Origin of the sequence: Kribbella speibonae (assembly GCF_004331375.1) — a bacterium.
In the GTDB taxonomy this organism is placed as follows: Bacteria; Actinomycetota; Actinomycetes; order Propionibacteriales; family Kribbellaceae; genus Kribbella; species Kribbella sindirgiensis.
In genome coordinates this window covers 1,800,521-1,910,493 of the sequence record NZ_SJKC01000001.1, presented here as the reverse complement: position 1 = coordinate 1,910,493, position 109,973 = coordinate 1,800,521, and the positions used below count along the sequence as shown (strand labels likewise).

Below are 109,973 nucleotides of genomic sequence, written 5' to 3'. Positions count from 1 at the left end.
CGCTGCGTCGGCGTCACGATCGGCACCGGCATCGGTACGGCGTTCCTCGCCGACGGCCGCGTGGTCCGCGAGGGCAGCACTGTCCCGCCGGGCGGTGAGCTGTACAAGACGACGTACGGCGGGAAACCGCTGGAGGACTCGATCTCCGCCCGCGCGATCCTCCGCCGGTACGCCGAGAGCGCCGGCGCCGAGGCCCCCGGCGTCAAGGAGATCGCCGACCAGGCCCGCGCCGGCGACACGACCGCTCTCGCCGTACTGCAGGCCGCCTTCACCGATCTCGCGGACGCCCTGAAGCCCTGGCTGGACCGTTTCGGTGTGACGCACACAGTCCTGGGCGGCTCGATCTCAGGCGCCTTCGACCTGATCGAGTCAGTCCTCGACTTCCCCGCCTCCGCGACACAGGACACCGAGCATTCGGCTCTCGTCGGCGCCGCCGCCCACTACCTACGCAGCGCGTAGCCGCTACGGTCGGGGGCGTGAAGATCGCCGCGCCCCGTGTCCGTGCCCAGCTCGAGTCCGCGCTTCCGGCGGAGATCGAGGACGAGGAGCGGTTGCTCGATCTCGGGCTGGAGGATGTGGATCTGAGCGATCTGGAGGCCGAGCACGTCGAGATCAGCGGTTGCCGGTTCACCCGGAGCAAGCTGGCCGGGTCCGACCTGGAGAAGCTGATCCTCGTCGACACCGAGCTCACCCAGTGCGACCTGGCGAACTCCCGCTGGTCCGACGCGGCGCTGACCCGGGTCGCGATCACCGGCTCCCGGATGATCGGATTCGCCGGGCCCGGCGCGAACCTCCAGCACGTGACCGTCCAGGACACCGTGCTCGACTTCGCGTCGTTCCGGTTCGCGAAGTTCTTCAAGGTCGCGCTGACCGACTGCCGCCTGCAGAGCGCCGACTTCGTCTCGGCCGACCTGACCGGCGCCGTGTTCCGCCGCTGCGACCTGTCCGGTGTGGAGTTCTCGCAGGTCAAGGCCGCCAAAGCGGTGTTCGTCGACTGCACCTGGGACGGCGCCAAGGGCCTAGCGTCACTGTCCGGGGCGACCGTGGCGGCTTCCTCCCCGATCGACACGCTCGCGTTCACCAGCGCTGTGACCGCCGCGAGCGGTATCACACTTGCTCACCCCGACGAGCTCGACTGACTGATCCCCGCAGGCGAACCCTTGGACCGGCGTGAGCCTGCCCACGCCGGGGCCGGGCAGGCCGGACGGCCCATTAAGGTGGGGACGTGACTGACTCGACGATCATCTACACCCACACCGACGAGGCTCCGGCGCTCGCCACGTACTCGTTCCTCCCTGTCGTCCAGGCGTACGCCGGCCAGGCCGGTGTCGGCGTGGAGACCCGGGACATCTCACTGGCCGGCCGGATCCTGGCCGTCTTCCCGGAGTACCTCCAGGACGACCAGCGGATCGCGGACGCGCTCGCCGAGCTCGGTGAGCTGGCCAAGACGCCCGCGGCGAACATCATCAAGCTGCCGAACGTCTCGGCCTCGGTCCCGCAGCTGAAGGCCGCGATCGCCGAGCTGCAGTCCCAGGGCTACGCGCTGCCGGAGTACCCGGACGAGCCGAAGACCGACGAGGAGCGGGAGGTCCAGGCCCGCTACGACAAGGTCAAGGGCTCCGCGGTGAACCCGGTGCTGCGCGAGGGCAACTCGGACCGCCGCGCCCCGGCCTCGGTGAAGAACTACGCCAAGACCCACCCGCACCGGATGGGCGCCTGGACGGCCGAGTCCAAGACCAACGTCGCGACGATGGACAACGACGACTTCCGCGCGACGGAGAAGTCGGCCGTGATCGAGTCCGCAGGCTCGCTGCGGATCGAGCTGGCCGGTGACGACGGCACCACGACGGTGCTGCGCGAGTCGGTCCCGGTCCTGGCCGGCGAGGTCGTCGACGCGTCCGTCCTGCACGTGGCCGCGCTGCGCGAGTTCCTGACCGCGCAGGTCGCCCGGGCGAAGGCCGAGGACGTGCTGTTCTCGGTGCACCTGAAGGCCACCATGATGAAGGTGTCGGACCCGATCATCTTCGGTCACGTCGTCCGCGCCTTCTTCCCGAAGACGTTCGCGCAGTACGGCGACGTACTGGCGAAGGCCGGCCTGGCCCCGAACGACGGCCTCGGCGGCATCCTGCACGGGATCGCGAGCCTGCCGGAGGGCGCCGAGATCAAGGCCTCCTTCGACGCCGAGCTGGCCGACGGCCCGAAGCTCGCGATGGTCGACTCGGACAAGGGCATCACCAACCTGCACGTCCCGTCCGACGTCATCGTCGACGCGTCGATGCCGGCCATGGTCCGGACGTCGGGGCACATGTGGGGCCCGGACGGCGCAGAGCACGACACCCTCGCCGTGCTGCCGGACCACAGCTACTCGGGGATCTACCAGGTCGTTCTCGACGACTGCCGCGCGAACGGCGCGTTCGACCCGGCCACCATGGGCTCGGTGCCGAACGTCGGCCTGATGGCGCAGAAGGCCGAGGAGTACGGCTCGCACGACAAGACCTTCGAGGTCCAGACCACGGGCACCGTCCGGCTGGTGGACGAGGCCGGCGACGTCGTGCTCGAGCAGGCCGTCTCGGCCGGTGACATCTTCCGCGCCTGCCAGACCAAGGACGCCCCGATCCAGGACTGGGTCAAGCTGGCCGTCAACCGGGCGCGCGCCACCGGCGACCCGGCGGTGTTCTGGCTGGACGAGACCCGGGCGCACGACGCTCAGATCATCACGAAGGTGCAGAAGTACCTGTTCGACCACGACACCGAGGGTCTGGACATCCGGATCCTGGCGCCGGTCGACGCGATCGGGTTCTCGCTGGAGCGGATCCGCCGCGGCGAGAACACCATCTCGGTGACCGGCAACGTGCTGCGTGACTACCTGACCGACCTGTTCCCGATCCTCGAGCTGGGCACTTCGGCGAAGATGCTGTCGGTCGTGCCATTGATGGCCGGCGGCGGCCTGTTCGAGACCGGTGCGGGCGGTTCGGCGCCGAAGCACGTACAGCAGCTGGTCAAGGAGAACTACCTGCGCTGGGACAGCCTGGGTGAGTTCTTCGCGCTGGCGGCGAGCTTCGAGCACCTGGCCCAGGCGACCGGCAACGCGCGGGCGCAGATCCTGGCCGACACACTCGACCGGGCGACCGCCACGTTCCTGAACGAGGACAAGTCCCCGACCCGTCGCGTCGGCGGAATCGACAACCGCGGCAGCCACTTCTACCTGTCCCTGTACTGGGCGCAGGAGCTGGCCAAGCAGACCGACGACGCCGACCTGGCCAAGGCCTTCGCGCCGCTGGCCGAGACCCTGGCCGCGAACGAGCAGACCATCGTCGACGAACTGCTCGCGGTCCAAGGCACCCCGGCCGACCTCGGCGGCTACTACCAGCCGGACCCGGCCAAGGCGGCCGCCATCATGCGTCCCTCCAAGACCTGGAACGACGCCCTCGCTACCCTCTGAGCGTCTTCAACAACGCGCCCCCGGTGCCCGACAGGGTGCCGGGGGCGCGTTGTTAATGCGTGGCAGCACCCACGATCGCCTTTCTAGACTGGCGGGCATGACAGCAACCCGATCCGTGCTTGCCGCGCAGGCGACGGACTTTCCGCGATGGTTCCAGGATGTGATTGCCAAGGCCGAGCTCGCTGACAACGGGCCGGTGCGGGGGACCATGGTGGTACGACCGTACGGGTACGGGATCTGGGAACTGTTGCAGGAGGCAATGAATCGGCGGATCAAGGCGACCGGGGCGCGGAACGCGTACTTTCCGCTGCTGATTCCGGAAAGCTACCTGCAGCGCGAGGCCGAGCACGTCGAGGGTTTCAGCCCGGAGCTCGCGGTCGTGACCCATGCCGGCGGCAAGCAACTCGAGGAGCCCGCGGTCGTCCGGCCGACGTCGGAAACCGTTGTCGGCGAGTACCTGGCCAAGTGGATCCAGAGCTACCGCGACCTCCCGCTGCTGCTCAACCAATGGGCGAACGTCGTCCGCTGGGAGCTCCGCCCGCGGCTGTTCCTGCGCACCACCGAATTCCTCTGGCAGGAGGGCCACACCGCGCACGTCTCCGCCGAGGACGCCCGCGCCTACGCGACGAAGATCCTGTACGACGTCTATCGCGAGGTCATGGTCGACGTCCTCGCGATCCCGGTCGTCGTCGGCCGCAAGACGCGACGGGAGCGGTTCGCAGGAGCCGTGAACACGATGACGCTCGAAGCGATGACGCGCGACGGCAAGGCCCTGCAGATGGGCACGTCGCACGAGCTCGGGCAGAACTTCGCGCACGCGTTCGACATCGGCTACCTGTCGAGCGAGGGACGGCGTGAGCTCGCGTGGACCACGTCCTGGGGCAGCAGCACCCGGATGGTCGGCGGCCTCATCATGGTGCACGGCGACGACGCCGGCCTCCGGGTCCCGCCGGCGGTCGCGCCGGTGCAGGTCGTCGTACTCGCGGTGAAGGACGAAGCCATCGAGGCGGCGCACCGGATCGCCGATGACCTGAAGGCTGCCGGGTTGCGGGTGGAAGTGGACGACCGTGCCGATCAGCCGTTCGGGCGCCGCGCGGTGAACTGGGAGCTGAAAGGCGTCCCGCTCCGCATCGAGATCGGACCCCGCGACCTCGCCGCCGGCAACGCCACCGTCGTACGCCGACTGCGCGACTCCGCCAAGACCGCCGTCGCCCTGATCGAGCTCACCGCACACGTCGCCGCCGCCCTCGAGGCGGACCAAGCACACCTCCTGACCGAGGCAAGCGCCCGCCAAACCGCCCGCATCACGGGGGTGTCCACAGTCGAGGAGGCGGTCGAGGCCGCGGGCACCGGCTGGGCGCGCATCCCGTACGACGCTGTCGGCGAACAGGGCGAGGACCGCCTGGGCGAATCCGGCATCACAGTCCGCTGCCTGCAACGCCCGGACGGCTCACTACCGGTGAACGACGACGAACCAGACCTGGTGGCCTACGTGGCCCGCTCGTACTAGCGGGCCAGGTACCTGCGGACGTCGTCGGCCACCTGGGAGCGGTAGCGGAAGCCGTATTTGCGGAGGATCGCGCTGAGGTGGGTCTTGACGGTGTTGAGGCTGACGCCGAGCTCGGCGGCCAGCTGGTCGTTGTCGAGGCCGTCGGTCAGTAGGACGGCGACGGCCTGCTGTGCCTTCGTCAGGCTGCTGAACCGGCGCTCGGGGCCCTCGTCGGTCTCCATCAGCATCTCGATCAGCTCGGACTGGATGTGCTCGGCGGCGTCGACGATCCGCTCCAGGTGCGTGTGGACGGCGGTACTCACGTCGGGCTCGTCCAGCGCCTCGGCCGCGATCTCCCGGATCGAGGCGACCCGGTGCGTCAGGTACTCCATCACGTGGTCGGAGGTCAGCAGGTTCGGGCCGATGTCCCCCGCGGGCAGCCGGCGCAACGACTCCCGGTCCTCGCCCTCACGGGTCAGGACCCGCTCGACCACCTCGCACAGCCACTCGAACGCCCGCACGGCGTTGTCGTCGTACGCCTTGGATTCGTAGCTCTGCATCGAGAGCATCCCGAACAGCTGATCGGGCCCGTCCTTGGCCGGCCGGAAGATCGGCACCGTCACCGCGTCCCCGGACCGCCGCCGCAGGTCCCCCACCGGTACGCCGGCGTGCAGGGTGGAACCGTTGTCGTAGGCGAACCTGTAGGTGTGCCGGTGCTTGATCAGCCAGGCCGTCTGCCCGTTCGGACCGAAGATATGGGTGTCCGGGTTCACGTACTCGCCGTCGTCGTACCCGTACGGGAACCGTACGCGGCTGGTGCCCTGCAAGAACCCGACGTAGAAGGCGTCGACGCGCGCGATCTTCCCGGCCACCACCCGTACGTAGTCGTACAGACCGTAGTGGTCGGCCCGGAACAACGCCTCGATCTTGTGGTACGCCTCGCGCAGGATGATCGCGGTCTCCGCGTCCACCCTCAGCGGGGCGACCTTCTCTGACTCCACAACGTCGGCTCCCCACACACACCTCGGCTGTATCGATCACTCGACTATCGCGCTGTACCCAGCGACTTGCCAAGTGATGCGGCCGAAGACGTGCCGAAACCGCGGTCGCGGATGGTGCCTACAGGTTCCCGAGTCGCCCTCCCAAGCCTCGGCCGAACCCTTGCACCACCCGCGACCACGAGCAGGACACCAGTGACTGTTGAGCCCCCGCGTCGATCGGTCCCGCCGCCCCCGGCGCGACCCCGACCCCCCGACGGATGGTTCGGTGCCCTTCCTCCCCCTGTTGCCTACACCGTGCCACCGATCGCCGAGCGTGACCATCGCCCGGCGCATGATCTTGCCGGGCCTCCGATCTCACTCCGGGGATGAGACGGTGTGTATACGATTACAGCCAGCTGGTGTCGAGCGGTTTGCCTTCGGCGTACCCGGCGGCCGTCTGCAGGCCGACGACGGCGCGCTCGTTGTACTCGGTCAGGTTGGCGGCGCCGACGTACGTGCAGGAGCTGCGGATGCCCGAGACGATCGAGTCCAGCAGGTCCTCGACGCTCGGGTTCTCCGGGTCAAGATACATCCGGGCGGTCGAGATGCCCTCCTCGAAGATGCTCTTCCGGGCCCGCTGGAACGCCGAGTCCTCGGCGGTCCGGGACCTGACGGCGCGGGCCGACGCCATCCCGAAGCTCTCCTTGTAGATCCGGCCCTGGCTGTCCCGGTGCGGGTCGCCGGGCGACTCGTACGTACCGGCGAACCAGGACCCGATCATCACGCTCGACGCCCCCGCGGCCAGTGCGAGCGCGACATCCCGCGGATGCCGTACGCCGCCGTCCGCCCAGACGTGCTTGCCGAGTTCGCGTGCCCTGGTCGCGCACTCGAGTACGGCGGAGAACTGCGGACGCCCGACGGCCGTCTGCATCCGGGTCGTGCACATCGCGCCCGGGCCGACACCGACCTTCACGATGTCCGCGCCGGCGTTCACCAGGTCCGTCACACCTTCGGCGGTGACTACGTTGCCGGCCACGATCGGCACCTGCGGGCCGAGCGCGCGAACCCGTTCGACCACCTCGAGCATCCGCTCCTGGTGACCGTGCGCGGTGTCGATGACGAGGACGTCCACGCCGACGTCCAGCAACGCCTTCGCCTTCTGCTCGGCGTCGCCGTTGATCCCGATCGCGGCGGCGACACGGAGCCTGCCGCCGGCGTCGAGTGCTGGTTCGTACAGCGTTGCGCGGAGGGCGCGCTGGCGGGTCAGGATGCCGACGATTTCGTTGTTGGCGTCAACCACCGGGGCCAACCGGTGCCGACCGTCGTGCAGCTGCTCGAACGCGGTCTCGGGGTCGACGCCCTGCGGGACCGTCAGCAGCTCGCGGGACATGACCGCGTCCAGCTGGGTGAACCGGTCGACGCCGGAGCAGTCCGCCTCCGTCACCACACCGACCGGCCGACCCTGGTCCACGACGATCACCGCGCCGTGGTTGCGCTTCGGCAACAGGTTCAGCGCCTCGCCGACGGTCCCGGTCGGCGGCAGCGTCAGGGCCGTGTCGTGGACCGGATCCCGTTCCTTGATCCAGGCAACCACCTCGGAGACGACATCGACCGGAATGTCCTGCGGAATCACCGCGAGACCACCGCACCGCGCGATCGTCTCGGCCATCCGCCGCCCCGACACCGCCGTCATGTTCGCCGCGACCACCGGAATCGACGCCCCGGTCCCGTCCGACGTCGCCAGATCCACATCCAGCCGAGACGCCACCCGCGACCGGTTCGGCACCAGGAACACATCACTGAAAGTCAGGTCCCCCGCCGGCTCCCGATCATGATGAAACCGCATGTCAGACCCCTTCCGCCCGGATTGAAAGCATTCTGAAAGTACGGGCCGATGTACTGCGGTGGACAGGCAACGTCTACCGATTGGGACGAAATGACTCGGGGAACGATCATCGCTACAGGTCTGGCAACTGTCGGCCTGGCTGCCGGCGCACTTGCCGTCGCCGCACCGACACAAGCAGCTACAGACACTGCCGCCGCCTCGCCGTGCCGGGTGGCCGCGAGGGCACACAACGACACCATCCGCCTCTGGTACTGCAACGGAACCGGCGGCACCCGCCAGGGCTACCACGCCCAGGCCCTGCTGTACTCCGGCAGCAACGTCGTGCTCCGCACCGCCTCCGGCTACCAGGCCCGCTACAACAAGAACAACACCGGCGGCGTACTCCCCATCTGGATGAACACCGGCACCTGGTGGGAAGGCGCCCTCAGCAACATGCGCGCCTGCAGTGGCACCCTCTGCACGGCCCTCGCCAGCTGACCCACTCGGTGAACCCTCGCTGCGGGAGGATCGCAGGTCAACCTGCTGCGACCAGCCGAGGAGAGCAATATGGCCGACGAGATCAGCGACGAAGAGACCCGGGCCCGCCTGGGCGACGCCCGGGATCCCAGGGAGGCCGCCGGCCTGGTCGACAAGTTCACCGGGTCCGGCTTCCAGGCCCCCGCCGGCAGCCTCCACGAGAACTACCAGCAACTCAAAGACGCCGGCGTCGACGACAAAACCCTCGCCGCCGTCATCCGAGGCAAGGAAGCCAAGGCCGCCGGCAAAGGCCCGGCCAAGTAACACCTCCGGCTCATCGCCGCGGCGGCTCAGCGACTGACGTCCTGAGCCCGCCGCGGCGAGCCTTTCGCGGCGTGATGACCGAAGTGGGCCGACGTCAACGGCCGTGACGTTGCCAACGGCACCTGACCGGCGAAGGCGTGTGCGATGGCGCGGTTGGCGTCGAGTTCGGCTTGGCGCTGGGCTTGGTTCTGTCTGAGGCTGGGCATGCGATCGCCGAACGCGTTGAGCCCCGGCTGACGGTCGTGCAGGTTGCGATTGAGCCGAGCGCAGGTGTGTTCGTAGATGTTGCCGGAACCCTGCCGCGGCTTCACAGCCAACAACTCCCGCCGGGGCTGCCCACCGGGCCTTTCGGGCGGCATCTCCCGAAACACCAGCCGATAGTCAGCCTTCTGCTGCGGATCGGACTGCAGATACGCAGTCACACAGTCCCGCAAATCCCCCTTCCCAGACTCATACCCCAACGCATGCCGCCCATCCGCCGCCCCGTTAGCCAGGGCGCCGATCTGTTTCAGCACCTGGCGATGCAGGTAACCGGCCGACCCCCGCGGGTCCTTCTCCGCGGCTGCCGCAAGGCGCATCAGGTCGACCGCGAACTCTTTGCCAAGAACAACCTCGTACAGCGGTAGGTCCCCGCTCATGGCGAGTCGTCTTCTCGCCGCGCGCGCTCCGCCTCCTCACGCTCCTCCTGGCGGATCTCCTCGAGGACCTGCTGGCTGTACGGCCCCATCATCTCGGCGATCTGGTCGATGGTCATCGGGCGGCTGTCCGGGAGGGGTTCGGTCGCGTAGACGCGACGCGTCGGATCGTCGATCGTCCCGGCCGGGGGCTCGTCGTCGCCGCGCAGTTGGCGGTACTGCGACGTCGACATGATCACGGCCTCCGGCTCGCCGCCGTCACCCCACACCACCGGCACGAACGACCCGTCCCGGATCGCAGCCACCATCCCCGCAAGCTCCGCCCCCACCGTCTCCACCGCGACCACCCCAGAACGACGCTCGAACTTCGACTCACCCCCAAGCTCCTCGAACTGGTCGTACGTCAGCAGCACACCCTCCGGCACCCCACCGTCACCAAAGCTGAACGCCATCCCCCGCCCACGCCGAAACCGACCCAGCACCCCGGCAACATCCCGCCGCACATCCTCAACCGACCGAACCGCAGAACCCTCAGTAGCCATACCCCGACACTACGACGCCCACGACACCCAAACCCCAGTTATCCACAGCCGCCAGCACCACTTGCAGCAACCTGCAGCCCTGTGGATATCCGGACCGACGAACACCCTCCGTATGCGAGGCTTACACCAACAGCATCCAGAACGGAGCCTCCATGCCCCGCCACCCGGCCCTCCGCCTCACAACCGCAGCCACCTGCGCCCTCTTGGCGCTAACGGCCTGCCAAGGCTCCCCAGACGCCGGGCAACCGAACACGGCTCCGCCGCCGTCCACTTCATCCCCCGCCTCGTCCCCCACTCCGTCCCCGACTCCCAGCGACACGCCTGAGGAAGTGGCTGTGGCCGAAGCTTCGGTTGCGTACCGAGGGTTCGTCGCCGCGACGGACGCGATGTACAGGAGCGGCGGCCGCAACGTGACAGCGCTGAACAAGTACGCGAGCGGCGTGATGCTGAAAGCCGAACTCATCGAGGCAGAGAAGTTCCGCGGTGACAAATGGCACTCCGTCGGAAGTCTTCAGGTCGTCTGGATCAAGCCGTTGAGCATCGGCAAGCCGAATGCCAGTGGTCAGATCGACAACCTGATCCTCAGCGCGTGCGTCGACTCCTCGAAGGCCGGCGCCGTGGACTCCAAAGGCAAGAGCGTCAGACCCCCTGGAACACCGACCCAAACCGTTGACGAGATGCGCATGCGTCGCGTCCAGGGCACTTGGAAAGCTGACTTCGCGCAAAGCAGGAAACCCGCGAAATGCTGACTTCCAAGCTCCTCGGCCTCGCCGTGATTCTGTCCCTCGTCGGACCATCCGCCGCGTTCGCCGACCCGACACCCGGCACACCCGGATGCGTCATCGGGTGGAGCGCTGGACAATGCGTCTACTCCGTAGAGGATGACGGCCATCCGCCGAAAACCTCGGTTAAGACCACGCCCGGAGCCAAGAAGACCAGTGAGACTGCCGCCTGTGTCTGGGAAGGGCAGGTTGTGCCGTGCCGGACCGGAGACGGGTTTTTTGATGCAGCATCAGGATGCTATCTGCGTCCGCTGGCCGGGCCCAGGTCCTTGGTCTCCCCGAGCAAGGTCAGCGACTACCCAGCGGGTACGAAGTTCTACGAATGCTGGTTGATTCTTGGCATCGACGAGGGTAAGCCGATCGTCCAGATCACGCCCGAGTCGGTGAACCGGCCGCCAGGTGAGACGCAGACCATCGATCCCCGGGTGGCAGCCCGACGGGTCGTGGAATCCATGAACTTCGTGGCGCCTCAGCTTGGGTTGTCGCCGTACGTTCAGAGTGCGGATCGGGTCGGGATCGTCAATGTGCCGGTTTGGATGTGGGTGACTGACCCGGGTGCTACGACGACCGGGCCGCAGACGAAGGTCGCGGCGCTCGGTGGTGTCTCCATCACAGCGACCGGGACGGTCGACCGCATTGAGTGGTCCATGGGTGAGGGCGAGACCGTGACCTGTAAAGGCGCCGGCACCCCGTTCACCAAGGCGATGGCAACGGGCAAGTCGCTCAAGGACATGCCGTCCTCACCGACCTGCGGCTTCAGGTACAGCAAGACCTCCCACTGCGAGAAGTCCGGCAAGTACAACGTCACCGCAACGGCGTACTGGACCGTTCACTGGACCGGCGGCGGCATGCAGGGCGACATCCCGCTCGACTTCAGCCGCTCCATCCCCCTCCAGATAGCCGACCTGCGCCCTGTCCTCGTCGACCCGGACGGCGGCTCGGCGTCGCCGTCGGTTGGACCGCGCGGCTGCAGCGGCTGACGCGAGAAGACCGGCCCCTGAACGGAGCCGGTCTTCTGTCACGCCTTTGGGGAAAGAAATTCGCGCCTGGCGACTATTTCTTTCCCCAAAGCTGCGGTGTCGGTCAGCGGTGGAGGTCGAAGCGGTCGAGTTCCATGACCTTGTGCCAGGCGGTGACGAATTCGTCGACGAACTTCTGCTGGGCGTCGTCGCTGGCGTAGACCTCGGCGAGGGCGCGGAGTTCGGAGTTCGAGCCGAAGACCAGGTCGGCGCGGGTGCCGGTCCACTTGACCTCACCGTTGACGGTGGCCTCGAACGTCTCCTCGCTCCCGTCGGTGGCGTGCCACTCGGTGCCGAGGTCGAGCAGGTTCACGAAGAAGTCGTTCGTGAGCGTGCCGGGGTTGTCGGTGAGTACGCCGTACTTCGAACCGTCGTAGTTCGCGCCGAGAACGCGGAGGCCGCCGACCAGGACCGTCAGCTCCGGAGCGCTCAGCTTGAGCAGGTTCGCGCGGTCGAGCAGCAGGTACTCGGCCGGGAGGCGGTTGCCCTTGCCGTAGTAGTTGCGGAACCCGTCCGCGACCGGCTCGAGCGCGGCGAACGAGTCGGAGTCGGTCTGCTCCGCCGACGCGTCCACCCGGCCGGACGTGAACGGTACGACGACGTCGTACCCGGCGTTCTTGGCCGCGATCTCCACACCGACACCGCCGGCGAGGACGATCACGTCGGCCAGCGAGACCGGCTTCGCGAACGACTGCTGGATGCCCTCGAGCGTCCGCAGGACCTGCGCGAGCTCGTCGGGGTTGTTGACCTCCCAGCCGCTCTGCGGCTGCAGGCGGATCCGGGCACCGTTGGCGCCGCCGCGCTTGTCACTGCCACGGAACGTCGACGCGGACGCCCACGCGGTCGAGACCAGCTGCGCCACCGACAGACCGGATGCCGCGATCGCGGCCTTCAGCGCGGTCACGTCGCCGTCGGTGAGCGGCTCGCCGGAAGCCTCCGGCAGCGGGTCCTGCCAGATCAGCACCTCGCTCGGGACCTCGGAGCCGAGGTACCGGACGCGCGGGCCCATGTCGCGGTGGGTCAGCTTGTACCAGGCGCGCGCGAACGCGTCCGCGAACGCGTCCGGGTCCTCCTTGAAGCGGCGCGAGATCGGCTCGTAGATCGGGTCGAAGCGCAGGGACAGGTCGGTGGTCAGCATCGTCGGCAGCTTCTTCGGGCCGTCGTACGCGTCCGGGATGATCGCCTCGGCGTCCTTCGCGACCCACTGGTTCGCGCCGGCCGGGCTCTGCGACAGCTCCCACTCGTAGCCGAACAGGATGTCGAAGAAGTCGCTCGACCACTGCGTCGGCTTCGTGGTCCAGGTGACCTCGAGGCCGCTGGTGATCGCGTCCTTGCCCTTGCCGGTGTTGTACGTGCTCTTCCAGCCCAGGCCCTGCTGCTCGATCGACGCGCCCTCGGGCTCGGCGCCGACGTTCTCTGCCGGGCCCGCGCCGTGGGTCTTGCCGAACGTGTGGCCGCCGGCGATCAGCGCGACGGTCTCCTCGTCGTTCATCGCCATCCGGCCGAACGTCTCGCGGATGTCGCGGGCCGCCGCGATCGGGTCCGGGTTGCCGTTCGGGCCTTCCGGGTTCACGTAGATGAGGCCCATCTGGACCGCACCGAGCGGACGCTCGAGGTCGCGGTCACCGGAGTACCGCTTGTCGTCCAGCCAGGTGGTCTCCGGACCCCAGTACACGTCGGTCTCCGGCTCCCACACGTCCTCGCGACCACCGGCGTACCCGAAGGTCTTGAAGCCCATGGTCTCCAGCGCGACGTTGCCGGTGAGGACCATCAGGTCGGCCCAGGAGATCTTCTGGCCGTACTTCTTCTTCACCGGCCACAGCAGCCGGCGGGCCTTGTCCAGGTTGCCGTTGTCCGGCCAGCTGTTCAGCGGCGCGAACCGCTGCTGACCGGCGCCCGCGCCACCGCGGCCGTCGTGGATCCGGTACGTGCCGGCGCTGTGCCAGGCCATCCGGATCATCAGCGGGCCGTAGTTCCCGAAGTCGGCCGGCCACCAGTCCTGCGAGGTGGTCAGGACGTCGGCGATGTCCGCCTTCACGGCGGCCAGGTCCAGGGTCCGGAACTCCGCGGCGTAGTCGAACTCCTCGCCGAGCGGGTTCGCGACGGCCGGGTTCTTGGCCAGGATCTTCAGGTTCAGCTGGTTCGGCCACCATTCGCGGTTGGCGTTCCCGCTGGTCGGGTGCACGCCCTGACCGTGGTCGACCGGGCAGCCACCGGTCTCGGCCTCGCCGCGGCTCTCCGCGGAGGCTTCGCCGGGCAGGGGCTCATGGTTCTCGGACATCAGATTCCTTCCAGACTGGACGTTTTCACAGGAAGTCAGGTACGTCGTGCGCAGTCCGCGCACAGGCCCCAATAGATGACCTCGGCCTCGTCGATGACGAAACCGTGGTCCTCGGACGCGGTCAGGCAGGGCGCATGCCCGACCGCACAGTCGACGTCGGCGATGGCGCCGCACGACCGGCAGACAGCGTGGTGGTGGTTGTCACCGACGCGCGATTCGTACCGCGCCACCGACCCCAACGGCTGGATCCGCCGCAGCAGGCCCGCCGCCGTCAAGGTGTGCAGCGAGTCGTACACCGCCTGGTGCGACGCCTGGGGCAATTCGTTGCGCACGGCACCGATAATCGAGTCGGTATCCGCATGCGGATGCCCGTACACCGCGGCCAGCACCGCCAGCCGTGGCCGAGTCACCCGCAGCGAAGCCCCACGCAACAGCCCCTGAAGCTCCTCCACCGTCGGCACGCCCCAGAGTCTTCCGCGTTTTCTGGAATGAGTCAAGAATAGCTGACGCGATTCTCAACCTGAGACATCACCGGGCCAAGTAGCGCCGTACGTAGTGGGCGACCTGGACCCGGCTCTCCATCCCGTACTTGCGCAGGATCACCCCGAGGCGCTCCGGCGAGCCACTCGAGCGCACGGACCGCGTTGTCGTCGTACTTGCCGTCCTCGTACCCGTACGGATATCGCACCCGATCCGATCCCTGCAGGAACCCACGAGGAACGTGTCCATCGGCGCCACCTTCGCCACCACCCCGCGCACGTAGTCGTAGAGCGCGTAGTGGTTGCCCCGCGGCAGCGCCTGCATCTTGTGATGCGCCTCCCGCAGGACCAGCGCCGTACCAGCATCAACCCTCAGCACCAAAGCGCCGCTCCTCTCGACAACGCCTACAGTGAATTCATGCCTGTACCCGGGCTGCTCAGCGGTTGGAGGCGCACGACCGGCGTCGGCGTACTCACGCTCGCCGCCGTCCTCGTCGCGCTGATCCTCACCCGTGGTCCAGATGCTCCCCAAACCTTCGGCCCGTGGTATCCCCTCACCGACCAGGCCGGAGCGCGGGCGTCCGCGGACTTCGAGAACCATGTCCCCTGCACCGTCGACAATCCCCCCGTGGCCGACTGCCAACGAGTCAAGCTGGGAGTCGTCCTCTACGGCACCCCCGCCGCGCCGTCGACGTACCTCATCTCCATCGTCCGGGCAGGCACCGGCGACGACACCCGGGAGACCCACGAAGGCACCTGGACCGTCACCCGCGGCACCGCCCTCGACCCGGCGGCAACCGTCTACCAACTGGACGCCTCCGCCCCCGCCCACCTCCGAGCCTTCTGGCCCGTGAGCACCGAGATCCTCTACCTCCTGGACCAAAACCGCAGACCCCGGCCCGGCACCGCCGCGTACGGCTACGCGCTCAGCAGCATCCCCATCGGCCAGACGGTTCAGGCCCCCGGCTGACCTGATTGCCGAGCCCCCCGAAGCTCGGCTTCCCCGGCCCGTTCCCCCCGAGCCACACCCAGCATCGAGCGGGGGTAACGGTCAGTCAACGGTGTTAGGGGGCGACCTGAGGCTCTCTACGCCGGGGGCAGGGCCGACGCCGGCGTTCAGGGCTTCTCGTGAGCTCAGACCGCTGCTCTCGCTGGTATCGATGACTCCGAGCGTGAACGCGACCACGGCGTCCGCGAACAGACTGGCGTCCTCCGAGCTGTACGCCGCCATCTGTTCGTCCTGTACGCGCGAACGCAGCAGGAAACCGTCCAGCATCGACTGGATCGTCAGCCCGTAGCGCTCGATGGTCCACCCGGGTCGCATCCTGACACCGAACGCCGCGAACAGTTGCGCGTAGCCCTCGTACCAGGGCGCCAACGCCTGCAGCATGTCCTCGACAATCGCGGCCTTGAGTTTCGGATGCTGCTCCAGCAGGGGCCCGATGTGCAGCAGCAGGAACGACCGCGGGTACGACAGCAGGCTCGCGAGCATCGCGTCACAGAATTGGGCAATCGCTTGAGCAACGTTCTCGGCCGCCACCAGACTCGCCATATCGGCCAGCTGCAAGGCCGGATTGGCGTTCGGTGCGTCGCGGTACAGCATCGTGTGAATCACCGCGTCGTTGACGAAGTCCTCCTTGGACTCCCACCGGTTGTCGAACGACTTCCGGCTCACTCCCGGCTGCCCACCGTCCCGGGCCAGCCGGACCACGTCTTCCTTCCGCAACCACTCCAAGGTCGCCGGAAAGTCGATCGAGCTCAACCGCCGCGGCCGCTCGTCCGGCGAGGTCACGAACATCGCATCGATCAACTGAGCCGCGGCATCGAGAAACTGCCTGGCGCTGGCATCGTCGGTGACGGCCTTCGGTCGTGGCATGTCGAACCCTCCCGCTCATATCATCCCCCGCTCCTCAGAGCGGTGCTGACGGCTGCTTCGCCTGACGCGCGCAGTAAGCCGTCTGGGCGGATCAGGAGGGCGTCGTGTTCGCCGTCGGGTTTCACTCGTACGACGTTCACGCGCGATGACGCCGGCCACGTGCGTGTGCCGAAGTCGAGGAGAAGCGCACGGCCGGGGTGCAGCAGGGTGGAGAGCCAGGTCGGGCCGTCGTCGGTGATCAGCTCCAGGTCGGGGATCCGGTCCGGTGCGTCGAGCCCGGACATCATGCCGGCGAGGTACCGGTTCGTGTCGGGCAACCGCATCAGGTCCGTGAAGATCTCCCGCAGCTCGACGACGTCCTCACTCGCGCCGGGGAGGGCGAAGACCCGTTGCGCGGCGGTGTGGCGCAGTACGCGCGCGGCCATCGGATGCCGCTCGGTCTGGTAGGTGTCGAGTACATCGGCCGTGCCCTGCACCGCGGCGGCGAGCTTCCAGCCCAGGTTGAAGGCATCCTGCACACCGAGGTTGAGCCCCTGCCCACCGAACGGCGGGTGAATGTGCGCCGCATCCCCGGCGAAGAAGATCCGCCCGTACCGATACGACTCGAGCTGCCTCGTGGCATCACCGAACTCCGACGCGCTTAACACCTCCGCCAGCCTGGTTTCCCTGCCGTACAACGCGGTCAGCGCTTCCTGGGTCTCAGCCGGCGACGCGACCCCGTCCCGTCCGAACGTGAACCGGTACCGCTTCTCGCCGACCGGCACGAGCATGCCCCAGTAGTCCCCGCCCTGCTTCGTCAACGTGCTGAAATGCCCCGCTGTCACCGGCACCTCATCGGACACCGACGACAGTCGTACGTCGGTCAGCACCGCGCGGAACGTCCCGGGCCGGCCGGGGAACGGTACGCCGAGCAGCTTGCGGACCGCACTGTGCGCACCGTCGCATGCCACGAGATAGCGGGCCTGCAACGTGTCTCCGCCTGCGATGACGGTCACACCGTCGTCGTCCTGTTCGACCGCGCTGACCTCGACACCGCGACGTACGACGGCTCCTCGGGCGACAGCGGCGTACTCGAGCTCTTCCTCGACGATCCATTGCGGTACGGAGATCGGGTACTGATGCCGGGTGTTCCAGGGCGATGCGTCGAGTGGGACCGGCAGTCCGGCGAAGTGGCCGCCGACCTCTGCGCGGGGCAATTCGCGCGCTTGGATCGGGCCGAGCAGCCCGCGCATGTCCAGCACCTCGGCGGTACGGGCCTGCAGCGCGCCGCCCTTGGTTTGTTCGAGCCGCTCGTCCAGCCGTTCGAGGACGGTCACGTCGACTCCGGCCAGCGCCAGCTCGTACGCCAGCATCAGTCCGGTCGGCCCGGCTCCCGCGATCAGCACGTCCATGGAAAGCTCCCCTCAGTGCAAAAGTAGACTAAGTGCAGAGTAGCACTGAGTGCTAAAGTTCACTCATGACGTTGCGCGAGCGGAAGAAACTGCGGACCCGGGCGGCGATCTCGGAGGCGGCCATCTCGCTGTTCGTCGAGCACGGGTTCGACCAGGTGTCGATCACCCAGGTCGCAGAGGCCGCGGACGTCTCGCGGCGGACCCTCTTCGCGTACTTCCCGACCAAGGAAGATCTGGTCGTCCACCGGTTCGCCGACCACGAGGACGAGCCCGCGCGCGTCGTGCGTGCCCGGCCGGCGGGCCAGTCACCTCTGGCCGCATTGCACGAGCACTACCTGGACGCCCTCCGCGCACACGATCCGGTGACCGGCCTCACCGACGTACCGGAAGTGCTCAGCCTGTACCACCTGCTGCGATCCACGCCCCAGTTGATGGCGCGCATGCTGCAGTTCAACGAGTCGTCCGAGACCCAGCTGGCCGCTGCCCTGCACGAGACCGCGGACACCGCCGAACTCCCCGCCCGCCTGGCCGCCGCCCAGATCGTGTCGGTCCAGTGGACCCTCTCGATGGCCAACTACGAGCGCGCCGTCGCAGGGACCCGCGCCGACGACGCGTATCCGGCCGCGGCCGCAGCCGCCGATCAGGCCTTCGATCTCCTGACCGGTGGACTGGGTGGCCTGTGGATTACACCTGAACGTTCTCCAGGTCCTTAAGCAGGTTCGGGTGCTGGGGGCGCCAGTTCAGGGCCTCGCGGGTGTGGGCGCTGGACGACGGCTGATCGGTGGCGAAGATCGGGCCGAGCGGACCGTACGTCGCCTCCGGGACAGACTCGACCGGCAGACCGAGGCGCCGGCCGATGACGGCGGCGATGTCGCGTACGGCGTCGCCCTCGTCATCCACTGCATGCCAAGCGGTTCCGGCCGGCGCGTTCTCCAGCACGAGCCGGAACAGCACAGCCGCGTCGAGCGCATGTACGGCGGGCCACCGCTGCGTGCCGTCACCGGGATATCCGGACACACCGCTCTGACGCGCGATCTGCGTCAATAGGCCGGCGAACCCACCGTCGCCCTGATTGTGCACGGTGCGCGGCATGCGTACTGCGGCACTCCGGACACCACGCTCAGCCAACGCGAGCGCGGCCATCACGGATCGCCCTCGCCCTCCGACCGGGCCGTCCAGAGGCAGCGGGTCCGACTCGGTTGAGCTGCGACCCGGTACCCACGGCGTACCCGAAACCGTGACGAGCGGACGACCGCTGCCCGTCAACTCCTCCCCCAACGTGCGGAGCGCGGCGCTCTCTTCAGCGATCCCCGCCGCGAGCGCCTCCGGACTGCTGAAGTCGTTGCTGAAGGCAAGATGAATCACCCCGTCCGACTTGGCCGCTCCTGTGCGCAGTACGTCCAGGTCAGCGAGCCCGCCACGAACCGACTCCGCACCGGCCTCCCGGAGCGCCGCCTCGGACGAGTCGGAACGCGCGAGGCCGAGGACGGTGTGACCGTTGTCAAGCAGTTCGCGGACGACAGCCGAGCCGATGAGTCCGGTACCGCCGGTGACGAAGACCTGCATGAGACACTCCTACCCGTGATGGGACCTTTGTCCCATCACCGTACACCCTGATGGGACAAAGGTCCCATCGCCTAGAATGTCGTCATGGCCAGATGGGAACCCGGCGCCCGCGACCGACTGGTCCTCGCCGCCGTCGACCTCTTCGCCGACCAGGGCTACGACGCCACCACCGTCGCCCAGATCGCCGAACGCGCCGGCGTCACCAAAAGCACCTTCTTCCGCCACTTCCCCGACAAACGAGAACTCCTGGTAGCAGGCCAGGAAACCCTCTGCCGCCTCCTCGTCGAAGGCATCACCACGGCCCCCGCTTCGGCAACACCCCTGGAAGCAGTAGCAGCCGGCCTGGAACGCGCCTCGAACACCATGGGTCCCCTCAACCGAGAACTGGGCCCCCGCCTAAAAGCAGCCATAGCCGCCAGCACAGAACTCCAGGAACGCGACGCCCTGAAGACCGTAGGCCTGGCCAAAGCCATGACGGACGCCCTGAAAGCAAGAGGCGTCCCTCACCCCGTCGCCCACCTGGCAGCCGAGCTAGGAGTCCTGGCCTTCAAACAGGGCTACGCCACCTGGACAGCCCTGGAACATGACGAAGCAGGCCTGGCCCCGCACACCTTGGTCGCCCTGGAAGATCTGAAAGCCGCGACTACCACTCTCAGCTGACCGCCGGACGTCGACTCGACGCCTGATCCGGTGATCGCTCATACTCGGTGTTCAGGCAGGCTGAGCGATTGTTCGCCGTGGTTGAACACCGGAGTGAGGGGTGCTGTGGAGCGTCAGGAGATCGAGACGTTCCTCGTCCTGTGCGAAGAACTGCACTTCGGCCGCACCGCCAAGCGCCTCCGGATCTCGCCGGCCCGCGTCACCCAGCTCGTCCAGAAGATCGAGCGCCGGATCGGCGCGGCCCTGTTCGAGCGGAACACGCGCGGTGTGACTCTCACCGACCTGGGGCGGCAGTTCCAGCGCGATCTCGCCCCCGCGCACGAGGCGGTCGAGAAAGTCGTCCAACGAACCATCCGGGCCGCCAAGGGGATGGACGGCGAGCTACGGCTGGGCTTCCTCGGCACCGCGAACGGACGGCACCTCGTCGAGCTCGCGCGCGTCTTCGAAGCGCGTCAGCCCTGTTCCACCGCGCGTCTCGTGCTCGAGGCGGAGGTCGGCGACCATCTGCGGCCGCTCCGGGAGGATCGGGTCGACGTCATCGCCGTACCACTGCCTGCCCGCGAGGACGGCATGGTCGTCGGACCGGTGGTCCTGCGCGAGCGCCTGCTGATGGCCGTACCTGAGCAGCACCCGATCGCACGCCGCGGGTACGGAACGCTGGAGGACCTTGCCGACAACCCGGTCATCGTCGCCTCAGGTGACCCAGAGGCGTACTGGATCGACTACTTCGTGCCGGCCCGGACGCCGTCGGGACGGCCGATCGAGCGCACACACCTCGTCGAGAGTCTCCAGGCAGGCATCGCGCTGGTCATGGCCGGTAAGGGCATCGGCCCGATCCTCGCGCAGTTCGCGCAGTACAACCAGCATCCAGGGATCGCCTACGCGCCGATCGAGAACGGGCCGCCCGTCGCGTCGGCGCTGATCTGGCGGGCCGACCGCGAAACCGAACTCGTCCGCGAGTTCGCCCGGCTCGCCGAGGCCCACGGCCCGGTGATCCTCGACTGGCCCGCGGCCTCCGAGGAGTCGCGCAGACCGACCGGGTAGTGCGGACCTGCGAAACAATCCTTGACCCCCGCTGAATGCCGAACCGGCCCGCACGCGGGTCTTCAGCAGTGCTGAACATGTGTTGAGCACATCGCCGTTGTCGCTGCACCTTCAGGGACTCCACAGTGGACCAGCCATCCGCTGTTTTTTAAGGAGTCACCTTGAGGTCGCTTCCGGTCACTGTCATCACCTTGCTGTGCGCCGCCAGCGTGCTGGTCTTCGGCGTCTGGGCGTACTTCGCGCCCGTCAGCTTCATCGACTACGTCAACTACGCGCCGTACAACGAGCATCTGACGCACGACGCGGGTGCCTTCCAAATCGGCATCGGCTTCGGCCTGATCACCGCGCTGCTGTGGAACAACACGCTGGGCGCGGCGCTGGCCGGCTTCGTCGTCGCCAGCGGCCTGCACACTTGGTCGCACTTCACTGACCGCCACATCGGCGGGCACGGCTCGGACGTGCCGCTGCTCGGCGCCACGACGCTGCTCGGCATCGTGGCTGTCATTCTTCTGCTACGGAGGAAGAACGCATGAGGATCCTCCTGGCCGGCGCTACCGGCGCTGTCGGGACCCCGCTCACCCGGGCGCTTCTCGAGACCGGGCACGAGGTCGTGGCTCTCACCCGCCGCCGCGGCGGCGCACCACCCGGCACCGCCGAGCTGGTCGGCGACGCGCTGGATCGCGACCGTCTACTGGCAGCCGTCCGCGGCATGACAGCCGAGGCCGTCATCCACCAGCTGACTGCGCTGAAGAAGGCCCCGATGCGGCACCGGGACCTGGCGGCGACCAACCGCCTGCGCACCGAGGGCACCGCGAATCTCCTCGCCGCCGCCCGCGCCCTGGGTGCCCGGCGCTTCGTCACCCAGTCGAACCTTTTCGGCTACGGCTACGGCAATCTCGGCGAACACGTCCTCACCGAGAGGGACACGTTCGGACAGGGCGGGTACGGGCGTTTCGACCAGCACATCGCCGCGTTGCGGTCCACGGAACAGCAGACGTTCCATGCCGAGGGCATCGACGGCGTCGCCCTGCGGTACGGTGCCTTCTACGGCGCCCGAGGCGACCACACCATCGCAATGCTCAAGCAGGGAAAGCTGCCGGTCCCGCAGGGCGGCCCCATCTCCCTCGTCCACGTCGAGGATGCCGCCGCCGCGACGGTTGCCGCCCTCGAGCACGGCCGCGGGGGCGAGGCGTACAACATCGTCGACAACGAGCCCGCCCCCTGGCGCGACTTCTTCCGCACGGCCGCCGCACACCTCGGCGCGCCGCCGCCGAAGTCGCTGCCCGGCTGGGTGCTCCGGCCGATCCCGCTCCTGCACGCCGTCATGACCGGCTCATACCGCCTGTCCAACGCCAAGGCAGCGGCCGAACTCGGCTGGACGCCGTCGATGCCGACGTTCCGCGAAGGCATCGCGGCGATCCGGGCCTGATCTCTCCTCCCCTGAGCTCCATCAACGAACGGACATGGAAATGACGCACCGCATCGTCGTCCTCGGCGCCGGCTACACCGGCATGATGGCCACCCACGGCATCGCACGCCGTACCAGGAACACCGACATCACACTGGTCAATCCGACCGACGTCTTCAACGAGCGCCTCCGCCAGCACCAGGTCGCGGTCGGCCAGGAACTCGCCGTCCACCGCATCCCCGACCTGGTCGCGCCGGCGGGCGTCGCCTTCGTCCAGGGCCGCGCGGCCCGGATCGACGCCGCCGGCCGGAGCGTGGTCCTCGACGACGGCCAGGAACTCACGTACGACTACCTGGTCTACGCGATCGGCAGCACGACCCCGCGTGTCGAGCACGCGTTCACCATCGACGACCCGGCGTTCGCGCAGGCCCTGCGGAGCAACGCCGAGGGCGTTCTCGCTGTCTGCGGCGCGGGCCTCACCGGCATCGAAGCGGCCGCCGAGGCCGCCGAGACGTACCCCCGGCTGCAGGTGGTCCTGCTCAGCCGCGGCGAGCCGGCATCGATGATGGGTCCGAAGGCGCGCACCTACCTGATGAACACACTCGATCGTCTCGGCGTCGACGTCCGCACCGGGGTGACCGTGACCCGGGTCCTCCCGGGCGCTGTCGAACTCGACGGCGGCGGACGCGTCCCGGCCGACGTGACGTTGTGGACGACGGGCGTCGTCCATGCCCGCCTCGCCGCAGAAGCCGGTATCGCCGTCGACGACGCCGGCCGGGTCACGGTCGACGCCGCCCTGCGTTCGGTCTCGCATCCCGAGGTGTTCGCGGTCGGCGACGCGGCGGCGATCCGCCAGGCCTATGGGACCATCCACGGGACCTGTCAGAGCGGTATCCCCACGGGCGCGCACACGGCCGAATCGATCGCCCGGATCCTGCGCGGCAAGGACCCCCGCCCGTTCCGCTTCGGGTACATCCATCAGCCGGTGTCGTTGGGCCGCAAGGATGCCGTCATCCAGTTCACCAACCCCGACGACACTCCGAACCGCTGGTATCTCAAGGGCCGGGCCGCGATCGCCTACAAGGAGGCGGTCAGTTCCAGCCCACTCAAGTTCTACCGCTCCAAGACCCCCATCCCCTCAGCCATCACCAAGCGAACCGGCGGACGCCACAACCGCCCCACCCCCGAAGCAGCCCTGACAACCTAAGAGCAGCAACCACAACACTCAACCAGCAACCCCAACCCCACAGCCGAGCCCAACGCAGCCACGGGAGCCGAGCTGACCGCCAAGCCCACCCCCCGCAGCCAAGCTGACCGCCCAACCCAGCCACCGCACCCAAGCCGACCCGCCAACCCACCCCCCGCACCCAAGCTGACCGCCCAACCCAGCCACCGCAGCCGAGCGAAGCGAAGGCGCAAGGGGGTGCGGGTGGCGGAGCCCCCGCCGCGCGGCAAGCGAAGCGCAGCCGCACAAATGACGAAGGCGAGGCGGTCAGCGCAGGTTCTGCGCGACACACCTCGCCTATCGGCTTCGTGGAGCTGAGGGGATTCGAACCCCTGGCCTCTTCGTTGCGAACGAAGCGCGCTACCAACTGCGCCACAGCCCCAAAGCTGGTCGTCTGGTTTCCCTGGCGACCGCGAAACTCTAACACGGACGGGCCCGCAGACTAAAACCGGTTATCAGTCGCCGACGGCCCGCTTCACCTCGACCTCTTCGGCCGGCTGGGGGGCCGGTGCTTCGGTGGGGGCGGGCTTCTCGGACGGGTCCGTTGTGCGGGCGCTGGAGAAGACCTCGTCGTCGGTGAGGGAGATTGTCCGGACCGTGCGGTCGGGCGCCTTTTCCTTCATGACGTACGTCGGGAGCGTGACCGGCACCGGGTCCCACAGGCCCTCGGCGGCCGGCTTGTCGGCCTTCGCCGCGGCGGGCTTCGGGGCAGGCTCGGCGGGGAGCTTGACCTCGATGGTCATCTCCTCGTCGGGTGACGGCGCGGGCTTGCCGGCCGGGCCGCGGTCGTGGCGGGCCTGGGCGCGGGCACGACGTTCGGCAGCGGTCTGCATCCGAGTGCGGGCCTGCCGGCGCAGCTGCACCCGGGTGAGTACGACGAAGCCGGCGATCAACGTGCCGGGGATCGCGACCGTCCACCACTGCAGCATCGCCAGACCGGCGAGCGCCACGACGGACAGCAGCGAAAGGGTCAGGATCGACAGCACCCGCCGACGGCGCATTGCGGCCACCCGGCGGGCTCGGTTGGGAACGTACCGCTTGGGTGGTGACGAGTCGTCGACGACGGTGGTCCCGGCCGGACGTACGACGTACCGCGTTCGTGATGGGTCGCGGGACAGCACGCGCGCCTCGTCGGACGACGGCACGACCGGACGGCGCCGCGCTTCTTCGCCCCGCTTCAGCCACATCGGGACGAGGTAGGCGGCCCACGCGGCGACGATCGCCACATAGATCAGCCCTGTCGTCCCCATGCGACGACGCTAAGGTGCGGATAGGGCCAGATGAGGTACGTGAGACGGTGTGTCGCAAGAAGACTCGTGTGACTGATGTGAATAGCACGCACCGTAGTCAGGTCAGTCGCGCTACGAGACCGGGTCCGACCTCTTCGACGTTGAGCGCGAAGATGCGGTGGTCGCGCCAGTCGCCGTCGATGTGCAGGAACCGCGGCCGCTCGCCTTCGAACCGGAAGCCGAGCTTCTCGACGACGCGCAGACTTGCCTTGTTCTCCGGGCGGATCGCCACTTCGATCCTGTGCAGACCAAGGGTGAACCAGCAGTGGTCGGCGGCCATCGCGACGGCCGTGGGCACGATGCCGCGACCGGCGTACTGCTCGTCGACCCAGTAGCCGAGGTTCGCCCAGCGCGCCGATCCGTAGGTGATTCCGGACACGGTGAGCTGGCCGACCAGCGGCCATTTCGCTCGTGCACCGGCGCCGGCCGCGCCGCCGTACGTGATGACGAACGGCAGCATCCGCCCGTAGCGCGCCTGCCGGTTCCAGTCGCGGGCCATCGCGCGGAACGTCCGAGCACCGTCGTCCGCACCAGGTGGCTGGGTCGCGTCCCAAGGTCGCAGCCAGCTGACGTTCCGCTGGCGCGCGGCGGCCCACTCGCTTCCGTCGCCGGCCCGCAGCGGTCGCAGTCCGACCTGCCCGTGCTTCAGCTCCACAGGCCATTGGACGACCGCCATCAGTCGACGTCCGTCCGCACGTGGTCCCCACCGTGCACTTGCTCGACCGCATGGCGCAGCAGCGGCTCCAGTACGGCGAGACCGTCCTTCACACCGCCCCGCGAACCAGGCAGGTTGACGATGACCGTAGTACCCGCGACACCTGCCAGCCCGCGTGAGAGTGCAGCCGTCGGTATGCCGTTCGCCATGCCATACGCCCGGATGGCTTCAGCGATCCCCGGCACGACCTTCGACAGCACAGCAGCCGTTTGCTCGGGTGTCTCGTCAGTGGGCGAGATCCCGGTACCACCTGTCGTCAGCACGACGTCGTACGACGCCTCGACGGCCGCGCGTAGCGCCTCCCCCACGGGTGCACCGTCCGGGACCACCTGAGGTCCTGAGACGTCGAAGCCCCAGGAGGCCAGCCGCTCCGCGATCAGCGGACCTGTGGTGTCGGTGTAGACGCCGGCGGCCGCACGGTTCGAGACGCTGACGACGAGAGCTCTCACGGCCGCTCCCAGTGCCCGGTCTTACCGCCCTCTTTCAGCTCCACCCGTACGTCGGTCAGCACCGCAGCCGGATCCAGCGCCTTCACCATGTCGATCACGGCCAGACCGGCGACGGCGACCGCGGTCAGCGCCTCCATCTCGACACCGGTCCGGTCGGTGGTCTTCACCTGCGCCTGGATCAGTACGGCGTCGTCCGCGACCTCGAGGTCGACCTTGGCGCCGGTGATCGCGATCGGATGGCACAGCGGAACCAGGTCCGGGGTCCGCTTCGCGCCCATGATCCCGGCGATCCGGGCGACGCCGAGCGCGTCCCCCTTCGGTACGCCGTCACCGCGCAACGCCGCCACCACCTCGGCGGAGACCAGAACCTTGCCGCTGGCAACGGCCCGCCGGACCGTGGTGTCCTTCGCGGACACGTCCACCATCCGCGCGGCCCCGGTCTCGTCGACATGCGTCAGCCCACCGGACCCCGGCGTACCGGAGCCGGCAGTCGTCGCGCCCGGGTCCTGCGTCATCCAGTCTCCTCGTCCAGAAGCATCAGCTCGACCTGATCGCCGGCGAGGACCGAGGTGACGTCCTCGGGCACCACGATCAGTGCGTTCGCCCGGCTCAACCCGCCGAGCAGGTGCGAGCCGTGCCCGCCGACTGTACTGGCCATCCAGCCCTGGTCGCCGGACGTGGCCGCAGCGCGGACGAACTGCCGCTTCCCCGCGGGTGAGCTGAACCCGTCGAGCGTCACGCCGGGCACCAGGGCCCGCCGGTACGGCATCTGCCCCATCATCTTGCGCAGCGCCGGCCGCACGAAGACCTCGAACGAGATGTACGCCGAGACCGGGTTGCCGGGCAGCGTGAAGATCGGGACCTCGTCCTCACCGATCACGCCGAACCCCTGCGGCTTGCCCGGCTGCATCGCGACCTGCGGGAAGTCCACCGTGCCGAGCTTGGACAGCTCCTCCTTCACGATGTCGTACGCACCCATGCTGACACCGCCGGTGGTGATGACCAGGTCGGCACGCACCAACTGGTCGGACAGGGTGTCCATGATCCGTTTGGGGTCGTCGTCGACGATCCCGACGCGATACACCACCGCTCCGGCGTCCCGCGCGCACGCCGCCAGGGTGTAGCTGTTCGAGTCGTAGATCTGCCCCTCGCCCAGCCGGCTCCCCGGCTCCCGCAGCTCGGCCCCGGTCGAGATCACCACAACCCGTGGTCGCGGACGCGCCTTGACCCGCGCCCTCCCGACCGCTGCGAGTACGGCGATCTGCCGCGGACCGAGCACGGTGTCACGGTCGAGCACCTGCGCTCCGGCCGTCACGTCCTCGCCCGCCCGCCGCACCGAGCCGCCGAGCGGCGGCTGCTGCGTGATCCGCACGGTGACCGTCCCACCGTCGGTCCACTCGACCGGCACGACACTGTCCGCCCCACGCGGCATCGGCGCACCGGTCATGATCCGCACACAGGTCCCAGGGGTCACCACGATCGGCTCACTGCGCCCGGCCCGGAACTCCCCGACCACCGGCAGGCTGATCGGGTTCTCGTCCGAGGCCCCGGCCAGGTCGCCCGCCTGAACGGCGTACCCGTCCATGGCGGAGTTGTCGAACCCCGGCAGGCTCACCCCCGAGACGATGTCCTCGCAGAGCACCAGCCCGACCGCGTCCATCAACGGCTGGTCGAACGCCGGCAGGGCCGCCACCCGTCCGAGTACGACCTCTAGATGCTCATCCACACTCCGTCTCACGAGCTCGACCCTAATCCACGGCTCAGCTGTTTCCGCGCCAAGTTCCGGAAGGGTGCGTGAAGAAGTCCGGTTGGGGTCTAGGCGGGGTCCGATTCCGGGTGATTTCCCCACACCATGCGGACGTCGGGGGCGCGTTCCTCGTTCGCCGAGCCGTCGGTACGGCGTACCTCGCGGAAGTCGTGCCGCTGGTAGAAGGCCTGTGCGCGCGTGTTGGTCTGGAAGGTCCACAACGCCAGACCGCCGGGGCGAAGATCCTTGGCGAGGTCGACGAGGGCGGAGCCGATGCCCTGGCCGGCCGCGTCCGGAGCGACGTACAGCTGGTCGAGGTCGTCACCGTCGAGGGTGAGGACCGCGACGATCCGGCCGTCGTCGAGGGCGACCCAGGTCTGCGCGTCGGGGAGCAGTACGTCGGCGAACCAGGAGGCGACCTGCTCCGCGGTGTGGATCGCGGGCGGCAGCTGGGAGTCCGCGGTGTGCCGTGAGCGCCACCAGACCGCGGCGGCCTCGTCGGTGTCGTAGGGCTCCAGCGGCCGGACGAGCAGGTCGCCCACGCTCAACGCAGTTCGGTCCCGTCCGGGACCACGCGGCGCTCACCGTCCGGCGCGGTCACCTCGACGTCCCCGATCACCACCACATCCTTGCCGAAGGCAACATCGCCGCGGACCTCGAGCCGCTCGGCCCGGACCAGCGACGGCGACCCGGCCGGGAACCGGGCATCGAAGTCGGCGAGGATCTTGAAGTACTCCGGGTCCAGGTCGACGTACGGCTCGTCGCCCTCGTGGGTGGTGGTCAGATCGCCGGTCTCGTCGAGCTCGTACACGTCCGAGCGCAGCACCAGCAGGTCGTTCGTCGTCTTCACCGGCTTGAACCGGCTGCGGTCCACGATCACCGCCTGGGACCCGTCGAAGGTCTCGATCGCGGTGCCCATCCCGGTCTCCAGCTGGATCACCTTCGGCGAGGTCGGGTCGGCCGGGTCGACGGTCTTGCGGTTCACCAGGATCGGCAGCCCGAGGATCCCGTCGTGCCCGTCCATCAGCTCGGCGAGCCGGTCCAGGTCGATCCACAGGTTGTTCGTGTTGAACATCCGGTGCCGGGTGACGTCCTGGAAGTACTGCGTGTCCTCGTCGGCCACCTGTGCGCTGTCCCGCAGGATCAGCCGCCCGTCGGACTTCCGCACCGCGACGTGCCCGCCCTTGCGGTCGGACCGGGTCCGCCGGCAGACCTCCATCCCGAACGGTACGTCGTGCTCCGCCATCCAGGCCGCGATCCGCGGGTCCGCGGTGGCGCCGAGGTTGTCCGCGTTGGAGATGAACGCGTGCCGGAAACCGTGCTCCCGCAGCGCGTCGAGGGTGCCCGAGGCAACCAGCGCGGTGAACAGGTCGCCATGGCCGGGCGGGCACCAGGCGAGCTCCGGGTCCGGCTCCCACTCGGCCGGCGTCAGGTCGTCGGCGAGCAGCTTCGGTTCCATGTTCTGCAGGAAGTCGAGCGGCAGGCCGTCCACCGCGAGCCCGTCGTACTCGCTGAGGATCTGCAGTGACTCGGTCTTGGTGCGGAACGAGTTCATCAGCACCAGCGGCAGCGGTACGTCGTACGCGCGCCGGGTGCTCAGGATCTGGCGGGCGATGATGTCCAGGAAGCTCAGCCCGTCCTTGACCGGCAGCGCGGACTTCGGGCCGGTGACGCCCATCGACGTACCGAGGCCGCCGTTGAGCTTGATGACGACCGTCTCGGCGAGCGCGGCGCGGAGTGCCTCTGGGTCGGTGTCCAGGTGGTCCAGGTGCGGCAGGTCGCCCACCGGCTCGATGTCGTCCTCGCGGATCTTTCCCTGTTGCCCGGACTCGAGCAGCCGGTAGTAGTGCGTGAAGACGCGTATCGCGACGTCGGCAGCACCGGCCGCGCGCATCTTCTCCTGCGCTTGTCTGAGACCCACCTCACCCATGCACCAACCCTAGGGGACGGCAAGTAATCCCAGTGTTGCGCGCGTCACGCTCATACGATCGAGGTGTGTTCCAGACGAAGGCCGCGGCGCGGCAGCACTTCCTGGGCGCGCGCGGGCTGCGGCCGCACGCGGAGGGACTGCTGGCGAGCGCCCAACAGGTGCTGCCCGAGGTGTACCGAGTCGCTCTCTACGTGTCCATGGGGCCTGAGCCGCAGACCGGTGCGCTGATCGACTGGCTGCTCGCGACACACCGAGAGGTGCTGTTGCCGATCCTGTACGCCGACAACGACCTGGGCTGGGGTGTCGCGCCCGGTGCGGCGGACCTGGTGCCCGGTCGGCTCGGTCTGTCCGAGCCGCCGACCGACCTGGGCTCCGACGCGATCGCCACTGCCGATCTGGTCATCTGCCCGGCCGTGGCTGTTACCCATGACGGCGTACGCCTGGGTCGCGGGGGCGGCTCGTACGACCGTGCGCTCGCCCGTGTCCGCCCTGGTACGCCGGTCTGGGCCGCTGTGTACGACACGGAGGTCGTCGACGCTCTGCCGTCCGATCCGCACGACAAGCCGGTGGATGCGGCGCTGACGCCAAATCGCTTGATCACACTGCGAGGATCGGAGGATGACTGAGACCGCGGTCCAAGCCGCAGCCACAGCCGCACGCAACCTCGGCCTGACGGTCACCGACCCGACTGTCCTCTACGAGGCGTTCTCGACGGTCGTGCACCTGCTGCCGTCACCAGTGGTCGCACGGGTACCGATGAACCTTCCAGGCGGCTTACAGGAACCAGAGCCCGCCGTACGACGCCAGCAGCGCGAGCTGGACGTGGTGGCCTGGATGGTGGAGCAGGGACTCCCCTTGGTCCCGCCGAGTCCACTGGTCCCGCTGGCGCCAGCGGAGCAGGACGGACTGTCCATGACCTTCTGGACGTACGTCGAAGTGGACCAGGCAGCTGAACCGGACTACGCCGGGGCAACCGCCCGCGTGGCCGAGCTGCACGCCCAGCTTGCGAAGTACCCGGGAGAGCTGCCCTGGATGACTCCCCTGCGGCTGATCGGCCCGGGCCTGGCGGCGGCCGAGGCAGTGCCGGGTCTGCTCGAGCAGGAGGACGTGGACCGAGCAAGAGCCGAGTGGAAGGTGCTGGAGCCCATTCTGACCAGCAGGGCCGGGTTCGAGGCGGTCTTCCCGTCCGCGACCGTGCAGCCGCTGCATGGCGACGCACCGTCGTGGAACCTGATCACCACCGTCGACGGACCGCTGTGGGCCGATTTCGAGGACGTGACGATGGGTCCGCTCGAGTGGGACCTCGCAGGCTTCGGCCCCGACCTGTGCCAGGCGTACGACGAAGGCGCGCGCTCCCGCGGTCTCCCGACGCTGGACCCGCAGATCCAGCAGGTGATGGACCTCGCCCGCGCACTGCAGGTCCTGGTCTGCACACCGCTGGTCCCGCAGTTCCCCGCCCTGGCCGACGGCATCCGCATGTTCGCCGCCCAGTGGCGAGATATGCCGTTCGCAGGCGGCTGTTAGCGGTCCGGCTTGGTGAACGTCAGGGAGTGTTTGCGGGTGGCCTCCACCGCGCCCTTGGTGTAGGCCCATTGGAGGGTTTCGCCCTTGACCCACAGCTCGGTCTGGTCGGTGTAGTTCGACGAGAAGGCGTGGCCGGACACACCGGTCAGGTTGACCCAGCGGGACTTGTCGAAGTCCGACAGGTCCACGACCATCCGCATCGACGGGGTCGCGGTCACCTCGTACCCCTCCGCGGCGTCCCAGGCGGTGGCGTCGACGATCGACGTACCGCCGCCCAGCTCGTACGGGCCGCGGTTGAAGATCTTCTCGACCGCTCCGATCCCGGACTTGCCCAGGGTCTGGTTGGTCAGCGTCAGCTTGTGCAGCCGGCCCCACTGCCAGTTGGACGGCTCCCGGGCCATCTTCTGGGTGATCTCGGTCCGCGCGTTGATCAGGGCCTCGCGGAGGATGTCGTCCCGGCTCTCCCGCTGCGGCGTACCGATGTTGTCCCACCAGCCGCTGTTCTGCTGCCCGATCAGCGTGTGGATCACCTCGAACCAGCGGGAACCGCCGTCCGGCCAGGTGCCTTCGGGGAGCTGGTCGTGGAAGGTCAGCGCGAGCAGGTTGCGCCAGACCACGTTGAAGTACGCCGCGGCCGCGGAGTCCGGCGGCTGGGTGAAGTCCCAGTTCCGTAGAGCGTCCTGGCCCTGCTTGTCGAACGCGTCGTCGATGCTGATCCGCAGCAGGTACGGCACCAGCATCTCGGCGGCCTTGCTCTTGGTGTCCAGCTGGATCGACGCCATCGCGTTCGCGTCCAGCTTCCCCGCCTGCTTGATCCGGTCGAGGATCTGCTGCGAGCGGTAGCCGTAGTCCCAGGAGTTGGTCAGGTAGTACGTGTACGTGTTCGGTACGACGGCCTGGTTCGCGGTGACGATGATGCCGCTCGGTGGGTCGAACTCGCTCGGCAGCGCGTCGAACGGGACGTACCCCTTCCAGGCGTACTTCGGATCCCAGCCCGGGACCGGCCAGTCGCCGCGGCCGGTGGTACGGATCGGGATCAGTCCGGGCGCCTGGTAGCCGATGTGGCCGTCGGTGTCGGCGTACACCAGGTTCTGCGAGGGCACCTGGAACTGCTCGGCGGCGACGCGGAACTGGGTCCAGTTCTGCGCGGTGTTGATCGCGAACAGCGCGTCAGCGGTCCGGCCCGGGTTCAGCGCGGTCCACTGCAGCGCGACGCCGTACGCCGTCGGGTACTTCGCCTGCGCTGCCGCCGACTCACCCACCTTGCGTTCGTCCTCGTCGACGTCCGAGATGAGCGGACCGTGCCGGGTCTCGCGGACGGTGATCTTCACCGGCTCGTCCTGGCCGGCCACCTTGAACGTCTCCTCGCGGGTGGCCATCGCGCGCCACTTGTTGTTGTAGAGGACGTTGTTGCCCTCGATCCGCTCCAGGTACAGGTCCTGGACGTCCGGGTCGAGGTTGGTGAAACCCCAGGAGATCGCGTTGTTGTGGCCGATCACCACACCGGGCAGGCCGGAGAAGCTGAAGCCGGAGACGTCGAACGGGCACGTCTTGCCGACGTTGTTGCAGTGCAGGCCGACCTGCGTCCAGATCCCCGGCATGGTCGCGCCCAGGTGCGGGTCGTTGGCCAGCAACGGCTTGCCGGTGGTGGTGTGGTCACCGGAGACGACCCAGGAGTTCGACCCGACGCCGTCGCCCTGGCCGAGCAGCTCGGGCAGGCCCTTGGCGACCTTCTGCACCGAGTCCAGCGACTTGAGCAGGTCCTGGGTGAGCATGCTCCGCCGGACCTCGTTGCTGACCGGAGCGGTGGTGAACTTGCCGTCCTTGCCGATCGAGCCGGCGGCCATGATCGGCTGGTTCCGGTCGTACGGATACTGCGGGTAGAGGCTCTCGACGTTGCGCGCCGGCATCGCGGCCAGCAGCTTCGTCCGGGTCACCTCTTCGTCCAGGTTGCCGCCCAGGTCCCACGCCATCGCCTTCAGCCAGGACAACGAGTCAGCCGCGGTCCACGGCTCCGGCGTGTAGTTCTTCGGCCCGCCGGGCTGGAGCGACAGGACGCCGTACTCCAGGCTGAGGCCGGAGCCGCTGTGCTTGGACAGGTACGCGTTGACGCCGCGGGCGTAGTCGTCGAGGTACTGCCGGGTGGTCGGGCTGAGCAGCGGCAACTCCTTCTCCGCCACCCGCCGCCAGCCGAGCGTCCGGACGAACTTGTCGGTCTCTAGCGCGGTCTTGCCGAACAGCTCGCTCAACCGGCCGGACGTGACGTGCCGGCGGAAGTCCATCTCGAAGAACCGGTCCTGCGCGTGCACGTACCCCTGCGCCGCGAACAGGTCGGCCGGGGTGTCGGCGTAGATCTGCGGGATTCCGTTCGCGTCCCGGACCACGCTGACGTCGGCGTCCAGGCCGTTCAGCTCGATCGTTCCGTCGTACGTCGGGAACGAGTGGCGGACGACGAAGACGACGGTACCGGCGATCACCAGGAGGACCGTGGCGAGAGCGATTCCGCTGATGACGACGACTCGAAGCAGGCGTGGCACGGACCAACCGTAGAGAATCCCCCCGCCCACCCCAAATGGGGTCCCTCACAACTTTGCGTTGCTCTGCGTCGGCTGGACAGGGACGCAGAGTTGAGGTACATGAGACCGGGTTTGGAATACTTCGGTCCGCTGGCGCATTATTAGCAGTCGGGTAGTAGGAGTGCCAGCGGCTTGAAGGGAACCGACCGTGCCGACGTACCAGTACCAGTGCACCGACTGTGGTGAAGCGCTCGAGGTGCGCCAGAGCTTCACGGACGATGCTCTGACCGTGTGCCCGAACTGCCAGGGAAACCTGCGCAAGGTCTTCAACGCCGTGGGCGTCGTGTTCAAGGGTTCCGGCTTCTACCGGACCGACAGCCGGTCGTCCGGCAAGAGCTCGGTGCCGGCGAAGTCCGAGGCGTCGTCCTCGTCCTCCGGGTCGTCGTCCAACGGATCGTCGTCCAACGGGTCGTCCTCGACTTCCTCGTCGTCGGCTTCCTCCTCCTCGGCTTCCTCCTCCTCGGGTTCGTCCTCTTCGGGTTCGTCCTCGGGCACCAGCGCGGCCTGACCGCGCACCCTGTGGATAACTGAAGGGCGGTCGCCGGCGAAACTCGTATCTTCTCCGGCATGAAAATCCCTTCCCTGCTTCGTGACCTGCTCCGGGCCGCCCGGTGGCACCGTCGGCTCCTGGCCGGCGTCGCCGCCGCGGCCGCCGTGTACTTCGGACTTCAAGCCCTCTCCCCCGCACCGCCGCCAACGGTCACGGTCCTGGCCGCCGCCCGCGATTTGACCGGCGGCGTCGCCCCGACGAACGACGATCTGCGGACCGTCGATCTGCCCTCCGGCTCGGTGCCCGCCGGTGCGCTCAGACCCGGCAGCGAGCTGACGAGCCGGCTGCTCAGCGGACCGGTCAGAGCCGGCGAACCACTCACCGACGCCAGATTCCTGGCGCCACCCGCCGTGCCACCCGGCTCGGTCGCCTACCCGTTCCGCGTCGACGACGCCGACATCACCGCGCTGCTCCGAGTCGGCGACCGCATCAATCTGTACGCCGCCGACAGCACGACCGCCGGCGCCGCAAGTCAGCTCGCCCGCGCTGTGCCCGTGGTCGCCCTGCCGACGCCTCGATCGACCACATCCGGCGCGCTGATCGTGGTCGCGACGACGCCGGAGGTCGCCACCCGACTGGCCCGGGCCAGTGCGAGCTCACGGATCACCGTGGCGCTGACGCCGGACACGGGCTGATCACTCTTCGGGATTGTGTCGGCACGATGTGTTGCGTACCGGCGCGGTCCCTCGCCCTGAGGAGGGTGCAGCCCTACGTTGTCCGGGTACAACCACCCGCTTCGTGGAGGCACCACATGCTCAAGGGCTTCAAGGAATTCATCATGCGCGGCAACGTCGTCGACCTCGCGGTCGCCGTCGTCATCGGCGCAGCGTTCACCAAGATCATCGGCGCGGTCGTCGACGGGCTGATCAACCCGCTGATCGCGGCGATCTTCGGCAAGACGGACCTCACCGGCGTCTGGACCTTCGACATCAACGGGGCGAAGTTCTCGATCGGTCTGATCCTGGACGCGGCTCTGAACTTCCTGTTCGTGGCCGCTGCCATCTACTTCTTCATCGTGATGCCGCTGAACAAGCTGGCCGAGCGTCGCAAGCGCGGCCAGGAGCCCGAGCCGGATCCGCTGACCACCGACCAGGAGCTGCTGACCGAGATCCGCGACCTGCTCCGCAGCCGCCAGGCGTAACGCCCCAGCAGGTGGGCGTACAAACCTCAGCCCCTGAGCTCGCCGGCGCCCACCTGCTCACCGGCATAACGCATCCAGCGGTACGGGACCGGCTGGCCGTCGTTCCACTCCTCCATCAAGGCGGCGGGGACGTCGACGAAGCCACTGCCGTGGTAGGCCCGGATCGCCGGAGCGTTCTCCGGACGGACCCTCACGAACACCTCGGAGTACCCGGCGTCCAGCGCCGGCCCGAGCAGTGCCCGCACGAGTTCGCCGCCGACCCCACGACCACGGACCTTCGGGTCCACGATGATCCGGGCGAGTTCGACCTCGTCCTCCTCGTCGTCGAGCCAGACCTCGCCGTACCCGACCGGCCGATCGCCGTCGAACAGCAGATAGGAGTGGATGTCCGAGTCGACCTTCCGCCAGCTCGTCCGCAGTTCCTCCGGGAACGGGTAGGCCACCCGCCCGGACAGTAAAGCCACTTCCTTGGCGTTCTCGGCCCAGCCCGCGACCTGGACGCCGTACCCCTCGTCGAACCCCCGAAGCTCCACGCTCATCCCCTCAGTTGACGAACCCCACGATCGTTCGCAGCAGCTGATCCAGGTACGGCGGGTCGTTCTTGGTACGGAAGGCGGGCGTCGGCGGTTCGGGACACCCGGCCAGCTCGCGACTCCCCCGGATCGACCGCAGCAAGGCATCGACCGTCTTCCGCTGATGCGATGGATTCTCCGGTACCGACGGCAGCACCGCCACCCGAATTCGTGTCAGCGACGTCACCTGTTCGTCCGTCACGCCCCGCAGGATGCCGCCCGCGAGCAGTTCGTCGGCGGCCGCCGGCGGGCATCCGCGATGTACCAGCCCGGCGTGAGCGCGCTCGTTCGCGGCGGCGTCGTCGCCGGTTGCGGGCCACGCGAGGAGGAGGCGATCGGCCAGGCCCGGAAACCTCAACGCCAGCAGGACCGCGACGGTACATCCATTGGAGGCTCCAACGATTCTTACCGGTCCGGAACGTTTCGCCAGCTGTTCACCCAGTACCGCGACCTCGACGTCCCACGTCCTGGCTCGCTGCGGCCGATCGGGCGCCAGCACTTCGATGCCGTCGGGCGCGAGCGCCGCGGACAGGCCGTCGGTGATTCCCGTCGTACCCCAGAAGGCTGCGGCGTCCATGGGCTCCCAGAGGCCGCCATGGACGAGGACCACTGACGCGGTCATCCGTGGTGCGGGGGCACCTCGTTCAGGATGCGCTCGTCGTCGTCGCTGCCGAAGTCGTTGTCACCCCAGGTCCGCGGGTCGTCGTCCCGGGTCTGTTCCGGCAGCAGCGGCTCGTCGTCTTCGTACGGGCTCGTCATGCCTCCAGATTACCGGCTCGGCGCGGCCCTCCCGTGATCGCCGGCAGACCGGCAGCCGCATGGAGGGGCGGAGGCGACCAGTGCGCGCACGTTACAGGTGGGCCACGGTTGAGGCTCGATCCCGCGGCGTGACCGGAAAGACGCGCCGCCGTGATGTTCCGGCACGCGCGGTGTGACCCCGTTCCACCATGATGGTGGACCTTGCCAACCCGGAAGGACCGAGTCGTGAGTGCACAACGGACACGGGGCCTGATCGGTGCGACGTTTGTCGTGGCTGTGCTCGGAGTTGCCGCCGCCTGCGGCACCGAGGACGGCTCGTCCCCGCCCGCCGCCCAGCCCACCCAAACGGTGACCATGCCGTCGCCCACCCCGTCACCCAGCCCCAGCGGTACGCCGAGCACGGACTGCCCCGAGACCATCACGGCCGTCCGCGCCGCCACCGACAAGGCGGTGTGGGGCCAGGGCGCGGCCACCTCGAAGTTCAACCCCGTCAGCGTGACGATCTGCCAGTACGACGCACAGGCGACCGGGCAGAACTACGCGACGATCACCACCAAGCGCATGGGCAAGCAGGCGACCGACCTGTTCGCCCTGGTCAACGCGGCGAAACCCGTCGCGAAGAAGCCGAGTATGTGCACCAAGGAGCTCGGCCCCACGTACGTGCTGCGGTTCACCGACAACGACCGCGGTGTCCTGTCGTTCGCCGCCGAGTCCTTCGGCTGCCACCGCCTGGTGGCGACCTCGCTGGAAGGTCAGGGCAAGCCCGGCACACTGCCGGCGCCGCGCCAGGTGACCGCCGAGCTGACGAAGTCACTCGGCCTGCGCTGACCCTGCGCCGGACGCGCACCCCGAAGCCGTCCGAGGTGGGGTCTACCCGCGCCTGCCTTGCGGGTCCCTTTCGAGGTCGACCCGCGAGGCAGGTTGCGGCGGCTGCCGCCTGTGCCGCACCCTCCCAGTGAGGGAGGGGTGGTCATGCGAATGATCCGGCTGCTGTGCGCGCTCGTCCTCGCCTGCACCGCCTGCTCGACTTCGCCCGCCGAGAAGGCAGCCGAGAACAAGCCCTGTACGCCGGGGTTCACCTGCACGACGCTGCGCGTCCCGCTCGACCGGCAACGCCCGGACGGTCCCTCGCTGGATCTCGCAGTCATCGCCGCCGACAACGTCGACGCGCCCCGCGGCGTCCTCCTGCTACTCACCGGCGGCCCCGGCCAGCCCGGCGTACCGCTCCTCCCCAACCTGCGGCGCAACCTGCACCCTGATGTGCTGCGTGAGTACCGCCTCGTCATGTTCGACCAGCGCGGCACAGGTCCTGACGGCATCAATTGCCCTGCTCTGCAAGAGACTGTGGGCGGTTCAGACTTTCTGACCCCACCCGCGACGGCTGTCGACGACTGCGCGCAGCACATCGGGTCCGCTGCCGGGTACTACGGCACCCCTGACACCGTCGACGACATCGAGCAGCTGCGCCAGTTCCTCAAGGTCGATCGGCTGACGATCGACGGGACGTCGTACGGCAGCTTCACCGCGGCGCAGTACGGGCTGAAGTATCCGGGCCAGGTGCGGGCGCTCGTGCTGGACTCCGTCGTACCGCACAAGGGATTCGACCCGATGGGTGTGGATCTGATGGCCGCGAGCGCCGGGGTGCTCAAGGAGGCGTGCCGCCAGGATCCCGCGTGTACGACGGATCCGGTGGCAGACGTGGCGTGGCTCGTCCAGCACGTCGTCAGCGGCACCGACCTGATGGAGTCGTTGGCAGTCGCGAGCCTCAACTCGGTCAACCCGTCGCTCAAAGGCATCCCAGCCATCCTGAACTCCGCACGCAACGGCGACCACAGCGGTCTGAAGGAGCTGCTCGAGCGAACCACCAGCAAGGGCCTCTCCTACGACACGCTGTCTGCCGGGCTCCACATGGCCACCCTCTGCTCCGACCTCCGTTTCCCGTGGTCCGGCAAACCCGACCGCAAGACCGCACTCGACGACGCCGTACGGCGCCTGGACCCGAAGGAGCTGTACCCGTACGACGTGGCGACCGCACGCGACCAGCTGATGATCCAAGGCTGCCTGCGCTGGCCGGCCGACCGCGTGTCGACGTACCCGGCCGCACAGGAACTGACGCCGCGCACGCTGATCCTGCACGGCACCAACGACCTGTTCTGCCCGCTCGACTGGGCCAAATGGGAGAAAGCACACGCGCGGGACGCCGAGCTGGTCGTCGTCCCAGGAAGCGGTCACAGTGTGCAACGAGACCCTCGCGGGAAGGCGGCGGTACGGGAGTTCCTGCTGGACAACTAGTGATCGAACTGTGTGCGAACGGTTGCAGCACGTGGGCGGCTCGATGCGTCTAATAGGTGTGAGGAGTTGTACGCCCAGCCAGGGAGTGGCGAGTGGATTTCGAGGAGTACGTGTCCGCCCGTGGACAGGAACTGGTGCGGCTCGGGTTCACGGTCTCCGGCGACTACCAGCGGGCGGAGGATCTGGCGCAGATCGCGCTGATGCAGGCGTTCCGCTCCTGGCGGAAGGTGCGCAACGCGGACGATCCGCATCACTACGTCCGGCGGATCCTGGTGAACGAGTACCTGTCGATGACGCGTCGGCGCTCGTTCACCGAGGCGCCGACGGCCGACCTCGACCCGCAGCGCACCGTCCCCGACCACGCCACGCATGTCGCCAACTCCGACGATCTGTGGCGTGCGCTGGCGACGCTGTCCGCCCGGGAACGGGTCGTTCTGGTCCTGCGCTACTACCAGGACCTGGACGACCAGACGATCGCCGAGGTGCTCGGCATCAAACCGTCCACCGTGCGCGCGACCGCGAGCAGGGCACTCGCCTCGCTCCGGCGGCGGCCGGCCTATTCCGGGGCCGGCGAATCCAACCGTGTCGATGAGAGGTTGTCGTGAGCAACACCGATCTCGAGGATGACCTGCGAGGTACCTTCGAACGCGCCGCGGCCTCGGTGCCGCAGGCCGCGGACCTGACCGAGCGCGCCACCACGGGCGCCCGTCGCGCCCAGCGGCGTACCTGGATCGTCTCCGGCGCTGCCGCCGTCGCGGTGGGCGCGGTCGCCGTCGCCGGGTTCGGGCTGGCGGGGTCGCGGAACCAGCCGATGCAACCGCCGGTCGCCGCCGAGCAGGCTCCTGCCTCGGCGGCGTCGACACCAGAGGCGTTCTCGAACAAGACCGTGACCGGCACCTGGCGTCCCGTGCAGATGGTCGGCGTCCAGTCGCTCAAGAAGGCCCGGCCGGACGACCCGGTGCTGGTGTTCAAGCCGGACGGCACCTGGAAGGGCTCCGACGGCTGCAACGGAATCGGCGGCACGTACACCATCGGTCAGCGCGGCGCCTTCAGCGCGACCTCCGGGGCGCAGCACATGGTCGGCTGCGAGAACGTGCCGCACACCGGCGTCCTGCATGACGCGAAGCGGATCGCGATCAGCGCCGACACGCTCCAGTTCTTCGGCGCCGACGGGCGTCAACTTGCGAGTTACGCTCGCGCACGGTAGTCGAATCTGTTCGCGGACGGTGATCAGGCCTTGACGGAACGGAGTGCTTGAACGGACCATCTAGTGGTTTGGTCCACCGATCTGGGGAGCTTCGTGCGACTCTCTGTCACCGTCCCGCTGGTCACACTTGGCTCCATCTCACTCTTCGCAGTCGCCCTCACCGCGCCCTCCGCGGGCGTGGTGACGGGTGCCGCGGCGTGCTCGCACGCCCAGCCGAGTGTGAGCTCGACCGAGGCGACGCGACTGGCGCAGCCGACGTCCGCGTCCGATGCGCGACCGCTCGGTGAGTCGCTCGGCGACGGTATCTACGCCGCGGTCCGCTCCCTCGAACCACTGGACGCGACCGGCCGCCCGACGTCCGGTCTGCCGTACGGGCTGAGCCAGGGCGTCGTCGGCGTGGTCGGCTCGGCGACGACCGGCTACAAGGTGGTTGTGGATTCCGCGAAGCTGGACGCGAAGAAGTACGAGTCCGCGATGAGCCGCAACCTGCCGTCGGCCGGCAAGCCGTTGGTGAAGGTGGAGCGCAGCTGTCGTTCGGCCCAGTCGATCGCTGACGCCTGGAACGCGGTCGGCGACCGCTCGTGGTCCTCCGACGCGTCCCGTACGACGTACGCGGCCGACCTCGATCCGCTGAGTGAGAACGTCGTCGTCGAGTACGACCAGGCGACGACCTCCCCCGCTTCGTTGGCCGGGCTCCGCGACCTGTCCGGCGTACAGCTCGTCCCCAGCTCGCTCGCGCGCACGTCCCGGCTGAGCGACACCCCGAAGGGCGGCCACTGGGGCGGCGCCCGGATCACGTCCGCGCTCAAGAACTGCTCCGCCGGCTTCTCCGTCGTACGGCGCTCCAACGGCCAGCGCGGCTCGGTCACCGCAGGCCACTGCGGCGTCCCGAACACGGTCTGGAAGTCGGGCACCAACTACTACGGCACCACGACCGTACGCACCAACTACCCGGACTACGACCAGGCGTTGATCACCGGCAGCGCGTACGGCGCCAAGATCTGGACCGACGGCCCCGGAGACACCGCCAACACGCGCACCGTCACTGGCGGTGGCGACCCCGGCGTCGGCACAGTGATCTGCCAGTCCGGCAGCTTCAGTACGTCGCTGTGCAGTCTGACGGTCCGCTCGACGTCTGCGAAGTACTGCGACTCCGACGGCTGCACGACGTACGTCATCCGCGCCACCCGCGGCGGCCTGGTCGCGATCGTCGGCGGCGACTCCGGCGGCCCCGTCTACTCCCGCCGCGGCACCAGCTTCGCCACCATCCGCGGCATGGCCTTCGCCGGCGCCGGCTGCGCCGCCTCCCGCTGCACCACCCTCTACGCCGAGCGCTACAACTCCATCACCGGCCACCTCGGCGTCACCGCCCTGACCGGCTGACCCACCCCCCAACTCCGCTAAGCTGTCCCCGCGTGCGCCCCCGTAGCTCAGGGGATAGAGCGTCGGTTTCCTAAACCGTGCGTCGCAGGTTCGAATCCTGCCGGGGGCACTCACTTCTGATCAGCGGAAGAGGTCTAGGCCTTGGCCGATGAGGACTGTGGCTAGGACCAGCAGTAGGACGACTGTGATCGTGTTCAGGTTGGTTAGTAGCCAGGTTTCCAGGGCTCGGAGGGTGCGGGCGGATTGGGTTGGGCCGGTCAGTACTACGGCTAGCAGGGGGGCTACGACCGTTGTGGATGCTGTGGCGATGAAGATGGCTGTTGCGGCTGTCAGCTGAGGGGTGGTTAGGGCGGCTCCGCCTATGTAGGAGCCGGCGCTCAGGACCAGGGGGAGGTTCTTGAGGTTCGCCAGCGCTGCGGCGGCCCCAGCCAAAAGTAGACCGCCCGCGGACAGCAGGGCGATGCGGTCGACGATGGCGGGGCGGGGTGGAGGGGTTCCGGGGTCGGGGCGTTTGCGCCAGTAGCGGACGGCCAGAACAGCGAACAGTACGCCGACTGCCAGCTGCAGTACGTCGACGCCGTCACGGGTGCTCTCCTCGTGGCCCTCGGCGACCGTGTCCGTGAGCCAGGCGACGAGGCCGACAGCGACCGTCAACGCCCCGATCCACCCGGCGGTGAAGTACAGACCGGCCCGGACGGGATGTTCGGACAGCAGGACCAGCACGATGCAGACCATCGGCACCGGGCTCAGGGCGATCGCCATCGCCTGCGGGAGGGCGGCGCCGGCGACAGGCCACACGACTCAGTGGCCGTTCGGCGGCGGCGGGACCTGCAGGACTTCGAGGATGCTGATCCCGAGCATGTCCAGGTGGTTCAGGATGCCAGCCAGCGCCGCCTGGTCGGCGAGGTAGCCGTGGAGAACGGTTTGCGCAGGCTCCGAGTCCGCCGTCAATGACGGGAACGCGTCGGTCAGGTCGCGCGACAAGGTTCCCTGCACCCGGATGACGTAGTGACGCATGGGAGGCCCCTTTCACGCATGACTCTGCTGCCGCGGTAGCCGCCCCGGCTCCCCCGGATCGGGGGAGCCGAGTCGTAGCGGCGAGCAGCAGGCTGAGACCGTGGCCGAGTCGTTGCCAACACACCGAGCTGCTCGGCGGAAGATCCCGAAGCCCCTGGTGCGGCTGATCCGGCTCGTCCTCATCGCTGTCACGGCGTGGTTGCTCCTGCGCTTGCTGCGCGGTGTGGACTGGGGCGAGGTGGGCTATGCGCTCACCCATCTCAGCTGGTGGCAGATCGCGGTGCTGCTGGTCGCCATGGTGATCCGCCGCTCCGTGCTCGCGGCTCCGCTGGCGTTACTGATCGCGGGCCTCAGCTACCTGCGGGCGATGGTCAGCGATGTCGCGGCGGCGGCTGTCGCCACGATCGCGCCCTCCCCCGGCGATGTCGTCCTGCGGCTCGCCATGCTGCGCTCGTGGGGCATCAACGCCACCGACGCGGCGTCGGGCCTGACTCTCGCCACGACCTTGTTCTACGTCGCGCGCCTCGCCGCTCCGGTCTTCGGCTTCCTGATCTTCTGGGCGGCGCGCGACTTCTACGGCCCGTTCGCCTGGTCGGCTCTGGTCTTCGGCGCGGGTTCCGCCGTACTGCTCGGCGGGCTGCTCTACGCTCTCCGCGCCGAACGCACGGCGGCGACGATCGGGAGGCTGCTCGGACGACTGTTCCAGCGAGTGCGGCCGTCCAGCGCCGGACCGGATGCCTGGGAAGAGCGGCTCGTCTCGTTCCAGTCGCACAGCGCGGGCCGGATGCGCCAGCGCGGGTCGCTCACCGTACTCAGCCAGCTGATCCTGATCCTCGTCGAAGCCGGCGTTCTCGTGCTGTGCGTGGGTTTCGTCGGCGTCCAGCTGGACAGTACCGCCGTGATCCTCATGATCTGCAGCTTCATGGTCGTCTATCCACTGACCGGGCTGCCGCTGATGGGCGCCGGGGTCCTGGACGCGACGTACGCCGCCTTCGTGTCCGACCACAGTGCGATCGAGGCCACCGATCTGGTGGCGGGACTGCTTGTCTGGCGCGTCGCCGTCCAGCTCGTACCCGTCATCGTCGGACTGGCGACGGTGCTGGTGTGGCGGCGGCTCACCTGGAACAGGTGATCTCCACATGGGCGCGAGACCGCTGGTGTTCGCTCTGACGGTGTTGCTGTTCGTCGTACTGCACGAACCGGTCGCAGCCGCGGACTCGCCGGAAGACACGGCTGCTCACGTACTCGCGGATCGCTACGCGCCGATCGTCAGGCTTCAGGACGGCGGCACGAACTGCGAGTACGGCGAACAGTTCCAGCCCACCGACGTGGAAGCCGTCCTCGGTGATCAGCAGGTCGCCCTCCGCGGGCCCTGGCGACCGCCCGACCTGGTCAAGACCCAGCCGGAAGGCACCGATCTCGGCCGCGCGTACCCGGGCCATTTCCTGGACTTCCCGGGCGACCCGTTGCGGCCCGGCTGCGACTACGCGGAATGGTCGGCGCGCATCAACCGCGCGCATCCGGCGACCGTGTACGCCCACGTGGTCGCGGACTCGGGCCTGCTCTCGCTGGAGTACTGGTTCTTCTACGTCTTCAACGACTACAACAACACGCATGAAGGCGACTGGGAGTCCGTGCAGCTGATCTTCGACGCGACGACGCCGACGGCCGCGTTGCGCACCGACCCGACGGCCGTCGGGTTCAGTCAGCACGGGGGCGCCGAGCGGGCGCGGTGGGGTGACGCGAAGCTCGAGATCGTCGACGGCACGCATCCGGTCGTGTACCCGGCGGCCGGTTCGCACGCCAACAAGTTCGGCCGCCGGCTGTACCTCGGCCGCGGCTCCGAGGGCCTCGGCTGCGACGACACGACGAGGCCCGGGATCGAGCTCCGGCCCAAGGTCGCGTACGTCCCGATGGCGCGAGCGGACTATCTGAAGCAGTACCCGTGGCTGGCTTTCGAGGGCCGCTGGGGTGAGCGGCAGCGGTCGTTCTTCGACGGACCGACCGGGCCCAACCAGAAGGCATCCTGGGTGCAACCGGTCCAGGATGCCGAGGCGACCTGGCGCGACGACAGTACGACCGTACCGGCCGGCCGGCTCCTCGGACCGAGCAGCACCGGCGCCTTCTGTACGGCGGTTGCCACCGGATCGAACCTGCTCCGCGAGACCCTCGATCGCACGTGGTTGCTAGGCCTCCTGCTGACCGTGGTCGTCATCCTGATCTGGCTCGCAGCGAGCCGGACTCGCTGGAGTCCCAGCACACCGTTGCCGGCGAGGACGCGGCGCGCGTGGGGCCAGGCAGTCGCGGCCGCGTTCCAGTTGTTCCGGCAGAGACCCGGCCTGTTCGGAGGATTCGCCCTCGCGTTCGTTGTCCTGAGCCTCGCGACGCTCGGTCTCGCCGAACTCCAGGCCGCGCGGCACGACGCACCCGCCGACCTCGGCGCTCCGACCGAGAACGCGACCGGTTTCTGGGCGTCACTACTCGCCCTCGCCGTCACCGCGCTCACAGCCGCGACGTACGTCGTACTCCTCGCCGCTGTCACCTCGACGCTCGACCGGCTGGACCGCAGCGTCCCAGTGACGACTGCGTTCACCTGGCACGACGTGCGATCGCGGGCACGGCCACTCGCCGCGGTCGCCCTCAGGTACTTCGTGGTCATCGCCGTCCTGACCGTAGTCGTGGCGACGATCCCGCTGGCCGTGTACTACGCGGTGAGCAGGGCCTTCGCGCTACCTGCCGTGATCGCGGAGCAGGTGTCCGCGAGTACGGCGCTGAAACGCAGCCGGCTCCTGGTGAAGGGCCGCTGGTGGCGAACCGCCGGCCGGCTCACGATCGTCGTCGGGCTCGGGCTCGCCGTCGGACCGATCGCCGGAATCGTCCTCCTGCTCGCAACTGATCTGCAGCCCACGCTGATCAACGTGGTGTCGTCGCTGCTGTTCGCCCTCGTGATGCCGCTCGTCGCGGCCGCCGTCGGCTACCTGTACTTCGACCGCGCCGCCGCCGTGCGAGAACAGCCGGAAGAGGTCGCCCAGATCGGGTGACCTGGCCGGCGGACGCCGTACCTATTGTCGGGATGTGTCCCAGGCCGACGGCGGACCGCCGCAACCCGCAGCCAGGACCGGACCGGCCCGGCTGCTGATCGTCGCGATCGCGGAGGGCGTGATCGTTGCGGCGCTCGTGATCGCGCTGATCGTGGTCAGCGTCCGGCGCGGTGGAGGTACGGCGGACGCCTCGCCGGCCGCGGGTCCGGCCGATGCCGGTACGGCGATGTGCCCGGCGATCCCGGTCGCGAACCAGATCCTGCCGTCGATCGTCACGATCTCGGCCAGCCGGGGTGTCCAGAGCGGTACCGGCTCGGGGCAGGTGTTCCGCGACGGCGGCTACATCCTGACCAACGACCACGTCATCTCACCGGGCGTCGGCGGCACGATATCGGTCCAGTACAGCGACGGACACAGCTCGGCCGCCGTTCTGGTCGGCCGCGATCCCAGCACCGATCTCGCAGTACTGAAGGCCTCTGACGAGGCGAAGGGCTATCCCGTGATCGGCCTCGGCTCCTCGGCCGGGCTGCAGGTCGGTCAGCCCGTCGTGGCCCTCGGTGCTCCGCTCGGGCTGGCGAGCACGGTCACGTCCGGGATCGTCAGCGCGCTCGACCGGTACGTGCCGGTGCCCGGCGACGGCGTCACCCACCACTTGATCGGCGCCATCCAGACCGATGCGGCGATCAACCCCGGCAACAGCGGCGGCGCCCTGGTCGACTGCGCCGGAAAACTGGTCGGTGTCAACGCCGCGATCGCCACCGTCCCGAACGAGGCCGGTGTCGGCGGCGGCGGGAGCGTCGGGCTGGGCTTCGCGATCCCGATCGACCTCGCGAACCCGATCGCCGACGAGCTCATCCGGACCGGGAAGCCCGGACACCCGACGACCGGCCTGCAGCTTCAGGAGATCCCACCGGCCCTCGCCAAGGCGTCCGGCGCCCCGAGCGGGCTCTTCGTTCTCGCCGCGACCGGACCAGGCGCGAAGGCCGGTTTGAAGGCCGGCGACGTGATCACCGCGGTCGACGGCGCTCCGGCCGTCAGCAGTGAACAGATCGTGGTCGCGACACTGACCCGCAAGGTCGGCGACACCCTCGAGCTGACGTACGTGCGCGCCGGGACGTCAGCCACCACCTCCCTCACGCTCGCCGCTCCCTGAGGCCGGCGCGACCGGCTGCGAGGCGAGCAGATCCAGGCCGAGCCGCCGGGCCAGGAACCGTGCCGCCAGCTGGCCCTGCACGCTGTTCCCGGCCCGGTCCAGCCGCGGACCGAAGGTTCCCAATCCGCCCTTGCCGGGTGAGACGGTCACGATGCCGCCGCCGATCCCGCTCTTTCCCGGGACCCCGACGTCGAGCAGCCAGTCGCCCGACGTCTCGTACAGGCCCGCGATCGCCATCACCACCAGCGTCACCCGGGCGACATCGGCGTCGATCACCCGTTCCTGAGTCACCGGACAGACCCCGCCGTCCGCCAGCGTGGCACCCATCACCGCCAGGTCCGCGGCAGCGATGCTCAAGCAGCTCTGCCTGGTGTAGAGCTCGGTCGCCTCGGCCGGATCTCCGTCGAGAGCGCCGACACTCTTCAGGAGCGCCGCGAGCGCACGGTTGCGATGGTTCGTGGCCAAGGCCGACGCCAGTACGTCCTGGTCCAGAACGAGTTCACGACCCGCGAAGCGGGACAGCCCGTCGACGATGAACTGCCAGCGGTCGTCGAGTGACCTGCCCGGCGTGAGGCTGGTCGTCGCGATCGCGCCCGGGTTCACCATCGGGTTGGTTCGGCCGGCCGGCGACTGTTCGACCGCCTGGACGGAGTTGAAGGGCAGGCCGGTCGCGTTGACCCCGACGAGTTCGCGGAGAGCGTCGACGCCGACCGCCTGGCACATGAGGGCGAAGACGAACGGCTTGGCGACGCTCATGATCGTGAACGGCCGGTGTGCGTCCCCCGCCTCGTACAACCTGCCGTCGGTCGTCGCGACGCAGACGCCGAAGCCGTCCGGATCGGCACCAGCCAAGGCGGGATACACCTCCGACACCTCGCCGTCGCCGACGTCCTGAAAGCGCTCGTACGCCTCCTGGACCAGCTCCGCGATCGTCGATCCGTTGGGCAGACCACCAGTCGAGACGTACCTGGACATCTCAGAACGGCCAGACCAGCGGGACGATGACGAGGGCCGTCAGCAACCACCACGCCATCACCACGAGCCCGAGCTTCCAGTAGTCCCCGAACCGATAGCCCGCCGGGCTCATGATCATCATGTTCGCGGGGGTCGAGATCGGCGTCAGCAACGAGGCCGCACCGGCGACCGCGATCAGCATCAGCACCGGCTTGACCGACGTACCGGTGCCCTCGGCCGCTGCCACGGCGATCGGTGCGACGATCAGCACGGTCGCGGTGTTGCTGACCATCTGCCCCAGCGCGGCAGTGAGCAGGAAGAGTGCCAGCAGCAACAAGTACGGCCGGCCGGGTCCGACCGCGTCGATGATCACGTCGGCGATCCGGTCCGCGCCGCCGCTCGCCTGGATCGCCCCCGACAACGGGATCAGGCTGCCGATCAGGACGACGATCTGCCACGACACGGCGCGATACGCCTGCTGCGGACCGACCACCCTGGTCAGCACCATCGCCGTCGCCGCCAGCAGGCCGGCCATCGCGGGCGGTACGGCGCCGGTCGCGAGCAGCACGACCATCGCCCCGAGGATCGCCACGGCGATCGAGGCTTTCGACCCCCAGGGCACGGCCTGACGCCGAACGAGCTCCGGAGAGTCCACCAGCAGGATGTCCCGGTCCCGGTTGAGCTCGTCGAGGGTCTCCCAGGGGCCGTGGACGAGGATCGCGTCACCTTCGGCCAACTGGGTGTGCCGCTTGCCACGGTCCTTGCCCATCCGTTGTACGGCGATGATCACCAGCTCGCGGCCGCGATGCATCCCCGGGAACACGGTCTCGCCGACGAGTGCCGACCGCGGCGGGATCACGGCCTCGACCACGCCGGCCTCACGGGTCAGCAGATGGTCGACCGGCGCCATGCTGACCGCGAGCATCAGGTCGGCGGTCAGGTTGGTGACGTGCTCCGACGGCCCGGTGACGACCAGAATGTCACCGACATCGATCGCCGCGTCCGTCCGGTTGCGGCCCTGTCCGTCCTGCACGCCGACGATCGCCACCCCGGGGTACGGGGTCAGGTCGAGGTCGCGCACGCTCTGTCCGAGAAACGGCGAGAGCTCACGCACTCGCAGCCGGTAGAAGCCGTCCTGCAGGGCGTAGTGCACGTCGAGCGTCTCCGCATGCACGGCGAGATCGGCGGCGGGATGGGCGGGCCGGGTCGCCGGCAGCAGCTTCGGGCCGAGCAGCACCGCGATGGCGATGGTGCCGACGACGAGCGGAACACCGACGACGGCGAAGGAGAAGAACGGGAACGGCCCCGCACCCGCGTCGTTCGCGGCGTCCGACACGATGATGTTCACCGGCGTTCCGGTCAGCATCAGCAGCGAACCGGCGCTGCCCGCGAATGTGAGCGGCATCAGCATCCGCGACGGCGGCTGCGCGATCCGGATCGCGAGCATGACCACCAGCGGGAGCAGCGCCGCGACCGCGCCGTTCAGTGTGATAAGGGCCGACAGGACCGCGCACAGAGCCGTGACGGCGATCAGCAGCCGGCTCCGGGTGGTTCCGGCGTACCGGACGATCGTCTGTCCGGCCCAGGCGGTCACGCCGGTGGAGTCGACTCCCTCGCTCACCACGAACAGGGTGGCGATGAAGATCACCACCGGGTCGCCGAAGCCCGCGAGCACGGCGGTGAAGCCCAGCACGCCGGTCGCCCAGAGCGCCAGGGCGACCAGCACAGCGACCACATCGACGGGCAGCCTGTTCCACACGAACAGGACGACGGCCGCCCCGAGGATGATCAGGCTCAGAGTGCCGTCATCCATGCCTGCGTCCTATCCGAGGTGGACCGGAGCGGACGGACCCCAGGGGATCCCGATCAGGTACCAAGCGATGTAGAACAGCGTCCATGCGACCAGCACGATGCCGGTGTAGGGCAGCATCATCGACACCACCGTGCCCATGCCCGCCTTCTTCCGGTACCGCTGGCTGACGAGCACGATGAACGGCAGGTACACCATCAGCGGCGTGATCACGTTCGCCGGGCCGTCGCCGACGCGGTACGCCGCGACGACGGTCTGCGGTGCGATGCCCAACCGGTAGAACAGCGGGATGAAGATCGGTGCCAGGATCGCCCACTTCGGGATCACGCCCGGCATGATCAGGTCGATGACGAAGACCAGCAGGATGAAGCCGATCAGCAACGGCAGCGCGCCGATGTCGGCCCGCTCGAGCAGGTCGGCGAGGCCGGTCGCGGCCAGCGTCGACATGTTCGTGTAGTTGAAGTAGGCAATGAACTGCGCGATCAGCAGCATCAGGAAGATCAGTCCGCCGAGCCCGTTGAAGGTCTTCACGATCGCGTTGATCACGTTCGTACTGCCGGTCAGGGACTTCGCTCCGCGGCCGTAGCCGAGGCCGGCGGCGAGGAACAGCATCGAGATGATGAAGAGCAGGCTGCTCATGAACGGCGACGATCCGAAGATCTCACCGGTGTCCGGGTTGCGCAGCGGCGCGTTGGGGATGAACGTCAGCGCGGACACGATCGCGACCGCCACCAGCAGGTAGTACACCGACCAGCGCAGCCCGCGGGACTCCAGCCGCATCTCCTCGTCGGAGGGCTGATGGTCGACCGGTGCGTCGGACGGCGCCTCGGACGGGTCGTACCTGCCGAGCCGGGGCTCCAGCAGCCGCTCGGTGATCACCGTCATCACCAGCGCGCAGAACAGCGTCGCCGCGATGCTGAAGTAGAAGTTGTGCGTGACGTTCAGGCTGACGTCGGGAGCGACCAGGCCGATCGTCTCGTTGGTGACCTCGGTGATGATGCCGTCGGCGGGCGTGATCAGCACGTTCACGAAGAACGCCGCGCTGACCCCGGCGTACGCCGCCGCGATACCGGCCAGCGGATGCCGCCCGAGGGACGCGAACGCGGCCGCTCCGAGCGGGATCAGCACCAGGTAGCCGGCATCCGAGGCCACGCTCGAGATGCCGCCGAGCAGCACGATGATGAACGTGATCGCCGCTTTCGGGGCGACCTTCACCATCTTCCGGATCAGGGCCGCGATCAGCCCCGCCTCCTCGGCGACCCCGACCCCGATCATCGCGACCAGGATCACCGCGACCACACCGAAGTCGTTGAAGTTCTGCACGGCCGTGGTGAAGATGAAGCGGATCCCGTCGCCGGTGATCAGGCTCTCGGCCGTGATCGTCTCGTGCTTGATCTCGTAGTCCGGGATCACCGGAGCCGGCGGGGCGTCGTTCCCCGGCACGCTGCTGCCCTGGGGATACTCGGGGGCGACCTGGACCGTGGCCGGTTCGGCGACCTCGGTGGTCACGCTCGTTCCGGCCCAGGAAAGGATCTGGGACAGGCCGATGACGATCACGATCAGCGCGAGGAAGATCAGCGCCGGGTGCGGGACCTTGTTGCCGACCCGCTCGATACCGTCCAGGACGCGCTGCATCCCGCTCTTCTTGGCGGGCTTGTCCCCGACCGTTTTCGCGTTCATGAGCCCGGCGGGACGAACCGGAGGGCGAACTCGATCAGCAGCTTGGTCCCGAAGCCGGTCGCGCCCTTGTTCCGCCACGTCCGCGGCGCCGGTAGTTGCGCCGTACCCGCGATGTCGACGTGGCCCCACGGCTTGCCGTCGACGAACTCCTGCAGGAACAGGCCGGCGGTGATCGACCCGGCGTTGATCCCGCCCATGTTCGTCAGGTCGGCGATCGTCGAGTCGAGCTGGGAGCGGTACGACTTGTGCAGCGGCAACTCCCACACCGGCTCGTCCACCACGTCACCCGCCCGACGCAACTGCTCGACCACGGCCGGGTCGTTGCCCATCACACCAGCCACCTCGACACCGAACGTCCGCAGGCACGCACCGGTCAGCGTTGCGATATCGACGATCGCGTCGACGGGCTCCTCGGTCGCGAGGGCCAGCGCGTCGGCCATCACCAGGCGCCCCTCCGCGTCGGTGTTGAGCACCTCGACCGTCGTCCCGTTCCGCATGGTCAGGACGTCACCGAGCTTCATCGCCGATCCCGACGGCATGTTGTCGGTACACATCAGGTAGCCGGTCACAGCCGTCGTACAGCCCAGGTCACGCAGCGCCGTCATGCCTGCGAGTACGGCGGCGGCACCGGTCATGTCGTTCTTCATCTGGGCGTGCGACTCGTCGCTCGGCTTCAGGCTGATACCGCCGGAGTCGTACATGATTCCCTTACCCACCAGGGCAATCCGCCCGGTCGGCTCGGCCGGTTGATACCGCAGACGGATCATCCGGGGCGGTTCCACGCTGCCCCGATTGACCCCGAGCAGGCCGCCGCAGCCCAGCTCGATCAGCTGGTCCTTGTCGAAGACCTCCACCTCCAGACCCGCCGCCGTACCGACCTCGACAGCGACCTCGGCCATCCGGACCGCGGACAGCGTCGTCGCCGGGCAGTTCGCCAGGTCACGGCCGAGGCTGCACGCCGCCGCGACGATCCGGCCGCGCTCGATGCCCGTCTCCGCCGCCGAGACATCCTCGTCGGCGGCCACGATCTGCAGCGAGTCCAGCGTGGGCTGATCCGCGTCCCGGCCGACGAAGTAGCGCCAGCGCGCCAGCAGCACACCTTCGGTGGCAGCCTGGGCGAAGTCGGCGACCGCGATCCCGGACGACGCCTCTGACGGCACCTCGACGGCCAGGTTCTTGAGCCACGGGACGGCGCGCGCGTACTCCGCGGCCAGATCGCGGACGAGCGTGGCGTCGATCTCGCCGCGGTCGCCGATGCCGATGGCGACCCGCACCGGGCCGTCCGAGCGCGGCTGGACCAAGGTCTGGCCCTGCTGCCCGGTGAAACCGGCGGACTCCAGCCCGGCCAGATCGACGCCCAGCTCCTCCGGGGGCTCGGTGCCGGCAGCGACCGGTACGGCGAGGGCATCCGCCTCGTCCGCTGCCTGCTTCAACGAGGCGACACCGACCCGGATCCGGTACCGGGTCGAAGGCACCGGATCGAAGTCGCGAGGGACCGTGTTCACGAAAACCTCCTCCGCCGGAGCGGGGATCAGCTCTGGAGGGCCTGGACGAGCTCGTCCTCGCGCTCCTTCGTCAGATTGGTCTGGATGATCGTCGGGCTGAACGGTTTGAGCGCGTCGACCACCCGGTCGACCGTCGCCGAGCGGGCCAGCAGGAACACGGCCGCGTGGCCTTCCTGCAGTTCCTGCCCGACCTGCTTGATCAGGTCGTCGTTGATACCGATGTCGGTGAGCTTGCCGGCGATCGCGCCGGACGCCGCACCCACGGCCAGGCCGGCGATCGGGCTCAGGAAGATCAGCCCGATCAGGCTTCCCCACAGCGCACCGCTCGCGGCCCCCGCGCCGGTCAGGTTGACGGTCTGCTGGATGCGGACCTTGCCCTTGGCGTCCTTGTACGCGTACGCCGCATCCTCGCGCTGGAGGAGCTGCTGCTTCGCCAGATCCTCGGTCAGCTGAATGACGCGCTCGGCGTCATCGCGGCTGTCCAGACCGAGCACCACCAGATGGGTCATCGCGAACTCCTCGGGGCAGGGCGCGTCACTGTTGCCGCGCGGGACGCCTCATCCCACCAACAGCACCTGGCGGCGTCCTCCTCCGATTAGGGTGATCCGGCCTGCCGGGCCAGAAAGGCGGACAGCGGGCCCGGGAGTTCCGCGGGCCGATCGCCCCAGTCGTGGACGACCGCCGTACCGGCGAGCAGGTCGTGCAGGGCGCGGTGCTCGCGATGGAACACGATCGGCAGGAAGCCCAGACCCAGCGGTACGACGCTGAGCGGGAACGCGAGCACCCATCGCAGGGCTTGCCCGGGGTGGATCGTGCCGCCGTCCGAACGGATGACGCGGAGGCCGACGATTCCTTGGCCCGGTGTGCGCGCGGCGATGGTGAGGAAGCCGATCGCGTAGCAGACGGCCAGCGCCGCCACGCCTACCGTCGCGGGCAGTGGGCGCCGTACTGATAGGCCCCAGAAGGCGTTGGTCAGCAGGTTCACTCCTGCCAGGGCGACGGTGAACGAGGTTGCGATGATCAGGAGGTCGAGGGCGGTCGCTGCTGCTCGGCTCACCGCGCCGGCGTGGTGACCTGTGATGGTCAGGCGGCCGTTCCCGGTCGGGATCGGGACCTCTCGTCGCAGCAGGCGCCTGACGCCCCGGTCGAGCAACGCATCCAACCCGGCCAGCTGTCTACGCACCAGATCAAGGACCGACCCCGCCACCCGCGCCTGGCTCTCGACCACCACCCCAGCCAACCCAGCCCGCCGAACCAAACTCCCCACATCAATCCGTTCGACCAGCTTCTCGACGTCGACCCGCTCGAGCAGCCGGTCCACGTCGACCCGTTCGAGCAGCCGGTCTACGTCTACTCGGTCGAGGAGGCGCTCGATGTCTATTCGGTCGAGGAGGCGGTTGAGGTCTATCCGGGCGAGTTGGGCGTCCAGGTCCACGTGGGACAGGACGATGTCCGGCTGAACGGTTTCGACGACCCGGCCCGTGACCTTGCCGGCGAGCCGTCCGAGGACCGCGGCAGGACGCGTCATCCGACATACCTTTGTGTCACGGGGCTCAGGGAGGATCACCCGCTCCAGGTGATGAACAGTCCGTCCCGGCTCGCCACGGTGGTCGGACGTGACGGCCTACGAGAGGCTGCTGATGATCGACCGAGTGCTCGCCGGTCGGCTGTGGGCCGGCGGGGCCGCAACCGCAGTCGTCGCCGGACTGGCTGCAATCGTGGGCATTCTGCTGGCCCGCGGTCTCTTCGACGTACCGGTTCTCGCGCCTGCGGGCGAGGGGCTGTGGGGTGACGCCGACACGGCAACCTACGCACTCTGGTGCGTGTTCGCCGCACTGGTCGCCACCGGGCTGCTGCACCTTCTGCTGGTCTCGACGCCGCGGCCGCTGCAGTTCTTCGGCTGGATCGTCACACTGGCGACGCTGGTCGCGACCGCGGCCCCGTTCCTGAGCACCGGATCGACGGGCTCCAAGGTCGCGACCGCGGTGATCAATCTCGTCGTCGGCGTCGCGACCGGGATGCTGCTCACCGGCGTCGCGACGAGCGCAGTGCGGGTCCGCCCGGCGGTTTGAAGGACCTACAGCAGCCCAGTAGACCTCGCGGCGCGCAGAGCGGCGGACCGTTTGTCCACGCCCAGCTTGCGATACAGCGAGATCAGATGCGTCTTGACAGTGTTCTCGGTGATGAACAGCGCCTGAGCGATCTCGCTGTACGAACTACCCAGCGCAAGCTCGTCAAGGACCTCAGCTTCCCGCGCCGTCAGCCGCACATGGACACCGTTGACCAGAGCGTCCAGCCGGCGCGGCGGCGGGGCCTGCGCGCCCGGCCGGACACGAACCAACGGCGACATCCCGCCGGCCTTGCTCCACCCGGACCGGTGCCCGGACAGCTTCTCCAGCGCCGCCGCGGCGTACGGATGCGGGTTCGGGCCCGTAGCGTTCCGGCGCAACAGATCCAGCAACGCCGGATCATCCGCAACCGACGCGAGAGCATGCAGCATGTGCTGCGGGGTCACACGGTTCAGCGTGTCCAGCAACGCGGCTTCCGCCGCCGTCTCGTCGCCGGTCCGGCTGAGCAGCACCGTCCGGAAGGAGGCCGCGGCGGAGGCCAGTGGCGGATAGAGGCCGGCCTGGTCGAGTCCCGCGTCGAGCTGTTTCAACGCAGTCTCGGCGCCCTCGCTGATCATCGACGTCATCGCCCGGACCAACCCGGCTTCCGTCGAGTTACCGGTGCGCTCGAGCACCGTCACCTGTGTGCCAACGGTGGACGTGTCCCCCAGCAGTGTCGCCAGCCAGGCCCGCGCCAGTGCCAGGTCCCGGGACAGGAACGACGGCAGCGGGCCTGCTGCCGTCGGGTCCGCGGTCAGCTCGGTCAACGCCTCCCCGAGCCGGCCCCGTTCGATCAGGAGCACGGCTCTCAGCATCGTGCGTAGACCCGCGACAACGGTGTCGGAGCCGGCCACCTCGGTCCCCGCCACCACCCGGTGGTATTTCCATCCGGTGTCCAGGTCGAGCTCGTTCACCGCCGCGAGGCCCAGTACGACGTTCGCGCGCGCGGAGTACTCCTCTGGAAGGCTCTCCCGTCCTCCCACATCGAAAGCGGCTTGTGCCGACCGGGCCGCGTTCTGTACCTGGCCACGGGCGTAGTGCACGACGGCCTGGTGCGCCAGACAGCCGGCGATCAGCCGGTGGTGCCCCGCCATCCGTGCGGTCACGAGAGCCTCGTCCAGATGGGTGAGTGCCGCGTCCAGGTCGTCGGCCCAGGTCTCCGTGGCTGCGAGCTCGATGAGCAACCACGCCAGCCGCTCAGGCCCTAGTACTGCGGGAGGGCTGCTATGGCCACCGGTCAGCAGTGACCGCGCCTTTGCGATCGCCTCCTGGACGTCCTGCCACCCGTAGCGGGACCGCCACAGTCGCAGCAGTGCCGCGTCCGCCTCCAGAGCGTCGTCGTCCGGTGTCGCCGCAGCCTTGTCGGCAGCGCGTTCATCGGCCGCCGCCGCGTCCAGAACGGCACCGGACACGTCGCCGGTCACTCGACGGAGCAGCCCTCGGACGCCGAGCAGGTGGGGATGCTCATCCAGGTACGCGGCCGGCAACGCGTCGAAGCCGACCGCGACCAGGTCGGCCTTGCCCGCGGCCAGCAACTCCGGGCCGTGGCCGAGCAGGATCCGCTCGACCAGCGCCGCGTCGTCGGCATCGACGGCGCTGCGCAGTGCGGACCCGCTGTCGCCCCGGTTCTCGTAGTACAAGGCCGAGCGATGCTGTGCGCTGACGACCAGTTGCCGGTCGTCGGCGCTGGCCGCGATCCGCCGGCGGAGCAGTTCGACCAGCAGCGGGTGGTACCGGTACAGCGGTTTGCTCGCCACGTCATCGGCGTACGCCGTCACCAGCAGGCCGCCGCCGGCGAGATCCGCGAGTATCGACCCGGCCTCGGAGTCGCCGCTCAGAACCTCAGCGAGCCGACCGCTCAGCGTGGTTGCGCCGAAGGTGCTGAGGAGCATCGCCTGGACCCGTTTGTCGAGAGTGTTCAGCGTCTCGCCGAGCAGCAGGTCGAGGACCTCCCCCTGATTGCCCAGGGGCCACACGACGTCACCGGATGCCTGCAGTGTGCGGGCGGCGAGCACCAGGGCCGCTGCCCAGCCGGCCGCCTTCTCCTGAACCAGCATGATGTCAGCTGGACTGGCGTCCTGGGCATGCGCTCGGACCAGGGCGGCGGCCTCGGCGTCGTTGAACCGCAGATCGCGCGAACGCAGGGTCAGCGCCATCCCTCTGACCTCGAGCTCGGACACCGGCAACAACAGGTCGTACCGCGTGGCCAGGAGGAACCGGACCGCGTGCGGCGTCTCCTGCAGAACGCGTGCCATCTCGCCGACGACCGCCGCCGGCAACAGGTGGGCGTCGTCGACAACGATCGGGTCCGGGACAGTCGACCCGTCGCCTCCGCGAACCCAGTCGAGGACTCCCTCGAGCGCACCGGGCGCCTGGCCCGGCAACCAGACCACAGGCTGAGCGGACTGCCTTCTGCGTGTCACCCAGTCGGACAGCAGAACGGTCTTGCCGGTCCCGGGCGGCGCGACCACCATCGTCAGCGGCGAGCGCACCCCGAGGTCGAGGGCAGAGTGCAGGCGCTCACGCGTCACGAGCGTCAGCGGCGGCCGTGCGATCGTCCCATCGGCCGGGTACCGGAACTGCTCACGCGCTCGATCGGGCCTCGGGCTCGTCACGCGCGTCCCCCTCCCCTGGGCGGGCGTGTCTGACTGGCTCCTTGTCCCCGTTCCTCCGTCCTCCTCCGAAATTCGAGACTAGCTGGTTCGGGCCGACCGTGGCAGACCCGGATGCGGCCGGGTTTCGGCCAGCCGTTTGCTTCACTTGTGGGCTGTTCTGTTCTTTCCACCGGGCATGCGGGGCACCTTGGCCCCGATCCAGACCGCGACGACGACCAGCAGCCCGATACCGACCAGCCAGCCCCACAGGCCTTCGGAGACAGGGCCGAGCCGCCCGAGCCCGAACCCACCCGGGTCGGGCTGCTCCCGCAACGCCATGATGTACGCGATGACCGCGCGCTTGTCGTCAGGGAGCAGGACATGGTCGGAGAACACCGGCATCTGCTGCGGACCGGTGAGCATCGCCAGGTAGATGTTCCGCGGCGTGGAGTCCATCAGCGACGGCGCATAGCGGCCGTTCGGGAGCGCACCGCCACGGCCGGCGAAGTTGTGACAGGCGGTGCAGTTCGTCCGGAACAGCTCACCGCCGCGGACGACGTCCTCCTGCGTGGCCTTGCTGATGTCGTACGCCTCGCCGGCCGGCACCGCGGGGCCGGGAGCGAGCGATGCGATGTACGCCGCCAGCGCAGCAGTCTCCTGCTCGTTGTACACCGGCGGCTTCCGCGGGATCTGCGCGTTCGGCTGGGCGGCCGGCATTCGTCCGGTGCTGACCTGGAACTCGACCGCGGCGGCGCCGACGCCGAGCAGCGAAGGTCCGGCCATCCGGTCCTCACCGTTGGTGCCACCCTCGGCATGCAGACCGTGGCAGCTCGAGCAACCGACCGCGAACAGTCGTCGCCCTTCGTCGATCTGGTCGGACTGCGGCCCGTCCGCCCCCGCAGCACCGCCGGGCAGCAGTACGGCGTACGCGAACCCCACGATCACCAGCGCCACGCCGACCACCAGCGATCTGGCGACCCGTCCCCGGCGTACCGGCCGAGCGGTCCCGCTGTCCGCGTCGCGCATCTCCGCACCTCCGGGCCGACCCGGACACCTTCTGCACGGCCAGCAGATCCGACCGGACGCCCCGCGGTGATCCCCCGATTCGGGTGATCCGGAATCCCGTCCGGTGTGCCGACCCTCAGCGCGAGTCGCGCTTGGCCTGCCGGCGAGCCCCCATCGCCTGCGTCGACGCGTCCTTCTTCAGCCCGCCGGTGGTCTTCTTCGCCCGCGCCCTGGTACCCGCCGCGGGCTTGGCGGGATCCGCCGCACGCGTCGCCGGCGCAGTGGCCTTGGCCGACCGCGCCGCGTCGAGCCGTTCGCTGCGCAACTCCATCGACGCACGCCGCGCGGCGACCGCGACCTCACGGCTCACCTTCGCGAGCACCGACTCGAACAGCTCGGCCTTGTCGCGGTCGCGCTGGTTCCTCGGGTACGACATCCCCCGGCCACCGGCCGATGCGACCGAGGCGCTCGAGGCCCGCCGATAGTTCTTCACGTACTTCGTGCGCACCCGGCGAACCCGCTGGTGCAACTCCAGGAGCTCATCCTCGTCAAGGCCCTTCAACACGTCCCGCTCGCTCTCAGCCACCAACAGCCGCTCAGCCTCAGTCAACGAGTTCATCAAACCCTGGTTCATCTCGCCCCTCCTCACCCCGCATCGCACATTACGTCCCCCACCGGCACCCGTCGACCCCGTCGAACCCCGGCCTCGTCCCGGGGCAGAATTGGGGTGTGAAGAAGCCTGAGGTTGAGCCTGTTGTTGCGCGGAATCGGAAGGCTGCGCATGACTATCACCTGGGTGAGGCCTGGGAGGCCGGGATTGTGTTGCAGGGGCCTGAGGTGAAGGCGCTTCGGGCCGGGCGGGCTTCGCTGGTGGGTGGCTTCGCGATGGTCGAGGAGCGGGAGATCTGGTTGCACGGCGTGCACATCCCGCAGTACTCGCAGTCCCGCTGGTTCAACGGCGGCTCGCGGCGTAAGCGGAAGTTGCTGCTGCACCGGGCGCAGATCGACAAGATCGAACGCAAGGTCAACGAGGGCGGGCTGACGATCGTCCCGGTGAGCCTCTACTTCAAAGACGGCCGCGCGAAGGTCGAGATCGTCCTGGCGCGGGGCAAGAAGACCTGGGACAAGCGGCAGACGCTCGCCGAACGCGAGGCGACCCGCGAGGTCGAGCGCGCGGTCAGCCGCCGGCTGAAAGGCCGGCCTGACTAGGCCTTCAGATAGAGGTCGACCTCGGACAGTACGTCGGACAGCGGGCGGTGCATGTCCAACTGCAGGTAGCCGTCCGCGGGACGCTCGACACGATCCTCCCACCCGCGGAAGAAGGCCTCGCCGTCCACCAGCTCGTCGCCGAGGTCCACCGGTGGCTGGTTGACGCTGCGGCGGTGTGTTCGCAGCCGAGGACGCTGCGACAGGCGTTCGTCGAGGAGGGTCAGGTCGTGGATCTGGCACTCGATGTAGCGGTACGTCGCATCGTGTGCGCGAGCGATCTCCATACCCTGGTCAAGGATCCGCGGCCAGAAGCACGGGCTGTCCATGACCACGGGATGACCCTGGCCGAGTATCTGGCGGGCCAGGGCGTACATGATCTCGTACGACGTCTTGCCGCTGGTGGCGAGGTCGACGCCTGCCTCGAGAGCGGCGGTCTTGATCACGTCGTAGTCGACGGCAACGGCACCGTGCGTGGCGACGACGTGAGCGGCGACGGTGGACTTCCCGGCCCCGGGGACACCCGACATCTGCAGCAGGAACATCTCTGCGACCTTTCAGTGGGGCAGACCGGCCAGGTCGGCCATCAGGTGCATGTGGTGGTCGAAGTAGTCGGAGCGGACTTCGATCATCAGGGTGAGGCGGCCGAAAACCTCGAAGTTCAGGGTGCCGTACAAATGGGTCCACGCGACCAGTACGCGGTCGAGCTGTTCCTCGGGCATGGTGCCGTCGCGGTCCGCTGTCAGCCGCTGCAGATCCTGGTGGACCGCGGTGGGTACGGCCGCGAACGAAGGATCGGCGTCGGCGACGATCGCGGCGAGGAGCAGGATCACCTTGGTCGCCGGCTCGACGGTGTCCGGCGGCGCGGCGTACCCCGGAACCGGGCTGCCGTAGATCAGTCCGTACTCCGCCGGATGCGCAAGGGCCCACTCGCGAACGCCTCGGCAGACGGCGATCCAGCGGCCGCGGAGGTCGTCGCGCGGTACGGCGGATTCGGCGGTGCCCGCGGCCGCGGCGAGGTCGTCGTACGCGTCGATGATCAGCGCGGTGAGGAGCGCGTCGCGGCTCGGGAAGTACCGGTACAGCGCCGAGGCGACGATGCCGAGGTCCCGGGCGACCGCGCGCAGGGACAGGTTGGCGCCGTCCGCGGCGAGGTGCCGGCGCGCGACGGCCTTGATCTCCTGACTCATCTCCGAGCGCACGCGGGCGCGGAGCGACGGTGCCGACATGCCGACCAGTCTCGCACATCCGAGAACATTGATGCGTAACGAGAACGCCGTTCTTGACAGCAGTACCGAAATACAGTGAACTGAAGAGAGAACAGTGTTCTCACCGGAGGAGTGCCATGTCCCTGCAGATCGTCGTCGGCGCTGGACCGGTCGGTTCGGCCACGGCGCGCCTGCTCGCCGAGCGGGGCGATCAGGTCCGCGTCATCACCCGCTCCGGCGGCGGGCCGGACGGGGTCGAGCGAGTCGCCGCCGACGCGAGCGATCCCGACGTACTTGCGCGGTATACCGAGGGCGCCACCACGATCTACTCGTGCGCGGGCCCGCCGTACCACCGGTGGCCGGAGGACTGGCCGCCGCTGGGCGCCGCGCTGATCAAGGCGGCCGAGAGCAGCGGGGCCTTGCTGGTGACCACGGGCAATCTCTACGGGTACGGCGCCGTGGACGGCCCGATGACCGAGGAGACCCCACTCCGTCCCAACTCGATCAAGGGGCAGGTGCGGGCGAAGCTGTGGACCGACGCACTCGAAGCACATCGGGCCGGGCGCATCCGGACCGCGGAGGTGCGGGGTTCGGACTACCTCGGCGCCGGCGCGGTCACGTCGTTCAGCGTGGCGGTGCTGCCGAACGTGATCGCCGGTAAGCGGGCGTCCGCGCCGGCTGATCTGGACGCGCCGCACAGCTGGACGTACGTCGGTGACGTCGCGCGCACGTTGCTCGCTGTCGCCGGCGACGAGACCGCCTGGGGTCGCGCGTGGCACGTGCCGAGCGCGGAGGCGGTGCCGGTCCGGGCGCTCGCCGCGCGCGCGGCCGAGCTGGCCGGCGCACCGCCCGCGCGGATCGGCGCGATGCCGGTGATCGCGTTGCGGCTGGCGGGTCTCTTCAACCCGACGGCGCGCGAGCTGGTCGAGACGCAGTACCAGTGGCGGCGCCCGTTCGTCCTCGACTCGACCGCCGCGACTGTTGCCTTTGGCATCAAACCGGCACCGGTCGACGACGCGCTGTCCGAGTCGATCGAGACCCTCCGGACCTAACGGCCCGAACCGGACGACGCCCGGCGGAGTCTCACCAGCTAGGTCCTAGGCTGTGGGCGTCGACCAGAGAAGGGCAGTTATGAGTTCCAGGAGACCGCGCCGGTGGTTGCGTCGCCTCGTTGTCACGCTGCTGGTGCTGGCGGTGCTGGCGATTGTCGTGGACCGCGCGGCCGCGTACGTGGCCGAGAACCAGCTTGCGTCGATGGCCGAGAAGGAGGCCAAGCAGTACGACGTACGCTCGGCCGGCACCTCGGTGAAGATCGGCGGTTTCGGGTTCCTGCCGCAGCTCGTCAACGAGGACTTCTCGAAGGTCACGCTGACGATGGAGAAGCCGACGTTCTCCGGCGTACCGGGTGAGGATCTGAAGGTCGAACTGCAGAACGTGCACGTGCCGCGATCGTTGCTGACGCAGCAGTCCGGTGCGGTGACCGTCGACGCGACCGATCTGCGGCTGCAGTTGTCGCCGCGTGAACTGGCGCGGCTCGCGGTGCGCAGTACCGGGCTCGAGGGTTTGTCGATGTCGGTCGTCAACGGGCAGCTGCAGGTGAAGGCGACGGTGCGCGGCATCAGCATCGACGTACCGATCACGCCGCAGGTCACGGACGGCCGGGTCGCGCTGACGCTCGGGCAGATGTCCGATTCGATCCCGTCACCCGTGCAGAGCGCGATCCGCAGCCAGCTCGCCACCGGGATCACGCTCCCGGAACTGCCGTTCGGCGCCCAGCTCACCGGGATCAGCGTGGTGGACAACTCCGTTGTCCTGACCGCCGTCGTGAAGGACCTGAAGTTCAACGCGTGAGTCCCTTGGGTTGCGATGGTTCGCGATATATCGTCGAACTATCGCAAACACTTTCGTGAGGGACGGGTGGTCCAGATGACCGGATCGGCGTACGCCGCGGGCTGGCCTTGGGCGCAGTTCGCGCGGCACTGTTCAACCTTCGACGACATCAAGGACGAGTTGCGGGCGGCGATGAGCGGCCGCCGCGGGCACCAGGGGCACAGTCACCAGCAGCACTTCGGGCCGCCGTGGGCGATGTTCGGCGGCGGGCAGATGTTCGGTCCGCCATGGGGACCGCCGCCGCGCTGGCGGGGGCCGAAGGCGCGGCGCGGCGACGTCCGGGCGGCGATTCTGGCCGTCCTCGCCGAGCAGCCGATGAACGGGTACGGGATCATCCAGGAGATCGCCGAGCGCAGCGGCGGGGTGTGGAAGCCGTCGCCGGGGTCGATCTATCCGACGCTGCAGCAGCTCGAGGACGAGGGCCTGGTGACGGCGGACGCGGAGGTCGGGCGGCGGACGTTCCGGCTGACCGACGAGGGGCGTGCGTACGTCGCCGAGCATCAGGACGAGGTGTCCGCGCCGTGGGCCGCGATGTCCGCGCCGGCCGGCGGTGACGACGAGAACGGGTTCAAGCCGCTGTTCGGGCAGGTCGCGACGGCGATGTGGCAGATCCTCGCGAGCGGTACGCCGGAGCAGCAGGCGCGGGCGCGGGACGCGGTCGCCGATCTGCGACGGAAGCTGTACGGCATCCTCGCCGAGGAAGACGACGGCACGGACCAGCAGGACCAGTCATGACCTCCGCCGACCGGGACCGCCGCCGCCGGCACCAGCGCAACTGGGGCGGCGACTGGCACGGCCGCGGCTGGGGCGGCGAACTCCGCGCCACCGCCTGGAACAACAACCACCCCTGGGACGACCCACAGAACACCGCGCGGGACACCGGTCGGTGGGACGGGCAGGACGCTGGGCGGTGGGACGGGCGGGATACCGGACGGGACGACGCGCGGGGCGACGTACCTCGGAAGCGGGTTCGGATTGGGGATGCCGAGCGGGATCGGGCCGTTGCGGTGCTGAGTGAGCACTTCGTGGCGGGGCGGTTGACGCAGGCCGAGTTCGAGGAGCGGAGCGAGGTGGTGACGCGGGCGCGGTACGCGGATGATCTCGAGCCGTTGTTCGACGACCTACCGAGCTCAACGGAACTGCAGGCCGTACCAGGCCGAGCCGACCTCCGTCGCCGCCCCGGCCCGCCCCCACCGTTCCTGATGCTCGCGCCGTTCCTGATGGTCGGTCTGGTGATCACCTCGGTCGCACTCACCGCCCCGTGGCTGCTCTGGGGAATGTTCTGGATCGTCCTGATCAGCGGCATGTCCCGCCGCCACTGGCACCACCACCGCTGACCACCCGACTGGCCGACTGACCTACCGCCGCTCACGAGCCCGCGGGATCTCCTCCGCGAACTCGACGACGAACCCGTCCGGGTCGGCGACATGGACCGTCCGGTGTCCCCACGGACGGTCCGCCGGCCCGCTCAGCACCGGTACGCCGGCCGCACGCAACCGCTCGGCGTACGCATCCACGTCCGCCACCATCACCACCACTTCCCCACCCGCGCCCGGCGTCACCGCCCGCCCGGTCAACCACTCCGCGCGCCGCCGCTCGTACAACGCGAACCGCACCCCACCCGCGTCGAACTCCGCATACCCCGCATCCGTGAACTTGTACGCCAGCCCCACCACATCCCGGTAGAACTCCACCGACCGCCCCAGATCCCCGACGTACAAAATCACGTACCCGATCTCCATGAGCGGGACGCTACGCCATTGCCGCCGCAGAGGTGTTGCATATATGCTACAACCTATGGAGGCGGGCGAGCTGGTGAGACGAGCGCGCGAGGAGGCCGGGCTATCGCGCAGTGCGCTCGCGGCCAGGGCGGGGGTTCCGACCTCCACGGTCTCACGCATCGAGGCGGGGTCCAGCGATCCGACGCTCACCATGCTTTCGCGCTTGATCGCGGCTACCGGTCGCCAACTCTCGATCGCGATGGACGGCCCTCCGGGGTTGTCGATCGACAGCCTCACCGAGGCCTATTCGCCGGACAGCCCTGTCCGAAAGGTCAATTGGCCTCGCCTGCGAGGATTCCTCGACCAGTTGCTCGCGCATCCCGGACTCACCGCCGACGCCATCGAGTCTCCTCCACGCCGGACCGGCGATGCCGCCTTCGACGCCCTGCTGGCCGGCATCGCCGAGAAGCTCGCCGACGACGCCGGGATCCCGCGGCCACGGTGGACCAGATCGGTGCCCCCCGCACCTACTCCTTGGGAAGCTCCCGGAACGCCCGCGCGCGTTCAGCGAGCGCGGGCACAGGCACCTGCTCAGCTAGCCGCTCGAAACATCTGGCTCGCCGCTCACGACCTGTGGCGCGACGCCGCGTGAACCCCCAGCTCGGCCCCACGGTCCTCGGCAAGACCGAGATCCTCAGCTACCTCGGCGAAGTCGCCGACGAGCTTGCCGCCCGGCAGCTGGTCTGCCGCCTGGTCGTGGTCGGCGGTTCGTACCTTGCTTTGCACGACCTCCGGGAGGCCACCGCGGACGTCGATTCACTGACCGAGCTGACCGACGGACTTCGCGACGTCGTTCGTGTGGTCGGAGAACGGCACGGTCTGCGACCCGACTGGCTCAACGACTCGGCGATGACGTTCGCGCCTGCTGGGCTGAAGGTCGAGGACTGCGAACTGCTGTACGAGCACACGAATCTCTTGGTCCTCGGCCCGTCACCCGATCAAGTGTTCCTGATGAAACTGCTCGCCAGTCGCGCACCTGACCACGACGACATGACGGTGCTCTGGCCGAGGTGTGGGTTCTCCGATGCGCACGCGGCTGTGGACGCGTACTACTCGGCGTACCCATTCGAAGAGCGAGACCCGTACCTCGTTGACTACGTGCAGCAGATCGCGGACCAATCCACACGGCAATAACTGTCGGCGGCGGGCCATATGTTGCGTTCCGTGTATGACGGTGTGTTGATTCTTGAGAGTTTGAAGGTCGGGACCGTGCTGGACGGGATCCCGTTGACTGTGACGAAGGTCAGTCGGGTGGCTGTTGAGGGTACGTCGGCCGACCAGCCGGTGGTGTGGTCGTTGGTGGAGTTCGCGGTGGAGCGTGGGGAGGAGCTGGCCGAGGTGCTGGCGGGGGTTCTCGACGCTCCGGGGTGGTATGCCGACTTTCATGACGAGCGCGAGATCTTCGTGATCTTCCCGGGGCGCGTGTTCCGGTACCGGCGGGGTGACGACGCGGCGCGTGAGGAGGCGAAGGAGTTCGGGCGCGGTCTGGCGATCCCGGAGGCGCAGCTGGACTGGACGCGGTGATTGGATGAGCAGATGGTGACCGTCCTTCGCTACGCGGCCTTCACGTCCGATCCTGCCGGGGGTAATCCGGCTGGTGTGGTGCTCGATGCCGGTGGGCTCGACGACGACGCGATGCAGGGGATCGCGACCGAGGTTGGGTACTCCGAGACCGCGTTCACCGACGGACCGGACGCGAGCGGCGTACGCCCGGTGCGGTACTTCTCCCCCAAGGCCGAGGTCCCGTTCTGCGGTCATGCCACCGTCGCGACCGCCGTCGCACTGGCGGAGCGGAACGGCCCGGGCGAGATCGTCTTCGACACACGAGCGGGGCGGGTCCCAGTCACGGTCGACGACTCCCTGCGCGCGACCCTCACCAGCGTCGAGCCGTCCGTCTCACCAGCCGGCGACCTGACCGACGTACTCGACATCCTCAACTGGTCACCCGCCGACCTCAACCCGGCCTTACCCGCAAGGATCGCGTACGCCGGGGCGCGGCATCTCGTCCTGAGTACGGCGACCCGGCAACGACTCGCCGCGCTCGACTACGACTTCGACCACCTGCTCGCGTACATGCTCGAACGCGACCTCACCACGCTCCAACTCGTCTGGCAGGAATCGCCGACCGTCTTCCACGTCCGCGACCCGTTCCCCGTCGGCGGCGTCGTCGAGGACCCGGCGACCGGCGCCGCGGCAGCCGCCTTCGGCGCGTACCTGCGGGAACTCGGCCAAGGGCAACCCACGATCACCCTGCATCAGGGCGACGACCTGGGACGCCCCAGCCTCATCACGGTCGAGCTCCGTCCGGACGACAACCGCGTGCGGGTCAGCGGCAACGCCGTACCGATCACGGCACCCGCGTAAGCCACTCCTCGGTGCCGAACTTCGCCGCGACCCGCTCCTCGGCCAGCGCGACGGTGTCTTCGGAGATCGCGCCGTCCGACAGGCCGTACCGGTTCCGGAAGGTCCCCACCATCCGCGAGATCACGTCCGCGCGGTCGAGCCCGGTCTGGCTGCGCAACGGGTCGACGCGCTTGTTCGCACTCGTCGTGCCCTTGTCGGACAGCTTCTCCCGACCGATCCGCAGTACCTCGACCATCTTCGAAGCGTCCATGTCATAAGCCATCGTCACGTGATGCAGCACGGCGCCGCCGGCCAGCCGCTTCTGCGCGGCGCCCGCGATCTTGCCGGCCGGTGACGTGATGTCGTTGATCGGCTGGTACGTCGCCGCGACGCCGAGATCGTTGAGCGCACCAATGACCCAGTCGTCGAGGAACGCGTACGACTCGGTGAACGAGAGACCGGACACAAGCGATTCCGGGACGTACAGCGAATACGTGATCGTGTTGCCCGGTTCGACGAACATCGCGCCGCCGCCGCTGATCCGCCGTACGACGGTGACGTCGTGACGGGCCGCGCCGTCCAGGTCGACCTCGTTCCGCAGCGACTGGAAGCTGCCAATGATGCCCGCGTTGGACGCCCACTCCCAGACCCGCAGCGTCGGCGGGCGCTCTCCTGCTCCGACCTGCTCGGTCAGCACCTCGTCGAGCGCCATCTGCAGCGCCGGCTCCCGCGGTACGTCGTGCACGAACTCCCACTCGTGGTCGCGCCAACCGGTCGCGCCGGTCACCGCCCGCCGTACGGCGACCGCTACCGCCTCGGGCGAGAACCCGAGCATCTCGACGCCGTCGCCGAGCGCACCGCGCACCCGCGCAGCGACCTGAGCCGCGGACGTGTCCACCTGCAGACCCGCCAGAGCCCCGTTGATCCGCTCCAGCGCGTCGTCCGGTTCGAGGAAGAAGTCACCCGAGATCTGCGCGTTCCGCACCTGCTCGTCGACCACGTCGAGGTCGGCGACAACGAGCTTCCCACCCGGAACTTTGTACTCACCATGCATATTCAGCATCAACTTGCTCTGGTCAACGGTTGTTCCCGGACGCATACTCCCGGCCATGGCGGAGATGAGCATGAACAAGGCGATCCATGCCGCCGTGCGGCGGGACCTGGATCGGTTTCTCGACGCACTGCAACGGTTCCCGGACGGGGATCGCGCGCGGGCCGCGCAACTGGCGGCGGCCTGGCAGAACTTCGACGGACAGCTGACGCACCACCACGAAGGTGAGCACGAGATCGCGTGGCCGGCGCTGCAGAAGCTCGGTGTGAGCCAGGAACTGCTGGCGCAACTGGATTCCGAGCACGACACGATGGCGGCCGCACTGGCAGCGTCGCGAACGGCGATGGGCGCGTTGCAGCGCACCGCGGGCGCGGAGGACGCGGCGACCGCACGCACCGCGATCCACGAGCTGCGACGGGTCACCGTCGAGCACCTGGAGCACGAGGAGGCCGAGATCGAGCCGGTCTACCTTGCGAACGAAGGCTCTCCGGAGCTGAAGGCGATGGGCCGCGAGTTCGCCAAGGTCGGTCCGGCCCAGGGCGGAGCGTTCTTCGCCTGGGCGCTCGACGGCGCCACCCCCGCCGAGTCCGCCGCGATCACCGGCACGATCCCGAAGCCGGTCCTCGCCGTGATCGCCGGTGTGTTCGGCCGGTCCTACCGCAAGTCAATCGCGCCGACCTGGCGGAGCTGACGGGTGCTCGACCGGTAGCCGGGCGGGCAGCCCGCGCAGCAGCGTGTCCAGATAGAGGTCGAAGCGCGGCGCCGTCGGGCCGAAGTCGTGGGCGCCCTGCTGGGCGCCCAGCCAGGTGATGACGCCGATCGAGAAGATGTGCCAGCTCTGCACGGCGAGCTCGCCGTCGGCGCCGGCGAGCTCGAACGCGCGCGTCGCCCGGTCCCTGAGGAGCCCGTACGACACCGGGTTGTGGCGATGCGGTGCAGCCACCCGCGCCGCGTAGCCCGGAACCGACAGGAACTCGTCGTGCATGGACCAGGCGAGCTCCGCCAGCCAGTCGCGCCAGGTGTCCGGCGTCGGCTCCTTCTCGGGCACGATCCGCCCGACCATCACCTCGCTGACCAGGTCGAACAGCTCGTCGCGGTCGCGCACCCAGCGATACAGCGCGGAGTGTGAGACCTCGAGCCGGGTCGCCAACTCCCGCATGGTGAGCGCGTCCAGCCCGGTCTCGAGAGCGGCTGCGACGATCCGCTCCCGGTTCAACCGCGCCGGCCGTCCCACCTTCGCCATGCGCGGCAGCCTAACCCGGACAGCAACTGGTACGTCGGAGTGCTCGCGGGCCGCTATGGACCGGACCTCCAGCACTCATCAATTGGCGCCGCCTGCGTGAGTTCACGCTCACGCGGGCGGCACATCGGGGCGGTGAGGGACGTTAGTGAGTGGTGGCGGTCCGCATCACGCCGACGGACTGGCCGTGGGCGGAGTGCCCGTCGGCGGGGTGCCACCTGGGCCGCCCGGCGTCTGGAACGAGTCGTCGGCGCCAACCGCGGTGTCGGACAGGTAGAGCGCGATCGCGAACGCCGCCTCGTAGCCGTCGCGGGTGCGCTTCGGGGTGAGCAGCATCTGGTCGCCGATGTCGGCGTAGTGCATGTCGGTGTCGTTGGTGGTGTCCGGTGTGCCCTTCGCGGCGTACGGCGCCTTCGCGAGGTAGGCGGCCTTGAAGTCCTCGGCGAAGAACAGCTGCGACGTGAACTCGTACGCGTTCCCGTCCGTGCCCGTGGTGCGGATCTTGACGTGCGTGTGGACGGTCCGGCCCTGGTACCAGCCCGGCAGGATCGTGGTGAACTTGACGATCCCGCCACGGTTCGACACCTGGTAGCCACGCAGGTAGTTCTTGCCGGTCGTCCCTTCGGCCGCGATGTCCGAGTACACGCCGGCCGCGTCACAGTGCCAGATGTCGACAGTTGCCCCAGGCAAAGGCTTGCACTGGGACCCGGACAGCTGCAGGACATGCAGGACCAGGTGGAACTTCGCGCCGGTCACCACCGACCCGTCCGACGTGTCGACCCGGAGGTCCGACCGGTTGAGCCCTTCGTCCACGAAGTACGGGCCCTCGGTCATTTCCGGTTTCGCGACACAACTCGGCGTAGTCGCCGTCTCCGCCGCCGCATCCGCGTTCGTCGCCACCGCCGTACCCACTGCCGTGAACGTCATCCCGGCGGCCCCGAACACCGCCAGCGCCCGTCGCCTGCTGAGGACTCGGCCGACCGGCCTGTCGTCGTCTTCCATTGCCGTCTCCTTCGTTCGTCGGTCCCCGTACGAGGGACTGACGCTAGAAAGAGAGGCTGGTAAGGCTCCCCGGCTTCGCTGGCAGTACGCCGTGAATGTCAGGCAGCTGGCTTGAGTTGTACGGCGACCTGCCAGACGCGGGTGCGGACCGTGTCGATGTCGGCGGAGGCGTCGACCTCGTGGTGGATGCCGCGGCCGGAGTAGAAGTGGATCAGCGGCGCGGTCTGCTCGTGGTAGACCTCGAAGCGCCGGCGGATGACGTCCTCGGTGTCGTCCGAGCGGTGCTCGATCTCGGCGCGCCGGAGCAGCCGGTGAACGAGGGCGTCGGCCTCGACCTGCAGGACCAGGGCAGCGTCCAGCGAACGGCCTTGCGCGCCGAGGATCTCGTCCAGGACGCCGGCTTGGTCGAGGGTTCGCGGGTACCCGTCCAGGACGAATCCCGGACGGGCGTCGGCGTCCGCGAGCCGGTCGCGGACCATCGCGTTGGTGACCTCGTCGGGCACGTACTCGCCCGCGTCCAGGTAGCCCTGCGCCGTCTTGCCGAGCTCGGTACCGTCCGCGATGTTGCGGCGGAACAGGTCACCGGTGGAGATGACGGGAACCCCGAGGTGCGCTGCCAGGTGGCCCGCGTGCGTACCCTTACCGGCCCCAGGAGGGCCCATCAGCAAGACAGTGGTCACGGCACACTCCTGACTCTCGGTAAGGACCAAAGGATAGGAGAACCTCCGCTCCGGCGGTACGGCGTACGTCACTCCGGATCGCCGGTTGGGTCACACCCCGCTCGTTACTGTCCGGAATCGCCTTCAGAACTCCATTTCCGGGCGGAGCTCGATGACGTCGCCGGGGCCGGCGAACTTGGCGGCGAGCTCCTCGGCGCGGTCGCGGGTGGCGCAGTCCAGCACGAAGAACCCGGCGAGCTGCTCCTTGGACTCGGCGTACGGCCCGTCGGTGCTGACCGGGCGCTTGCCCTCCCAGCGGTAGGTCCGCGCGGTTGATGGTGCGTCCAACGCCAGGCCGGTGACCAGTTCGCCGGACGCGGACAGCTCGGAGAGCAGCTCGTCGAACTCCTTGCCCATCGCGGCCCGCTCGTCCGCCGGGATCGCGCGGCCGACCTCGGTGAAGTCGATCGTCGGGTGACCCCACGGCTGCATGTTCGAGTGGATCAGGACCACGTACTTCATCAGAGAACCTCCTGTGTCGTGCCGGTACGCCGTACTGCGCCCGTGCACCCCGGACGTCGGAGGCGCCGACAGGCCCTCGACATTTTGCCTGGATGTATTCCAGCTCACACCAGGTCACACTCCGCGAGCGGGCTCCGTCAGGGCTGCAGAGGCGACGATGAGAACGGAGATGAGCATGATTCTGGTGACAGGCGGTACGGGAACGATCGGCCGTCAGGTGGTCCCGCTGCTCCAGGCGGCCGGCAGCAAGGTCCGGGTCCTCAGCCGGAACGCGGGCGACCGCGGCGACGGCGTCGAGTACCTGGCCGTCGACCTCCTGAACGGGGAGGGACTGGACCGGGCCGTGGACGGCGTCGACGTGATCCTGCACCTGGCCGGCGGCCCGAAGGGTGACGACGTCGGCACCCGCAACCTGGTCGAGGCGGCCGAGCAGGCGAAGGTCGGTCATCTGGTGCACATCTCGGTGACCGCGGTCGACCAACTGCCGCTGACGTACTTCAAGTCGAAGCTCGGCGCCGAGCAGGCCGTCCGGGGATCGTCGGTGCCATGGACCGTACTGCGGGTCGCCCAGCTCCACGACTTCGCCTGGAAGACCGTGCGGGCAATGGCGAAACTGCCCGTCATGCCGATGCCGGGCGGCCTCCGCATGCAGCCCGTCGACGGCCGGGACGTGGCCGAACGGCTCGCCGAGCTCGCACTCGGTGAACCGCAGGGCCTGGTCCCCGACCTGGTCGGGCCCAAGGTTTACAGCCTGTCGGAGCTGGCTCGCGACTACCTACGGGCCGCCGGCAAGCACCGGCTGTCGCTGCCGATCCGCGTCCCCGGCAAGGCGGGCAAGGTGTACCGCGCGGGCGGCAACCTCACCCTGACCGGCGCCGATGTCGGCACTCACACCTGGGACGAGTTCGTCGCCGCACAGGTGTAGGGCTCCAGGAGTTCCACCAAGTCCGGCGTACGACGGCGCGCGATACCGGCCAGGAAATCTGCGACCTGCACCCGCGGATCGTGCTTGGAGTCGACCTGCACGAACGAATGCAGCGGCGCCGGCTCCACACCCTCGGCGAGGAACGCTCCGAGACGAGCCACCCGGCCCGGCGTCAACGCGCTCTGCTCGTCGTGCACCACAGCGACCGAACGACCGCCGGCGCTCCAGTACAGCACCGTCTCAGCGAGCGCCGGCACCAGCGGCTCCAGCGGCGGCGGGAGCTCCGGGTCCTCGTCGATCAGCCGCTGCATCACCTCTTCGACCCGCGGCCGCGTCACCGCACGCAACGCCGGTACGTCGGCCGGCATCGTCGCGAAGAACCGGTCCACCGCGGCGTGATCCATCAATCGCACGCGTTTCGTCCTCGTCAGATCTACGAACGCGGCAAGGAACCCGGTCCGGTGCCGCAGCGCCGCGGCAACCTCCGCGTGGTCCGTGCCGAGGCTGGTGCCGGCGCCGTACGACGGCTCCTCGGTGAACAGCTCGAACACCCGCGCGGCGACGTACGCCGTCTTGTCGATGCTGAGGACGTGCGCATGCCCGCGCAAGGTGGTGAGCAGCCACTCGAGCGCGGGCCGCTGCTCAGGTCGCAGCAGCTGGTTGGACTTGTACTCCGACCGGCGGCGCAGGCGGGATCGCAGTACGTCGATCACGTCGGCGGCCGCAGGTACGGCGAGATCGACACTGGCATGGGTGATGACGGGTGAGGCGGGGTCGAGCAGGTTGGTTCCGGAGAACCCCGACTCGTCACACGCGACCTCGACGAAAGAAGTCACAGAAGGCATGGAAAGGCTGGCTCCAAGGCTGAAGGACTGCACGCTACGGGGCCCGTCCTCGGGACGGGCTTGATCGGACGCGCCAGGAGTCATCGGGGCGCGGTGACGATCAGTAAGCGGCAGCAGCCTGGGCAGACATGCGTCCCATCATGGTCCGGCGGGCCACCGGACACCAGCCATTTGTTACGGCTTGCGACCGAGAGCTACGAGAAGGAGCTGGCCGGCGCCGCTCAGGTTGAGCTTCTGCTGGTCCTCCGGCCACCACGACGTCAGGTCGACGAGCCCGGGCGCGACCAGCTCGAGCCCCGCGACGAGCTCCCCGATCTCGTCCCGGGTGCGGAACCGCATGTGCGGGAACGCGTCCTGCAGCTTCTCCTCGATCGCGGTCGAGAACTCGGACAGCCGGCCGCCGTCGCGCGGGTTGAGCGGATGCGTGAGCGCCAGGTAGGAGCCGGGCGGTACGGCGGCCAGATAGTCCGCGACGACCGGCACCGGGTCCGGCGTCGAGTGCAGGACCAGGCCGAGCAGGATCCCGACCGGGCGGGTCAGGTCGAGCGCGTCGGTCACGGACGGGTGTGAGAGGACGGCGGCCGGGTCGTTGAGGTCCGCGTCGGCGAAGAAGCTGTGCCGGTCGTCGGCGAGCAGCGCCTGGCCGTGGGAGATCGCCGTCAGGTCGTTGTCGACGTACACGACGGTCGCGGCCGGGTTGGCACGGAGGGCGATCTCATGGGTGTTCGGAACGGTCGGCAGCCCGGAGCCGAGGTCGAGGAACTGGTCGATCCCGCCCTCGGTGATCATCCGGCCGATCGCGTCGGCCATCCAGCGGCGGTTCTGCCGGGTCAGCTCGGAGATCTCGGGCGCGATCTTCAGCAGTTCCTGGACGAACTGCCGGTCGACCTCGAAGTTGTTCTTGCCGCCGAGCAGCAGGTCGTACACCCGGGCCTGCGAGGCCCGTTCGAGGTCGATGGCGGCCGGCTCGTCGTGTTCCGGCATGCCCGCACCTCGTTCCGTGACCCGATTCCGCCATCCGAAAAGCTGAATTGCCGGAAGAGTATCCAGGCAGCAGTCCAGCGCCCGCACCGGGGCGGCCTCCGATGAGTTTCTCCGGCGTCGTTCGTCTCAACACCAACCGCACGAGGAGGAACGACCATGGCGAAGGTGCTGTACTCGGTGACGCTGTCCGTGGACGGCTTCATCACCGGCCCGGACGGCGACATGCAGTGGATGCGCCCGTACCTCGGCCCCAACCCGGAGGTCGACGACCTACTCCCCCGGATCGGGTCGCTGCTGATCGGCCGCCGCTCCCACGACGGCGACGACCCGCACAAGGGCGAGCCCGGGGAGGGCGAGGCGTTCGGCGGCGGCTGGAGCGGACCGGCGTACGTCGTGACCCACCGTCCACCGTCCCGCCCGGAGACCGGGGTCACGTACGTCGACGACTTCCGAAAGGCCCTCGACCAGGCCAAGGAAGCGGCCGGCGACAAGTACGTGAACGTCATCGGCGCAAACATCGCCAAACAGTGCATCGAGGCCGGCGAACTCGACGAGGTCCTCCTCTTCTACGCCCCCGTCATGCTCGGCGCCGGCACCCGCCTCTTCACCCACCCGGGCGGCCGCACGGTGCGCCTCGAACGCAAGAGCGTGACGCAAACTCCGCTCGCGACCAGCCTGTGGTTCGACGTCGTTTAGTGGTCGGTGGGGACACTCCGAGGGGACTGGGAACAAGCAATAGCCTGTTCCCAGTCCCCGTTGCCTGTCACCAGTTCCTAGAACTCGGCCGCGGTCAGGTGCATGACGGCGCGGATCTCGACGGAGCGGTTGGCGGTTCGTGTGTCCGGGAGTAGGCGGGCGAGTTCGACGGCGCGGTCGCGGTTTTCTACGTCGATCACGTAGTAGCCGTCGATCTTGGTGGGTTCGTGGTCGGGTAGGCGGACGGACAACTGGGCGTCCGCGAGCAGCTCGCCGCCGACCAGTTCGCCGGCGTCGTGGGCGACTCGTTCGAACTCGTCGCGCTGCAGGCGTGCCTCGCCGTCACCCTGCAGGATCAGTAGAAACTTCATCGGCGCTCTCCTCTCACAGGTACGACGGAGTCGAACGCGCAGTCTTGACATGATGGGCAAATGTTCGCCCGCACCAACCGCCTGGTCCTGCGCCGCTTCACGCCCGCGGACGCCGAGCGGTTCGCCGCGTACCGATCAGATCCGCAGGTCGCCCGCTTCCAGTCCTGGGAGGCCCCGCTGCCCCTCGCCGAGGCGCAGCGGACGGTCGAACAGTTCGCGCAAGGCGATCCGGAGGCGCCCGGCTGGTTCCAGTACGCGGTCGACCTGGACGGCGTACTGATCGGCGACCTCGGCCTGAACTTGAACGAGAACCTGATGCAGGCCGACCTCGGCTTCACTCTAGCGGCGGAGTACCAGGGACACGGCTACGCATCCGAGGCCGTCCGCGGGCTGCTCCACCACTTGTTCGTCGACCGCGAGCTGCACCGGGTCTCCGCCGAGTGCGACGCCCGCAACACCGCGTCGGCCCGGCTGCTCGAACGTGTCGGCTTCACTCGCGAGGGCGAGCGCCCAGCCAACTCCTGGTTCAAAGGCGAGTGGACCGACGACCTGCTGTACGGACTGCTCAGGGACACGTACCTCAGCCGGCAGCCGCCCACGCCCGCGCCGTCAGACTGATCGACCCGTCGGCAGCGATCGGCAGCCGCTCCCGTACGGCGTCCCGCAACGCCTCCTGATCCGCGACCTCCAGGCTGCGCAGATACGCCGGCGCCACACCCTGCCCGCCCAGGAACGGCTCCCAATAGTCGTCGAACGACGCGAACTCCGTCGGTACGACGATCTCGCGCGTCCGCACCTCGCTGAACCCGGCCTCGCGGAACAGCCCCTCCAACCCCTCCGGCGTACAGAACGGGAACCGGCGGCCTTCGTCGTGCTCCCGGTCCTGCGGCCGTACCTCGGCCATCGCGTCGAAGAAGTACCGCATCAGCTGCATACCGCCGGCGTAGTCCCAGACGTAGACCGCGACGGTCGTACCGATCTCGCGCATCCGGCGCAGCGCCTCGACCCGCTCGGGGATGAAGTTGAGCACCAGCCCCGCGACGACCACGTCGTACGGGCCGTCCGGGAGCTCGGCCGCGGACCGGACCTCGAACGCCGCCCGCGGATCGTCGACGGTCTGTCGCGCATAGCCGACGAAGCCCTCCGACGGGTCGGCACCGAGCACGGACACCGGATCCGCCGTACGAAGAATGGTGCCGGTCAGCGCGCCGGTACCGCAGCCGACGTCGAGCCAGCGCAGTCCGGCCGGCTGCTGCAGCCAGCCGACGAACTCCGGCGCGACGAGCCGGCTCCAGCGGCCGACGTACGACTCGTAGATCCCCCCACTCGACCACTCGCTCATTTGCGCAGGATAGACGGAAGCGCCACCCCCGTCAGTTCTTCGGAGACCGTCCACAGCCGGGCGCTGGTCTCGGTATCCAGGGCCGCCTTGGGCTGCTTGGCCAACGCGGTCGGGCCGACGAGGCCGAACCGTCCGGACGGGCCGTAGTACTTGCCGTGCTCAGCTGCGGGGTCCGCCGCGGCGAACAACAGCGGTTCGGTGCCGGGCTCGACGCCCTGCGAAGGGAGTGGGGCGAGGAGCATCAGGCGCGTGGCCAGCGGCGTCCGGTCGCGGCCGAGGCTCGGGCCGGTCGTCTGCAGGTTCGTGTTCGTGTAGCCAGGGTGTGCCGCGACGCTGCGCAGGCCCCAGCCGTGCTCGGTCGACAGCCGGGCGAGTTGGTTGCTCAGCATCAGGTCGGCGAGCTTCGACTGCGAGTACGCCGCCACCGACCGGTAGCGCCGTTCCCACTGCAGGTCGTCGAAGCGGATCCGGCCGAAGTTCGCTGCACCGCTGGCCATCGTCGCGACCCGCGGCGCCGGAGCGGCCAGGAGCAGCGGCAGCAACCGGACGGTGAGCGCGAACGGACCGAGGTAGTTCGAGCCGAACTGCAGCTCGAAGCCGTCCTTGGTGACCATGCGGTCGGGCGGGTTCATCACGCCGGCGTTGTTCACCAGCAGGTCCAGGTGCGGCTCGTCGGCGGTCAACCGCTCGGCGAACTCCTGAACCGAGGCCAGGTCGGCGAGGTCGATCCGCCGTACCTCGAGCTGGGCACCCGGATGCGCGGCGAGGATCTCCTCCCGAGCCGCCTCGCCCTTCGCCGGGGTCCGGACCGCGAGCACGACCCGCGCGCCCGCGGCCGCGAGCCGCTTGGCGGCTTCCTTGCCGGTCCCGCTGTTGGCGCCGGTGACGACGGCGAGCTTGCCGGTCTGATCTGGGACGTCGTACATAATCCACTCTCCATAAGAGACTGATGGTCTGTTATGGCGTCGACGCTATCAGACCGGCGGTCCGATAACAACAGACCGCTGGTCTGTAGACTGTGACGTATGACCTTCCAGCGCGCGCGCAGACCGGAGCAGCGGGCCGAGCGGCGGCGAGCGATCCTCGCGACCGCGGCCGCGATGCTGACCGAGATGCCGGTCGCGGACATCAGCCTGAACGAGCTGAGTCGCCGCGTCGGCCTCGCGAAGTCGAACGTGCTGAACTATTTCGACTCCCGCGAGGCAGTCCTGCTCGAGCTGTCGAGCAGTGAGCTGTCGGCCTGGGTGCAGGACCTGGCGACTGCCTTGCCGGACAGCTCATCTGAGACGACCGACGAGCGCGCCGACCGGCTCGTCGCGACGATCGTCAGCACATTGGCGAAGCGGCCGGTGCTCTGCGACCTGATCAGTACGCAGGCAGCGGTGCTGGAGCGGAACATCACAACCGAAACGGCACTCGCCTTCAAGCGCGCGGCCGCGGTCTCCTACGAACAGATGATCACGGTGGTCGTCGGTGTCCTGCCGGAGCTCGGCCCTGAAGGCGCAGGCAGGTTCATCGCCGCTGCGAGCCTGCTCGCCGGCTCGATCTGGACCCACTCCCACCCGGTGCCCGCGATCCTCGCCGCCTACGAGACCGACCCGGCGCTGGCTGCGATCCGGATGGAGTTCGAGCCGGCGCTGACCGACGCCCTGCGCACCTTGTTGTACGGCGCTCTGCCGCGCGTCACGGAGTGAAGACGGGCGCAAGGTCCACGTAGACGCGGTAATCGGTGATCAGACCGTCGTCGTTCACGTCCCAGATCGAGCAGGCGGGCAGCGTCACGTCCTTGCCGTCCAGCCGGGTGTAGGTGACGTCGGTTTCGGCCACGGTGGTCGCGCCGATGGTCCGAACGTGCAGCAGTTGGTGCCGGGTTCGCTGCACCATCGTGAAGAACGCCGCGTTGCCGGCCAGGATCGCGTCAATCCCGAGCAGCGGTTCCTGGTTGCCGAACGCGAACCGGGAGTCGCGGGCCAGCAGGGCGGTGAACGCGTCGAAATCCTGCTCGTCGACGGCTCGGAAGACTTCGGTTGCTTCAGGCATGGAACCGACGCTAACCAGGCTCGGCGCCGCCGGACATCCCACATTTATGGCATGTCGCCGGGGCGCCCGGTCGTGTCACCATCGATGCCATGACCAACGCCGCCCGCGTTCGCGCGCATGACCGGTTGGCCGCGCTGAGTACGGCGCGCCTGCCGCTGCCGGACGTGTTCGACGAGGCCCAGGAGATCCTGGCGCGCGCTCTGCCGCGGGAGGCCAGCTGCTGGCACTCCGTCGACCCGGCGTCGCTGGTCGAGACCCGCTATTCGGCCGAGCGGATGCCTCCGCCGACCGTGCAGGTCGCCGAGATCGCCTATCTCGCCGACGACTACAACTCGTTCGTGGAGCTGGCCAACGGCCCGCGGCACAGCGGTCTCCTCAGTGAGGCGACCGGTGGTGATCCGCGCCGCAGCCTGCGGTTCCGGGAGCTGATCGAGCCAGCTGGGATGCGCGGCGAGCTGCGGGCCGCGTTCGTCGTCGACGGCGTCTCGTGGGGCTGCGTCTCGTTCTTCCGGGAAGGCGACTTCGACGCCGACGACCGGGACTTCGCCGAACTCGTCGGACCGCTGCTGGGTCTGTGCTTCCGCGCGGCCGGGATCCATGCCCGGCCTACCGGCCCGGCCGCGGATCTGTGGCCGGGTGTCATCACGTTCGACGCGCGGCGCGCGGTCGAGTCGTACACCCCCGCGACCGCGAACTGGTTGCGCGAGTTCGGTTTCGCCGGCTCACCGGCTCTGGACCGGTTGCCGTTCGAGGTGATGACGCTGGTCGAGCGCGTCCGCGGTACGGCGCATGAAACGAGTGCCCGAGCGCTCGGGGAGTCGGGGCGCTGGATCCGGATCCACGCCGCACCGGCCACCCACGAACGCGTGACGGTCGTGCTGCAGGCGGCCGCCGTACCGTCCATCGCGCCGCTCATCTCCGCGGCGTACGGGCTGACACCACGGGAACGTGAGCTCACGGAGCTGGTCCTGCAGGGCTGCGACACCAGGGCGATCGCGGCCCGGATGGAGTTGTCGCCGTACACCGTGCAGAGTCACCTGAAGTCGATCTTCGCGAAGGTCGGCGTCCGCAGCCGGGGCGAGCTGGTCGGCCGGATCAACGGGTGATCCGGCCGACGACAGGAACTACGGCAAGTAGTAGTTCGGGTTCGGCAGCTTGAAGGTGCGGTCGGCGAACCCGCCCTTCAGGTCCGAGAACTGGTCGCCGAAGTTCGCGACGATGTCGTAGCCCAGGGACTCGATGTGCGCCCGGGTGGCCGACTTGTAGTGGATCGTCGTACAGGATCCGTTCGGGTCGCCGGCGCAGGCCGCCTTCAGGTAGTCCGGGTAGTCGGCGACGGCCGGCTTGGTGAACAGGCCGTCCTCGCCGTTGCTCAGCGCAGTCGGCTTCGGGTATCCGGCGTCGACGCCGATACCGTCCGTGGTGAGGTTGCCCAGCGTCGCCTGCTCCTGCGCGGCGCCGCGGCCGGTCAGGAAGAAGATCGCGTACCCCTCGCGCTCGGCCGTCTTCACCAGGTCGACCATGCCGGGCACGGCCGGGAACCGCTGGTTCAGCACGTAGTCCGCGTTCGTGGCCGGGTTGTACGCCCAGTTGCTGAAGATCTCGTAGTTCCACGTCGCCAGCGAGGTGTCGTCGACGTCCAGGAGAATCGCCTTCGTCTTGCGAGTGTGGTGCGGCAGCGAGATCCAGCGGGCCCCCGCGGCGGCGGCCTTCCGCGCTTCCTTCGCGTAGTTGCTGTCCGCCGCGAAGGTGCCGGTGCCGAGCGGGTCGCCGTAGTAGTTGCGCAGTTGCTGCCGCAGTACGTCGATGTTGGTGACCTGCTTCTCGCTGTGCGGTGTCGACGTCTGGATCGCCGGCTGCTGTGTCGCGGCACCGGCCGAGTACGCGACCCCGCCGACGACCGATGTCATCGCGACCGCGGCGACGCTGGTCAGAATCATGCGGCGGGACGGCCGGCGCCAGGAACGGAATGCCATGGTGACCCCTCCAAAACAGGAATGCTTGCGAAAGGCACGCTAACTCCATCCGCCGCCGATGTACCTGCCGCACGCCGCAACTTGAGGGGAATCCTGCGTCAGACAGCCTTCAGGTAGCGGTGGCACGGGATCGGCAACGTTCCGCGTTCGACCGACGCCGGATAGTCGAAGGGGCCGCCGTCGATCCAACCGCTGCGTTCGTAGAACCGCCGGGCACGCGCGTTGCCAGTCGCCACCGCCAGCCAGGCTTCCTGGTGACCTCCGGCCTTCACCTGCCGTTCGGCTTCGGCGAGCAGGGTCCCGGCGACACCCGATCCCCTGTGGTCGCGCCCGACGTACACCTGCTCGACCTCGGCGCCCACCACCATGACGAACCCGGCGATCTCGTCGTCGACAACGAGCACCGTCGTGTCCGCGACCCGCTGCGCGGCCCGGGTCCAGAACGACTCCTTGGTCCGGATCGCGACCAGTTCGTCCGGCACATGCCCCAGGTGGCCGTCCTGCCAGCCGGCGTACCAGATCGCGGCCACCGCATCGGCATCGTCAGCAACAGCAGGTCGCACAGTCATGCCGTCAGCGTAAATGAACCCGCGGCGCCCCTACGCTTGCTCCGTTCGCTTCCCTCACGAAGGAGAACACGCCGTGGCCACTGGTCTGGTCAGGACCGACGATCCGTGCCTCGCGTGGGGAGAGTCGATCGTGGAAGCCGTCAGCGAGAAGACCAATCGCGTCGTGCGCTGGCGCGGCCTCGACTTCGTCGTCCGGCCGAACGATCGAGCGCCGACGGACGCGGTGCACTCGCTCCGGTCGAACGACAGTCCGCTGTTTCTGCCCGAGGAGCTGGCCGACACGGTCCGCCGGTACGCCGCTGGGAAGCCGAAGCGGGGCGATGCGGAACGGTTGGTCCGCGCCACCGGCCACACAGTGTCGCAGTCGGCCGCGTTGAGCAGCCCGCTGTTCGACAACATCGGCGGGCTCCACGAGCAGGAGGCCGCCCTGGACGACGCGCTGGCCGACGTCTGGAGCCAGGAACGACTGGCCGAACTCTGGCCGAAGACCGAGTCCGGGCGGTTCATCCCCGTCGACGAGGTACCGGACTTCGCCTTCGCCGGCCGGAACCCGGCGGCGGCAGCGGCCGCACGGGAACTGATGACGGAGATCGTCCGGCAGCAGGGCCCCGGCGCCCCGATCGGACCTGAGGACTACGCCGCCCTCTCCGAGGCCTTGATCGCGACGAAACCCGACGAACGGTTCGGCGACATCCTCAAACTGCTGCCAGGCACCGACGAACTGTCGCCGTCAGACAAGTTTTCGGCGGAGGTCGGCATCCGCAGGGGCTTCGCCGAGGCCGTCGCACAGGGCGATCCGTCGCGCGCGGCCGCCGGCGTCCGGAGGGCGTCGGAGCGGATCGACCCCCAGCTCCGACGGCTGGTGGACGATCCGGCCCTGGCCGCGGTCACTCCGGGTCGTACGCCAGATTCGGCCGGAGCCAGCGTTCGGCCTCAGCGAGCGGGAGGCCACGACGTACGGCGTAGTCCTCGATCTGATCGCGGCCGAGGCGGCCGACACTGAAGTAGCGCGACGCCGGGTGCGCGAAGATCAGGCCGCTCACCGCCGCGGCCGGCGTCATCGCGAACGACTCGGTCAGCCCGAGGCCGATCTTGTCCGCCGCGAGCAGCTCGAACAGGTCCCGCTTCTCGCTGTGGTCCGGGCTCGCCGGGTACCCGAGGGCGGGCCGGATGCCGCGGAACCGCTCCGCGTGCAGGTCCTCCAGCACCGGCTGGACGCCGGGCTCGAACCACGCCCGCCGCGCCTCCAGGTGGATCCACTCGGCGAACGCCTCCGCGAGCCGGTCGGCCAGTGCCTTCACCATGATCGCCCGGTAGTCGTCGTTGCGTTCCTCGTACGTCTTCGCCAGCGCCTCCGCGCCGTGGATCGCGACCCCGAACCCGCCGAGATGGTCACCGGACGGCGCGATGTAGTCGGCCAGGCAACGGTTGTTCCGCCCGGCCGGCTTCTCGGTCTGCTGCCGCAGCATCGGGAACGACCGGTCCAGCCCGTCCAGGACGATGTCGTCGCCCTCGCTGTGCGCCGGCCAGAACCCGTACACGCCCTCGGCGGTGAAGGACCCGTTCGCGATGATCTCGTCCAGCAACGTGTTCGCGTCGTCGAACAGCTCCCGGGCGACCGGCTGCTCCAGGATCGCCGGGTACTTCCCCTTCAGTTCCCAAGCCAGGAAGAGGAACTGCCAGTCGACCATCTCGCGCAGCGTCTCGATACTCGGGGAGACGTAGCGCAGCCCGGTGAAGTCCGGCACCGGCAGCTCGCCGTACTCCACCGGCTCCTTGTTCGCCCGCGCCTCCGCCAGCGTCAGCATCGGGGCGCGCTGCTTGTTCGCATGCTGTTCGCGCAGCCGCTCCTGCTCGGCACTGTTGCTCTTGGCAAGCTCTGCGGCGCGGTCGGTGTCGAGCAGATCGGACACCACGCCGACCACCCGCGACGCGTCCAGCACGTGCACAGTGGTGTTCTCGTACGCCGGTGCGATCCGGACTGCGGTGTGCTGCTTGGACGTCGTCGCGCCGCCGATCAGCAACGGGAGCTTCAGCCCGCGCCGCTCCATCTCGGCCGCGACCGACACCATCTCGTCCAGTGACGGCGTGATCAGCCCGGACAGGCCGACCGCGTCCGCGCCCTCGGCCACCGCGGTGTCGAGGATCCTTGCCGCCGGCACCATCACGCCGAGGTCGATCACCTCGTAGTTGTTGCAGCCGAGCACCACGCCGACGATGTTCTTGCCGATGTCGTGGACGTCGCCCTTCACGGTCGCGAGCACCACCTTGCCCTGCCCGCGGACCATCTCCGCGCGGCCTTCACGCCGGGCCTGCTCCTTCTCCTCCTCCATGAACGGCTCGAGGTACGCCACTGAGCGCTTCATCACGCGGGCGCTCTTCACCACCTGCGGCAGGAACATCTTGCCGGCGCCGAACAGGTCGCCGACGACCTTCATCCCGTCCATCAACGGGCCCTCGATCACTTCCAGCGGCCGCGGCAGTTTCTGCCGGGCCTCCTCGGTGTCGTCCTCGATGAAGTCGACGATGCCGTGGACTAGCGCGTGCGACAGCCGTTCCTCGACCGAACCCTCCCGCCAGGTCAGGTCGACCTCGCGCTGCTTGCCCTTGCCCTTCACGTTCTCGGCGAACGCGACCAGGCGGTCGGTGGCGTCGTCGCGGCGGTCGAAGATGACGTCCTCGACCAGCTCCAGCAGGTCCTTCGGGATGTCCTCGTAGACCGCGAGCTGACCGGCGTTCACGATGCCCATGTCCAGGCCGACCTGGCCGGCGTGGTAGAGGAACGCCGAGTGCATCGCCTCCCGGACGATGTCGTTACCGCGGAACGAGAAGGACAGGTTCGAGATCCCGCCGCTGATGTGGACGCCCGGACAACGGTCTTTGATCAAAGGCAAAGCGTCGATGAAGTTCTTCGCGTAGCCGTTGTGCTCGGACATACCGGTCGCCACGGCGAGCACGTTCGGGTCGAAGATGATGTCCTCGGCCGGGAACCCGATACCGGTCAGCAGATCGTAGGCACGGCCGCAGATCTCCACCTTGCGCTCGACCGTGTCGGCCTGGCCCTGCTCGTCGAATGCCATCACGACGGCGCCGGCGCCGTACGACATGATCCGGCGGGCGCGGTCGAGGAACTCCTCCTCGCCCTCCTTCAGGCTGATCGAGTTGACCACGCCCTTGCCCTGCACGCATTTCAGGCCGGCCTCGAGCACCGACCACTTCGAGCTGTCGATCATGATCGGGATCCGGGCCACCTCGGGCTCGGTCGCGATCAGGTTCAGGAACGTCGTCATCGCCTGCTCGCTGTCGAGCAGGTCGGCGTCCATGTTCACGTCCAGCAGGTTCGCGCCGCCGCGCACCTGCTCCAGCGCCACGTCGACCGCGGCCTGGTGGTTGTCGCCCTCGATCAGCCGGCGGAACTTCGCCGAACCGGTGACGTTGGTCCGCTCACCGATCATCACGAACCCGGTGTCGGTGCCGATCTTGAACGGCTCGAGCCCGGAGAACCGGGTGGTGTGGTCGGTCGGTACGACGGTCCGCGGCCGGAGATCCTGCACCGCGTGGGCGATCTTCTCGATATGCGCGGGCGTCGTACCGCAGCAGCCGCCGACGATGTTGACCAGGCCGGACTCGGCGAACTCGTGCAGCAGCGCCGACGTCTCCTCGGGCGTCTCGTCGTACCCGCCGAAGGCATTCGGGAGGCCGGCGTTCGGATGCGAGGCGACGTACGTACCGGCGAACCGGGCCAGGTCGGCGACATGCGGGCGCAGTTGCGTCGCGCCGAGGGAGCAGTTGACGCCGACGACGAGCGGATTGGCGTGCTCGACCGAGCTCCAGAACGCTTCAACGGTCTGACCGCTCAGGGTGCGGCCGCTCAGGTCGACGATCGTCACCGAGATCCACAGCGGCAGGTCCGGCGCGACCTCACGGGCCGCGGCGACGGCGGCCTTCGCGTTCAGGGTGTCGAAGATCGTCTCGATCAGCAGCAGGTCCACGCCGCCCTCGGCGAGCGCCGCGATCTGCTCGGCGTACGCGTCCTTCACCTGCTGGAAGGTCACCGCCCGGTACGACGGGTCCTCGACGCGCGGGCTCAGCGACAGCGTCACGTTCAGCGGGCCGATCGAACCGGCGACGAATCGGCCGCCGAACTCGTCCGCGGCCTGCCGGGCCAGCCGCGCGCCGGCGACGTTCATCTCGCGGACGTAGGTCTGCAGACCGTAGTCGGCCTGGCCGATGCTCGTCGCGGTGAACGTGTTCGTGGTGGTGATGTCCGCACCGGCCGCCAGATACTGCCGGTGGACATCGAGGATCAGGTCCGGCCGGGTCAGGTTCAGCAGATCCGGGTCACCGGTCACATCGTGCGTGTGGTTCCCGAACCGATCGCCCTGGAAGTCGGCAGGCTGCAGCTTGGCGCCCTGCAGCATCGTGCCCCAGGCGCCGTCGAGGATCGCGATCCGCTGATTCAGCAGCTCCCGCAGCGCGGCTTCACTCATCTGCCAACCCCTCCAGAAGAACTCTCCGGAGGCGCCCTTGCATCAGTGCTCCAGGTCGAGCGTGGCGGACCCGGGTCCGTTGCAGCGCCTCTCGGCCTGGATGCCCCATGTTAGTGGCGTCACACTCAGCGCCAAGCGCATTGTCCACATTCTAGGACGGGTGTTCACTCAGTGGATGAGTTGCTGGATTGCCGGGGCGTACAGCGCGACGACGGTGTCCAGGTCCGCGGCGGCGATCGGGCCGGTCTTGTCGATCGCGATCGCGGCGCCGAGGCCGAGCAGGTGCGCGGTGATCAGGGCGGCGCGGAGGCCGGCGTCCGGACCGGTCAGCCGGGCGGCGAACGCGCGGGTGACCTGGCCGCGGAAATGCTCCCGGATCTGCGCCCGCTCGTCCCCCTTGCCTGCCGCGAAGACGACCCGGACGAGCAGGTCCTGATCGTTCTCCCGGCGGTACTCGACCAGCGTCCGGACGGCGTGCTCGCCGAGCCGTTCGTTCGGTGCTTGGAGCAGCAACTGAGCCGCCTCGCTGAAGTCCGCGACCCGTTCGAAGAGCGCTTCCTTACTGCCGTAGTACTTGACGATCAGGGCAGCACTGACCCCCGCGTCCGCGGCGACCCCGCGCAGCGTGACCGCGTTGTACGGTTCGCGCGCGAACGCCTTCCGCGCCGCCCGGAGGATCGTCGTCCGCCCCGGATCCGTCACGTCGTCGTCACCTCGTACGCCGGCTCCGGTCGCCGTACCGGAATCAGCAGCACCAGCCCCGCGGCGACCAGCGCGGCGATCCCCGCGATCACGAACACGATCAGGTACGCCGACAGCGCGGGCGCGACCCGGCCGCCCGCGGAGATCGTGACGCCGGCGAGCACGCTCGCCACGATCGTGCTGCAGATCGCCTGCCCGATCGTGCGCATCAACGTGTTGAGGCCGTTCGCGGCGGCCGTTTCGGTCACCGGCACAGCATGCATGATCAGCGCCGGAAGTGCCGAGTACGCAACGGCGGTTCCGGCACTCACCACCGTCGCGCCGATGACGATCCCGGCGACATTGCTGCTGGTGAAGAGGCGGACGACGTACCCGGCGGCCATCAGGACCGACGCGATCCCGAGCGTGAACCGCGGGCCGCGGGCCGCCGAGATCCGCGCGGACACCGGCGAGAGCAGCACCATCGCGACACCGCCGGGGAGCAGGCACAGGCCGCTGACCACGATGGATTCACCGAGACCGTAGCCGGTCCAGGTCGGCTCCTGCACCAGTTGGGCGGTCGAGAGTGAGTTGGCGTAGAAGGCGAAGCCGATCAGCAAGGCGCCGAGGTTCGTGAAGAGGACCGCAGGCCGCGCGGAGACGCGGAGGTCGACGAGCGGGCTCTTCGTCCGCAACTCGTACCAGCCCCAGAGCGGGACCAGCAGTACGGCGGCCGCGGACAGTCCGACGATCGCCGACGTACTCCACGCACTGCTCTTGGAGACCGCGAGCAGCAGGCAGACCAGGAACGCGCTCAGCCCGATCGCCCCGAGGACATCGAACCGGCCGCTGGTGCGGATCGCCGACTCCGGCACGATCAGCAGCACCAGGACGATGTCGAGCAGGCCGAGTCCGAGGTTGATCCAGAACATCGTGTGCCAGTTCGCGTACTCGACGACGAGCGTCGCGGCCGGAATGCCGAACGCGGCGCCGATGCCCAGCGTCGAGCTCATGATCGCGATCGACGGGATCACCCGGCGCGGCGGCAGTTCGTCGCGCAGGATGCTGATTCCGAGCGGGACCACGGCGACCGCGGCGCCCTGGAACGCGCGGCCGACGATCAGCACGGACAGGTTCGAGCTGCTCGCGCAGAGCAGTGAGCCGATCACCATCGACGACAGCGCGATCAGCAGGACGCGGCGCTTGCCGTACATGTCGCCGGCGCGGCCGAGCAGCGGCGTGAACACCGCGCCGGTGAGCAGAGTGACCGTGATCAGCCAACTGACGTCCGACGCCGGGCTGTGGGTGATTTCGGGGAGTACGGGGAGCAGCGGTACGACGATGGTCTGGCTGATCGACACCAGCACGCCGCAGAACGCCAGCGCTCCTAGAACCAGACGTGGCCGAACGGCAGGACGGGCAGACAAGCGGAGTCCTCACAGGGGTGAACGGTTGTTTACCCGATGATCGTAAACGCTTGTTCACCCCCGGAGGAAGTGGACCGGGAAACCGTTCACCAATTGGCCCAGCCCGACGGGCAACCAGTTGCCTACGGTGGGGCCCATGAGGATCTTCATCGCCGGCGCCACCGGCGCGATAGGCCGCCGCCTCGTCCCCCTCCTGGTCGCCGAAGGCCACCAGGTAACCGCCCTCACCCGCCGTCGAGGCGGCTCGTCCGTCGCCGGAGCCGGCGAGGCGGGCGGGAGGCGGACCGGCGAGGGCTCGCCCGTTGACGGGGGTGGGGTGCGGGCTGTTGTTGGGGATGTTTATGACGTTGGGCGGTTGCGGGAGGTGGTTGCTGAGGCTCGGCCTGACGTGGTGATGCATCAGCTGACCGACCTGGCGTCGCGGGACTTCGCCGCGAACGGCCGCATCCGCCGCGAAGGCACGCGCAACCTGGTCGACGCAGCCCTCGCGGCCGGCGTACGGCGAGTTGTCTCGCAGAGCATCGCCTGGGCGTACGAGCCCGGCGCGATCCCCGCGACCGAATCCACCCCGCTCGACCTGCACGCCACGGACGCCACCCGCCGCGCCACGGTCGAGGCCGTCGCCACCCTGGAGTCGATCACCGCCGAAGCCCCCGAGTGGGTCGTGCTCCGCTACGGCATGCTCTACGGCCCTGACACCTGGTACACCAAGGGCGGTCTGATGGCCGATCTCGCCACCACCGGCAACCTCCCCACCGGCCCCGACATCACCAGCTTCCTCCACGTAGACGACGCCGCGACCGCCGCAGCAGCCGCCCTCACGTGGCCGACCGGCGCCGTCAACATCGTCGACGACACCCCTGCCCCCGCATCCACTTGGGCGCCGGCCTTCGCCGAGTCGGTCGGCGTCTCCCCCGACCTACCCACTGACCACCGCGCTCGGGATGGCCGACGCGAGCTCGACCCGAGCGCCGCGCGTACGCCGTGGGCTCGCGGAGCGTCCAACGCCCACGCCCGCTCACTCGGCTGGACCCCCACCCACCCAACCTGGCACACCGGCTTCACCTCCTGACCCGTTCGAGTCGTGGCGATTGGCTCGCGGTCCGGAGTGCGAGTCGTGGATTGTGGTTGAGATTCGGAGCCGATTTTCACGACTCGGCGGGCACAAGAGATCGGGCCCGGCGCTCCGAGGGGGAGGGGGAGCGTCGGGCCCGATCTTGGCGGTCCGCCGGCAGCGAGGGGGTGGCGCTGGGGGCGGCGGACCGGGTCTGTGTGTTGACAGGTGGTGCTGGGTTAGCGGACCGGGCCGGTGATGAGTTCGATGGTTGCTTTGTGGGTTTGGCCGGACTGGTCGGTCCAGCCGACCTCGACCTTGTCTCCGGGGTGCTGGTTGTTGAGGAGCTCGGAGAGGGTGTCGGGCGAGGTGACGGCGTGTCCGGCGAAGGAGGTGATCACGTCACCGGCCTCGATCCCGGCCTCGTCCGCGTGACCGTCCGCGACCACGTCACCGACGACCGCACCGCTGGTACCGGCGCTCGTCACGACCGAGACCCCGAGCATCGCCGAGTCCCCGATGTGTACGTCGTCCGACGCCTTCCCGTCCTGAATCTGCTCAGCGATATCCAGCGCCTGGTTGATCGGAATCGCATACCCCTCGGTCGTCGTCCCGGTGCCGTTCCCCTGACCCGATCCGCCACCGGAGCCGTCCCCGTACCCGTTACCCGAGCCGTCGCCGTACCCGTTACCCGAGCCGTCGCCATACCCGTTACCCGAACCCGAGCCGTCGCCCGATCCATCGCCGCTGCCCGAGCCTGAGCCGTCCCCGTAGCCGTTGCCGGAGCCGTTGCCGAAGGGGAAGGTGCCGGTTCCGTTTCCGTCGCCGTAGCCGTTGCCCGTGGTGGTTCCGTTGCCCCAGGCGGCCAGGGTGGCGGTGGCGCTCTGTGCGGTGGACGCCGCGGTCTGCCCCGGACGGCCCTGGCCGCCGTTGTTGCCGCCATTGCCGGCCACGTCGACGCCGATCACCTCGCCGCTCGCGTTCACCAGCGGGCCACCGGAGTCGCCGGCCTGGATGTTCGCGTCGGTCTGGATCAGGTTCTCCAGGTTCTCCGGGTCCTGCCCGTTCTCGTCGGTCGCGGTGATCGACTGGTTCAGCCCGGTCACCTTCCCGGCCGCGTAGCTCGGCTCGCCGCCGTCGCCGCCGGCGTTCCCGACCCCGACGACCTGATCACCGAGCTTGACCTGGTCGGAGTTCCCGGTCTTCGCGGTCTCCAGCCCGGACGCGTCCTTGAGCTTCAGTACGGCGATGTCATGCTCCTCGTCGTACCCGACGACACTCGCGCTGTACGTCTTCCCGTTCCCCACGTCCGTCACGCTGATCGACGTCGCGCCCTCGATCACGTGGTGGTTGGTGAGGACCTCGCCGTCGGAGGTGAGCACGATCCCGGTGCCGGCCGCCCGCGCGTTCTCGTACCCGAGGACGGTGTTCACGTCCACCAAACCCGGAGACACCTTCGCGGCCACGGCGGCTGGGTCGAAGGCTTGCTGCGACAGCTGCGAGCTGTTCGCGCCGGAGCGCTGGTCGATGCCCCAAGCAACCGAACCGGCAACCAGCACAGCGGCCAGCCCGAGCGCCCCGGCACCCAACAGCCGCCGCCCCCGCTTCTTCGGCGCCTGGACCGGAGCCCCAAACGCATACGGAGCCCCAAACTGCGCCCCATACTGCGGCTGCCCGTACTGCGGCATCTGCTGGTACTGCGGATACGCCTGCTGCCCGTACGGCTGCCCCGGCTGCTGACCGTGCGGCTGCCCAGCCACCTGAGCCGGTTGACCTGCCACGGGACCCGGCTGCTGACCATGCTGAGCGGGCTGCTGGCCGTACTGCTGACCTGGTTGCTGCCCCGCCTGCTGACCTGGCTGTTGGCCGTGGTTGCCGCCGGCTTGCTGTGCGCCGGGCTGTGGGCCGGTGCTCTGCTGTCCGTCGTTGTGCGGTCCCGGTGCAGCGCTCTCGTTCATCTGGTGTCGCCCTCCTCGGCAAGTTCCCTCTGCCTTCGAGTAGAGCTCGCCAGACTGAGAACTCCATCGGGCCCGCCAATGAATCAGCTGAGAATCCGCTCCACGGCCATCACCACGGCCGTCCGCCGCAACGACCGGTCCGGAAGCTTCGCGCCGTACTCGGGGTTCATCGACGACCAGCTCGTCGCGATCGCCTGAATCAGCGACAGCAGACTGACCGGGCTGAACCGCCGCGACACTGCCCGCCGCCGGATCCCCCGCTGAATCTCCTCCAGCCGGCGCTGATTCACCGCGACGATCGCCTCCAACGGCTGACCGTCCGGACGCTCGAGCCGGTACCAGACCGACAGCCGGAGCCGGTCCGGATGCTCCTCGAAGTAGTCGAACACCCGGCCCGCGTACGACGGCAGGTCGTCGACGTCGAACCCGACCTCGTCCAGGTACTTCTCCAGCGACGCCTTGAACACCGCGTCGAACAGCTCGTCCTTGTTCCCGAAGTACGCGTACAGCATCGCCTTGTTGCACTCGGCCACCTCGGCGATCCGGCTCACCCGGGCACCGCCGATCCCGCGCGCCGCGAACTCCTCGGTGGCGGCCTCCAGGATGCGGGCCCGGGTCCGGTCTGCGTTCCGTTGCTGCATGCGGCGAGCTTACCAACCAACTGGTTAGTTGATTTCCAACCAACTGGTTGGTTAGATAGAAGGCAGATCCAACCAAACGGTTAGTTAGGAATGAAGATGAGCAAGATCTGGCTGGTCACCGGCAGCTCGCGCGGCCTGGGGCGCGCGCTGACCGAGGCGGTGCTGGCGGCCGGCGACCGCGTCGTCGGCACGGCTCGCACACCGGAGCAGCTCGACGACCTGGTGACGAAGTACGGCGATCGAGTCCGGGCGGTCGCTCTTGATGTCACGGACGCTGAGGCTGCACGCGCCGCCGTACGGACTGCGGTGCGGGAGTTCGGTGGGCTGGATGTGGTGGCTAACAACGCCGGCTACGCGAACAGCGCGTCGATCGAGGAGATGGCTGACGACGACTTCCGGGCGCAGGTGGAGACCAATCTGTACGGGGTGGTCAACGTGACGAAGGCTGCGCTGCCGGTGTTTCGCGAGCAGCGCGGCGGGCATTTCCTGCAGTTCTCGTCGATCGGTGGTCGGGCCGGCGGGACGCCTGGGATGGGCGCGTATCAGACGGCGAAGTTCGCGGTCGAAGGGTTCTCCGAGGTGCTGAACAACGAGGTGCGGCCGTTCGGTGTGAAGGTGACGATCGTCGAGCCGGGCGGTTTCCGGACCGACTGGGGTGGTTCGTCGATGCGGCTCGCCGCGGTGCACCCGGACTACGAGTCCACCGTCGGCGAGATGCACCGGCGCCGGATCGAGACGGACGGCAAGCAGCCGGGCGACCCCGCGAAGGCGGCGCAGGCGATCCTCGAGATCGTCGACCTGGACAACCCGCCGCTCCGGCTGCTGCTGGGCACCGACGCGCTCAAGCTCGCCGAGACCGCGTCGGTCTCCCGCGCCGCAGAAGCCGCCGAGTGGTCCCACCTGACCACCTCAACCGACTTCACGTGACGTGACGACACAACCCGCATCTGGTGGGTGGGCGTCCGAGAAGCCGGGTCTACGTCCGAGATCCGGGGCGTAAACCCTGCATCTCGGACGCCAACCCAGCAAATGCAGGCCGGGGAGCTGCGCTACTCGCGGAGGTCGCGGAAGAATTCCCTCACGTCGTTGACCAGGAGCTCCGGCGCTTCGAGGGCGGCGAAGTGGCCGCCGTGGTCTGCGTCGGTCCAGCGGGTGATGGTGTTCGAGGTTTCGCAGTAGCGGCGGATCGCCACGTCGTGGGCCATCGCGAGGACGGCTGTCGGGACGCCGGAGTTCGGGCGCGGGGTCCAGTCGCGCGGTTGCGCGTACCCGATGTAGGCCGCCGAGCCGCCGGTCCCGGTCAGCCAGTACATCATCACGTTCGTGAGCAGCCGATCCTTGCTGATGATTGCCTCCGGCAAGGTCTCGGCGGGATACGTCCAGGCCTTGAACTTGTCCATGATCCAGGCCAGTTGCGCCACCGGCGAGTCGACCAGGCCGTAGCCCAGCGTCTGCGGCCGGGTCGACTGGATCGAGATGTAGCCGAACTCCTCCTGCATGAACCGCGCGATCCGCGCCATCTTGTCCTGCTCCAGCGGCGTCAGCGTCTGCAGTTCCTCGTCGGACATCTGCAGCGGCGGCAGGTTCGTCCCACCGTTCGTATGTACGCCGACGACGCGCGAAGGAGCGGCCCGCCCGACCTCGGGTGACACCGATCCGCCCAGGTCCCCACCCTGTACGCCGTACCGCTCGTACCCGAGCTCGCTCATCAGCGCCGCCCACACCCGCCCGATCCGCGGGAACGTCCAGTCGTCGTCCGCCGTCGGCCCGGAGAACCCGAACCCGGGCAGTGCCGGAATCACCACATGGAACGCGTCCGCGGCCTGTCCGCCGAACGCGACCGGGTCGGTCAACGGCCCGATCAGGTCCAGGAACTCGACGATCGACCCGGGCCAGCCGTGCGTCAGCATCAGCGGCAGCGCGTCGGGCTCCGCGGACCTGACATGGATGAAGTGGATCCGCTGTCCCTCGATCTCGGCGGTGAACTGCGGGTAGGAATTCAGCTCCTTCTCGGCCGCGCGCCAGTCGTACGACGTACGCCAGTACTCGACCAGCGTCGAAAGCCAGGAGACCGGTACGCCGGTGTTCCGGTCGTCACCGGGAAGCGGTGCGGGGAGCCGGGTGCTCGCCAGCTTGGCGGCGAGTTCGTCGAGCGTGCTCTGCGGGATGTCGATGCTGAACGGCTTGATCATGTCTCTACTGTCTCAACCAGTTAGGACACCTTTAGTCCTAACTGGATGGCAGACTGAGAAACATGATCGAGACCTCGGCACGACTGCTGAAACTCCTCTCCCTGTTGCAGCAGCCCAAGGAGTGGAGCGGCACCGCTCTGGCCGACGAGCTCGGCGTCGGGATCCGGACGGTACGGCGAGACGTCGACAAGCTGCGCAACCTCGGCTACCCCGTCGACGCCGTCCCCGGTGTTGCCGGCTACCGCCTCGGCGCCGGCGCCGCACTCCCCCCGCTGCTGCTCGACGACGAAGAGGCGGTCGCCGTGGCGGTCGGGTTGCGCGCTGCCGCGACAGGCACCGTGGCGGGCACCGAGGAGTCGTCGGTACGAGCGCTCACCAAGCTCGAACAGGTCCTGCCGTCCCGCCTGCGGTACCGGATCGAGCTGCTGCAACAGATCGCGGTCACGCCCGCGGGCGGTCCGTCTGTGCAACCCGACGTACTGCTCGCCGTCGCCGCGGTCTGCCGCGACCATCTGCGGCTCAGGTTCGACTACCGCAACCACGACGGTACGGCGTCCACGCGCACGACGGAGCCGCATCGCCTGGTGCACACCGGGCGACGCTGGTACCTGGTCGCCTGGGATCTCGACCGCGACGATTGGCGGACGTTCCGGCTCGACCGTCTGGAGCCGCGCATCCCGACCGGACCGCGCTTCACACCGCGCGAGGTGCCCGATCTGGCGACGACGACGCGCGGCGTTGCCTCCGGCGCCTATCGCCATCAGGCCCGCGTCCTGGTCCACGCGCCGGCCGAACAGGTGGCCGACCGCTACGGCCCGCACGTCGCGGCGGTGACGCCGATCGACGAGGCGACCACGCTGGTCGAGACCGGCGCGGACTCGCTCGAGCACCTCGCGCTCTACCTCGGCGTCCTCGGCCTGCCGTTCGAGGTGCAGTCCCCGCCGGAGCTGGTCGATTGCATCCGCGAGCTCACGACGCGCCTGGCGGCGGCGATTCCAGCGTCCTGACGGTGTCCTGACAGGTACCGTTCAACCATGCAGGATCGGTACGTCGAGACCGTGCTGGGCCGGATCCGCTTGCGCGTCGAGGGGTCGGGGCCAGCGATGCTCTTCTGGCCGAGTCTGTTGATGGACGGCACGCTGTGGTCCGCCCAGGCCGCGCATTTCGCCGGCCGTTTCCAGGTGATCCTGGTCGATCCGCCCGGGCACGGCGGCAGTGATCCGCTGACCGGGCCGTTCACGTTCGAGCAGTGCGCCGAGGTGATCCTGGCGATCATCGACGACCTGCAGGTCGAGCGGGTGCACCTGATCGGGAACAGCTGGGGCGGGATGATCGGCGGCACCTTCGCGGCACTGCATCCGGACCGGATCGGCAACGCCGTCCTGATGAACGCCACCGCGTCCCCGGCCGGACGACGGCAACGATTCGAGTACGGCGTGCTGCTGGCCGCGGCGCAGCTCCTCGGCGGGATCCGCGGACCGCTCACCGGGCCGGTGCGCGACGCGTTCCTCGGCCCGACGGCGAAACGCGAGAAGCCCGAGGTCGTTGCCACGGTCAACGAACTTGCGCGCAAGGTGGACATCAGGTCGGGGCGGCACGCCGTCGCGAGCGTCGTACCGCAACGGCCTGACCAGCGACCGCTCTTCGGCACGATCCGCACACCGGTCCTGGTGGTAGCCGGCGCGGAGGACGCCACCTTCCCGGTCGCGGAGACCGAGGAGATGGCGGATTCCATCCCCGGCGCGCGCTTCGTCGTACTCGAACAATCGGCGCATCTGGCGGCGCTGGAGTCACCGAAGGAAGTGAACGCCCTGATCGACGATTTCCTCGCCGACCAGGGCGTGTGAACACTTAGCTGACGACGGCCCCCGTCTTCGGGTCCAGGATCAGCTTCTGTTTGCTCGGTCGCCAGAAGTTGAACATGCCGGTCAGGCTGCCGGCCCGCTGGTCGAACGAGTGGTCACCGATCCGGCCGGTCCGCCAGTTGTCCTCGATGAACTTCAGGACCGAGGTCTGGTCGGTCAGCGAATGGTCGACGTAGTTGGTCTTCGCGTACGGCGAGACCACCAGCAGCGGCAGGCGCGGGCCGTAGCCGCAGCGGTCGGCGTAGCCACCGGCCACCGGTGCGTGACCGCACAGCGCCGACTGGTCGAGCGCGGCGTCGTGCGACCCGTTCACCGTCGGGGGCTTCACGTGGTCGTACCAGCCGTCGGAGTCGTCGTACGCCAGCACGACCGCGGTCGAGGACCACTCCTTCGACTTCTGCAGCTGGTTGAGCTCCTTGACGATGAACGCCTGCTCGTCCAGCGGGTCGGAGTACCCGGCGTGGCCGTCCTGGTACTCGCCGGCCTTCAGGAAGCTGACCGCCGGCAGATTGTCGGCCGCCAGGGCCGCGTCGAAGTCCGACGTGTCGTACTGGTGGTTGGCCTGGTCGGTGTGACCGATGGCCGCAACGGACGACGGCGGCAGGTGCTTCGGGTTCGCCGTCGACTTGTAGTACTGGAACGGCGCGTGGTGCGGGCTGTAGTCGTTCGCCGCGATGCCGCCGATGTTGGCGTGCGACGCGCCGCAGACGGCCTTGCCGTTGGCGGTGCCGGTCGGCTTGAAGCCGCCCTGGAACCAGCCCCAGGTGACCTTGCGCTGGTTGAGCAGGTCGCCGATGTTCTGCCCGTGCATCACGGCCAGGTTGTTCGCCGACTTGCCGTTGTTGTTCGAGCAGTCGTCGTAGTACGGGTCGGGGTCGTTGGTGATGGTGCCGATCCCCTGAGCGTCCGGCGACTGTACGGCGTACGCGTCGGTGGTCGGCGCGCCGGTCTTGGGGTCGACCGCCTGGCCACCGTGGGTCTGCCCGGAGATCAGGTTCAGCGCGCCCGGGGTCGACGGGCCGTAGACCGTGTCGAACGAGTTGTCGCTCATCGCGTAGTGCTGGGCGTAGTTCCACAGCCCGGTGACGGTGTTGCCGTCGTAGTAGTCCATCACCAGGCCCGGCTCGCCGAACAGCACCGGCTGCCCGGTGCATTTGTCGGTCTCGGTGTTCTCGACGAACTTGTCCATCTTGCCGCCGTTGACGGCCTTCTGTTCCGGCCCGTAGCCGTGGTTCTGGTCGCAGGTCAGCGCCTGCGACGGCGCCAGCCGCTTCGGGTTGTACGCGTTCGGGTTGTCCGTCAGCAGCTTCTTCGACAGACCGTTCACCTTGGGCGTGTGCCGGTCGGCCGTGAACGGCGTACCGTCCGCGTTGGTCGCGTTCGGGTAGGTCCCGAAGTAGTGGTCGAACGAGATGTTCTCGCCGAAGATCACCACCAGATGCTGGATCGGGGTGGTGGTTCGCGCCGGGTGGTACGAAGCGGCGTCGGCCGCCGTGAACGCCGCACCGGCGTTGGTCACCTGCTGGTTAGCGCCGGGGGCGCCACAGGCGGCCAGCAACAAGGCCGTCGCAGCCGCAACGACTGTGGCAGCGACAGGAAGTCTTGCGCGCATGCCTTCTCCTCCTGAATAACTCATCCGAGCAACGACCGGGCGAAGTGGTCGCTGCCGTCCCGAACACCGGGAAGCACGAAGAAATAGCCACCGCCGACCGGCCGGATGTAGTCGACGAGAGGCTCGTCGGCCAGCCTGGTCTGCACGGCCTCGAACTGCCGGGCGATGTCCTGCTGGTACGCGCAGAACAACAGCCCCATGTCCAGGTCACCGACCGCGTCGGTGCCCTTGTCGTAGTTGTAACCGCGGCGCAGGAACTGGCTGGCCGCGGTGTCCGCGGTGCGCGGGTTCGCCTTGCGGATATGGCTGGTCAGCGGAATCGCCCCGCCGGTCGGATCGGCCGGGTAGTTCGGGAGGTCGGTCTCGCTGCTGCCGTCCAGCGGCGCACCGGTGTCGCGGCGCCGGCCGAACATGTTCTCCTGCTCGCCGACCGACACGCGGTCCCAGAACTCGACCAGCATCCGGATCTGGCGCAGCACCTGGTAGCTGCCGCCCTCGGTCCAGGCCGGCTCGCCGTTCCCCTTGCCGACCCAGACGAGCTTGTCGTGGTCGGCCGGCGCCGGCTTGACGATGCCGTCCTTGAAACCCATCAGGTTGCGCGGCGCACCGGCTGGGCGCGGCTGGCTTTGGAAGCCGTCTACCCGCCACCGCAGCTGCATGGCGCCACGGGTGTGCCGGGCCAGATCCCGGAGCGCGTGCAGGACGGTGTCGGTCTCCGACGCGCACAGCTGCAGGCTCAGATCCCCGTGGCACAGGCTGGTGTCCAGGCTGTCGTTCGGGAACTCCTTCATCGCCGTCAACCTCGCGGGCTTGCGATCCTTCAGCCCGTACCGGTCGTCGAACAGCGACGCCCCGACGCCGACGGTCACCGTCAGATCGTCACCTGGCATGTCCGGTCCGAGTACGCCGGAATCGGCCGGCGGGGCCGTGATACCCAACGGCGGCAGGGCACCGCCCGTGGTCAGTAGCCGCGCCCGGTCGGTCAGCGTTTTGAACAGGTCGGTGAGCTCATTCTTGCCCTCGGCAATCACATCGAACGACGCGAAGATCGCCTGCTTCGGTTGATCGGTGGTGATCCCGGCCTGGTGGAAGCCGTGAAAAGGCACGGCCGTCGGCGTCGTCGCCTCAGCGGCCTGCCCGGTCGCGACCGCAGCAACTGCGGCTGCACCGGCTCCCGCGAGGGCGCCGCGAAGAAAGGAGCGGCGGCCGACGTCACTCATGATCCCCTCCGGACTTCGCAGATTGCGGCGACTGGGGCGAGCTTCTCCAGTAGTTCGCCGACGGCACCGTTGAGCTGTTGCCGAGTGGCCGGGTCGAGCTGGTCGACCGGGGTGTTCTGGTGTGCGGCGAGCAGCGTGCGCACGCGGCTCTCCCACTTCTGCACCTCGGGCAGTTCGGGGTAGCGAGGCTTGAGGACCGGGTCGAGGATGGCCAGCACGTTCGCCGTACCGTTCAGGTTCGCCAGCGCGGTGTTCAGCGACGTACCGCTGCCTTGGTCGTTCTCGCCGGTCAGCTCGAACTGCAGCGCATTCTCCATGATCTCGTGCGCACGCAGCCCGAGATCATTCGGATCCACCTGCTCATTGGGCAGATCCGCCTGCAAGCCGTGGACGTCGGCCGCCAACTGATCCGCGACCGGCTTCAGGCCCGAGCCCTTGTGCCACAGGCCCTTCTCCAGCGCATGAAATCCATTGGAGGGCCCATCGATCTTGTCGGCGAAGTCACCGAACGCGTCATACGCCGCGCCGAGCGAGTTGTACGCCAGGTGCGCAGGCAACCAGTCCGCGCGAGCGGCATCGAGATTTCCGGCATCCACGTCCGCACGCAGCTTGTCCGTCTTGACCGCCAGGTCCGCGACCCCACGAGCGACCCCGGCCTGGTACTTCTTCACCAACGGCAGCAGCTCGTTCTTGGTGACAGGTACGACGGCAGCGCCGCCCTGCCCAGCACCCGTCAGCGTGACCGTCGGACCGGTGATCGCATCGGTGTCCTCGATCAGGCAGCGGATCGCGTACTGTCCGGCGCCGAGCTGCACGTCCATGGACGCGCTCGTGTTCGGGCCCAGGCCTTCCACCTCGCCGTACACCTTCTTGCTGCGAACCTCGACCAAGTCGACCTCAGCGGCCGCGTCACCGACGTTGTGGACGACGAGCGTCTGCCGGCCGGTCTTCGCGTCGGTCCACCCCTGACCGCATTGACTCCGGGACACGGTGATCCCGGACGGGCCGCCGGTCGCGTCGGCGGAATCCTCCCAGGGCCGCCAGACCGTGACTCCCACCGCCGCGCTCAGAACGACCAATGCGACAGCCGCCGGCACTGGACGGGGTGTGCGCACGACGGGTCGCTCCTGAGGATCGGCAATTTACATTCGCCGGAAATGCTAATCCTGAGAAAGCCTTACACCGCACGGGTTCGGCCTTGTTTGCCGGTCCGTTCACGTATTGTTCGTCCGCTACGCCTGGCGGTTCGGTCAGCGACGAGCCGGAACTGAGAGCCGGCTGAGATCGGAGGCCACCACGATCTCGCCGGAGAACTCCGCCGCGGCCTCCTCATGGAAGCGTTCCGGCTCCAGGTAACGCTGCGAAAAGTGCGTGAGGACGAGTTTGCGCACACCGCATTCGGCCGCGACCCGGGCCGCCTGGCGCGCGGTCAGGTGACCGAAGCGCCGGGCGAGTTCGGATTCCGACGACAGGTACGTCGACTCGATGACGAGCAGGTCGGCGCCGTCCGCGAGGCGCAGTACGTTCTCGCACAGGCGGGTGTCCATGATGAACGCGAACCGCTGCCCCGGCCGCGGCTCGCTGACGTCGTCCACGTGCACGACGCGATCGCCGAGGTCGAGCGATCCGGCCCGTTGCAGCCGGCCGACGTCGGGCCCGGTCACGCCGTACGCCGCGAGCTTGTCCGGGAGCATCCGGCGTCCGTCGGGCTCGATCAACTGGTACCCGAAGGTCTCGATCGGGTGCTCAAGCCGGCGCGCCCACAGCTGGCCGAACGACCCGACGGACAGCAGCCCGTCCTCCTCCACCGGCTCCTCGAGCAGCTCGGCCCGCTCGAAGAACGACGCGGCGTACCGCAACCGCGTGAAGTACGTCTGCCCCGACGCCGGATAGTGCGCCCGCACCGGATGCGGTACGTCGTCCAGCGACAACCGCTGCACGATGCCCGGCACGCCGAGACAGTGGTCGCCGTGGAAGTGCGTGACGCACAACCGCGTGATCGCGCCGGCCGCGAGCCCGGCGTAGATCATCTGCCGTTGCGTTCCCTCGCCGGGATCGAACAGGAACCCCTCGTCGTCCCAGCGCAGGAAGTACCCGTTCTGCGTACGTTCCCGGGACGGCACCTGACTGCCGGTCCCGAGCACGACGAGCTCACGCAAGCGCAGCCACCAGGGTTGACGACGACATGTTGCCGCCGCAGGAGACGACCGCGACGCGCTTCCCGGCCAGTTCGGTACGTCGTTCGCGCGCGGCCGCGAAGGCCAGCGCGGCCGACCCTTCGATCAACTGATGCTCGGTGTCGATCACCGTCCGGAGGGCGTCCCGGATCGCGTCCTCCTCGACGAGCACCCAGTCGTCGACGAGTTCACGGCACAGGTCGAAGGTGATGCTCCCCGGCTCGACGCTGCCCGCCGTACCGTCCGACAACGTCTGCCCGGCGTCGACCTGCACGATCTCACCGGCCCGGACCGAGGCCGCCATCGCGTCGTCGACGGCCGGCTGCGCGCCGTACACGTGAATTCCGGGCAGGTGCTTCTTGAGCACCGCGGCGACCCCGCTGATCAGCCCGCCGCCACCGACCGCCACCAGGACCGCGTCGAGTGGCGCACCGGCCAGCTGCTCGACGATCTCCACGCCGACCGTCCCCTGCCCGGCGATGATGTCCGGGTCGTTGTACGGCGGGACGTACGTCAGCCCGTGCTCCGCGGCGTACGCCCGGGCCTTGATCTCGAGGACTCCGGTGTCGTTGCCCTCGGCCCGTAGTTCGAGACCGAGCCGGCGTAGTGCCGCAACCTTGCCCGGTGCAGCGTTCTCGGGCAGGTAGACGATGCCGTGTCCCCCGAGGGTCGCCAGCGCGTTGCCGACCCCCAGTCCGTGGTTACCGGTCGACGCGGTGACCACGCCCGCGGCACGTTCCGCGTCGGTGAGCGTCAGCACCTTAGCGAGCGCGCCGCGAGCCTTGAACGAACCGGTGCGCTGCTGGTGCTCACACTTCACCAGCACCTCAGCGCCGAGCTCCTCACTGAATGCGCCGTACCTGACGAAGGGCGTCAACAACAGATGCTCCCGCAAGGCCGGCGCGACGCGCTCGGCCCCTGCGGCAGCTTCTGCGGGGGTCATCACTCCGCTGGGCTCAGGCTGGTGCCCAGGGCCTGCCAGTCCAGCACCGGCGCCGCGAGCTTGCTGATGGTTGCCAGCAGCCCCAACCGTGCCGCGCGGATCTCGGGCTCCTTCGCCATCACGAGGATCTCGTCGAAGAACGCGTTCACCGGCTCGATCAGGACCGACGCGGTGGAGACGAAGTCGCCGAGCCCGGTCGGCGCCTGCCCGATCTTCTGGACCGCCTCGTGCAGCACGACCTCAGCCGGCTCGGTGAGCTTGCCGGCGTCGTACTCCGCCTCGGTGCCTTCGGGAACGATCCGGCGGACACGCTGCAGAACCGCGACCAGGTCGGCGAAGTCGCTGTTGCCGACCAGTCCCTGCAGGGTCGTCAGCGTCTCGTCCGCCACCACCGGAGCAGTTGCCAACGGCAACACCGCGGCGACCTGGAGGTGGTCGTCACCGCGGTCGATCAGCTGCTGCTCGTACCGCCGTACGGTGAACTCGACCACTTCACCCAGCGACTCGACGGGTACGTCGATGCCCTGGGCACCGATCTCCGCGGCGGCTGTCTGCAGACCTGTTTCGAGGGTGATCGCCCGCAACTCCGGGTGCTCACGCAGGATCGCGACGACACCGGCAGCGGCCCGGCGCAGCGCGAACGGGTCGGAGCTTCCGGTCGGCTTCGCGCCGATCCCGAACAGCCCGGCCAGCAGGTCGAACCGGTCGGCGAGCGCCAGCAGCGCGCCCGGCGTGGTGGACGGGACCGGGTCACCGGCCGACCGCGGCAGTTCCATGTCGTACAGAGCCTGGGCGACGGCCTCGGTCTCACCGGCGCGCTTGGCGTACTCGCGGGCCATCGTGCCGGCCAGGCTGGTCAGCTCGACCACCATCTGCGATCCCAGGTCGAACTTCGCGAGATCGGCGGCCCGCTGCAGGGTCGTCAGGTCCTCGCCGTCGAGATCGACCGCAGCGCCCAGCTTCAGCGCGATCCGCCCGATCCGGCCGGCGCGGTCCGCCATCGAACCGAGCTTCTCCTCGAAGGCGAGCTTCTCCAGCTCACTCTTCATCGACTCCAGCGGCGTCTCGAGATCGGCCCGCCAGAAGAACGCGGCGTCCTCGTAGCGCGCCCGCAGTACGCCCTCGTTACCGGCCCGCACCAGGTCCTCGTCGACCGAACCGTTGGCCACGGCAACGAAATGCGGCAGCAGCTTGCCGTCGCCGTCGCGGACCGGCAGGTAGCGCTGATGCTTGCGCATCACCGTCGTGAGGATCTCGCTCGGCAGGTCCAGGTAGTCGGCCGCGAACCCGCCCAGGATCGGCGTCGGCTCCTCGATCAGGTTGACGATCTGGTCGACCAGCGCGGACTCGCCCTCGACGTCCACCACGCCGTTCACGGTGGCGGACAGCTCGGCCGCGGCCTCGACGATCGTCGAGCGCCGACGGGCCGGGTCGGCCTCGATGCCGTGGATCCGGAGCAGGTCCAGGTAGCCCTCGGCCGACGCGATCTCGACCTTCGGCTGCGCGGCGGTCCGGTGTACCCGCGTCGTCCGGCCGGCGGCGAGGCTCGAGACGGAGACCGGGACGATCTCGTCGCCGAGCAGCGCGACCAGCCAGCGGATCGGGCGGGTGAACGACAGCTTGGCGTCGTTCCACCGCATGTTCTTGTCCGAACGGAGCCCCGCGACGATCTCGCTCAGGACGCCGCTCAGCACCTCGGCCGCACCGCGACCCGGGTCCGGCTTGGTCACCGCGACGTACTCGACACCGTCGACGTCCAGGTCGTGCAGCTCGGACGGCTCCACCTTCTGGCCGCGGGCGAACCCGGCGGCGGCCTTGGTCAGGTTGCCGTCGGCGTCGTACGCGGCCGCCTTCTTCGGACCGCGCACCACCCGCTCGGCATCCGGCTCACCGGCCTGGACCGAGGCGACGAAAGCCACCACACGGCGCGGCGTCGCGTACGTCGTGATCGCGCCGTGCTCGAGCCGGGTCGCGGCCAGCTTCTCCTCCAGCGCCGCCTGCACCGCCGCGGCCGTCTTCGTGACCTCGGACGGCGGCATCTCCTCGGTGCCGATCTCGAAAGTCAGCTGCCGGGTCCCCGTGCTCGCCGGGAACTCGGTCGGCTCGTCCGCGGCCGGCCGCAGCTCGGCGAGACCCAGCGGGTGCTTCAGCTCCTCGCGGCGCTCGGCCCACAGCCGCGAGACCTCGCGGGCCAGGGTCCGCATCCGGCCGAACGCCTTGGCGCGTTCCGTCGTACTGACGGCGCCGCGGGCGTCGAGCACGTTGAACGTGTGCGAGCACCGCAGCACCTGGATGTGCGCCGGCACCGGGAGGCGGTCGTCGATCATCCGGCGGGCCTCGTTCGCATACTCCTCGAACAAACGCTTCTGTGATTCCACGTCCGCGTCGTCGAGGTAGTACCTGCTCATCTCGTACTCCGCCTGGCCGAACGCCTCGCCGTACGAGATCCCCGGCGCGTAGGCGATGTCCTTGAAGTGCGAGACGCCCTGCAGCGCCATCATGATCCGCTCGATGCCGTAGGTGATCTCCACCGACACCGGGTCCAGCGTCATCCCGCCGGCCTGCTGGAAGTACGTGAACTGGGTGATCTCCAGGCCGTCCAGCCAGACCTCCCAGCCCAGACCCCAGGACCCGGTCGCCGGGTTCGCCCAGTTGTCCTCGACGAACCGCACGTCGTGCGCGTCGATGTCGATCCCGAGCGCGGACAGGCTGTCCAGGAACAGCTCCTGCGGGTTGCCCGGGTCCGGCTTGAGCACCACCTGGAACTGGGTGTGCGTCTGCAGCCGGTTCGGGTTCTCGCCGTAGCGGCTGTCGTCCGGCCGGACGCTCGGCTCGACGTACGCCACCCGCCACGGCTCCGGACCGAGCACCCGCAGGATGGTCGCGGGGTTCAGCGTTCCGGCCCCGACCTCGGTGTTGAACGGCTGCACGACCATGCAGCCCCGGTCGGTCCAGTACTTCGTGAGCGCGAGCAGCGCGTCCTGCATGGTGAGCACAGCAGACCTCAAGCCATCTTTCGGGGGGTTTCCGGAGCGAAGTCTATTAGGGCGCGCCCTACAGTGGTGCGGTGACCTCGCCCCGACATGCGGCGGTAGTTCGCTAGTTCCGTCGTCCGCTCCCCGGCGCCGATCCGGCCTCCGGGTGAGCCGTGCTGCCCATCTTCACCTCGCACCGGCAGGGACGACTCTTGCACCAGGTCACCACGATCGACGACACCATTTCCGCGGATCGGGCCCTGCGCCTGATCAGACGCGGCTCGACCCTCCACTGGGAGGGCGATTTCCAGAACGCCAAACAGCTCCTCGCCGCCCTCGGACGCCGGCTCCCGGAGCCGAACGGCGGTACTTTCCACGATCAGCGCCGGCACCAGGCAGAACGGGTCCGCGTTCTGAACTCGTTGCTGGTTCCGCTCATCAACCACCAGGTCCGCCTGCGCCGGGCGCCCGACGTACGGCTGGCCTGCGCCGAAGCGTACGGCGCACCCAGCGGCGAACGGTGGGTGCCGCTGCGGGAGTTGCTCGGTGTGATCGGCGCGCACCAACTCAGGCTCCGCGGCGTCTACGTACCGGCCCTCGGCGAGCGCATCCACCCGCACTACAGCGTCTTCGCCCCCACCAGATCGGAGTACGCCGACCTGGTCGCCGACTGCCCGTTGCCGCGAGCGGATACCGCGTTCGACGTCGGCACCGGGACCGGACTGCTCACCGCGATCCTGTCCAGACGAGGCATTCGCCAAATAGTTGCTACAGACAACAACCCTCGCGCGATCACATGCGCCCGCGAGAATCTCCAGCGTTTACAGGTGGAAGCCACCGTCGTCGAGACCGACCTGTTCCCGCCGGGGCGGGCGGATCTGATCGTCTGCAATCCGCCGTGGATCCCCGCGGCGCCGGCGACCCTCCTCGATCAGGCCGTGTACGACGAGGGCGGCCGCATGCTCCGCGCGTTCCTCGGGACCGTCCGCGAACACCTCGAACCGGGCGGGGAGGTGTGGCTGATCCTGTCCGATCTGGCCGAGCGGCTCGGGCTGCGGGAGGAGGGTGAGCTGTTCGAGCAGATGCGGGGTGGCGGGCTGCAGGTGGTCGGGCGGCGGGACGCCGTACCCCGGCACCGTCGGGCGCGGCCGGGCGAGTTGACCTCTCTCTGGCGACTTCGGACGGCGTCTACTATCGGCGGGTGACGGTTACGGATGCGCACGGGGCGGTCGACGCGGTCTGGAGGATCGAGTCGGCGCGGATCATCGCGGGCGTCGCGCGGATCGTGCGGGACGTCGGGCTCGCGGAGGAGCTGGCGCAGGACGCGCTGGTGGCCGCGCTGGAGCAGTGGCCCGATTCCGGCGTACCGAACAATCCGGGCGCCTGGCTGATGGCGATCGCGAAGCGGCGGGCGATCGACCTGATCCGGCGCAAGGACACGTACCAGCGCAAGCTCGCCGAGATGGGCCACGAACTGGAGATCGACGGCGACTCCGTCGAGGACGACGTCGAGGCCATCCTCGAGGACCACATCGAGGACGACCTGCTCCGGCTGGTGTTCACCGCCTGTCACCCGGTGCTCACCATGGACGCGCGGGTGACGCTGACGCTCAAGCTGCTCGGCGGCCTGAAGACCGACGAGATCGCCCGCGCGTTCCTCGCCCCGGAGGCGACGATCGCGCAGCGCATCGTCCGCGCCAAACGCAACCTCGCCAAGGCCGGCGTCGAGTTCGAGGTGCCGTCCGGGCCGGAGCTCCTGGAGCGGACGTCGTCAGTGCTTGAGGTCGTCTACCTGATCTACAACGAGGGGTACTCCGCGACCGCCGGCGACGACTGGATGCGGCCGGCGCTGTGCAACGAGGCGATGCGCCTGGGACGGCTGATCGTCGAGCTGATGCCGACGGAGCCCGAAGTACTCGGCCTGCTGGCGTTGATGGAGTTGCAGTCGTCCCGCGCGAACGCACGCGTCGGGAGCGACGGCGAACCGGTGCTGCTCCTCGACCAGGACCGCCGCCGCTGGGACCGGCTCCTGATCCGCCGCGGCCTCGAAGGCATCGAGCGGGCCTGGGCCTTGGAGAAACCACCCGGCCCGTACCTCCTGCAGGCCGCGATCGCCGCCTGTCACGCCCGCGCGGCCGACCCCGAGGAGACCGACTGGGCCCGGATCGCCGGTCTGTACGCCGTCCTCGCGCAGGTGACCCCGTCACCGGTGATCGAGCTGAACCAGGCCGTCGCGATCTCGATGGCGTTCGGCCCGGAACGTGGGTTGGCCGCGGTCGACCTGCTGGCGGACGACCCTTCTTTGAAGGACTACCACCTGCTGCCGAGTGTGCGCGGCGACCTGCTGTTCAAGCTCGGCCGGCTGGACGAGGCCCGCGCCGAGTTCGAGAAGGCCGCCGCTCTGACCCGCAACGAGCGCGAACGCAAACTCCTCCTGGAACGCGCCGCCGCCTGCTGACCAGCTGTTTACTTGTGCCGGCGGGCCAGCCAGGCCATGGCGCCGGCGCCGAGTACGACGGCTCCGCCGACGGCGGCTGCGACCTTCGGGTGGCGCTTGCCCGTCGCGGGCAGTTCCTTCATCGCGCCAGGTACCTGCTTCATCTTCTGCCCGGTCTGGCCGGCGACGTCCGACATCCGGTGGCCCGCACTCGACGCGGTCTCCTTCATCCGGTGCGGCACATTGAGCCGCCGGGTGAGTTCCTGAACGGTGTCGGCGAGATGCTGCCTGGTGTGGTCGAGGTCCTCGCGCAGCGTCTCGCTGTCGGTCATCGGCTCGCGATGCGAGGCGTTCTTCGTCGTGGTCATGCGATGGTCTTCCCTTCCGGCTGGTGTCCCTTGAGGGCTTCCAGGTCCTCGTGCACGCCGTCGACGGCACGTTGCGGAACGGGCGGGGTGGCACGGGTGACGTGCCGCTTGCCGAGCAGAGCGGCGACGGCCGCGACCGCGAACAGGACCGCGGCGACGATCAGCGCCGACAACCAGGCCGGCAACGCGGTCGCGAGCCCGAGGATCGCAGCGGCGATCAGGACGCCCACGCCGTACAGCGCGAGCGTGCCGGCCCCACCGAACAACCCGGCGCCGACCCCGGCCTCCTTGCCCTTCTCCTTCAACTCGGCCTTGGCGAGCTGTATCTCGTCACGGACCAGCTGGCTGAGGTCGCTGGTCACGTCGCTCACCAGGCCACCGATGTTCGCGTTCTGACCGTTCGGTCCAGCCTCACGCCGGACCATCTCCGGACGCGCCGTCATGACCGCCTCCCGTTCTCGGTTGCGCATCCGGTACCCAGACGGACCGAGCGTCACGCAGCGCAGCACTCAGGATGTGATCTGCGTCACAGGATGTCGAGTGGTCGGCCACCGTTCGACGCAGTGGTGAGATCGTCACCCACCAGGAGGAATCCACCATGAATACCGTCGTATCGAAGGACGGCACCACCATCGCCTACGACCGGCGCGGGAACGGGCCGGCGCTCGTTCTCGTCGACGGCGCGCTCTGCTCCCGCGCACAGGGTCCGATGCCCGACGTCGCCGAGGCGCTCGCGGACCGTTTCACCGTCTACAACTACGACAGGCGCGGGCGCGGCGACTCCGGCGACGCGGGCGAGTACGCGGTCGAGCGGGAGATCGAGGACCTGGCCGCGGTGATCGAGGCGGCCGGCGGGTCGGCGTACGTCTACGGCTCGTCGTCCGGCGCGGCACTGTCGCTGCGGGCGGCGGCCGCCGGGGTGCCGATCGAGAAGCTGGTCGCGTTCGAGCCGCCGTACGTCGTCGACGACAGCCGCAAGCAGATCCCGCGGACCTGGATCGCGGACCTGCAGGCCCTCGAGCCGGGCGACGCGATCAAGTACTTCTTCACGAAGGGGATCGGGCTGCCCGGGATCTTCGTCACGATGATGAAGCTGATGCCGGCCTGGAAACCGATGAAGGCGATCGCGCACACCCTGCCGTACGACGCGCAGGTGCTCGGGCAGAACTGCTTCGGCGAGCCGATGGACACCGAGCAGTGGGCGCCGATCGAGCAGCCGGTGCTGGTGGTGAACGGCGGCAAGAGCCCGGGATGGATGAAGGCCTCGACGCGGGCGCTCGCAGCGGCGGTACCGGGCGCCGGACACACCGAAGTACCGGGTCAGAACCACGTCATCAAGGCCACGGCGATCGCGCCGGTGATCGCGGACTTCTGTGCCTGAAAGCCGCGAAGGGCGTCCGGCCGGAGCCGGACGCCCTTCGTCGTACGTCGAGGTGGATCAGGCGCCGGTGATGAGCGCGCCGGAGCCGGTGCGGGCGGCGTCGAAGCGGGCCTGGGCGTCGGCCCAGTTCACGACGTTCCACCACGCCTTGACGTAGTCGGGCTTCACGTTCTTGTACTGCAGGTAGAACGCGTGCTCCCACATGTCCAGCATCGCGATCGGGATCTGCCCGGCCGGCAGGTTGCCCTGCTGGTCGTAGAGCTGGTGGATCAGCAGCTGGCCGCCGAGGGCGTCCCAGCCGAGGATCGCCCAGCCGGAGCCCTGGATCGTGGTGGCGCTCGCGGTGAAGTTGGCCTGGAACGCGTCGAACGAGCCGAAGAACTCGTCGATCGCCGCACCCAGCTCGCCGTCCGGCTTGTCGCCGCCGTCCGGCGACAGGTTCTTCCAGAAGATCGAGTGGTTGACGTGCCCACCGAGGTTGAAGGCGAGCGTCTTCTCCAGCCCGACGATCGCGCCGAAGTCACCCTTGTCGCGGGCCTCGGCCAGCTTGTCGAGGGTGTCGTTCAGACCCTTCACGTAGGTCGCGTGGTGCTTGTCGTGGTGCAGCTCCATGATCTCGCCCGCGATGCTCGGCGCGAGCGCGCTGTAGTCGTAGGGGAGGTCGGGAAGCGTGTACGTGGTCAACTCTGCTCCTTCGTCAGGGCCCCGCGAGGGCCGATATCTGCGATGTCCTCAGTCAGCGACACCAGCTTGAAACTTCAACCACGGTTGAGGTCAAGTAGCCACGCGGGTGACGCGGCATCCCGACCAGTGCCCGGCGCGACCGCAATCACACCCCTGCGCACCCGCCGGACACCACCAGCTTCACATACTCCGCCAGAGGACCCACGACTGAGTCTCACCTCAGCCAGAAGCTACACACTCGGGCGGAAACCCGCCTCGGCCAGCTGAGCGCGGAGCGCCTTCGCGAACGCCTCCGGATGGTCGACGAAACCGGTGTGGTCGCCGGGGTACCGGGTCGGCTCGACACCCAGCTCGGCGGCGAGGGCGGTGGAGGTGCGGTCGCAGAGCTGACCGGTGGATTCCTCGCCGATGCCGACCACGACGTCGACCTCGCGCAGCCGGTCGACGTCCGGCACCCAGCTGATCGACTCGCGCATCTCGTGGCCGAACCAGAACCGCTCGGTCGCCTCCTGCTCGGGGTCACGCTCGCCGCCGAACATCATCTCGACGACCTCGTCGGGCAGCTGGATGTTCGCGAGCGCGAAGAACTGCTTCCAGGCGCCGGTCACGTCACCGGCCAGATAGTCGGCCATCAGCTTCTCCGACTGCGCGAGCAACTCGTCCGCGTCCGGGAGCAGCCGGTCGAGCGGCGGCTCGTGCGCGATCACCGTACGGACGACGTCCGGGTGACCCTGCGCCAGCGCGAGCGCGCTGACTGCTCCCCCACTGGAGC

116 protein-coding genes, 2 tRNA genes and 1 riboswitch (2 of these 119 running past the window's edge) are annotated in these 109,973 nt (G+C 68.8%); of the genes, 53 read left to right on the top strand and 65 right to left on the bottom strand.

Annotation, left to right across the window (positions count from 1 at the left end; genetic code table 11):
- The 4 genes from E0H92_RS09620 to proS all read left to right on the top strand — a co-directional run.
- Positions 1-459, top strand: the 3' portion of a protein-coding gene (locus tag E0H92_RS09620) for an ROK family protein (protein WP_131496005.1). The gene continues 378 nt to the left of window position 1, outside the view; only the last 459 of its 837 coding nucleotides appear in the window; the start codon falls outside the window, past its left edge; it ends in the stop codon at positions 457-459.
- A 17-nt stretch (positions 460-476) separates the two neighbouring features.
- Entirely contained in the window at positions 477-1,139 is a 663-nt protein-coding gene (locus tag E0H92_RS09615; RefSeq protein WP_131496004.1) for a pentapeptide repeat-containing protein, read from the top strand.
- A gap of 86 nt (positions 1,140-1,225) precedes the next feature.
- Complete coding sequence (locus tag E0H92_RS09610) at positions 1,226-3,442, top strand: NADP-dependent isocitrate dehydrogenase (RefSeq protein ID WP_131496003.1); 2,217 nt, start codon at positions 1,226-1,228, stop codon at positions 3,440-3,442.
- 97 nt (positions 3,443-3,539) lie between these two features.
- Entirely contained in the window at positions 3,540-4,952 is a 1,413-nt protein-coding gene (proS, locus tag E0H92_RS09605; protein WP_131496002.1) for a proline--tRNA ligase, read from the top strand.
- Here the strand turns inward: proS and E0H92_RS09600 are convergent.
- Complete coding sequence (locus E0H92_RS09600) at positions 4,949-5,932, bottom strand: helix-turn-helix transcriptional regulator (protein ID WP_131496001.1); 984 nt, start codon at positions 5,930-5,932, stop codon at positions 4,949-4,951. The genes proS and E0H92_RS09600 overlap by 4 nt on opposite strands.
- Before the next feature lie 385 nt (positions 5,933-6,317).
- Positions 6,318-7,757, bottom strand: a complete 1,440-nt coding sequence (locus E0H92_RS09595) for a GuaB1 family IMP dehydrogenase-related protein (RefSeq protein WP_131468392.1) — start codon at positions 7,755-7,757, stop codon at positions 6,318-6,320.
- A 90-nt stretch (positions 7,758-7,847) separates the two neighbouring features.
- Between E0H92_RS09595 and E0H92_RS09590 the strand changes: the two genes are divergently transcribed.
- Entirely contained in the window at positions 7,848-8,234 is a 387-nt protein-coding gene (locus E0H92_RS09590; RefSeq protein ID WP_131468393.1) for a hypothetical protein, read from the top strand.
- Between the two features lie 69 nt (positions 8,235-8,303).
- Positions 8,304-8,537: a hypothetical protein gene (locus E0H92_RS09585; RefSeq protein ID WP_131496000.1), complete on the top strand. Its 234-nt coding sequence runs from the start codon at positions 8,304-8,306 to the stop codon at positions 8,535-8,537.
- Between the two features lie 26 nt (positions 8,538-8,563).
- Here E0H92_RS09585 and E0H92_RS09580 read toward each other — a convergent pair whose 3' ends face one another.
- Positions 8,564-9,175 (bottom strand): hypothetical protein, encoded by a 612-nt coding sequence (locus tag E0H92_RS09580; RefSeq protein WP_131495999.1) that lies wholly within the window; start codon positions 9,173-9,175, stop codon positions 8,564-8,566.
- Complete coding sequence (locus E0H92_RS09575) at positions 9,172-9,624, bottom strand: hypothetical protein (RefSeq protein WP_131495998.1); 453 nt, start codon at positions 9,622-9,624, stop codon at positions 9,172-9,174. The genes E0H92_RS09580 and E0H92_RS09575 overlap by 4 nt, the downstream gene beginning before the upstream one ends.
- Before the next feature lie 425 nt (positions 9,625-10,049).
- On the opposite strand from E0H92_RS09575, the gene E0H92_RS09570 reads away from it, so the two are divergent.
- Both E0H92_RS09570 and E0H92_RS44085 read left to right on the top strand, forming a co-directional pair.
- Positions 10,050-10,463 carry a hypothetical protein gene (locus E0H92_RS09570; RefSeq protein WP_131468399.1) on the top strand — a complete coding sequence of 138 codons (414 nt, stop codon included), beginning with the start codon at positions 10,050-10,052 and terminating at the stop codon, positions 10,461-10,463.
- Positions 10,457-11,476 carry a hypothetical protein gene (locus tag E0H92_RS44085; RefSeq protein WP_165549727.1) on the top strand — a complete coding sequence of 340 codons (1,020 nt, stop codon included), beginning with the start codon at positions 10,457-10,459 and terminating at the stop codon, positions 11,474-11,476. The genes E0H92_RS09570 and E0H92_RS44085 overlap by 7 nt, the downstream gene beginning before the upstream one ends.
- Positions 11,477-11,579: 103 nt before the next feature.
- On the opposite strand, the gene katG is transcribed toward E0H92_RS44085, so the two are convergent.
- The 3 genes from katG to E0H92_RS09550 all read right to left on the bottom strand — a co-directional run bounded on the left by katG (position 11,580) and on the right by E0H92_RS09550 (position 14,654).
- A complete protein-coding gene (gene katG, locus E0H92_RS09560; protein ID WP_131495996.1) occupies positions 11,580-13,796 on the bottom strand; it encodes a catalase/peroxidase HPI in 2,217 nt (738 codons plus the stop codon).
- 35 nt (positions 13,797-13,831) lie between these two features.
- Positions 13,832-14,257 (bottom strand): Fur family transcriptional regulator, encoded by a 426-nt coding sequence (locus E0H92_RS09555; RefSeq protein WP_131468405.1) that lies wholly within the window; start codon positions 14,255-14,257, stop codon positions 13,832-13,834.
- A 67-nt stretch (positions 14,258-14,324) separates the two neighbouring features.
- Positions 14,325-14,654, bottom strand: a complete 330-nt coding sequence (locus tag E0H92_RS09550) for a hypothetical protein (protein ID WP_131495995.1) — start codon at positions 14,652-14,654, stop codon at positions 14,325-14,327.
- A 39-nt stretch (positions 14,655-14,693) separates the two neighbouring features.
- On the opposite strand from E0H92_RS09550, the gene E0H92_RS09545 reads away from it, so the two are divergent.
- Positions 14,694-15,245: a copper resistance protein NlpE N-terminal domain-containing protein gene (locus E0H92_RS09545; protein ID WP_131495994.1), complete on the top strand. Its 552-nt coding sequence runs from the start codon at positions 14,694-14,696 to the stop codon at positions 15,243-15,245.
- A gap of 81 nt (positions 15,246-15,326) precedes the next feature.
- Here the strand turns inward: E0H92_RS09545 and E0H92_RS09540 are convergent, their stop codons facing one another.
- The gene (locus E0H92_RS09540) at positions 15,327-16,151 is read right to left on the bottom strand and encodes a hypothetical protein (RefSeq protein ID WP_131495993.1); all 825 of its coding nucleotides are present in this window, start codon (positions 16,149-16,151) and stop codon (positions 15,327-15,329) included.
- A gap of 20 nt (positions 16,152-16,171) precedes the next feature.
- Positions 16,172-17,542 carry an FAD-dependent monooxygenase gene (locus E0H92_RS09535; RefSeq protein WP_131495992.1) on the bottom strand — a complete coding sequence of 457 codons (1,371 nt, stop codon included), beginning with the start codon at positions 17,540-17,542 and terminating at the stop codon, positions 16,172-16,174.
- A 65-nt stretch (positions 17,543-17,607) separates the two neighbouring features.
- On the opposite strand from E0H92_RS09535, the gene E0H92_RS09530 reads away from it, so the two are divergent.
- On the top strand, positions 17,608-18,255 hold the full coding sequence (locus E0H92_RS09530; RefSeq protein WP_131495991.1) for a TetR/AcrR family transcriptional regulator: 648 nt from the start codon (positions 17,608-17,610) through the stop codon (positions 18,253-18,255).
- Here E0H92_RS09530 and E0H92_RS09525 read toward each other — a convergent pair.
- A complete protein-coding gene (locus tag E0H92_RS09525) occupies positions 18,227-19,108 on the bottom strand; it encodes an SDR family oxidoreductase (RefSeq protein WP_131495990.1) in 882 nt (293 codons plus the stop codon). The two genes, E0H92_RS09530 and E0H92_RS09525, sit on opposite strands and share 29 nt — an antisense overlap.
- Before the next feature lie 84 nt (positions 19,109-19,192).
- On the opposite strand from E0H92_RS09525, the gene E0H92_RS09520 reads away from it, so the two are divergent.
- The 5 genes from E0H92_RS09520 to E0H92_RS09500 all read left to right on the top strand — a co-directional run bounded on the left by E0H92_RS09520 (position 19,193) and on the right by E0H92_RS09500 (position 23,427).
- Positions 19,193-19,768, top strand: coding sequence for a TetR/AcrR family transcriptional regulator (locus E0H92_RS09520; RefSeq protein ID WP_131495989.1), 576 nt, complete (start codon positions 19,193-19,195; stop codon positions 19,766-19,768).
- A gap of 105 nt (positions 19,769-19,873) precedes the next feature.
- Entirely contained in the window at positions 19,874-20,812 is a 939-nt protein-coding gene (locus E0H92_RS09515; RefSeq protein ID WP_165549726.1) for a LysR family transcriptional regulator, read from the top strand.
- 161 nt (positions 20,813-20,973) lie between these two features.
- On the top strand, positions 20,974-21,345 hold the full coding sequence (locus tag E0H92_RS09510; RefSeq protein ID WP_131495987.1) for a hypothetical protein: 372 nt from the start codon (positions 20,974-20,976) through the stop codon (positions 21,343-21,345).
- A complete protein-coding gene (locus E0H92_RS09505; protein ID WP_131495986.1) occupies positions 21,342-22,241 on the top strand; it encodes an NAD-dependent epimerase/dehydratase family protein in 900 nt (299 codons plus the stop codon). Before E0H92_RS09510 ends, E0H92_RS09505 begins: the two co-directional genes overlap by 4 nt.
- A 40-nt stretch (positions 22,242-22,281) precedes the next feature.
- Positions 22,282-23,427, top strand: coding sequence for an NAD(P)/FAD-dependent oxidoreductase (locus E0H92_RS09500; RefSeq protein ID WP_202873551.1), 1,146 nt, complete (start codon positions 22,282-22,284; stop codon positions 23,425-23,427).
- A gap of 327 nt (positions 23,428-23,754) precedes the next feature.
- On the opposite strand, the gene E0H92_RS09495 is transcribed toward E0H92_RS09500, so the two are convergent.
- The 8 genes from E0H92_RS09495 to E0H92_RS09460 all read right to left on the bottom strand — a co-directional run bounded on the left by E0H92_RS09495 (position 23,755) and on the right by E0H92_RS09460 (position 29,575).
- Positions 23,755-23,827 (bottom strand) — tRNA-Ala (locus E0H92_RS09495).
- A gap of 73 nt (positions 23,828-23,900) precedes the next feature.
- Positions 23,901-24,695, bottom strand: coding sequence for a divisome protein SepX/GlpR (sepX, locus tag E0H92_RS09490; protein ID WP_131468425.1), 795 nt, complete (start codon positions 24,693-24,695; stop codon positions 23,901-23,903).
- A gap of 97 nt (positions 24,696-24,792) precedes the next feature.
- Positions 24,793-25,410 carry a GNAT family N-acetyltransferase gene (locus E0H92_RS09485; RefSeq protein WP_131468427.1) on the bottom strand — a complete coding sequence of 206 codons (618 nt, stop codon included), beginning with the start codon at positions 25,408-25,410 and terminating at the stop codon, positions 24,793-24,795.
- Positions 25,410-25,898 carry a MogA/MoaB family molybdenum cofactor biosynthesis protein gene (locus tag E0H92_RS09480; protein ID WP_131495984.1) on the bottom strand — a complete coding sequence of 163 codons (489 nt, stop codon included), beginning with the start codon at positions 25,896-25,898 and terminating at the stop codon, positions 25,410-25,412. The genes E0H92_RS09485 and E0H92_RS09480 overlap by 1 nt, the downstream gene beginning before the upstream one ends.
- Positions 25,895-26,413 carry a cyclic pyranopterin monophosphate synthase MoaC gene (gene moaC / locus E0H92_RS09475; protein WP_131495983.1) on the bottom strand — a complete coding sequence of 173 codons (519 nt, stop codon included), beginning with the start codon at positions 26,411-26,413 and terminating at the stop codon, positions 25,895-25,897. The genes E0H92_RS09480 and moaC overlap by 4 nt, the downstream gene beginning before the upstream one ends.
- Complete coding sequence (glp, locus tag E0H92_RS09470; RefSeq protein WP_131495982.1) at positions 26,410-27,636, bottom strand: molybdotransferase-like divisome protein Glp; 1,227 nt, start codon at positions 27,634-27,636, stop codon at positions 26,410-26,412. The genes moaC and glp overlap by 4 nt, the downstream gene beginning before the upstream one ends.
- A 77-nt stretch (positions 27,637-27,713) precedes the next feature.
- Positions 27,714-28,187: a GNAT family N-acetyltransferase gene (locus E0H92_RS09465; RefSeq protein ID WP_131496485.1), complete on the bottom strand. Its 474-nt coding sequence runs from the start codon at positions 28,185-28,187 to the stop codon at positions 27,714-27,716.
- A 2-nt stretch (positions 28,188-28,189) separates the two neighbouring features.
- Positions 28,190-29,575 (bottom strand): UTP--glucose-1-phosphate uridylyltransferase, encoded by a 1,386-nt coding sequence (locus E0H92_RS09460; RefSeq protein WP_131495981.1) that lies wholly within the window; start codon positions 29,573-29,575, stop codon positions 28,190-28,192.
- Between the two features lie 65 nt (positions 29,576-29,640).
- Here E0H92_RS09460 and E0H92_RS09455 point away from each other — a divergent pair, with 65 nt between their 5' ends.
- Entirely contained in the window at positions 29,641-30,201 is a 561-nt protein-coding gene (locus E0H92_RS09455) for a 5-formyltetrahydrofolate cyclo-ligase (protein WP_131495980.1), read from the top strand.
- Complete coding sequence (locus tag E0H92_RS09450) at positions 30,194-31,099, top strand: phosphotransferase (protein WP_131495979.1); 906 nt, start codon at positions 30,194-30,196, stop codon at positions 31,097-31,099. The genes E0H92_RS09455 and E0H92_RS09450 overlap by 8 nt, the downstream gene beginning before the upstream one ends.
- Here the strand turns inward: E0H92_RS09450 and E0H92_RS09445 are convergent.
- Positions 31,096-33,636, bottom strand: a complete 2,541-nt coding sequence (locus E0H92_RS09445) for a penicillin acylase family protein (RefSeq protein ID WP_131495978.1) — start codon at positions 33,634-33,636, stop codon at positions 31,096-31,098. The two genes, E0H92_RS09450 and E0H92_RS09445, sit on opposite strands and share 4 nt — an antisense overlap.
- 187 nt (positions 33,637-33,823) lie before the next feature.
- Here E0H92_RS09445 and E0H92_RS09440 point away from each other — a divergent pair, with 187 nt between their 5' ends.
- From E0H92_RS09440 to mscL, 3 genes are all read left to right on the top strand, one after another.
- Positions 33,824-34,183 carry an FmdB family zinc ribbon protein gene (locus E0H92_RS09440; protein ID WP_131495977.1) on the top strand — a complete coding sequence of 120 codons (360 nt, stop codon included), beginning with the start codon at positions 33,824-33,826 and terminating at the stop codon, positions 34,181-34,183.
- A gap of 59 nt (positions 34,184-34,242) precedes the next feature.
- Positions 34,243-34,860 (top strand): CpaB family protein, encoded by a 618-nt coding sequence (locus E0H92_RS09435; protein ID WP_131495976.1) that lies wholly within the window; start codon positions 34,243-34,245, stop codon positions 34,858-34,860.
- A 116-nt stretch (positions 34,861-34,976) separates the two neighbouring features.
- Positions 34,977-35,366 carry a large conductance mechanosensitive channel protein MscL gene (gene mscL / locus E0H92_RS09430; protein ID WP_131495975.1) on the top strand — a complete coding sequence of 130 codons (390 nt, stop codon included), beginning with the start codon at positions 34,977-34,979 and terminating at the stop codon, positions 35,364-35,366.
- Positions 35,367-35,392: 26 nt separating this feature from the next.
- Here the strand turns inward: mscL and E0H92_RS09425 are convergent, their stop codons facing one another.
- The 3 genes from E0H92_RS09425 to E0H92_RS44080 are packed head-to-tail and all read right to left on the bottom strand — an operon-like array spanning position 35,393 to position 36,697.
- A complete protein-coding gene (locus E0H92_RS09425; RefSeq protein WP_238173359.1) occupies positions 35,393-35,905 on the bottom strand; it encodes a GNAT family N-acetyltransferase in 513 nt (170 codons plus the stop codon).
- A gap of 4 nt (positions 35,906-35,909) precedes the next feature.
- Positions 35,910-36,560 carry an alpha/beta fold hydrolase gene (locus tag E0H92_RS09420; protein WP_131495974.1) on the bottom strand — a complete coding sequence of 217 codons (651 nt, stop codon included), beginning with the start codon at positions 36,558-36,560 and terminating at the stop codon, positions 35,910-35,912.
- Positions 36,557-36,697, bottom strand: a complete 141-nt coding sequence (locus tag E0H92_RS44080) for a hypothetical protein (RefSeq protein ID WP_165546350.1) — start codon at positions 36,695-36,697, stop codon at positions 36,557-36,559. The genes E0H92_RS09420 and E0H92_RS44080 overlap by 4 nt, the downstream gene beginning before the upstream one ends.
- A 225-nt stretch (positions 36,698-36,922) precedes the next feature.
- On the opposite strand from E0H92_RS44080, the gene E0H92_RS09415 reads away from it, so the two are divergent.
- The 6 genes from E0H92_RS09415 (at position 36,923) to E0H92_RS09390 (ending at position 41,688) form a co-directional block, all read left to right on the top strand.
- Positions 36,923-37,525, top strand: coding sequence for a hypothetical protein (locus E0H92_RS09415; protein ID WP_238153488.1), 603 nt, complete (start codon positions 36,923-36,925; stop codon positions 37,523-37,525).
- Between the two features lie 144 nt (positions 37,526-37,669).
- Positions 37,670-38,989 carry an alpha/beta hydrolase gene (locus tag E0H92_RS09410; RefSeq protein ID WP_131468451.1) on the top strand — a complete coding sequence of 440 codons (1,320 nt, stop codon included), beginning with the start codon at positions 37,670-37,672 and terminating at the stop codon, positions 38,987-38,989.
- A gap of 92 nt (positions 38,990-39,081) precedes the next feature.
- Positions 39,082-39,594 carry a SigE family RNA polymerase sigma factor gene (locus E0H92_RS09405; protein WP_131288227.1) on the top strand — a complete coding sequence of 171 codons (513 nt, stop codon included), beginning with the start codon at positions 39,082-39,084 and terminating at the stop codon, positions 39,592-39,594.
- Complete coding sequence (locus E0H92_RS09400; RefSeq protein ID WP_131468453.1) at positions 39,591-40,196, top strand: META domain-containing protein; 606 nt, start codon at positions 39,591-39,593, stop codon at positions 40,194-40,196. Before E0H92_RS09405 ends, E0H92_RS09400 begins: the two co-directional genes overlap by 4 nt.
- A 93-nt stretch (positions 40,197-40,289) precedes the next feature.
- Positions 40,290-41,579, top strand: a complete 1,290-nt coding sequence (locus E0H92_RS09395; protein WP_238173358.1) for a S1 family peptidase — start codon at positions 40,290-40,292, stop codon at positions 41,577-41,579.
- Between the two features lie 36 nt (positions 41,580-41,615).
- Positions 41,616-41,688: transfer RNA gene (locus tag E0H92_RS09390), tRNA-Arg, on the top strand.
- An 11-nt stretch (positions 41,689-41,699) separates the two neighbouring features.
- Here the strand turns inward: E0H92_RS09390 and E0H92_RS09385 are convergent.
- Together E0H92_RS09385 and E0H92_RS09380 are read right to left on the bottom strand one after the other, a co-directional pair.
- Entirely contained in the window at positions 41,700-42,377 is a 678-nt protein-coding gene (locus E0H92_RS09385) for a GAP family protein (protein WP_131495973.1), read from the bottom strand.
- Between the two features lie 3 nt (positions 42,378-42,380).
- On the bottom strand, positions 42,381-42,596 hold the full coding sequence (locus tag E0H92_RS09380; protein WP_131288358.1) for a hypothetical protein: 216 nt from the start codon (positions 42,594-42,596) through the stop codon (positions 42,381-42,383).
- Between the two features lie 100 nt (positions 42,597-42,696).
- On the opposite strand from E0H92_RS09380, the gene E0H92_RS09375 reads away from it, so the two are divergent.
- Genes E0H92_RS09375 through E0H92_RS09365 form a run of 3 tightly spaced genes read left to right on the top strand, consistent with a single transcriptional unit; the run spans position 42,697 to position 46,790 of the window.
- Entirely contained in the window at positions 42,697-43,728 is a 1,032-nt protein-coding gene (locus E0H92_RS09375; protein ID WP_131495972.1) for a lysylphosphatidylglycerol synthase domain-containing protein, read from the top strand.
- Between the two features lie 7 nt (positions 43,729-43,735).
- Entirely contained in the window at positions 43,736-45,637 is a 1,902-nt protein-coding gene (locus E0H92_RS09370) for a hypothetical protein (RefSeq protein WP_131468471.1), read from the top strand.
- Positions 45,638-45,671: 34 nt separating this feature from the next.
- On the top strand, positions 45,672-46,790 hold the full coding sequence (locus E0H92_RS09365; RefSeq protein ID WP_202873550.1) for a S1C family serine protease: 1,119 nt from the start codon (positions 45,672-45,674) through the stop codon (positions 46,788-46,790).
- Here E0H92_RS09365 and glsA read toward each other — a convergent pair.
- The 6 genes from glsA to E0H92_RS09335 form a co-directional block, all read right to left on the bottom strand.
- Positions 46,755-47,765 carry a glutaminase A gene (gene glsA / locus E0H92_RS09360; RefSeq protein WP_131468472.1) on the bottom strand — a complete coding sequence of 337 codons (1,011 nt, stop codon included), beginning with the start codon at positions 47,763-47,765 and terminating at the stop codon, positions 46,755-46,757. The genes E0H92_RS09365 and glsA overlap by 36 nt on opposite strands.
- Position 47,766: 1 nt before the next feature.
- A complete protein-coding gene (locus E0H92_RS09355) occupies positions 47,767-49,557 on the bottom strand; it encodes an SLC13 family permease (protein WP_131468474.1) in 1,791 nt (596 codons plus the stop codon).
- Positions 49,558-49,566: 9 nt separating this feature from the next.
- Entirely contained in the window at positions 49,567-51,234 is a 1,668-nt protein-coding gene (locus E0H92_RS09350) for an AbgT family transporter (protein WP_131468476.1), read from the bottom strand.
- Positions 51,231-52,739 (bottom strand): leucyl aminopeptidase family protein, encoded by a 1,509-nt coding sequence (locus E0H92_RS09345; protein WP_131468478.1) that lies wholly within the window; start codon positions 52,737-52,739, stop codon positions 51,231-51,233. The genes E0H92_RS09350 and E0H92_RS09345 overlap by 4 nt, the downstream gene beginning before the upstream one ends.
- Before the next feature lie 26 nt (positions 52,740-52,765).
- A complete protein-coding gene (locus E0H92_RS09340; protein WP_131468480.1) occupies positions 52,766-53,248 on the bottom strand; it encodes a DUF1269 domain-containing protein in 483 nt (160 codons plus the stop codon).
- Between the two features lie 86 nt (positions 53,249-53,334).
- A complete protein-coding gene (locus tag E0H92_RS09335; protein WP_131468482.1) occupies positions 53,335-54,267 on the bottom strand; it encodes an RDD family protein in 933 nt (310 codons plus the stop codon).
- Between the two features lie 88 nt (positions 54,268-54,355).
- On the opposite strand from E0H92_RS09335, the gene E0H92_RS09330 reads away from it, so the two are divergent.
- Positions 54,356-54,811: a DUF6069 family protein gene (locus E0H92_RS09330; RefSeq protein ID WP_238153491.1), complete on the top strand. Its 456-nt coding sequence runs from the start codon at positions 54,356-54,358 to the stop codon at positions 54,809-54,811.
- Positions 54,812-54,816: 5 nt separating this feature from the next.
- Here the strand turns inward: E0H92_RS09330 and E0H92_RS09325 are convergent, their stop codons facing one another.
- From E0H92_RS09325 to E0H92_RS09315, 3 genes are all read right to left on the bottom strand, one after another.
- A complete protein-coding gene (locus E0H92_RS09325) occupies positions 54,817-57,462 on the bottom strand; it encodes a LuxR C-terminal-related transcriptional regulator (RefSeq protein WP_131468484.1) in 2,646 nt (881 codons plus the stop codon).
- 141 nt (positions 57,463-57,603) lie between these two features.
- A complete protein-coding gene (qcrC, locus tag E0H92_RS09320) occupies positions 57,604-58,467 on the bottom strand; it encodes a cytochrome bc1 complex diheme cytochrome c subunit (RefSeq protein WP_131468486.1) in 864 nt (287 codons plus the stop codon).
- A 115-nt stretch (positions 58,468-58,582) separates the two neighbouring features.
- Entirely contained in the window at positions 58,583-59,080 is a 498-nt protein-coding gene (locus tag E0H92_RS09315; protein ID WP_131495971.1) for a hypothetical protein, read from the bottom strand.
- Between the two features lie 95 nt (positions 59,081-59,175).
- Here E0H92_RS09315 and smpB point away from each other — a divergent pair, with 95 nt between their 5' ends.
- Positions 59,176-59,655 carry an SsrA-binding protein SmpB gene (gene smpB / locus E0H92_RS09310; RefSeq protein ID WP_131468490.1) on the top strand — a complete coding sequence of 160 codons (480 nt, stop codon included), beginning with the start codon at positions 59,176-59,178 and terminating at the stop codon, positions 59,653-59,655.
- Here smpB and E0H92_RS09305 read toward each other — a convergent pair.
- The gene (locus E0H92_RS09305) at positions 59,652-60,197 is read right to left on the bottom strand and encodes a P-loop nucleotide/nucleoside kinase family protein (protein ID WP_131468492.1); all 546 of its coding nucleotides are present in this window, start codon (positions 60,195-60,197) and stop codon (positions 59,652-59,654) included. The genes smpB and E0H92_RS09305 overlap by 4 nt on opposite strands.
- 12 nt (positions 60,198-60,209) lie before the next feature.
- Complete coding sequence (locus E0H92_RS09300) at positions 60,210-60,881, bottom strand: TetR/AcrR family transcriptional regulator (RefSeq protein WP_131495970.1); 672 nt, start codon at positions 60,879-60,881, stop codon at positions 60,210-60,212.
- Positions 60,882-60,997: 116 nt separating this feature from the next.
- Between E0H92_RS09300 and E0H92_RS09295 the strand changes: the two genes are divergently transcribed.
- The 4 genes from E0H92_RS09295 to E0H92_RS44630 all read left to right on the top strand — a co-directional run bounded on the left by E0H92_RS09295 (position 60,998) and on the right by E0H92_RS44630 (position 64,087).
- On the top strand, positions 60,998-61,912 hold the full coding sequence (locus E0H92_RS09295; protein WP_131495969.1) for an NAD-dependent epimerase/dehydratase family protein: 915 nt from the start codon (positions 60,998-61,000) through the stop codon (positions 61,910-61,912).
- Positions 61,913-61,991: 79 nt separating this feature from the next.
- The gene (locus E0H92_RS09290; RefSeq protein WP_131468498.1) at positions 61,992-62,711 is read left to right on the top strand and encodes an LmeA family phospholipid-binding protein; all 720 of its coding nucleotides are present in this window, start codon (positions 61,992-61,994) and stop codon (positions 62,709-62,711) included.
- A 75-nt stretch (positions 62,712-62,786) separates the two neighbouring features.
- A complete protein-coding gene (locus tag E0H92_RS09285; protein WP_131468500.1) occupies positions 62,787-63,485 on the top strand; it encodes a PadR family transcriptional regulator in 699 nt (232 codons plus the stop codon).
- Complete coding sequence (locus E0H92_RS44630) at positions 63,482-64,087, top strand: DUF1707 SHOCT-like domain-containing protein (protein ID WP_202873549.1); 606 nt, start codon at positions 63,482-63,484, stop codon at positions 64,085-64,087. The genes E0H92_RS09285 and E0H92_RS44630 overlap by 4 nt, the downstream gene beginning before the upstream one ends.
- Positions 64,088-64,108: 21 nt before the next feature.
- Here the strand turns inward: E0H92_RS44630 and E0H92_RS09275 are convergent, their stop codons facing one another.
- A complete protein-coding gene (locus E0H92_RS09275; RefSeq protein ID WP_131468504.1) occupies positions 64,109-64,492 on the bottom strand; it encodes a VOC family protein in 384 nt (127 codons plus the stop codon).
- A gap of 55 nt (positions 64,493-64,547) precedes the next feature.
- Between E0H92_RS09275 and E0H92_RS09270 the strand changes: the two genes are divergently transcribed.
- From E0H92_RS09270 to E0H92_RS09255, 4 genes are read left to right on the top strand one after another with little or no spacing between them, the layout of a single operon-like run.
- On the top strand, positions 64,548-65,123 hold the full coding sequence (locus E0H92_RS09270; RefSeq protein WP_165549725.1) for a helix-turn-helix domain-containing protein: 576 nt from the start codon (positions 64,548-64,550) through the stop codon (positions 65,121-65,123).
- A complete protein-coding gene (locus tag E0H92_RS09265; protein ID WP_131495967.1) occupies positions 65,120-65,665 on the top strand; it encodes a DUF6036 family nucleotidyltransferase in 546 nt (181 codons plus the stop codon). Before E0H92_RS09270 ends, E0H92_RS09265 begins: the two co-directional genes overlap by 4 nt.
- Before the next feature lie 30 nt (positions 65,666-65,695).
- Positions 65,696-66,055 (top strand): hypothetical protein, encoded by a 360-nt coding sequence (locus E0H92_RS09260; RefSeq protein ID WP_131495966.1) that lies wholly within the window; start codon positions 65,696-65,698, stop codon positions 66,053-66,055.
- Between the two features lie 12 nt (positions 66,056-66,067).
- Positions 66,068-66,895, top strand: a complete 828-nt coding sequence (locus tag E0H92_RS09255) for a PhzF family phenazine biosynthesis protein (protein WP_131495965.1) — start codon at positions 66,068-66,070, stop codon at positions 66,893-66,895.
- On the opposite strand, the gene E0H92_RS09250 is transcribed toward E0H92_RS09255, so the two are convergent.
- Positions 66,879-67,937 carry a lipoate-protein ligase LplAB gene (locus E0H92_RS09250; protein WP_338068849.1) on the bottom strand — a complete coding sequence of 353 codons (1,059 nt, stop codon included), beginning with the start codon at positions 67,935-67,937 and terminating at the stop codon, positions 66,879-66,881. The two genes, E0H92_RS09255 and E0H92_RS09250, sit on opposite strands and share 17 nt — an antisense overlap.
- 46 nt (positions 67,938-67,983) lie before the next feature.
- On the opposite strand from E0H92_RS09250, the gene E0H92_RS09245 reads away from it, so the two are divergent.
- On the top strand, positions 67,984-68,616 hold the full coding sequence (locus tag E0H92_RS09245) for a hemerythrin domain-containing protein (protein ID WP_131468509.1): 633 nt from the start codon (positions 67,984-67,986) through the stop codon (positions 68,614-68,616).
- Here E0H92_RS09245 and E0H92_RS09240 read toward each other — a convergent pair.
- The 4 genes from E0H92_RS09240 to E0H92_RS09225 all read right to left on the bottom strand — a co-directional run bounded on the left by E0H92_RS09240 (position 68,590) and on the right by E0H92_RS09225 (position 71,348).
- Positions 68,590-69,168, bottom strand: a complete 579-nt coding sequence (locus tag E0H92_RS09240) for a TetR/AcrR family transcriptional regulator (protein WP_131495964.1) — start codon at positions 69,166-69,168, stop codon at positions 68,590-68,592. The genes E0H92_RS09245 and E0H92_RS09240 overlap by 27 nt on opposite strands.
- A gap of 165 nt (positions 69,169-69,333) precedes the next feature.
- Entirely contained in the window at positions 69,334-70,167 is an 834-nt protein-coding gene (locus E0H92_RS09235) for a dioxygenase family protein (RefSeq protein WP_131495963.1), read from the bottom strand.
- 98 nt (positions 70,168-70,265) lie between these two features.
- Complete coding sequence (locus tag E0H92_RS09230; protein WP_131495962.1) at positions 70,266-70,847, bottom strand: adenylate kinase; 582 nt, start codon at positions 70,845-70,847, stop codon at positions 70,266-70,268.
- 123 nt (positions 70,848-70,970) lie between these two features.
- Positions 70,971-71,348: a YciI family protein gene (locus E0H92_RS09225; RefSeq protein ID WP_131468517.1), complete on the bottom strand. Its 378-nt coding sequence runs from the start codon at positions 71,346-71,348 to the stop codon at positions 70,971-70,973.
- Positions 71,349-71,523: 175 nt separating this feature from the next.
- Here E0H92_RS09225 and E0H92_RS09220 point away from each other — a divergent pair, with 175 nt between their 5' ends.
- Positions 71,524-72,273, top strand: a complete 750-nt coding sequence (locus tag E0H92_RS09220; RefSeq protein ID WP_238173357.1) for an SDR family oxidoreductase — start codon at positions 71,524-71,526, stop codon at positions 72,271-72,273.
- On the opposite strand, the gene E0H92_RS09215 is transcribed toward E0H92_RS09220, so the two are convergent.
- Together E0H92_RS09215 and E0H92_RS09210 are read right to left on the bottom strand one after the other, a co-directional pair.
- Positions 72,237-73,109: a DUF3800 domain-containing protein gene (locus E0H92_RS09215; protein WP_131495960.1), complete on the bottom strand. Its 873-nt coding sequence runs from the start codon at positions 73,107-73,109 to the stop codon at positions 72,237-72,239. The genes E0H92_RS09220 and E0H92_RS09215 overlap by 37 nt on opposite strands.
- Positions 73,110-73,292: 183 nt before the next feature.
- Positions 73,293-74,102 carry an SAM-dependent methyltransferase gene (locus E0H92_RS09210; RefSeq protein ID WP_131495959.1) on the bottom strand — a complete coding sequence of 270 codons (810 nt, stop codon included), beginning with the start codon at positions 74,100-74,102 and terminating at the stop codon, positions 73,293-73,295.
- Between the two features lie 156 nt (positions 74,103-74,258).
- Between E0H92_RS09210 and E0H92_RS09205 the strand changes: the two genes are divergently transcribed.
- On the top strand, positions 74,259-74,798 hold the full coding sequence (locus E0H92_RS09205; protein WP_131495958.1) for a dihydrofolate reductase family protein: 540 nt from the start codon (positions 74,259-74,261) through the stop codon (positions 74,796-74,798).
- 77 nt (positions 74,799-74,875) lie between these two features.
- Here the strand turns inward: E0H92_RS09205 and E0H92_RS09200 are convergent, their stop codons facing one another.
- Positions 74,876-75,169 carry a YciI family protein gene (locus E0H92_RS09200; protein WP_131495957.1) on the bottom strand — a complete coding sequence of 98 codons (294 nt, stop codon included), beginning with the start codon at positions 75,167-75,169 and terminating at the stop codon, positions 74,876-74,878.
- 60 nt (positions 75,170-75,229) lie between these two features.
- On the opposite strand from E0H92_RS09200, the gene E0H92_RS09195 reads away from it, so the two are divergent.
- Positions 75,230-75,787: a GNAT family N-acetyltransferase gene (locus tag E0H92_RS09195; protein ID WP_131495956.1), complete on the top strand. Its 558-nt coding sequence runs from the start codon at positions 75,230-75,232 to the stop codon at positions 75,785-75,787.
- Here the strand turns inward: E0H92_RS09195 and E0H92_RS09190 are convergent.
- Both E0H92_RS09190 and E0H92_RS09185 read right to left on the bottom strand, forming a co-directional pair.
- Entirely contained in the window at positions 75,750-76,511 is a 762-nt protein-coding gene (locus E0H92_RS09190) for a class I SAM-dependent methyltransferase (protein ID WP_131468529.1), read from the bottom strand. The genes E0H92_RS09195 and E0H92_RS09190 overlap by 38 nt on opposite strands.
- Positions 76,508-77,437: an SDR family oxidoreductase gene (locus E0H92_RS09185; protein ID WP_131495955.1), complete on the bottom strand. Its 930-nt coding sequence runs from the start codon at positions 77,435-77,437 to the stop codon at positions 76,508-76,510. The genes E0H92_RS09190 and E0H92_RS09185 overlap by 4 nt, the downstream gene beginning before the upstream one ends.
- Positions 77,438-77,536: 99 nt before the next feature.
- Here E0H92_RS09185 and E0H92_RS09180 point away from each other — a divergent pair, with 99 nt between their 5' ends.
- On the top strand, positions 77,537-78,205 hold the full coding sequence (locus E0H92_RS09180; RefSeq protein WP_131468533.1) for a TetR/AcrR family transcriptional regulator: 669 nt from the start codon (positions 77,537-77,539) through the stop codon (positions 78,203-78,205).
- On the opposite strand, the gene E0H92_RS09175 is transcribed toward E0H92_RS09180, so the two are convergent.
- The gene (locus tag E0H92_RS09175) at positions 78,195-78,551 is read right to left on the bottom strand and encodes a nuclear transport factor 2 family protein (RefSeq protein ID WP_131468535.1); all 357 of its coding nucleotides are present in this window, start codon (positions 78,549-78,551) and stop codon (positions 78,195-78,197) included. The two genes, E0H92_RS09180 and E0H92_RS09175, sit on opposite strands and share 11 nt — an antisense overlap.
- Positions 78,552-78,640: 89 nt before the next feature.
- On the opposite strand from E0H92_RS09175, the gene E0H92_RS09170 reads away from it, so the two are divergent.
- Positions 78,641-79,657 carry a helix-turn-helix transcriptional regulator gene (locus tag E0H92_RS09170; protein ID WP_131468537.1) on the top strand — a complete coding sequence of 339 codons (1,017 nt, stop codon included), beginning with the start codon at positions 78,641-78,643 and terminating at the stop codon, positions 79,655-79,657.
- Positions 79,658-79,675: 18 nt separating this feature from the next.
- Here E0H92_RS09170 and E0H92_RS09165 read toward each other — a convergent pair whose 3' ends face one another.
- Positions 79,676-80,527: an HAD family acid phosphatase gene (locus E0H92_RS09165; RefSeq protein ID WP_131495954.1), complete on the bottom strand. Its 852-nt coding sequence runs from the start codon at positions 80,525-80,527 to the stop codon at positions 79,676-79,678.
- 98 nt (positions 80,528-80,625) lie between these two features.
- Entirely contained in the window at positions 80,626-81,096 is a 471-nt protein-coding gene (locus tag E0H92_RS09160) for a GNAT family N-acetyltransferase (protein ID WP_131495953.1), read from the bottom strand.
- 73 nt (positions 81,097-81,169) lie between these two features.
- Between E0H92_RS09160 and E0H92_RS09155 the strand changes: the two genes are divergently transcribed.
- Complete coding sequence (locus E0H92_RS09155; RefSeq protein ID WP_131495952.1) at positions 81,170-82,099, top strand: hypothetical protein; 930 nt, start codon at positions 81,170-81,172, stop codon at positions 82,097-82,099.
- Here the strand turns inward: E0H92_RS09155 and metH are convergent.
- The 3 genes from metH to E0H92_RS09140 form a co-directional block, all read right to left on the bottom strand.
- A complete protein-coding gene (gene metH, locus E0H92_RS09150; RefSeq protein WP_131495951.1) occupies positions 81,984-85,586 on the bottom strand; it encodes a methionine synthase in 3,603 nt (1,200 codons plus the stop codon). The two genes, E0H92_RS09155 and metH, sit on opposite strands and share 116 nt — an antisense overlap.
- Before the next feature lie 22 nt (positions 85,587-85,608).
- Positions 85,609-85,685: riboswitch (S-adenosyl-L-homocysteine riboswitch) on the bottom strand.
- A 69-nt stretch (positions 85,686-85,754) separates the two neighbouring features.
- On the bottom strand, positions 85,755-86,288 hold the full coding sequence (locus E0H92_RS09145) for a TetR/AcrR family transcriptional regulator (protein ID WP_131495950.1): 534 nt from the start codon (positions 86,286-86,288) through the stop codon (positions 85,755-85,757).
- Positions 86,285-87,694, bottom strand: coding sequence for an MFS transporter (locus E0H92_RS09140; protein ID WP_131495949.1), 1,410 nt, complete (start codon positions 87,692-87,694; stop codon positions 86,285-86,287). Before E0H92_RS09140 ends, E0H92_RS09145 begins: the two co-directional genes overlap by 4 nt.
- A 136-nt stretch (positions 87,695-87,830) precedes the next feature.
- Between E0H92_RS09140 and E0H92_RS09135 the strand changes: the two genes are divergently transcribed.
- Positions 87,831-88,766, top strand: coding sequence for an NAD-dependent epimerase/dehydratase family protein (locus E0H92_RS09135; RefSeq protein ID WP_131495948.1), 936 nt, complete (start codon positions 87,831-87,833; stop codon positions 88,764-88,766).
- 221 nt (positions 88,767-88,987) lie between these two features.
- Here E0H92_RS09135 and E0H92_RS09130 read toward each other — a convergent pair whose 3' ends face one another.
- Both E0H92_RS09130 and E0H92_RS09125 read right to left on the bottom strand, forming a co-directional pair.
- Positions 88,988-90,706: a S1C family serine protease gene (locus E0H92_RS09130; protein WP_238173356.1), complete on the bottom strand. Its 1,719-nt coding sequence runs from the start codon at positions 90,704-90,706 to the stop codon at positions 88,988-88,990.
- 83 nt (positions 90,707-90,789) lie between these two features.
- Positions 90,790-91,347 carry a TetR/AcrR family transcriptional regulator gene (locus tag E0H92_RS09125; RefSeq protein ID WP_131495947.1) on the bottom strand — a complete coding sequence of 186 codons (558 nt, stop codon included), beginning with the start codon at positions 91,345-91,347 and terminating at the stop codon, positions 90,790-90,792.
- Positions 91,348-91,443: 96 nt separating this feature from the next.
- Between E0H92_RS09125 and E0H92_RS09120 the strand changes: the two genes are divergently transcribed.
- A complete protein-coding gene (locus E0H92_RS09120; RefSeq protein WP_131495946.1) occupies positions 91,444-92,274 on the top strand; it encodes an oxidoreductase in 831 nt (276 codons plus the stop codon).
- Positions 92,275-92,396: 122 nt separating this feature from the next.
- On the opposite strand, the gene E0H92_RS09115 is transcribed toward E0H92_RS09120, so the two are convergent.
- Positions 92,397-93,539 carry an epoxide hydrolase family protein gene (locus tag E0H92_RS09115; RefSeq protein WP_131495945.1) on the bottom strand — a complete coding sequence of 381 codons (1,143 nt, stop codon included), beginning with the start codon at positions 93,537-93,539 and terminating at the stop codon, positions 92,397-92,399.
- Between the two features lie 62 nt (positions 93,540-93,601).
- On the opposite strand from E0H92_RS09115, the gene E0H92_RS09110 reads away from it, so the two are divergent.
- Together E0H92_RS09110 and E0H92_RS09105 are read left to right on the top strand one after the other, a co-directional pair.
- Positions 93,602-94,546, top strand: coding sequence for a helix-turn-helix transcriptional regulator (locus E0H92_RS09110; protein WP_131495944.1), 945 nt, complete (start codon positions 93,602-93,604; stop codon positions 94,544-94,546).
- 27 nt (positions 94,547-94,573) lie between these two features.
- Positions 94,574-95,386 (top strand): alpha/beta fold hydrolase, encoded by an 813-nt coding sequence (locus tag E0H92_RS09105; RefSeq protein ID WP_131495943.1) that lies wholly within the window; start codon positions 94,574-94,576, stop codon positions 95,384-95,386.
- A 4-nt stretch (positions 95,387-95,390) separates the two neighbouring features.
- Here the strand turns inward: E0H92_RS09105 and E0H92_RS09100 are convergent, their stop codons facing one another.
- The 6 genes from E0H92_RS09100 to E0H92_RS09075 all read right to left on the bottom strand — a co-directional run bounded on the left by E0H92_RS09100 (position 95,391) and on the right by E0H92_RS09075 (position 104,364).
- On the bottom strand, positions 95,391-97,016 hold the full coding sequence (locus tag E0H92_RS09100; protein ID WP_131495942.1) for a phospholipase C: 1,626 nt from the start codon (positions 97,014-97,016) through the stop codon (positions 95,391-95,393).
- A 20-nt stretch (positions 97,017-97,036) separates the two neighbouring features.
- Positions 97,037-98,236, bottom strand: coding sequence for an iron uptake transporter deferrochelatase/peroxidase subunit (gene efeB, locus E0H92_RS09095; RefSeq protein ID WP_131468567.1), 1,200 nt, complete (start codon positions 98,234-98,236; stop codon positions 97,037-97,039).
- Positions 98,233-99,351 (bottom strand): EfeM/EfeO family lipoprotein, encoded by a 1,119-nt coding sequence (locus tag E0H92_RS09090; RefSeq protein ID WP_202873547.1) that lies wholly within the window; start codon positions 99,349-99,351, stop codon positions 98,233-98,235. Before E0H92_RS09090 ends, efeB begins: the two co-directional genes overlap by 4 nt.
- 135 nt (positions 99,352-99,486) lie before the next feature.
- On the bottom strand, positions 99,487-100,395 hold the full coding sequence (locus tag E0H92_RS09085) for a ribonuclease Z (RefSeq protein ID WP_131468569.1): 909 nt from the start codon (positions 100,393-100,395) through the stop codon (positions 99,487-99,489).
- Positions 100,388-101,356: a pyridoxal-phosphate dependent enzyme gene (locus E0H92_RS09080; RefSeq protein WP_131495940.1), complete on the bottom strand. Its 969-nt coding sequence runs from the start codon at positions 101,354-101,356 to the stop codon at positions 100,388-100,390. The genes E0H92_RS09085 and E0H92_RS09080 overlap by 8 nt, the downstream gene beginning before the upstream one ends.
- Positions 101,356-104,364, bottom strand: coding sequence for a glycine--tRNA ligase (locus tag E0H92_RS09075; RefSeq protein ID WP_238173355.1), 3,009 nt, complete (start codon positions 104,362-104,364; stop codon positions 101,356-101,358). The genes E0H92_RS09080 and E0H92_RS09075 overlap by 1 nt, the downstream gene beginning before the upstream one ends.
- A 140-nt stretch (positions 104,365-104,504) precedes the next feature.
- Between E0H92_RS09075 and E0H92_RS09070 the strand changes: the two genes are divergently transcribed.
- A complete protein-coding gene (locus E0H92_RS09070; RefSeq protein ID WP_131495939.1) occupies positions 104,505-105,536 on the top strand; it encodes a methyltransferase in 1,032 nt (343 codons plus the stop codon).
- Positions 105,533-106,789 (top strand): RNA polymerase sigma factor, encoded by a 1,257-nt coding sequence (locus E0H92_RS09065; protein ID WP_131495938.1) that lies wholly within the window; start codon positions 105,533-105,535, stop codon positions 106,787-106,789. Before E0H92_RS09070 ends, E0H92_RS09065 begins: the two co-directional genes overlap by 4 nt.
- A gap of 8 nt (positions 106,790-106,797) precedes the next feature.
- Here E0H92_RS09065 and E0H92_RS09060 read toward each other — a convergent pair whose 3' ends face one another.
- Both E0H92_RS09060 and E0H92_RS09055 read right to left on the bottom strand, forming a co-directional pair.
- Positions 106,798-107,136, bottom strand: coding sequence for a DUF3618 domain-containing protein (locus E0H92_RS09060; protein ID WP_131495937.1), 339 nt, complete (start codon positions 107,134-107,136; stop codon positions 106,798-106,800).
- Positions 107,133-107,579, bottom strand: coding sequence for a phage holin family protein (locus E0H92_RS09055; protein WP_202873546.1), 447 nt, complete (start codon positions 107,577-107,579; stop codon positions 107,133-107,135). Before E0H92_RS09055 ends, E0H92_RS09060 begins: the two co-directional genes overlap by 4 nt.
- 155 nt (positions 107,580-107,734) lie before the next feature.
- Here E0H92_RS09055 and E0H92_RS09050 point away from each other — a divergent pair, with 155 nt between their 5' ends.
- Positions 107,735-108,517, top strand: a complete 783-nt coding sequence (locus E0H92_RS09050; RefSeq protein WP_131495936.1) for an alpha/beta fold hydrolase — start codon at positions 107,735-107,737, stop codon at positions 108,515-108,517.
- Between the two features lie 57 nt (positions 108,518-108,574).
- On the opposite strand, the gene E0H92_RS09045 is transcribed toward E0H92_RS09050, so the two are convergent.
- Together E0H92_RS09045 and E0H92_RS09040 are read right to left on the bottom strand one after the other, a co-directional pair.
- Positions 108,575-109,201: a superoxide dismutase gene (locus E0H92_RS09045; RefSeq protein ID WP_131466188.1), complete on the bottom strand. Its 627-nt coding sequence runs from the start codon at positions 109,199-109,201 to the stop codon at positions 108,575-108,577.
- Positions 109,202-109,431: 230 nt separating this feature from the next.
- Positions 109,432-109,973, bottom strand: partial view of an alpha/beta fold hydrolase gene (locus E0H92_RS09040; protein WP_131495935.1) — the 3' portion only. It continues 274 nt past the right edge of the window; 542 of the gene's 816 nt are visible here — the last part of the coding sequence; the start codon falls outside the window, past its right edge; it ends in the stop codon at positions 109,432-109,434.

Excerpts from the sequence above, each read along its gene's own strand:
- E0H92_RS09160 (WP_131495953.1), bottom strand. The coding sequence starts at position 81,096 with ATGACTGTGCGACCTGCTGTTGCTGACGATGCCGATGCGGTGGCCGCG.
- E0H92_RS09100 (WP_131495942.1), bottom strand. The coding sequence starts at position 97,016 with ATGCGCGCAAGACTTCCTGTCGCTGCCACAGTCGTTGCGGCTGCGACG.
- E0H92_RS09255 (WP_131495965.1), top strand. The coding sequence starts at position 66,068 with ATGGTGACCGTCCTTCGCTACGCGGCCTTCACGTCCGATCCTGCCGGG.
- E0H92_RS09580 (WP_131495999.1), bottom strand. The coding sequence starts at position 9,175 with ATGAGCGGGGACCTACCGCTGTACGAGGTTGTTCTTGGCAAAGAGTTC.
- E0H92_RS09525 (WP_131495990.1), bottom strand. The coding sequence starts at position 19,108 with ATGCAGGTCTTCGTCACCGGCGGTACCGGACTCATCGGCTCGGCTGTC.
- E0H92_RS09540 (WP_131495993.1), bottom strand. The coding sequence starts at position 16,151 with ATGCCACGACCGAAGGCCGTCACCGACGATGCCAGCGCCAGGCAGTTT.
- E0H92_RS09050 (WP_131495936.1), top strand. The coding sequence starts at position 107,735 with ATGAATACCGTCGTATCGAAGGACGGCACCACCATCGCCTACGACCGG.
- E0H92_RS09165 (WP_131495954.1), bottom strand. The coding sequence starts at position 80,527 with ATGGCATTCCGTTCCTGGCGCCGGCCGTCCCGCCGCATGATTCTGACC.
- E0H92_RS09435 (WP_131495976.1), top strand. The coding sequence starts at position 34,243 with ATGAAAATCCCTTCCCTGCTTCGTGACCTGCTCCGGGCCGCCCGGTGG.
- E0H92_RS09585 (WP_131496000.1), top strand. The coding sequence starts at position 8,304 with ATGGCCGACGAGATCAGCGACGAAGAGACCCGGGCCCGCCTGGGCGAC.
- E0H92_RS09195 (WP_131495956.1), top strand. The coding sequence starts at position 75,230 with ATGTTCGCCCGCACCAACCGCCTGGTCCTGCGCCGCTTCACGCCCGCG.
- E0H92_RS09535 (WP_131495992.1), bottom strand. The coding sequence starts at position 17,542 with ATGGACGTGCTGATCGCGGGAGCCGGGCCGACCGGACTGATGCTGGCG.
- E0H92_RS09120 (WP_131495946.1), top strand. The coding sequence starts at position 91,444 with ATGAGCAAGATCTGGCTGGTCACCGGCAGCTCGCGCGGCCTGGGGCGC.
- E0H92_RS09185 (WP_131495955.1), bottom strand. The coding sequence starts at position 77,437 with ATGTACGACGTCCCAGATCAGACCGGCAAGCTCGCCGTCGTCACCGGC.
- E0H92_RS09305 (WP_131468492.1), bottom strand. The coding sequence starts at position 60,197 with ATGTTCCTGCTGCAGATGTCGGGTGTCCCCGGGGCCGGGAAGTCCACC.
- E0H92_RS09060 (WP_131495937.1), bottom strand. The coding sequence starts at position 107,136 with ATGACCACGACGAAGAACGCCTCGCATCGCGAGCCGATGACCGACAGC.
- E0H92_RS09220 (WP_238173357.1), top strand. The coding sequence starts at position 71,524 with ATGATTCTGGTGACAGGCGGTACGGGAACGATCGGCCGTCAGGTGGTC.
- E0H92_RS09520 (WP_131495989.1), top strand. The coding sequence starts at position 19,193 with ATGGCCAGATGGGAACCCGGCGCCCGCGACCGACTGGTCCTCGCCGCC.
- E0H92_RS09175 (WP_131468535.1), bottom strand. The coding sequence starts at position 78,551 with ATGCCTGAAGCAACCGAAGTCTTCCGAGCCGTCGACGAGCAGGATTTC.
- E0H92_RS09500 (WP_202873551.1), top strand. The coding sequence starts at position 22,282 with ATGACGCACCGCATCGTCGTCCTCGGCGCCGGCTACACCGGCATGATG.
- E0H92_RS09505 (WP_131495986.1), top strand. The coding sequence starts at position 21,342 with ATGAGGATCCTCCTGGCCGGCGCTACCGGCGCTGTCGGGACCCCGCTC.
- qcrC (WP_131468486.1), bottom strand. The coding sequence starts at position 58,467 with ATGCGCGACGCGGACAGCGGGACCGCTCGGCCGGTACGCCGGGGACGG.
- E0H92_RS09225 (WP_131468517.1), bottom strand. The coding sequence starts at position 71,348 with ATGAAGTACGTGGTCCTGATCCACTCGAACATGCAGCCGTGGGGTCAC.
- E0H92_RS09315 (WP_131495971.1), bottom strand. The coding sequence starts at position 59,080 with ATGAACCAGGGTTTGATGAACTCGTTGACTGAGGCTGAGCGGCTGTTG.
- E0H92_RS09335 (WP_131468482.1), bottom strand. The coding sequence starts at position 54,267 with ATGACGCGTCCTGCCGCGGTCCTCGGACGGCTCGCCGGCAAGGTCACG.
- E0H92_RS09545 (WP_131495994.1), top strand. The coding sequence starts at position 14,694 with ATGCCTGTACCCGGGCTGCTCAGCGGTTGGAGGCGCACGACCGGCGTC.
- mscL (WP_131495975.1), top strand. The coding sequence starts at position 34,977 with ATGCTCAAGGGCTTCAAGGAATTCATCATGCGCGGCAACGTCGTCGAC.
- E0H92_RS09295 (WP_131495969.1), top strand. The coding sequence starts at position 60,998 with ATGTCCCTGCAGATCGTCGTCGGCGCTGGACCGGTCGGTTCGGCCACG.
- E0H92_RS09350 (WP_131468476.1), bottom strand. The coding sequence starts at position 51,234 with ATGAACGCGAAAACGGTCGGGGACAAGCCCGCCAAGAAGAGCGGGATG.
- E0H92_RS09425 (WP_238173359.1), bottom strand. The coding sequence starts at position 35,905 with ATGAGCGTGGAGCTTCGGGGGTTCGACGAGGGGTACGGCGTCCAGGTC.
- moaC (WP_131495983.1), bottom strand. The coding sequence starts at position 26,413 with ATGACGCAGGACCCGGGCGCGACGACTGCCGGCTCCGGTACGCCGGGG.
- E0H92_RS09420 (WP_131495974.1), bottom strand. The coding sequence starts at position 36,560 with ATGACCGCGTCAGTGGTCCTCGTCCATGGCGGCCTCTGGGAGCCCATG.
- E0H92_RS09110 (WP_131495944.1), top strand. The coding sequence starts at position 93,602 with ATGATCGAGACCTCGGCACGACTGCTGAAACTCCTCTCCCTGTTGCAG.
- E0H92_RS09595 (WP_131468392.1), bottom strand. The coding sequence starts at position 7,757 with ATGCGGTTTCATCATGATCGGGAGCCGGCGGGGGACCTGACTTTCAGT.
- E0H92_RS09235 (WP_131495963.1), bottom strand. The coding sequence starts at position 70,167 with ATGGAAGACGACGACAGGCCGGTCGGCCGAGTCCTCAGCAGGCGACGG.
- E0H92_RS09355 (WP_131468474.1), bottom strand. The coding sequence starts at position 49,557 with ATGGATGACGGCACTCTGAGCCTGATCATCCTCGGGGCGGCCGTCGTC.
- E0H92_RS09180 (WP_131468533.1), top strand. The coding sequence starts at position 77,537 with ATGACCTTCCAGCGCGCGCGCAGACCGGAGCAGCGGGCCGAGCGGCGG.
- proS (WP_131496002.1), top strand. The coding sequence starts at position 3,540 with ATGACAGCAACCCGATCCGTGCTTGCCGCGCAGGCGACGGACTTTCCG.
- sepX (WP_131468425.1), bottom strand. The coding sequence starts at position 24,695 with ATGGGGACGACAGGGCTGATCTATGTGGCGATCGTCGCCGCGTGGGCC.
- glsA (WP_131468472.1), bottom strand. The coding sequence starts at position 47,765 with ATGTCCAGGTACGTCTCGACTGGTGGTCTGCCCAACGGATCGACGATC.
- E0H92_RS09115 (WP_131495945.1), bottom strand. The coding sequence starts at position 93,539 with ATGATCAAGCCGTTCAGCATCGACATCCCGCAGAGCACGCTCGACGAA.
- katG (WP_131495996.1), bottom strand. The coding sequence starts at position 13,796 with ATGTCCGAGAACCATGAGCCCCTGCCCGGCGAAGCCTCCGCGGAGAGC.
- efeB (WP_131468567.1), bottom strand. The coding sequence starts at position 98,236 with ATGAGTGACGTCGGCCGCCGCTCCTTTCTTCGCGGCGCCCTCGCGGGA.
- E0H92_RS09200 (WP_131495957.1), bottom strand. The coding sequence starts at position 75,169 with ATGAAGTTTCTACTGATCCTGCAGGGTGACGGCGAGGCACGCCTGCAG.
- E0H92_RS09170 (WP_131468537.1), top strand. The coding sequence starts at position 78,641 with ATGACCAACGCCGCCCGCGTTCGCGCGCATGACCGGTTGGCCGCGCTG.
- metH (WP_131495951.1), bottom strand. The coding sequence starts at position 85,586 with ATGAGTGAAGCCGCGCTGCGGGAGCTGCTGAATCAGCGGATCGCGATC.
- E0H92_RS09240 (WP_131495964.1), bottom strand. The coding sequence starts at position 69,168 with ATGGCGAAGGTGGGACGGCCGGCGCGGTTGAACCGGGAGCGGATCGTC.
- E0H92_RS09245 (WP_131468509.1), top strand. The coding sequence starts at position 67,984 with ATGGCGGAGATGAGCATGAACAAGGCGATCCATGCCGCCGTGCGGCGG.
- E0H92_RS44630 (WP_202873549.1), top strand. The coding sequence starts at position 63,482 with ATGACCTCCGCCGACCGGGACCGCCGCCGCCGGCACCAGCGCAACTGG.
- E0H92_RS09125 (WP_131495947.1), bottom strand. The coding sequence starts at position 91,347 with ATGCAGCAACGGAACGCAGACCGGACCCGGGCCCGCATCCTGGAGGCC.
- E0H92_RS09250 (WP_338068849.1), bottom strand. The coding sequence starts at position 67,937 with ATGCTGAATATGCATGGTGAGTACAAAGTTCCGGGTGGGAAGCTCGTT.
- E0H92_RS09590 (WP_131468393.1), top strand. The coding sequence starts at position 7,848 with ATGACTCGGGGAACGATCATCGCTACAGGTCTGGCAACTGTCGGCCTG.
- E0H92_RS09130 (WP_238173356.1), bottom strand. The coding sequence starts at position 90,706 with ATGAACGAGAGCGCTGCACCGGGACCGCACAACGACGGACAGCAGAGC.
- E0H92_RS09410 (WP_131468451.1), top strand. The coding sequence starts at position 37,670 with ATGCGAATGATCCGGCTGCTGTGCGCGCTCGTCCTCGCCTGCACCGCC.
- E0H92_RS09485 (WP_131468427.1), bottom strand. The coding sequence starts at position 25,410 with ATGGCGGTCGTCCAATGGCCTGTGGAGCTGAAGCACGGGCAGGTCGGA.
- E0H92_RS09055 (WP_202873546.1), bottom strand. The coding sequence starts at position 107,579 with ATGACGGCGCGTCCGGAGATGGTCCGGCGTGAGGCTGGACCGAACGGT.
- E0H92_RS09285 (WP_131468500.1), top strand. The coding sequence starts at position 62,787 with ATGACCGGATCGGCGTACGCCGCGGGCTGGCCTTGGGCGCAGTTCGCG.
- E0H92_RS09460 (WP_131495981.1), bottom strand. The coding sequence starts at position 29,575 with ATGGGTGAGGTGGGTCTCAGACAAGCGCAGGAGAAGATGCGCGCGGCC.
- E0H92_RS09210 (WP_131495959.1), bottom strand. The coding sequence starts at position 74,102 with ATGCCGGAACACGACGAGCCGGCCGCCATCGACCTCGAACGGGCCTCG.
- E0H92_RS09300 (WP_131495970.1), bottom strand. The coding sequence starts at position 60,881 with ATGTCGGCACCGTCGCTCCGCGCCCGCGTGCGCTCGGAGATGAGTCAG.
- E0H92_RS09105 (WP_131495943.1), top strand. The coding sequence starts at position 94,574 with ATGCAGGATCGGTACGTCGAGACCGTGCTGGGCCGGATCCGCTTGCGC.
- E0H92_RS09450 (WP_131495979.1), top strand. The coding sequence starts at position 30,194 with ATGACTGAGACCGCGGTCCAAGCCGCAGCCACAGCCGCACGCAACCTC.
- E0H92_RS09340 (WP_131468480.1), bottom strand. The coding sequence starts at position 53,248 with ATGACCCATCTGGTGGTGCTCGGTCTGGACAGCCGCGATGACGCCGAG.
- E0H92_RS09290 (WP_131468498.1), top strand. The coding sequence starts at position 61,992 with ATGAGTTCCAGGAGACCGCGCCGGTGGTTGCGTCGCCTCGTTGTCACG.
- E0H92_RS44080 (WP_165546350.1), bottom strand. The coding sequence starts at position 36,697 with ATGACGAGCCCGTACGAAGACGACGAGCCGCTGCTGCCGGAACAGACC.
- E0H92_RS44085 (WP_165549727.1), top strand. The coding sequence starts at position 10,457 with ATGCTGACTTCCAAGCTCCTCGGCCTCGCCGTGATTCTGTCCCTCGTC.
- E0H92_RS09370 (WP_131468471.1), top strand. The coding sequence starts at position 43,736 with ATGGGCGCGAGACCGCTGGTGTTCGCTCTGACGGTGTTGCTGTTCGTC.
- E0H92_RS09270 (WP_165549725.1), top strand. The coding sequence starts at position 64,548 with ATGGAGGCGGGCGAGCTGGTGAGACGAGCGCGCGAGGAGGCCGGGCTA.
- E0H92_RS09575 (WP_131495998.1), bottom strand. The coding sequence starts at position 9,624 with ATGGCGTTCAGCTTTGGTGACGGTGGGGTGCCGGAGGGTGTGCTGCTG.
- E0H92_RS09275 (WP_131468504.1), bottom strand. The coding sequence starts at position 64,492 with ATGGAGATCGGGTACGTGATTTTGTACGTCGGGGATCTGGGGCGGTCG.
- E0H92_RS09530 (WP_131495991.1), top strand. The coding sequence starts at position 17,608 with ATGACGTTGCGCGAGCGGAAGAAACTGCGGACCCGGGCGGCGATCTCG.
- E0H92_RS09080 (WP_131495940.1), bottom strand. The coding sequence starts at position 101,356 with ATGACCCCCGCAGAAGCTGCCGCAGGGGCCGAGCGCGTCGCGCCGGCC.
- E0H92_RS09380 (WP_131288358.1), bottom strand. The coding sequence starts at position 42,596 with ATGCGTCACTACGTCATCCGGGTGCAGGGAACCTTGTCGCGCGACCTG.
- E0H92_RS09205 (WP_131495958.1), top strand. The coding sequence starts at position 74,259 with ATGGCGAAGGTGCTGTACTCGGTGACGCTGTCCGTGGACGGCTTCATC.
- E0H92_RS09135 (WP_131495948.1), top strand. The coding sequence starts at position 87,831 with ATGAGGATCTTCATCGCCGGCGCCACCGGCGCGATAGGCCGCCGCCTC.
- E0H92_RS09190 (WP_131468529.1), bottom strand. The coding sequence starts at position 76,511 with ATGAGCGAGTGGTCGAGTGGGGGGATCTACGAGTCGTACGTCGGCCGC.